This window comes from Orrella sp. 11846, from assembly GCF_048820935.1.
Classification (GTDB): domain Bacteria; phylum Pseudomonadota; class Gammaproteobacteria; order Burkholderiales; family Burkholderiaceae_B; genus Algicoccus.
The window spans coordinates 1-115,343 of sequence record NZ_JBMERD010000006.1; the positions used below are offsets into that span (position 1 = coordinate 1).

The following is a 115,343-nucleotide window of genomic DNA, read 5'->3' on the forward strand; positions in this document are numbered from 1 at the left end:
TTAGGGTTTGCCCATAGATCCACCTAAAGTTAGTGTTGTCACTGAGTCAAGTCCCAAATTTGCTGTAATTTCGTTTCTTTTCAGTTGGCTGACACGTCATAGGCCATCAGGCTGCAGCAACACCACATGGTGACGCTGCTGCACGTGCCCGTTCTCGTGACCAATCACGGTATTCGTTCATGTCCAAACACTATGAACAACGATTTCAAGACGTATATTAAAGTGGACAATCAAAACGATGCAGTCATGGTCATGTAATAGAAGCGACCTGGTTCGTTGTATGTTGCCGCCCCGACGTTAATCGACTGCGAACCTTCACGGTAGAGACGTTTATCGAACAAGTTGTTCACACCCACCCGAAAGGACAAGTTCTCGTCGTACTTATAGCCAACACTTAAATTGAATAATGCATAAGCACCTCGTACATTGAGTGCAGCACCCTTTAACGCATTATTAGCCGAATTAGCATTGGGGTTACGCGAGCGAGGCGTCTGTTTGCCATAGAAGGTTGCCATTGCCTGAGCCGACCATTTTTCGTTGATTTGCCAATCCAAGGTGCTATTGAGCGTGTAACGAGGAATCACTGATAGCGGCTGACCTGTTTCAACGCTTTCGTTTTTGATCATGTATGTAAAGTTGTTGATTAATTTCAGCGTATTGCCATTTTCTCCGATTAACGGGATATTCAGGTTACCTTCCAGCCCTTTTACAACTGCTCTACCTGAGTTAACCCATTGAAAGACCGCTGCATTATCCACGCGAGGGGGAACACCTTGGAGACCAAGATCTGTCACGATCTTATTCTGGTAATCATTTTGGAAATAGGTTAAACCAGCAGTCCAACCACCACGATCATAGGCAATACCAATTTCTTTGTTGACACTCGTTTCTGGACTCAGACCTTTGTTTCCCAGAATCCAGCACGGTCCCGGAATACCATCTGGGCACCCCTTACCGCGGGTTAGATAAGCGTAGCTAGGATTGGTTTGATAGAGATTAGGCACTTTGAAAGCACGGGCAATCCCCCCTTTAATCGTGATATCAGGCGTAAGGTAATACGACACATTCAGACTAGGACTCCAATTGGAACCCGCTTGATCATGATGATCGAAACGCAGGCCAGGTGTCACATACAAATTCTCTGTGACTTCAATATTGTCTTCTACAAACAGCGCAAAAGACCGTGCTTTTGCTTTGTCACTAAAGGTCGGGAAAATATTACTTCCCTTATCATATTGCTTACGCGCCCATGTCATGCTGTAAGGGTCGTACATTGACTCTTGCCGCCATTCACCCCCGACCGTCACAAATTGATGAACCTCACCCAAACTGAACGGCATGCTGAAGTCGCCATTGACGGTATAGTTCGCAAGATCTGAGACAGACCGTTCTGCTTTAGGATCGCTAATCGTACCTTCATAACCACCTGCTAGGCCTTCATTTAAGCGCGAGTTGCTTGTGCCCTCATACGCAAATGTTAAACGCGACTTTTTACCATCGCCGTAATCCCCACGATGGGTTAAAGAAACTGTACGACGGTACGTCGTGTTCGTTTCACCCCCAGCCAGTGATGCCTGTGTTTTGCCATTGCCACCAAACAGCACATCGCCTGCGTACAAATTTCCCTGACGGCTGTAACCCCCTTGAAGCTCTAATACCTGCCCATCGGTCACATCCCAGCGCAAGAGCATGTCAATATCTTTATTACGTACACCATCTCGACCACCCGGCGTGACCTTGCCGGTGGCCGCACGTCGATTAATCGTGACGGAATCAGGATCTGTCTTGGCGATATTACCGAACATGCGGAATGACAATCTTTCTGACAATGGACCCGTCAGCGTGAACCCGAGCCTACGCGTATCGCCCTCGTCTTTATGTTCGGCAATAGACTGGTAAACAGTGACGGAGCCCGACAACTTGTCGGTGGGACGCTTGGTGATGATATTCACGACTCCACCGGCAGCACCCGAACCATAGCGTGTCGCTGCGGGACCTCGAAGAACTTCAATGCGTTCAACAGCCTCAGCGGGCACCCAATTACTGTCACCGCGGCTATTACGTTCACCATTACGCCCCATGCGCACCAAATCACGCGAATGCACGGGTTTGCCATCGATGAGAATCAGAGTGTTTTCAGGGCCCATTCCGCGTAAATCAATCTGGCGATTGTTTCCGTACGCACCCGAGGCACTATTGCCTGTTAAGTTCACCCCAGGCATAGTTCGAATGATCTCAGCCAAATCATTCGCAGGTGGTCGCTGTTCAAGGGCTTCCTTATTGATCGTTGAAACGCCTGGAGCCTGTAGCAACGCTTGCTCGGCCGTCCCAAACACCGTAATGCTATCTAGCGTCGGAACTTCTCCTTCCGTTACCTGCGCAAAAGCCCCGGATACCATCAAGCTTAAAACCGACGGCATCAGAATCGATACCGTCTTTTGACGCATATTTCTCTTCATTGCAAATTTCCATATTGAGAATGATTATCACCATCATTGCGGCTGTCGATTCTAATAGGATGCAATCTGCAAAATTATGAGCTTAAGTTTTCTTAAGAAATCTTATTCTATCTCCAGCAATTCCGTCTGATGACCACCACACTTCGTCACAACACACGTTGTATTTTCTGTGATTGATTCCACCATTTCGTGAGATTTTCGGCTCTCTCACAACATTCAATGTATTCACACAAAACTAGAACAAAGATATATTGAGAATAATTCTCACAGAGATTAAAATAACTTTTATTAAGTATTACTTGCCCATCTAGTTTAACTTGCTTCATTCTCACCCTCTCGGGTCGTCATCACCATGCTAGAACCCTCCATCCATCCTGAGATTTTGATTGCCGACACCGATGCGGAACTGACACAAATGCTCAGTACATATTTATCACTTGATCATTTCAACGTAACAGTCGTCCACGATGGTCTTATCGCTGCCGAAATGCTTACCAGCCAGATATTTGACCTGACAGTCATGGATTTGATGTTGCCGGGCATGAACGGATTGGAAATCTTGCGTCAATATCGCCATATCTCTCAAAAGCCCGTCATCATCTTGTCTGCTCACGACAGCGAAACGGATCGAGTGCTTGGTCTAGAAAATGGGGCTGACGACTACTTATCCAAGCCCTTTGGTCCGCGTGAGTTAAAAGCACGTATTCAAGCCATTTTGCGACGCACCACAGGGCAATTGAACAACACAAAAATGTTGCGATTCGGTCCGTTATCCTACGTGGCATCAACTGACAGCATCTACTGGGACGATCAGCAGACTGCGCTTACGGGCGCTGAACAACGTCTTCTGAAACGTTTAATGTGTACGCCAGGTCAATGCGTGTCTCGCAGAGAGCTGGCACGATATGCACTAGGACATGTGCAATCAGCTTATGACCGTTGCATCGAAACCCACATCAGTAACATTCGCCGAAAGCTACAACTCAATTTTCAGGGTGCACCAGTCCTTCTTCGTAATTTACGCGGATGGGGCTATATCTTAATCGCTAGTCAACCGGATTAACACCTCTTTTCAGCTTAAAACGGTCTGCATTCTCATGACTAAATTCACCACAACGCAAGAGTATAAGTTAAGTTTTTTCATTAAAAAATTTAAGTTATTCTTAGAGGTATAGAAATGAGAATGCGTATCAATGCTATTATTCGCATCTTTTCTTAACACTTCTCCCTGAAAATGAGCATTACTTGAAACAAGCCATCATGTTTTTTAAGCACTAAGAAACGACCTTTCTAACGCCCCTAAAGCCTATGGTTAGACCTTACATATCCTCTAAAGGACATCAAATATGCGAGCAAAATCAGAGACATCAATCACAGGTTTCGCAGCTACCACACGCTGGTTAATTGAGGACTTTTCGCGAGGCGACATCTTCTTTGCCTCACCAAACACACAATGGAGAAGCCGGTTTGACCAAGGTGTACTAGCCACAGTTAAATCCGCAAGCTCTGCAACAGTACAGTCATTGTTTGAGCATGCGCATCAGAAACACATTGATAAGCCCGTCTTATTCGGGCTCATACCCTTCGATACAAGACAAGCAGCTAGCTTCACCGTACCAATGACATATGAATGTGCGGACATACCCAAAAAAAGCACAAATCCATCAAAAACTTATCCAAGAAAAGAATCTGATTCAAAAATTCTTGAACGTACGTTTGTTCCACAACCCGAAGCTTATGCAGACATGGTGCGTGATGCACTGACATTGATTGACAAAGGTACTTTACAAAAGATTGTGTTAGCTCGCGCGGTTGATATTGAGCTCAATCAACCTCCTGAATACTCTCAATTACTCCAAGACCTACTGCATCGGAACCCGCACGGATATACTTTTGCACTCCCGATTTGGGCTGAGAATAATAAAACCAAGGCGATCATGATAGGCGCTAGCCCCGAATTGCTCGTTAGACGTGAAGGTGATCGTATTTCCGTCAATCCACTTGCAGGCTCCAGAAGTCGTTCATCAAATCAGGAGTTCGACCTCGTACTAAAAGAAAACCTAACTCATTCCGAAAAAGATCTGCGTGAACATGCCTACGTCGTTTCATCCATCAAACGCATTTTGCAGGCTTTTTGTGATGAGCTCGACGTACCATTAACCCCATCTGTCATCGGCACCGATACGCTTTGGCATTTATCTACATTCATCCGAGGTCGCCTGCGCGATCCAAATGTTTGCGCACTTCAAGTTGCATGTGCACTGCACCCCACACCTGCGATTTGCGGTCATCCGACAGCGCCTGCCTTTGAGCACATCAGGCATCTGGAACCTTTTGAACGCGAGTATTTCGCGGGTCTGGTGGGTTGGCAGCGTCCGAATGGCGATGGTGAGTGGGCACTGACTCTACGTTGTGCAATGCAGACCCATCCCTCACTGCTTCGAGTCTATGCAGGCGCAGGGATTGTCGCCGGATCTAACCCTAATAACGAAATCACTGAAACTAGCACCAAGATGGAAACTTTCAATCGCGCGCTCGTATGACATCGCCACAATCAAGCATGTGTTTGTCGCCTGCTGCCACATCGCCATGATCCTACTTGACCATTTATTTGTAACCCACTGTTATTTAAACTTTTTATGTCTTCTGCTCCTAGCGTACAACGGACTGACAAGCAATACCAGCAATTGCTCAGAGTTCGCTGCTGGATGATCGCAACACTCATACTTGTAATTTTCTTTTCCACGCTAGTCGATTTCACATTAGGGCCTTCTGCGCTGACATTGGCTGATTTATTCCAAACATTGCTTCAGCCATCCATGGCAAAACCTTCTATTCGCGTCATTGTTTGGGAATTCAGATTACCTTATTCGATGATGGCAATAGCTGTTGGTATGGCGCTAGGATTGGCTGGTGCTGAAATGCAAACCATTTTAAACAATCCACTGGCGAGCCCTTTTACCCTAGGCATTTCATCAGCAGCTGCATTCGGGGCTTCACTAGCCATCGTGTTAGATTTCTCGATCCCGGGTCTACCGGATAGCTGGATGATAGGCGGCAACGCTTTTCTGTTCGCGCTACTGTCTGCCCTACTACTAGATACTGCTGCACGCTGGGGTGCGATGCGCAGCTCAGACATTGTGCTTTTCGGGATCGCCATGGTGTTTTCGTTTAATGCCTTGGTTTCCCTGATGCAATTCGTTGCGAGCGCCGAAGATCTGCAAGATCTGGTGTTCTGGACCATGGGGAGCTTGTCCCGTGCCACTTGGCCCAAAGTAAGCGTGATGATGCTAGTCGTGGCCTTGATATGGCCGCTAGCGATGAAGGATACCTGGAAACTAACGGCTCTGCGCCTAGGCGAAGACCGCGCTTTTAGCTTCGGCGTCAATGTGCAGAAACTGCGTTTGGTCACTTTACTGCGCATCAGCTTACTGGCGGCCTTAGCGGTTTCATTTGTTGGCACGATTAGCTTTATCGGTCTGATCGCACCACACATCGCGCGCCGACTCTTTGGTGAAGACCATCGCTTTTATCTCCCAGCGAGTGCCTTGATCGGTGCCATGGTGCTGTCACTAGCCTCAATCGCCTCCAAGAATATTTCAAACGGCATCATCCTACCCGTAGGCCTTGTGACGTCATTTGTTGGCGTTCCCTTCTTTTTATCGGTGGTTTTAAACCGCCAAAGCGACTAAAGACCATGCTAGAAATCAATCATCTACAGGTCATCCATCAGAAGCAAACCATTATCCCTAATTTCGCACTTAAAGCGGTACCAGCAGGAACGCTCGTGTCCATACTAGGATCCAATGGCAGTGGCAAATCCACCTTACTCAAAGCACTCGCAGGTTTATTGACTTGTAAGCAGGGAACTATACGGTTAAATGGCACAGATTTAGAAAAAATCAATTTCGAACAAAGAGCACAACAAGTAGTTTACCTACCACAATCCCTACCGGCCCCAACCCATCTACGTGTCCTGGAATCTGTTCTGGTGGCAGCTAAAGCTTCATCACTCGCCACTGAAGCCAGTGGCACACATCTGAATCAAATCATGTCCTTACTGCAGCACCTAGGTATCGAGCATCTCGCCATGCATTATCTGGATCAACTCTCCGGTGGACAAAAACAACTGGTAGGTCTGGCTCAAGCTTTAATACGACGTCCAAAACTGCTATTGCTTGATGAGCCCCTATCGGCCTTGGACTTGAATTATCAATTTCATGTCATGGATTTGCTGCGCAAAGAAACCCACGAGCATGGGCTGGTAACGCTCATTGTGCTGCACGATCTCAATACTGCCTTAAGACATAGTGATTATGCCGTCTTAATTCAACAAGGAAAATTACTAGGCGAAGGCCGACCTGGTCAGATCATTACGCCTAAGTTATTAGCCAAAGGCTATGGAGTTCGGGCACGGATAGAACCTTGCTCCAAAGGCATCTTGCAAGTTTTTATAGACGGACTATGTGCCCCAGTCAGGTAAAAAATGCTTTTAAGATTCACACACACTTGCACCCTTTTTCTCCTATCGCTGGTCTGCATCATTGTCAATGCGCAGACCATCACGGTGACGGATGCCATGGGACGCAACGTCACACTCAACGCACCTGCTAAACGCGTTGTTTTAACACAAGCACGTCACCTACCAGTTCTGGCTCTGATTCACCCTGATCCGGTTAGCATTCTGGCAGCTTGGTCAGACGAATTTCGCACCTCGTTTTCCAATGAATATCAAAACTATCTAGAAAAATTCCCCGAAATTGCCCATATTCCTATCGTCGGGCACCACACATCAGACAGTTTTTCAGTTGAACAAACCATCGCGCTTGAACCTGATCTTATCGTACTCACAGCCAACTTTGCTGGAATAGGCAAAGGACAAGATCCCCAAGACTCTTTAATGATGCAGCAGTTCAACGCCGCTGGCATTCCTGTCATCGTGATTGATTTTTTCCTTCAACCGATGAAAAACACCGTACCTAGCCTGAGGGCACTTGGTGCAGCGATTGGTCAGGTGCAACGCACCGAAGACTTCATCACCTTATACAAATCGCACATGGCCGCCATCGAAAAACGCCTGCTCAATGTATCTGACGATGATAAACCGCCTGTATTCATCCACGCACATGCCGGCAGCACAGATTGTTGCAACTCACCAGGCACAGGCACATTCAACAACATGGTGAGCTATGCAGGTGGCCACAACATCGGAAGTGATGTACTTAAGACCGTGACGGGTCGACTCAGTTTTGAATATATCAATTCACGCCAGCCAACCATTTATATCGCAACGGGCACAGGCGCCGGTAAACGCGCCAGCACAGGACTTACGATTGGGACGGGCGTAGGCACCCATGATGCACGTGTCAGTTTAAAACGCATTATCATTAGCAACCACCTTGAAGTGTTACCCGCCATACATCATGAAAACGCTCATGGTATTTGGCACGCCTTCAATGACTCGCCACTGCATGTTGTGTTTATTGAGGCCCTAGCGCGTTGGATACACCCTAATCATTTTACTGACATTTCTGCCGAGGACACCTTAGCTGAAATCAATCAACGTTTTCTGACTGTGCCTCTGGAAGGTACTTATATGGTGGATTTAACTAAATAGGGCCGACGACAATGCCTCAGTTTTTCACAACAGAGCAGTTACTGGTCAATCCTGTAGGCCGCGAATATCGTTTGCGCATCTGGCGTCCAAGCAACCCTGACCCAACCACTTCAATCAACACATTGCTCTTTTTGGATGGTCAGTGGTTGGATTCAATGCTAGATCCAATCATTCAGACTGTTTCCCAAACGAATGTTCAGTTTGCCAGCCTCGGGTACTGCGTGACTGAACGCAGCATTCTTGCACCTTGGCGTGCTTATGACTACACACCATCTGGCCCATTAGGACATCAAAACGATCCCAGAAACTGTGCTTGGCTTTGTGGTGGCGCTGATGCACTGTTGGCATTTTTAAAAAAAGAGGTTTTGCCACGATTGGCACCACCTTCATCGGTCTCAAGGGCGACAGTATCTCTCTTTGGCCATTCCTATGCAGGGCTTTTCAGCTTGTATGGCTGGCTAAATGCTGCTCCATTGTTTAGTCATATCTACTCGGCAAGTCCTTCCTTATGGTGGTATTGGCCATATATGCTAGATCTTCTCATGGCGAATTCAAACATTGCGCAGAACCAGACACGGAGCCAGAAAGGCAGTCCACCACTCCATGTTTACGTGGGTACACAAGAGCGCTGGCGACCACACTCTGATACTACAGACTCACTACGTGAACCTAGCATATCGACTGTGCCATTCGCACAGACGTTTTTAACTAGTGCACAAATTGCGGGTTACGACAAGATCACACTTCAGCTTCTTGAAGGCATCTCCCACGGTCCAATGCTACACAGCGCTGCGCATCATGCACTGGAACACTTCACAAAGCTCAATACATCAACCAACTCCATCTGAAATAGAAATCACTGAGTGGTAGTCCTCCCTGAACACGTACATCAATGAGCCGTATACAGATGAATCAATGTACTACCCCTGACCCTGAGTTTGCCCCTCAACAACGTAGTTCTTAATTCCAGTTACATTAGAAGAAAGGAGTCTGAAATGTCTGAATTAAGAACACGTGCACAGTACACACCGGAATTTAAAATGGAGTGTGTGCGACAAACCTTAAGTGGTGGTTTATCCATTGCTCGTGCAGCCGATCAGCTGGGCATTCCCAACGGTACCCTAAGCAAATGGGTCCGTCAGCATAAGCTTGGTGAGCCCGACACACGCCCTGAAAAAGCTAATCAGGTGACTGCTGAACAGATGGAGATATCCCGCCTGCGGGCGGAAGTTGCTCAACTCAAGGTGGAGCGCGACATCGCAAAAAAAGCCGCGGCGTATTATTCGCAAGACCTTCTGAAAAATACGCCTGGATACAAAAAATGAAGGATCGTTGGGCCATTCGTACGATGTGCAAAGTCCTCGAAGTCAGTGAGAGTGGGTATTATGGTTGGCAACGATCTGTTCATACTTCATCTACTCGTCGCGTCTCAGATCAGCGTTTGTTGGCTGAGACACGGGCTGCTACGAAAAACGTGGGCAATATCACCTTAAAACGCACAGCACTCATGCTAGCCGCCTTCACTCTTTCCAGCAGCGTCACGTGCGCAGACACAATCTTCGACCAACCAGATGATAGTTTCAGCGGCATCGTCTTACTACCAGCAAAATCAGGCCTGGCGATGAGGCAATTGTCCGTGGTCATGGCTTTAAACCGGGACAAGAAGTCCAGCTGTTACGTAGCAGTCAAAACATTTCCAATGACAAGTTGATCACCGCTGACATTGAAGGTAATTTCAGTACCACTATCAATGTGCCTAAAACCGCTGCGGTGGGAGTACATCCGGTGGTCGTACAAGTTGCTAAACCATCAGCAGCCAGCGTTTTCGAGTTTAAGGTTTCACCTGACATCAAATTCAGCGGTGCGGATAAATTCGACATCCTCACCAAATATCTGGAACCGGGCCTGTATCAAAGTGCCTACAGCACCGCATCCAAAGCCCTATTTGTAACCTCTGCGGTAGGACACCCACCCATAAAACAATCAGCATTAATTAAAGTAAATCCAGATAGTCTCAAGATCGAGACCAAGGTAACACCAAATACGCTCAATAAGCCCGACCAAGTTATGGCGGTCTATGGCATAGCCATTGACGATGACGCAGGTACAGTATGGGTAACCAATACGCACGCCAGCACGGTTGCAGTCTACAAACAAAGCGATCTATCACTCGTCAAACAATTCCCCAATGGTATCGCTGCGCACGCTCGCGATGTCGCGGTCGATAGCGCGAAGCTTCGAGCCTATATTTCGGCATCAGGCTCAAATGAAATTATTGTCATTGATACACAAACACTTGAGCCAATAAAATCCAATGCCATCCGATCATCTAAATCACCTAACCAGGCAATCAGACCCATGAGTCTCACGTTAGATGCAAAGAGCAACCGACTCTACACCATCAGTCGCACCACTAACGAAGCCATCATCATCGACTTGGTGACACACAAAGTTGAACTGATCTATCCCTTAGAAGGCGCCAAAGCACCCAGTGGTGTCGCCGTCGCTTCAGACGTCAACATCCTTTTTGTGGCTTCACAAGGTAGCGACACCCTGCAGTTAGTTGATCTAAATGAAGGAAAAATTCTACACACCGTCCGTATCGGCGCCAATCCCTTGAATGTCGTGTGGGACTCTAAAAATAAGCTCGCTTACGCAGTCAATCGCGCAAGTGATTCCATCGTTGCCATCAAGCTAGACGGCAAGCTAGTAGCCAATCTGAAAAGCGGCAGCTACCCCAATCACTTGTCGACTGATGGAAAAGGCACGGTATACGTGATCAACAAATCACGCGGCAAAGATGACCCAACAGGCGATCGCGTGAGCAGAATCTCATTGAAATAAAGCACGATACACTGAGCTTGTAGGCTTTTTATTTTTGCTTAACAGTGTCAATTTTCTTTACAGTCGGGATGATGATATTAAATCCTTCATACCCTCATTGGTACCATCAAAAGCAATTGGCTTGAGCGATACCAGCATAGACCAAGAGGGACTATAAAAGACTGTAAGTGTATGTAATAGAAAGAGAAAAAAGAATCGCCGAGACTGTTAGGTACTCGGCGATTCTGAATCTGGCGGAGGCGGTGGGATTCGAACCCACGATGCGGTTATTAGCCACATACTCCCTTAGCAGGGGAGCCCCTTCAGCCTCTCGGGCACGCCTCCAAACTCAAGAACGGTATTCTATCACGAAGAAACCGGTTCTGTCTCGAGATCGAAGGCTTTATGCAACGCTCGGACTGCAAGTTCCATATATTTGTCTTTAATAACCACTGATGTTTTGATTTCACTGGTGCTAATCATCTGAATATTGATGTTTTCATCAGCCAATGTTTTGAACATACGGCTTGCGACACCTGCGTGTGAACGCATGCCAATCCCAACGATGGAGACCTTGGCAACGTCTTCATCAGCAACCAATTCGCGAGCACCGATTTCTTCCACAACTCCATTACGCATAAGGTCCTGAACTTTCTGAAAATCGTTGCGATGAACGGTAAATGAAAAGTCTGTTGTGCCATCCACAGACTGATTCTGCACAATCATGTCCACATCGATATTTGCATCGGCAACTTTACCGAGAATGATCGAAGCAACACCTGGTTTGTCGGGTACGCCCAACAACATAATTTTGCCTTCATCACGGGTAAAGGCGATTCCGGAAACAACGGCCGATTCCATTTGTACATCTTCCTCAAAAGTGATCAATGTGCCAGAACGCATTTCTTGTTCAATAGGAATGTCTGGCGGTGTCAGTGATGACAGGACACGAAGTGGCATCCGATATTTACCTGCAAATTCGACAGCACGAATCTGTAAAACCTTGGAGCCTAATGAAGCCATTTCGAGCATTTCTTCAAATGCTAGAACGTTCAAACGACGGGCTGAAGGCACCACACGTGGATCGGTGGTATACACCCCATCCACATCGGTAAAGATCAGGCATTCATCAGCCTTCACGGCTGTGGCAATCGCTACGGCTGAGGTATCCGATCCACCCCGACCCAGCGTTGTCACATGACCTTCGTCATCAATCCCCTGAAACCCAGTCACAATCACCACACGACCCGCATCCAAGCAGTCACGAATACGCTGTGCATCGATAGAACGAATGCGCGCCTTGGTGTAACTCGAATCGGTTTTGACACCGACTTGCCAACCCGTGTAGCTACGTGCTGGCACACCCTCTTCCTGCAATGCAATCGCCAGTAAGCCACTAGAGGCTTGCTCGCCGGTTGCTGCAATCATGTCTAATTCACGACCATCGGGTGCAGCGGAAATTTCACGTGCCAATCCCAATAGACGATTGGTTTCTCCAGCCATTGCCGAAGGGACAACGACTACTTGATGACCTGCATTTCGCCATTTCGCAACGCGTTTAGCGACATTGCGAATACGCTCAGTACTTCCCATCGAAGTACCACCATACTTCTGAACAATTAATGCCATTTCTGCTCAATATCCTTTTTGGCATACCGCCAGCATGCTTCATTCTGGATGATTTCAGACAAATCTGAACGCTGGCTTTTACAAATGCCCGCCTGATATACCAAATTTGTTGTGCACTTTCTGGGCTAAAGCCTCAGACAAGGGGGCCGTCCATTGTAACGTGAAGAGACACGATTCCCGCATGGCATTTCACTTCACAGTCTGATTGACGCCACAACAGATGACGATCATGACCTAAAGCATGCAATTGATTCAGCTGTCGACACAGTTCAGACAACCTAGCTTCTGTCGGCATTCGCCGCCCTGCCCGGTCTAACCAAGTCCGAATCACCAGAGCCTGCTGATCGCCTGACAATGCGCGCCAACCACGCAAATCCAAATTCGGTGGCTTATTGACAGGACTCACAGGCTCGATTGATTCAACCGGCTGGGTATCCAATCGAATCTGTTCAATCAAAAGATCACCGTACTGCAACAACAAATTTTGTGCTTGCTGCGCCTGCCGTGCATGGCGCGCCAGGTTTTGTTGCCAACGAGGCCAGTGCTGCTCGATCGGTCCTGCCAAATGACGACGAATCAGACCACGCGCCAGCTCAGGATCCAGATTGGTCGGATCATCGACTGCAACCCAGCCAGTCGCCTCACGAAACGGTACCAGAACCTCTAAAATCGCCTCACGACTAAGATCTAACCAAGGTCTAAGCCAAACCAAGCTCGCTTGCTTAGTGACTGTTTGCATGGCACCCATGCCAGCCACTCCGGCACCACGAAACAAACGTTGCAGAACAGTTTCTGCTTGATCATTCAGGTGATGGGCCAACACAATCTTTGCAATATTCGCCTGCGCTGCCATTGTCTGCAACGCTTCATAGCGAGCGAGACGAGCTGCAGCTTCCATGCCCTGCCCTTGCTTTAAATCGACCACAACTCTGTGCACGATCAAATCTAAACCCAGCAATTGAGACAAATCTTGAACTTGTGCTTGCCAGCCATCAGCTTGACTTTGTAAGCCATGATGGATGTGAAATAGCTTGGGCGCCTGAAGTAAGGGTTGTTTCGTCTTTGCTTTAGAGCGACTTGTACTTTGTATCTGATCTTGTTGGGCTTGAAACAGTGCTGCTGCACACAACGCCAGAGCCGCTGAATCGGGTCCGCCGCTGAGCGCAATCGCCCATGGCTGTTCTCCAACCGATTCTAAGAGTGTGTTTTTTAAGGCTTGAAGAACCTTAGGATATTGCTTTAAAAGCTGAGCCAGACATGTCTGTATCGCCGTCTGGCTCGATTCTGCTGATGATTGAAGCTGCACAGATCGCTTAATTCTTGGTTTCCGTGAATTTACCATAAGCCAGCAGACGATTTAAGCGATGCTCAACCAGCTCTTGTGGACTCAGCGCGCGCAACTGACGCAACGAGTCTGTCAATGCACGACGCAATAAACGAGCCATTACACGCGGGTCGCGATGTGCACCACCGATAGGCTCATTAATCACACGATCAATCAAACCAAGCGATTTCAAACGATCTGCTGTAATGGCCAGTGCTTGGGCTGCATCGGGTGCTTTCGCCGCATCACGCCACAAAATTGAAGCACAACCTTCAGGTGAAATCACAGAATACGTTGAGTATTGCAGCATCATCACTGCATTGCCCACCGCAATAGCCAGCGCACCGCCCGAACCACCTTCTCCGATCACAGTACAGATGACGGGCACTTTCAACTGAGCCATTTCGAACAAGTTACGCCCAATCGCTTCAGACTGACCTCTTTCTTCTGCACCAATGCCGGGGTAGGCACCTGGTGTATCCACAAAAGTGAAGATCGGCATATTGAATTTTTCTGCAAGCTTCATCAAACGCAAAGCTTTGCGATAGCCTTCAGGGCGCGGCATCCCAAAATTACGCAATGCACGCTCTTTAGTGTCACGACCTTTCTGGTGACCAATCACCATACAAGGTGTGCCATTAAATCGTGCTAGTCCACCAATAATGGCTTTGTCGTCCGCGTACATCCGATCACCGTGCAACTCATGGAAATCTGTAAAGATCTCCCGCACATAGTCCAATGTGTAGGGTCGCTGGGGATGGCGTGCAACCAGCGCCGTTTGCCAAGGCGTGAGCTTGGCATAAATCTCTTTGGCTAATGTCTGACTTTTTTGTTGCAGACGAGAAATTTCCTCAGAGATATCAACAGTCGAATCTGCTTGTACATAACGAAGCTGTTCGATCTTGTTTTCCAGCTCAGCCAATGGCTGCTCAAATTCTAAAAATGTATTGCGCATTACGCTTTTGCTCATGTTCTCATGATCCCATTTCAGCGGCACAGTTTAACGCGTGTTGCATCGCAAGTCCGTGCAAGTCACACTTTGATATAAAACCATCGCGTTCATCATTTGCAAACAGGTACCCACAAATCACACAAACACGCAGTTATACAACTCTTTTAACATTCGTGCGAATTGCGGCTGGTTCATTCTCGTGAATATCTGCCTAAACACCTGTCAATACTCAACAGGCACCGGATCCAGACTGCGCCACAAATACCAAGTGGCCACTGTACGCCAAGGCACCCAAGCTTGCGCCACTTCTCTGGCATCAAACCGTGAAACCGGCTCCCCACTGTAATAATGTTTCGAAATAGCCCGCAACAATCCCACGTCATCTAACGGTAAAACATCTGGACGCAGCAAAAAGAAAATCAAAAACATTTCCGCCGTCCAACGACCAATACCACGTATCTGTGTCAATTCCCGAATAACTGTTTCATCATCCATCTCGTCCCACAAGGCCGGATGGACTTTGTTTTCGACAAAGTGTCGAGCCAAATCCTGTAAATACTCAACTTTTCTGCGTGAAAGACCGGCCTGACGCAGCGCACTTTCTTCAAGCGACAGAAACTTTTGTGGGTTCGGATCCTGTGCACAGCAAATCAAAGTGCGTTGCCAGACAGACTCGGCGGCTTTCACAGAAATCTGTTGCCCAACAATGGAACGGGCCAATGTTAGAAACGGATTGCCACGCGAAGCCAGATGGATACTGGGAAACTGCGGAATCAGACGACGCAAAACTCGATCTTGCGCCATCAGACTATCCGTTGCCTCATCCCAATAATCTGGCCTCAAAATAATTTCCTCGATCAAAGGCTGTGACACGCGCCTTAAGCCCGACGCCAGCGCGTCAGACCGCCCGGTTTGTCTTCCACAAGGATCTTTGCTTTAACCAATTGATCGCGAATTTCATCGGCTTTTGCAAAATCTCGATTTTGTTTAGCCTGACTGCGCGCATCCACCAAAGCTTGCACCTCGATGTCAGTCAACTCACCTGATTCATCCGATGTTTGTTCAGCCGACATAGCCACACGCGTGTAGCGTGAGCTTGTTTGCAAATAAACATCTGGATCGACTGTCAATAAGCCCAACACCTGACCTAAGGCCTTCATCAGACCACTGGCTTTGGCATCCTGATCACGATTGGCTTTGGCCGCTAGTTCAAACAATACGGCAACCGCCAAAGATGAATTAAAGTCATCGTTCATTGCTTGCGCAAACTGGAAAGCAGATCCCTGCGTCCAATCAATCTCGGTTTCTTCAGGCGTCACACTGGCCAGCGTCTGATAAAGACGATCGAGTGCAGCTTGCGCATCAACCAGATTATCTGGGGTGTAATTCTGAATGCTGCGATAGTGATTGCGTACGATAAAAAACCGCAGCATCTGTGCTTCACGTGGGTTGAAATCATATTCAGCCTGATCAGCCTGTGGTTCACCCACGGCAATGGTTTGCCGAATTGTTTTAAAGTTACCCAAAGACTTGGACATCTTTTCTGTATCGACCATCAACGAACCGCAATGCATCCAAGTGTTGGCCAACACGCCACCAAATGCGCCTTCAGATTGTGCAATTTCATTTTCATGATGAGGAAACTTCAGATCCGGTCCACCCCCATGAATATCCAAGGGTAAGCCCAGTCTGGCGCGACTCATGGCCGAGCATTCAATATGCCAACCGGGACGCCCCCAGCCATATGCGGAAGGCCAACGTGACTCTTCGGGCTCATCGGGTTTAGCCGCCTTCCAGAGCACAAAGTCTAATGGGTCGCGCTTGCCGTCTGACACCGCCACACGTTCGCCTGCTCGTAACTGATCCAGCGATTTACCAGAGAGCTTGCCGTATTCTGGGAAACTGCGCACTGCGTAATTTACATCCCCATCCTCACTTCGATAGGCTAGACCTCGCTGCTCTAAACGTTCAATGATATCGAGCATATCGGGCACAAAAGCTGTCGCGCGCGGCTCATCATCGGGAGATTGCACACCCAGCGCGCGTTCATCGGCATGCATGGCATCTGTATAAAAACGTGTGACATCCGAGATTTTACGGTTGGTCTCGACCGCACGTCGGATAATTTTGTCATCAATATCGGTCACGTTACGCACATAGGTCACTTTGTAGCCTAGTGTTCGTAACCAACGTGCCACCACGTCAAAGCTAACGAGCATACGGGCATGTCCCAAATGACAAAAGTCATAGACCGTCATTCCGCAAACATACATTCTTGCCTGACCGTCATGTACCGGTTTAAAGGGCCGTTTGCTGCGTGACAAAGAATCATAAATCTGGAGCATGGTGATGTAATCTTTTCCGTGAATATTGAATGAATGACATGTATACAACCGATTGCGCGAATCGCATGATAGACGCCTGATCGAGACTCATGATTTGTTGCTGTGACACACCCTTTCAGGATTCCTAGACCCACAACAATCCAAATCTCAGCGGCTCAACACGCAACATGGCCCAAGGCTGGCTACAATACGTCGATGATCAGTATAACAACGTGGGTCTGATTCGTTCATGTTCGACACCAGCACTTCAACGACCAATGCTTTGGCGAAACCGTCAGAGCCTCAAAAAAACAACCAATCTGTGCGCTCGCGTTTGCACGTTTCACGTCAACGCGTTTCACACTGGCGACATTTTGTGACAACCGTATCACTGATGCTCTGCGTCAATAGCGTCATGGCACAAACATCCGATGAAAAACTGTTGGGTGCGCCCGATCGTGGTTGGGAGGCGCTTGCTGAAATGCTCGATGTACTGACACCATCGATCAATACCGAGCTCACACCGTCAGGCACCGAAGTCACCAATAAGATCGAAGCACTGATCAATCAAGGTCAGGCCAGACAAGCACTTGAACAAATCGAAGCCCGCGAAACGGTTCTAGCGACTTCCACCTCACCCGGAACTGATGTACAGCTCATGTTTCAAAAAGCTAGGGCCTTACAAGCACTTAAGCGTGACAAGGAAGCCCAGGCGATCTATCAAGACATGACTTTCCGGTTTCCTGAACTGGCACAGCCCTGGAACAATCTGGCCATTTTGTATATTCGAGAAGGTCGTTTGGATGAAGCTGAACAAGCGCTTTTAACGGCCAACAGCAATGATCCAAGATTTGGTCAGGCGCTGGCGAATTTAGCCGATGTTCGTTTACTGCAAGCAATGCGCGATTATCGTGAAGCAAGCCGTTTGGGAACTCCGGGAGCCAAACAGCGTCTCAAGCAGCTTGAGGCTGTCTTTGGTCAGACTCGGCCCTAATCTTTATTTTTTCGCACTCTTTCTTAGCGTTTTATATTTCAAATCAAATGAGCACTATTCATTCTTTGTTTCATAAAAGCCGCCAAGCAATGGCTTGGATGGCGATCTCTTCGGCGGTGGCACTGACCCCCGCATTTGCACAAACCGCACAATCCACTGATACAGGAAAAACAACCATGAGCGAATCCAATCGCGTCAAACTTGCCACGAATTTTGGTGAAATTTTGATCGAAGTTGATCCCGTCAACGCACCCAAATCTGCTGAAAACTTCTTGCAATATGTGCGCGACGGTTTTTACGACAACACGATTTTTCACCGCGTCATTGATAACTTCATGATTCAAGGTGGTGGTTTTGAGCCCGGCATGAATCAAAAAACAACCCGCGATCCAATTGAAAACGAAGCAGACAATGGTCTGAAAAACGATCGCTACACACTGGCCATGGCGCGCACTAACGATCCCCATTCCGCTACAGGTCAGTTCTTCATTAATGTTTCAGACAATGATTTTCTGAACCATACCTCCAAAACGCCTCAAGGCTGGGGCTACGCCGTCTTTGGTAAAGTCGTCGAAGGTCAGGCTGTCGTAGATAAAATCCGCGGCGTTAAAACAGGCAACTCCGGTTTCCACCAAAACGTCCCTGTCGAAGATGTCATCATCGACAAAGCCATCATTGTTGAGTGATCTGCGTGTCAGCGGGCCTGTCTGGCTCGCCTCTGACATCCATCTTGGATCTCACAATCCGCGCACGTGCCAGGCCTTCTATGAGTTTCTGGCACATGCGCGAAATCAGACAAACGCCCTGATTTTGCTTGGTGATATTTTTGAAGTCTGGTTAGGAGATGACTGGACTAAATCACCTGAACCTTGGCTACAAACCGCCATCCACCACCTGCATCAGACTGCCCACGCCATTCCGCTCTGGATCATGGGTGGTAATCGCGATTTTCTCATCGGTGCCGACTTTGCGCATCAGCTTGGTGCACGCTTTCTACCAGCCCAAGTCATCCTCGAAGTTCAACCCAATAAACACCCAACGAAATCACAATGCTTGACGATCTCATGTAATCATTCGCAACGTTTTTTACTTGCACATGGTGATGAGTTTTGTACGGCAGATCTAGGTTATCAACGTTTGCGACGTATTGTTCGAACAAACTGGATTCAACAGGCATTTCTGAAGCTGCCACTCTCAGTACGTCAACGGATTGCGCAACGAATGCGCAACACTAGTCAGAATATGGAAAGATCAGATGACGATGGCCGCTATGACGTACAAGACAACCCTTTGCGCACGGCCCTGCTGGAGCATAAGCTGACATCTATGATTCACGGCCACACACATCAGCCTGGTCATTACCGGATCCCTCCTAAGCATGCTCAAACGACTTCAAAACGACACTTATCCCATCAATCGTCACAAAACTGTTTTGATCGCTGGGTTTTACCGGACTGGGAATGCGATCATTTGCCGCAGAATGCTCAGGCACGAGGCGGCTGGTTAGAAATCACCGACTCGGCCATGAGGTTATACGCGCTGAACCAATTACCTCAGAACACAAAGTAAGCAACGAATAAACTCAATACTATTCGGTACCAAGCAAATGCACGATACGTGTGTTTAGACACAAAGGCGAGCACCGCCCGCACAACCAGCAAAGCACTTAAGAAAGCAGCCACAAAGCCCACCAGAATGGTCAGCATATCCGCTTGGCTAAGCTCCCCAAAATGTTTGTAGGAATCATAGACGGCTGCCCCCAACATCGTTGGGATAGCGAGAAAAAAAGAAAACTCAGTCGCCGTTTTACGCTCAATACCTGCCACCATGCCACCGATAATCGTGGCACCTGATCTCGAAGTCCCTGGGATCATGGCCAGACACTGCGCAAACCCAACACCGAGGGCTTGCTTCCAAGAGATTTGCTCAAGCTTGGTTGCAGTTGGCTGCAGGGGGACAGCCCGCTTACGCTCGACCCACAACATAATTAAACCGCCCACAAACAAGGTGATCGCAACAACGCCCGGATGAAAAAATAGAGACTTAATAGATTTGATAAAAATCGCCCCAATCACTGCGGCCGGTAAAAACGCAATAATCAGGTTACGTAAAAAACTCAACTCAACGGGATCACGCTCTACTAGACTACCGCGCACCAGTCGAATCAGACGCTCACGAAATAGCCAAATGATGGCAAGAATCGCACCCAACTGAATGACCACCTCAAAGACTTTGGACTCCGTCGATGCAAAGTTGATCCATTCACCAATCAGGATTAAATGCCCGGTACTTGAAACGGGAATGAATTCGGTCACACCCTCCACAAGGCCCAGAAAAAAACCTTTTAACAGCTGCAATTCCAAAATACTCAACTGCCCTCTCCCGCATCCATCATAAAACTGTCATTACGCTGTTTCTCAACATCCACCAGCGCAATGCGTCGCCCGTCCATTTCTTTGACGCGGAACCGAAAAGTGGCGCCAGTCCCCTGGAACTCGAACTCATCACCCTCAGAGGGCAATTGACCAAATCGCGCCAATAAGAATCCAGCTAGGGTCGTATAGTCTTCGTCATCATCGACTAGGCCGTCAGTTTCAAACACCTGCTCCAGCAGATGCAAGTCCGCTGCCCCACCAATGCGCCAATGCAGCTCGTCCACGGGCTCGATATCTGGCACCTCATCTTCATCTGGGAACTCACCCGCAATCGCCTCAAACACGTCAATAGGTGTCACTAACCCTTGGATGGAACCAAACTCATCGGCCACCAACACAAGCTGACCCTTAGAATGCTTTAACGTATCCAACAAGCGAATGACGCTGATGGTGTCATGCACGATAATTGGATCTTTGAGACGCCCTTCTCGGATATGCCCATAAGTGAGCAAATCCGCAATCATGGCGCGAGCACGTCCCACACCCACAATCTCATCAATCGAACCGCGCCCGACCGGGAAAAAGCTGTGCGGAGCTGCTTCAATCTGCTCTCGAATCGTCTGAACATCATCATTCAGATCAATCCAGGTAATTTCTGTGCGGGGGGTCATAATGGAGTGCACAGAACGCTCAGCCAACGTCAAAACGCCACTGACCATATTGCGCTCTTCAACCGCAAAAGCAAGTTCTTCCTGTTGCATCATTTCTTCATCAGGCTGATCCACAAGCTCTTGCGTGGGTCGCTTACCCAACATGCGTAGCACAGCTTCTGCGGTGCGTTCACGCATCGGTCGGTCGGTATCAAGCATGCGCAGATTGCGTCTTGCCAGTTGGTTGAGTAATTCAATCAGAATCGAAAACCCGATGGCCGCATACAGATAGCCTTTGGGCACATCGTATCCAAAGCCCTCTGCAACCAGTGAGAAACCGATCATCAGCAAAAAGCCCAGACACAAAACCACGACGGTCTGATGAGCATTGACGAATCGTGTCAGTGGCTTAGACGCTAGCAACATCACGGCCATGGCAATGATGACAGCAGCCATCATCACGGGCAAGTCATTGACCACACCCACGGCGGTAATAATGGCGTCTAGCGAGAACACCGCATCCAGAATCACGATTTGCGTCACGATGACGCCAAAGCTCGCGTAAACACGAGGCCCTGTCGTGGTATGTCGTTTGCCTTCAATTCGTTCGTGTAGTTCTAACGTTCCTTTAAAGAGTAGGAAAAACCCACCCAAAATCAAGATAACGTCTCGCCCAGAAAACGAATAATCACTGATTTCAATCCACGGCGCTGTGAGTTTCACGAGCCAGGAAATTCCGGCGAGCAAGAATAAGCGCATCACCAGCGCCAGACTCAGACCAAGCAAGCGCGCTTGATCCCGTTGCCGCGGTGGCAGCTTATCTGCCAGAATTGCAATAAAAATCAGATTGTCGATGCCTAGAACAATTTCAAGGACAATCAGTGTGATCAGGCCGACCCAGATAGTTGGGTCAAACAGCCAATCCATGCAGAACCCCTTTGTGATTTAAAAAATCATGGTACTAAAAAAAGAACGTCTGAGGTTGTGCAAACTCACGCCGTGAAATATGGCAACATCTGAGCAAACACTTTTGGGGTCGCTGCAATCATGTCACCACTGCGCAACCAATCCTGCTCACCCGAAAAGTCTGTAACCAATCCGCCGGCTTCTAAAATCATGAGGCCAGCCGCCGCCATATCCCACGGCTGCAGATTCACCCCACAAAAACCATCCAGACGGCCGGCTGCCACATACACCAAGTCCAGTACCGAGGATCCAGTACGTCGCACGCCTGCACTTTCCTGACCCAGGCGTCGCAAATGATCGTAGGACGCGCCACCCGTGGCCTGCTGGTTTGGCCAACGCCCACCGAGCAGTGAATCCCCCAGTCTGAGTTGTCCTGAGACACGAATTCGACGGTCATTCAGAAAAGCACCACCCCCTCGGCTGGCCGTAAACAATTCATTGCGCGATGGATCATAAATGACCGCCTGCGACAATTGACCACGATGCAAGAGCGCAATCGATACAGCATAAATCGGCAAACCGTGAATAAAGTTGCTTGTCCCGTCTAATGGATCGATAATCCATTCGTACTCGGGTTCTGAGCCATCTTCTGGATGATGAATGCGACCGGCTTCTTCCGACAGAAAAGCGTGATCGGGGTATGCTGTGTGCAGCGTCTCAATGATGGCTTGCTCACAAGCATGGTCCACGTCGGTCACAAAATCCCGCTTACCTTTACGGGCAACCTTCAGTCGGTCTAAATCCAGGCTCGCGCGATTGATAATATTGCCAGCTTGTCTGGCGGCCTTGACGGCCATGTTCAACATTGGATGCATGTAAATTTCTTTTATTCAACACAAGTAATCTGGGGATTTTAGTTGACTTCAAGCTTCAAACGCGTTCGTTTCATCCTGACTGAGCCAAGTCATCCTGGAAATGTCGGTTCGGCAGCCCGTGCAATCAAGACAATGGGCTTTGAATCGCTGTGGCTTGCTGCCCCTAAACATCCCGAGATGACAACAGACTCACAGGCTATAGCACTAGCGAGTGGTGCCACCGATATTCTAGAAAAAACCCATCAAAGCAAGAGCTTATCAGAGGCGCTCGCTCCTGTGACACTGGCATTTGCCTTAACGGCCAGACCACGTGATCTAGGGCCACCGGCGGTGGATATTCGACAAGCAGCTCAGTTAGCGCATCAACATTTGAGCGACAACCCAGAAAATCAAGTCGCCATGGTGTTGGGCTGTGAGCGCGCAGGCCTAAGCAATGTGCAAATTGCGCAATGCCAACGTGTCTGTCACATCCCTGCCAATCCAAATTACAGCTCATTAAACGTTGCCCAAGCACTACAACTAGCTGCTTGGGAGATCCGTTACGCCTTATTAGACGGGCAAATTGACCTGCCTCAAACACCCATCCAAAAACCAGACGAAGGTAAGGTGCTGGCCAGCACAGAAGCGCTCGAAGCTTTTTTAACGCATTGGGAAACGGCTTTGATGGCGATTGAGTTTCTAGATCCTGCACATCCCAAAAAACTCATGACCCGAATGCGACATTTATTTAACCGCAATCAACTCAGCCAGGTCGAAGTGAACATGTGGCGCGGAGTGTGTACTGCCATGCATGAAATCGCCTCGCGTGCGACGCCTCGCATCAAAAATGAGACCAAACCCGATCAGTCAAATGGACATTGACGTTTTCAACAACGCGCTTCAGTTACGATTGAACCATGCTTGAACAATTCAAAGAAGACATCGCCTGCATCCTCGAACGGGATCCAGCCGCACGCAGCAAACTTGAAATCGTGACGTGTTACCCAGGACTGCATGCCATCTGGTTTCACCGTCTATCGAGTCGTCTGTGGCGACTGCGTTGGTATTGGCTTGCCCGTTTTTTATCTCACATCGGACGCTTGTTGACTGGTATTGAAATCCATCCCGGCGCTGTCATTGGCTCCCGTGTCTTTATTGATCATGGATTTGGTGTAGTGATTGGTGAGACAGCCGAAGTTGGTGACGACTGCACGATTTATCAGGGTGTCACCCTAGGTGGTACACAACTCTACAAAGGCAAAAAACGCCACCCCACCTTAGGTCGCAATGTGGTAGTCGGTGCAGGCGCACAAGTATTGGGCGGCTTTACGGTTGGCGATGATGCTCGGATTGGCTCAAACGCGGTTGTGGTCAAACCAGTTCCAGCAGGCGCAACCGCAGTTGGCAACCCTGCGCGCATCATTGACCGTTCAACACCTAAAAAAACCACTGAAGAAACTGTACCATCCACCCAACCCGTACAACCCGATTGCGGTAAAGGTCGTCTAGATCCTGCCCCCCTACAGGACATGCTCACCGGACACCTGAACGTTAAGTCTGCCTCTACAGGGTCTAGGTCTACTACATCGGTGATGCACGAGACAATCACAATGAAAGCACAGGTCGAACTCACGGAGCAGTCCAAGCAAAACCCAGAGAAAGAAACCGGGTTTACGGCTTATGCAGTGGATACGACCGATACGGACCCTTTGGTTAAAGTGGTTCAGGAACTCATCCGACATACCGCACAACAAGATGAACGCATTAGTCAGCTATGCCAAGCGATCGAATCGTTAGGCAAAAAAATCGAGCAACCAGAGAACAAGTCGCTCGATGTTCAGCGCTTGAATCGGCTTGTGGACTAATCACTCATCAGGGCCATCCACAAGCGGTAAGACTCAATCAGTCAACCAGATCTAGTCCTGTCAGACGTCTGAGCTCATCCATACCAACGCCTGCGCAATCATCAATCACACGCACAACGCCGCCTTCTGGCTCAATTTCAAACACGGCGTAATCCGTGTAAACGCGTTTGACACATTGCACACCGGTCAGTGGATAGGTGCAGTTCTCCACGAGTTTTGATTCACCCGTTTTAGTTAGCAATTCCATCATGATGTAAGTAGCACGTGCACCAGCCGCCAAATCCATTGCACCACCCACTGCAGGAATGGCATCTGGTTCGCCAGTCGACCAGTTAGCTAGATCACCATAGCGGGACACTTGAAACGCCCCTAAAACACAATAATCCAAATGGCCACCGCGCATCATGGCAAATGAGTCTGCGTGATGGAAGTAACTACCACCATCCAGCAAAGTCACAGCCTGCTTACCGGCGTTCACCAAATCCCAGTCTTCCTCGCCTTCTTTTGCCAAAGGGCCCATGGCCAGAATGCCATTTTCACTTTGCAGAAAAATATCTTTGTCCTGAGGTAAATAGTTACTCACCTTAGTAGGTAAACCAACCCCCAAGTTGACATAAGCACCTTCAGGAATGTCACGTGCCAGCCGCTCTGCAATCTGATCTCTCGTTAAACGAGTCATGTTGTTATGCTCCTCAAACTTACACTTTGACAATTCGATCGACGTAAATACCCGGGGTGACAACGGCTTCTGGATCAAGTTCACCCAGCGCCACAGTGTCGTTAACCTGAGCAATCGTCAGCGTCGCGCCTGTTGCCCAAACCGGGTTGAAGTTACGCGCAGATTTGTTGTAGATCAAGTTGCCCCAACGGTCTCCTGTACGCGCTTTAATCAATGCCACGTCACCCACAATTGGAGACTCAAACAAATAGTCTTTGCCATCAATATTTCGGACTTCGCGACCTTCGGCTAAAGGCGTTCCAACCGCTGTACGTGTATAGAAGCCACCAATCCCTGCACCACCAGCACGGACACGTTCTGCCAACGTGCCTTGTGGGACAAGCTCAAGCTCAATTTTTCCAGCACGATACAGGCCATCAAACACGTACGAATCAGCCTGACGCGGAAAGGAACAAATAATTTTACGGACTCGGCCAGCTTTCATTAACGCTGCCAAGCCGGTCTCGCCATTTCCAGCATTGTTGTTCACAATCACCAAATCTTTGGCTCCTTGTTCAATCAATGCATCAATCAATTCGATTGGCTGGCCAGCACCGCCAAACCCACCTACCAACACTGTCGAACCGTCCTTAATTCCAGCAACGGCATCTTCCACAGTGGCCACAATTTTGTTGATCATAAGTGTCTCTCATCCTTATCAGAAAGATGCAATCTGCGGCGCCCCTAAAAGGTTCAGTTCCAACGGCTTCTAGTCGCATCGCAATGCAACTTCAAAAATACCATGATGGCGGGCTCTTTAGGATAATTCCTAGACAGCCGTCACATTTCCAGCTTCGGAACAGCGCTTCGCTTTCCAGAGTAACCCGACTCCCAACAACATCACTAGGCCGCTAATGACAAACGAGCTGCTGTAGCTATTTGTGAGTTCGGCTAAATAGCCAGTCATTGCTGGTGCAAAAATCTGCGCAATGCCATATCCAAAGGTAATACGGGCCATAGCAGGTGATGGATTGTCCGAATAGCGTTGCCCAACAATGGTTAGCGTCAAGCTCACAACTCCGACATAGGTCGCCCCAAATAAAGCCGCAGCAATCATATTGACAAGGACAACATCACTGATGGCCGGTAAAATCATGGCCACACCTTGCAGCGCATAGGCCAGCATCAATGCAATGTAATTATCGGTGCGCAAAGCAACCCGATCCCACAAAAAGGTCGATGGTGCAGCGGCAATCCCAACCACCACCCAGACCCAGCCTCCCTGACCGGTTAACTGCGGCAACTCAACCAAAAAAGCCACAATAAAAGTAACACCCACAACAAATCCGAAGCCGCCACAGAAATAAGCCAGAATCATCCAGAGCGTCCAAGGCTCCATGATTTTGCGTTTAATCAAGGCGACAGGTTTAGCTGAAGTTGATTCAACCACGGGTGCGGGCAACCAGAACCAGGCTGGAAACAAAAACATCAAACCGACGATACCCAACACCACCCACTGCCCCGACCAGATCAATGAATGGACCGTCAGAATCACAGTGAGACCCGAGACAACGGTACCCAAACCCAGCCCAGAAAAATGCAAGCCTAGTTGTGGGCGTTTTCCGAGACGAATCAAGTGGTGCAATATCAATCCCGAGGACAGCAAAACGCCAGCCGCACTCGCTAAGCCCGCCAGATAACGCATGATGCCCCAGACAAACACATCGGTGCTCAACGCCATCCCGACTGTTGACAATACGCCCAGAACCAGCCCAATTCGATAGGCGTAAAACCGCGACTTAGGACGCGTAATCAGCATCGCCAGTACAACACCCGTCATATAGCCGCCGTAATTCACGGCGGCAAGCAAACCGCCGGACACATAGGTCAGACCGGCTTGGCTTTGCATGATAGGCAACAAAGGTGTGTAGGCGAATCGAGCGATTCCCAAAGTCAGAATCAGTGCGCAGATACCCGATAAGATGATTTTTTCTGCGCTCAGCGCTTTGGTCACTGTACTTGAAGAGGAAGACACATCAGAAGGAGACATAGACTTTGTACGCCAATTTGCTATACACAAAAAGTCCCATCAGATTGACAGCAAAGTTTTCGGATAGCGACACAATCAGGGTGCAGATCTAGCACTCAAAATACAAGACCCGCACAATTGTTCACATGCTAAACAAAACAAACTGATTTGTCTGTAATGTCCTGTCAACCATCAACAAAACTTGGGTGATACCGTCTCACGATGGCGAATAACGCGTGTAATCGCACTTAAAGCGGCACCATACATGGGCACAAAGAGCAACAGACTCACCATCAACTTGATGACGTAATCAACAAACGCGATTTCAATCCAGTTCTCTGCCATAAAGGCATCACTGCTACGCCAGAAAGCAACCGCAAAAAACACCAACGTATCGAGCGCTTGACCAAACAGCGCTGCTGCCGCTGGCGCAATCCACCACTGAGCAAATTGACGTCGCATGCGATCAAAAACCTGAATATCCAATAACTGACCCAATACATAGGCCGCAAAACTAGCGAAAGCAATCCGAAAGACAAAGAGGTTAAATGTAGTTAAGGACTCAAAACCATTGAACTGCCCTTGCTGAAACAAAACAGACACCACATACGATGCGAGTAACGCCGGTAGCATCACTCGTGCGATCACTTGTCGAGCCTGGTGCTTACCAATTAAACGAACCGTTAGATCAGTCACCAAGAAAATAATCGGAAAGCTAAACGCACCCCAAGTGCTATGAAATCCAAAGAGATCAATCGGCAATTGAACTAGATAATTACTGGCAATGATGATCAGCATATGCATGACGACAAGCCATGTCACCAGCAGACTCAGTCGTTTATCCGGGAGAGACAGCATGGTTGCCGATTGTCGAGAAGATGCGTATTGATCGTGCGAAGTCTCTGAAGACGTCGACGCATGTGATGTGCGTGATGATGCAGACATGAAAACCTTTTTAGCAAATGGGGGCGAGGGAACCCATGGTGTCAAATCAAATGTAAGAGCATATTGTACGCAAAGGTCGGCTTTCTCCAAACAAACAAGTCCATAAAAGCGGTTGCAAAGTGAATTTGTAAGTCCCTGTTGATAATATTTGTTCGCAAAAATACGGTGGTCGCGTTCCTCATCCACTTTCGCATTCCAGATCAAACGCGCGCAACCCATTCATTGGCTAAGCACTTTCTTTTGCTCAGGCGTTGGATTGGCGTGAAGTTTGATATCAACAAGCTTGATCCTCTTTTTCTAGATGATTCATTCGCATTGTTGTACTAAAATATTACACATCATTCAATCAACTATTAAGCGAAAATGCATAACTGGCGAACAGGCAGATCATGCCTTTATAAGAATTATGCACACCTAGTCTTTACCACAAAATATAGACAAATGGTTTTCACAAAAGAAATGCTAGAGTACCTTCAAGGTGTATTCATGGAAACTTGTGAGCAAATGGGCTGTGAACTTTTGGAGTTCAGTGGTGAAGATAGCCATGTTCATTTATTGGTATCTATTCATCCCAAAGTCGCAGTCGCTAACCTAGTCAGCAAGCTAAAAGGAAAGTCATCTTATCTGATTAGAAAAGAGTTTAAAGACCATGTAAAAACAATGCTTTGGGGAAAGCAGTTTTGGTCCCCGAGTTACTGTGTTGTTTCCTGCGACGGAACAAGCCTAGACGTGGTGAACAGATATATAAGTGAGCAAAACGCCCCGCCTAGCGAAAAATCATTAAGAGCGGCTAAAGCCGCTAACAAGTCAAAAACTAATGAGCTTGCTTGACTCGCACATGAATGAACGGGTCAAGCAAGCAATTCACTCAAAGGTATTGCGCCCGTCGATGGGAAAGTGTGGACGTAGTTAAAAAATGCTGCGCGTAATCCACACAAAAAGCGTCAGTACCCCACTATCAACGAAGTGCCTGACGTCTAGTCACTTTCCTTAGGAATACTCCGCCTACAAATCCTGAATCATACAAAGAATTAGTTTTTAAACGCACGCAAATGGGGAAATTGTTTTTCTACAATGTAGATTTCTTCGGCTGGCGTGGACGGTCGAACAAGAAGCTGGTTGCGATGAGGGTGCCGCCCAAACGTTGCAATAATCTCGCGAACATCTTGAGCCTGTTTTACTAAAGACTGATAGATCGGCATAAGTTGCGCGGGCACTTGATCTGCTATGTCTTGGCGAAGTTGGATAAGGAGATCGAGCCTCTCGAGGTGATCATCCCCTTCACAATGCCCAAGCGGCAAACCAAACACAATCTTAAACCACGGCATCGATAGTGTCGCATAGTGGCCATTGGACAAACCCTCCATTGTTAGCCTTAGTGCGGCAGGATCCTGGGCGAAGGCACGAGCACTATCTCTCCACACAGATCTTGAAAACTGATCCAGCACAATAATCAGTGCTAATCGTCCATCGGGTTCAGATGCCCAGTGATCTAGATGTCCAGCTGCAGCTTTTTCTGTCAGATCTGAAAACCGATCCACAATCTCATTGTCCGCACCACCGCGCATCCGCCAAAACCAATAGTCTTTATGTGTCGTTGAATCGATCTGAAGCGATCGTCCTTCAGGAAACCAAAAATCAAGAACCTCTTGCCAAACCTGAGCATCATTATCATTATTCATTTCGGCCTCGACGAGAGTTTTATTTATCACATGCCTCAGACGTTTCCCTTCGCTAAAGCAAAGAAATTTCGAATACGTTGTAAGAAGCCTTATGTTTTACAATATCAATCTGATAAGTTTTACGATTTACCACAGCTTAATCCGATTGATGACAACAGCGACAACGGTATTAGTGACATAACCACCGTACGTGCACGGAATTTATGCTTTTGCTACCAGTTTGACTATCTGCGTGATTGCATCTCCATTCACCTTAGACACTTTCTTATTGAAAGGCAATTCACTTCCAAAAGGTTTTTGCATTCCCCATTCAAGAAATTGATTTTAAAGAAAGATAGCGTAATCAATCAATTTATATCTTAATTTTTAGTTGACCAAAAACTTGTCACCCGTCAATGCATGGAATCATCTTCTTACCTTACGATGAAGTCATTCATTCATCAACAAGGAGTAAATCATGCAAAAAGCTGTTTTCAACATGGAACCTTTCACTTGCCCTTCCTGTGTAAAGCAAATCGAAAATACGCTTAAAAGAGTCGATGGCGTTAACGAGGTTAAGGTGATGTTCAATTCCGGCCGTGTGCGCGCAGAGTACGACAGTTCTAAAACCGATGCCGATGCGCTGGAAAACACCCTCGTACGACTTGGTTATCCAGTTCTATCCAAAAAAACTTCTTAAACAAGATTGAAGAAGATCGATCGCCATGCAGTGATCGATCTTTATCCCCTTATACCTGGATGTACTGGAGCACAACATGAAACAAATGAAAAACTCTCAGATCGCCGGTATCACCGGCCTGTTATTGTTAGTCGCACTGGTTTTACACTTGGCAGGATTTTCACAGTGGAAAGACTATGTCCTGATTGCATCATCTTTGTTTGCCGGATATTTTATTGCCATCAAGGCGTTCAAAGCTTTACGTATGAAGGCCTTCAGTATTGAATTACTGGTCACGATCGCTGTTATCGGCGCCCTGATTATTGGCGAATACGTTGAATCGGCAGTGGTAACCTTTCTCTTCATTTTTGGTGCATATCTGGAATCCCGCACGCTAGAGAAAACCCGTTCATCACTTCGAAATCTCATCGATCAGACTCCGACCGAAGCAACAGTCATCCGTCCCGAAGGTCATATCAAACTGCCTGTTGAAGAAGTCGTCGAAGGCGATAGAGTACTCATCAGATCTGGTGAAAAAGTCGCAGTCGATGGTGCGATCGTTTCTGGCCAAGCGCTGATTGTCGAAGCCGCTATTACTGGTGAATCCGTACCAGCCAGCAAATCGATAGGTGACCGAGTGTACAGCGGCACCATTATCGACAATGGTTACATTGAAGTGACTGCTGATCGCGTAGGCGATGACACGACTTTTGCTAAAATCATCGAAATGGTCGAAGAGGCTCAAGAGTCAAAAACCACTACGCAGAAATTTCTTGATCGGTTCGCCCAGATCTATACGCCAGCCATCGTAATTCTGTCGATACTGGTCTACGCCATCTCACGCAATGTCGAATTGGCATTAACTTTCCTAGTCATCGCCTGTCCAGGAGCGTTGGTTATATCGGCGCCAGTTTCCATGGTAGCGGGCATCGGAAATGGAGCGCGCAATGGCGTGTTGATCAAAGGCGGTGAAATCATGGAGAGACTCTCCAAAATCGATCTCGTCATTTTCGATAAAACGGGTACTCTAACCAGAGGCAAGCCTGAAGTCACCGAAATCAAAAGCTGGGGTATAGATGAAAACACACTTCTGCGTTTGGTGGCCGAAGCCGAAAGGCTATCTGAGCATCATCTGGGACAGACCATTGTTGCTGAAGCTAGAAAGCGAGAACTCCCTTTAAATGAAGAGCCACAGAACGTTGAAATCATTAAGGGCGGTGGTATGCTTGCCATCGTGGCTAGTCAGCATCTAGCGATCGGCAACCGAAAACTCATGGCTGACCAGGGCGTCTCCATTCCAGAACAAGCCGATGCTTATGCAGTCAGTCGAGAAAAAGCCGGTAATACCGCTGTCCTAATTGCAATTGACAAACAACTGATGGGTGTAATTTCCATTGCGGATCAGATCAAACCCGAAGCCAAGCTCGCCATTAATCAGCTCAGAGATGCGGGTGTAAAAAAGATGGTTATGCTCACAGGCGATAATCGTCATACAGCACAACTGGTGGGCAACGAACTGGGTCTTGATGCAGTCCATGCTGAACTATTGCCACAAGATAAAGTGCACTGGGTTAATAAGTTCAAGAGTCAGAACTATCGTGTTGCTATGGTTGGCGACGGCATCAACGATGCACCAGCGCTCGCCACCGCCGATGTCGGCCTTGCAATGGGGATCGGTGGAACTGATATTTCAATGGAAACCGCAGATATCGTCTTGATGTCCGATCGATTGGATCAGTTCTCACATGCCTACTCCCTTGCTAAGGCGACTGTCCGCAATATGCTGCAGAACACCATATTAGCCGTGGGCACTGTCGTACTATTACTCGCAGGCGTTCTACTGGGTAAGATATTCTTGGCTTCAGGCATGCTCATCCATGAACTCAGCGTCATACTCGTCACACTCAATGCCGTTAGACTGATACGCTATAGGGCACATGCAAAAAGAGAGACAAAAATCCATAATGTGGCAGGTTGCAACTCAGATTGCCAAACTGCCTAATGCGCAGTGACTACAAAGACGCGACAGCCTGAAGCTTAACTAAAACCAGTACAGACTCTCCAACTGATTCTCTGGAGCGTCTGTACCATTTTAATAAACTCAATAAATTTCAAATATGAATCTGAATTCTCCTTCTCACATATCTCATACAAATGATGAGCATATACCAGCACTATGCGTCTCAAAGGTACCCATTTTCAATCATTTACCTTCCGATGTACTGAGTGCCATTGCTGGCAAGGCGTCTATGCGTACCTATGAGCGGGGAGAATTTATTCACCGTGCCGGTGAACCTTCCAACAAGCTTTTTATCGTTCATAAAGGCAAGGTCAAGGTGTATCGGCTTTCCGATACTGGCAAGGAGCAACTCGTACGTATCCTAACTCCTGGCCATTTTGCAGGCGAATTGGCCTTATTCTCGGCCTCAGCACATGATTCCTACGCACAAACCATGCAGGCATCCGAAATTTGTACAATTTTCCAATCCGATGTGCATGAACTTCTAACCCAGCACCCTAACATCAGCTTACATATACTTGCGGAACTCTCTAGGCGACTGGGTACGAGCGAACGACAGACAACAGCAATTGCCACTGTGTCGATTAATGCACGTCTCGCAAACTACCTAATCGAGCAGGCTGAGCAGGTAGAATCCCATACTTTCAGTTTGCCCATGAGTCGTAAATACCTTGCCTCCTTTCTTGGCACCACTCCAGAAACTATTAGTCGTAGATTGAGCGAATTTGAAGCAGCAGGCTGGATTGCACAAACTGGACTACGCAAAATCACCATTCTGGACCTTGATGCACTTATGCTTATTGATTGAACCGTTACAAAAACTTACTCAAATCTACTCACCGTACATTTGATGTTCTCTTCCTACTTCTCCGTCAACACCTAGCGGCACACAGCCGCTAGGATTTACTTCAACTCCATAGGCTGACACGGAATAACTTTCCGCCTATTGACGCATTAAATTGTCGTCAATACTGTCTCTGCATAACGCAGAATATTTTTTGCGGCATTGATGTCACGGTCATGCATCACACCGCAAGCCTGACATTGCCAACTACGCATCTTTAAAGTCAAGTCATGGCAGATTTCTCCACATCCTGAGCATGTTTTGCTACTGGGGAAGAATCGGCCCACGGACTTCACGACTTTGCCAGACTGGTTGGCTTTGTAGAGGAGTTGACGTTTAAATCCTCAATGCAAATTTCATCATACTTGCGCACCAAATCGGTCGTGATTTGATGCAAGAAATCCTGACGAGCGTTGGAAACTTGGCTGTGTAACGTACCTAACTTGGTTTTCGCTTTGGCACGATGACGACTACCGATTTGTTGACGGCTCAATGCTTGATTCGCTCTCCTTAATCGGGACGATTTATTTTGCAAAGCTTTGAGTGGTGCTTTGACCTCACCATTGGATAACGTGGCTAGATTCAAAATCCCTAAATCAATTCCGATGGATTGACCTGTCTTAGGCGAAATCGGTATGGGCTCTGATAATTCAACCGAAATGCTCACGAACCATTTGACACCCCGTCTAAACACTTTGGCGGATAAGATCTTGCCGTTAAAACGCAATTTCTCTCGCATTCTGACAAAGCCAAGCTTGGGAATCTTAATTCGTTTTCCATCCACGTGAAATTGATCGTTGGACAGCGAGAATCGATCATCGACACCTTTCTTTCTAAATCTTGGGTATTTGCCCTGTCCGGCAAAGAAACGCTTAAAGGCACCCCCAGCTGTATGATCGCAAGTTGTGGAGCACATTTTGTGACCTCGAGCATGAATGGAAACTGTTCACGCTTAATCGCATTGAGCTGCATGCGTAATTTCCCCTGCGAAGGTGCATTGAGTTTCTTTTGATCGACTTCAATGCCCTGCGTTAAGCATTCATTTCGATAGTCTTTGTCCGCTTGAAATTGTCTCTGCCATTCCGAGAGTGCCCAGTTGTACGATAAACGAGCAATGCCACATGCTTTGGAGAAGTGGGTGGCCTGTACGTTGTTTGGACGTAGTTCAATTGTGTGTCCTCGTATCGTTCGGCTCATGACGCGTCAATGCCTATCTACATTCATTTTGGGCCTTTCTTGCAAGGACTGTCGGACAGCTGAAGGAGAAACACAGTTAAAACTCCCAACCCATCCTGCGCCAACAATTGCTTAGACATCTCGATCAATCTTGATTAGTTCAATCGCTAAAAACTAAATAATGTTTAATTATATATGAAAATCATTCTATCCGGGAAGGATGCCAAGTCGACTGCTACCCCACAGAGGCTCTGTGAAAGCAGGACGCATATCGCCGTGATGTATGTAGAACCACTTGAAGCTCTCCTTGTAAGAACAGGGTTAACACGCAACGGCGACCATATTAGGGTGTTCTTGTCGTTACATCATTGCCTATGAATCTATTCATCTGAGTACGTGTGCGTAGATTCGGGTAGATTCAAGCTAACAGTTACTAACCCCCTGCTCTAAAGCAACTACAGTTTCAGAGTGAGGTTTTCCGCAAACACAAATCAACAGACATAATCAGAACGACATCGTTACTTTTAAAAATCTCTTCAAATCAATTTGGGTAAACAGAGCGTTACGGTTACCATAGTCCCCTGACCTGTTGTGGACCGATCAGTCATGATTAGAATTCTCACAATATTTCATTTAGTCGAGAAAGAGATATCCTGACGACACAACAGTTCATCATTGTTCAGTGATGAACGAGCATCCATTTATGTTTGATTTTTATGAGTAAAAAAGACTTATCCGCCCACACCCCGATGATGCAGCAGTTTCTGACCTTAAAAGAAGAGGCTGGCGCATTTATGCTATTTTTTCGGATGGGTGATTTTTATGAATTGTTTTATGACGATGCCATCAAGGGCGCTCGTCTACTGGGCTTAACGCTCACCCAAAGAGGCACTTCAGCCGGTGAACCGATTCCGATGGCCGGTGTGCCTGTCCATTCATTAGAGCAGTATCTTGCCAAGCTACTGGACTGCGGTGAATCGATTGCCATTGGCGAACAAGTGGGTGATCCGGCAACCGCCAAAGGGCCTGTCGAACGAAAAATCGTCCGTATTATTACGCCTGGCACACTCACTGATGATGCCTTATTACCCAGCAAATCAGATCGTTATTTGGCGGCCTGGTGGCAACCCAAGTCCAGCAAAGCGGATACACAAACAGGCCTAGCCTGGCTCAACCTAGCCAGTGGTGAACTCATCATCACACAATGCGACTCTGATCTAGTCGCTGCTACGCTTGCCAGAATCAATCCAGCAGAACTCATTATTCCCGAAGACCGCTCTCTGAGCATAACTGACACATGTGCCATCGCTCGAGTGCCGACCTGGCATTTTGAATTCACATCTGTCGAGCAGCAATTAAAAAATCATTTCCAGGTCAGTACATTAGACGGCTTGGATGCCAGTGATCAGACACAGGCACTTTGTGCCGCAGGTGCGCTGTTACGTTATGTTGAACGTACTCATTCTCAAAGTCTGTCTCATATTAATCGACTACAAGTTGAGCGTCCCGGACAATACGTGCTGATGGATCCACCGACCCGTCGCAACCTTGAACTGACGCAAACCATTTCGGGTCAAGAATCACCCACCCTTTTTAGTCTACTGGATCACTGTGCCACCCCCATGGGCAGTCGTTTATTAAAACGCTGGCTTCATCACCCATTGCGCGATCATCAACAGGTTCAACAACGACAAGACACCGTGACGACCTGGCTTACAGGTGCACCCTCAGATGCTTTAGACAATCTGCAACAAACCCTAGAAAAGTGGCCGGATTTAGAACGCATCAGCACGCGTATTGCGCTACAAAGCGTGCGTCCTCGAGAGCTGGCGAGCTTGCGTGATGCCCTAGGCTCTTTGCCCACTCTTGTGTCACAAGTCCAAGCGTTTGAACCAGTGGGTAGCTCACTACTACATCAATTCATTGATGAATTAAAAATCGACAATGCGTTGGTCAATTGCTTAACGCACGCCATTGCTGAAGAACCTGCTGTTCAAATCCGTGATGGGGGTGTGATTGCCGATGGCTATGATCCCGATCTCGATGAGCTTCGTCAAATGAACGTCGATCAGGGCGAGTTCTTACTAAAACTAGAGCAACAAGAAAAAACCAACACGGGTATTTCAAACCTACGAGTTGAGTACAACCGCGTCCATGGGTTTTATATCGAAGTATCTCGTGGCCAAAGCGATAAAGTCCCTGAACATTACCGTCGTCGACAAACTCTTAAAAATGCAGAGCGATACATCACGCCCGAACTCAAAGTCTGGGAAGACAAGATTCTATCGGCCAAAGAACGCGCTTTGTCACGAGAAAAGTGGCTCTTTGAATCACTTCTGCAAACACTGACAGCATTTGCACCTGAATTATCGCGAGCCGCCTCAGCCATGGCTCAAATGGATGCGTTACTGGCCTTTGCTCAGCATGCCCGAACCTGCGAATGGGTTGCACCTAAGCTTGCCAGCACCCCCGTCATTGATATTCAAGCAGGCCGCCACCCCATTGTGGAGCACAGCATCGAGCGCTTTACGCCCAACGACTGTACGCTCGAGCCCTCACGTTCACTTTTAGTCGTCACTGGACCCAATATGGGTGGTAAATCGACTTATATGCGTCAAGTCGCCTTAATCGCTGTTCTAGCACGCATTGGTAGCTATGTGCCAGCCCAATCGGCAACCATCGGTGATCTAGATCGAATCTTTACTCGAATTGGCGCTGCAGATGACCTAGCTGGTGGTCGGTCAACCTTCATGATGGAAATGACAGAAGCAGCGGTTATCTTGTCAGCAAGCACTGACAGTAGTCTTGTCATCATGGATGAGATTGGACGTGGCACATCGACTTATGACGGTCTGGCACTGGCTTGGTCGATTGCCAGCCGACTGTTAGAACACAATCGGGCACTGACGTTATTTGCTACTCACTACTTTGAGTTAACACGCCTTCCCGCTGAAAAACCCTGCAGTGCCAACGTTCACTTAGCGGTTGCCGACTCCAGAGGCGGTATCGTGCTTTTACATGAAGTCCGACCCGGACCTGCCAGCCGAAGTTACGGGATTGAAGTGGCTAGACGCGCGGGCTTACCCCCTGCGGTCGTGCGCCATGCGTCCCGAGAGCTACAGCGTCTTGAGGCCATCGATGCCCCGAGTCCACAACTTGGCTTATTCACCAGTGATCTGGAGACGCCTATTGCCGATGAAGATACTCGGGCTGCAGCCGAACAATGGGCACAATACGAGCCCGTGATTGATTCTTTAGAAGAAATAGACCCCGATAGCTTGACGCCACGTGAAGCGCTTGAAGCACTGTATTTTCTTAAGCAAAAACTGCGATCATCCGCCAGTACTCGTGATCCCTAAAACAGAGTCTGAATGAGGCACACACGCACGATTTGAAAAAGTCTCTAGGCCTGCAATTATCTCACGAACGTCCTGAGCTTGCTTCACTATATCTGCGTGAACTGCGCAGACTTCTGTGCAGCTATTTTTTGACGGAGATGGATAAGCAGATTGGGAGGCACTCTAGGTGATCATTCGACAAATCTTCTGTAATGGGTGCAATGCAGCAACATTCTGGGTGAAGGCACAAACGCATCGCTCCAAACTGATCTTAAAAACCGATCGAGAACGATAATCAGTACTAATCTTCCATCAAATTCAGATACACAATGAGCAAGATGATCTTTTGTAGTTTTATTTGTCACATCCGAAAACTGACTCATAATTTCTTCTTCAGTACCATCACTCATCCGAAAGAATCAATAATCTCTATGTTTCATCAAGTCAATCTGAAACAATCGTCCCGCTGGAAACCAGAAGTTGTGAATCTCTTACCAAAGTTGACTACTCTATCCGTTGCTCACATAGCATAAAAGGCACTTAGGTAATTATCAATAAATGACAGAGTTAACAGATAAAAATGGTAAAATCAATGCTCGAGGCACAATAATTGAGGTCTTCGTCGCTTTCCTCAAACTCGGCGTGACCTCCTTCGGAGGGCCGATTGCCCATCTGGGCTATTTTCGCACCGAATTTGTAGAGCGCCGCCGCTGGCTGAATGATCGCGATTATTCCGACCTAGTGGCGTTGTGCCAGTTTTTGCCAGGGCCTGCCAGCAGTCAAGTGGGCATGGCACTAGGTTTGGGTCGCGCGGGATGGCCAGGTTTGTTGGTCGCATGGGCTGGATTCACCCTACCATCCGCCATCGCACTGATTCTGTTCGCCTACGGCATTACTCAATATCAAGAACTCGCTGAATCAGGCTGGGTACAAGGGTTCAAAATAGCCGCCGTAGCCATCGTGGCACAAGCTGTATGGGGTATGGCAAAAACCTTATGCCCGGATCGTACACGCGCCGCTTTGGCCATTTTCACTGCCCTACTCACTTTAATTTTACCGTCGACACTCGGGCAGGTGATCGCCATTGCAACAGCAGGTTTATTCGGCTGGTGGCGATTGAAGATTTACCAAATACCCAATAGTCAAGCACGCCTCCTCTACCCTATTTCACGTAAACTGGGCAGCATAGCGCTACTATTGTTTTTCACACTACTAGTTAGTTTAGCTTTAATGGCCTTAAGCACCAATTCCTCTGTGATAGTTTTACTAGACGGGGTATACCGTGCTGGTGCCTTGGTATTTGGCGGCGGCCACGTCGTATTACCGTTGTTGCAGGCCACTGTCGTACCCGATGGTTTTGTCAGCAACACCAATTTTCTTGCAGGTTACGGTATCGCTCAGATAGTGCCAGGACCATTATTCACTTTTACCGCATATCTGGGCACTGTAGCCAATGGTGCATTGAGCGGATGGACGGGGGGGTTGATACTCCTAGGTGTCATTTTCCTGCCAGCCCTGTTAGTGCTGATCGCTGTACTACCGTTCTGGGAAGCACTGTGCCATCGTTCCGACATTCAGTCAGCGATGTCAGGCATCAATGCCGGCGTGGTTGGTATTTTGCTATCGGCTTTGTATGATCCCGTATGGATCAATGCCATTCACAACAAAAATGATTTCGGCTTGGCACTTGCCGCCTTTGCACTGTTAGTCTACGCGCGCATGCCACCCGCTTTAGTCGTATTACTGACAGGTTCGGCGAGCTGGCTGCTAACATAAAATAAATATACGAAGGCATGTTTTCTATTAAGCGCAATTTGTAGTACTTTGCCCACTCGCCATACTCAGCAGCGCCTCCTATGCGATTTTTGTTCATCTACTCACGATTTATGCTCCACACTTCCTTTCCACATTCGGTCACCCTCGTGCAGTTACGCTTCTCTTCATTCACTGTGATCAATGGTATGGACGCCCCTACCTAAGGCTACGGCATCAAAGTGCCTTACAGTGAGGTTGTTAGCCCGACAGAGACGTCAACCAGCAGATGCCATCAGGGACAGTGGCGCTCAGCCACACAAAAAGTCCGAATGTACGGCTGCAATCTCTCCCTTCCGACTATCAACGATTGAAGGCTTGGCACAACAGGAGCGTCCATGTACAACTCATGGTGGGACTTGCACCCGCAGGAATGTGCCCATGCCGCTGGGCGCAATTAAAAAAAACCGCACTTCTTTTTAAGGAATGTGCGGTTTTTTTGACTGACTGGTGTTTCTAAAGAGTTTTACAAACGCTCAGCCAACACTTCAAGAATGCGAGTACCTGTGGCACTGGTCTCAACTGCACCCTGCTCGTTGTAAACACGAATCACTGTGTTTGGACCATCGGCACTCAGATGCAAGCGATAAAGCTGTGCGGGCTCCAGTTTTTTCGCGCCAAACATGCGTGCAAAAATTGAAGGCTCTTCACGTTTGACACCTGTATCAGCATCCACATAACGTACGAAGAAGTCACCCGATGAACGGTCACGATCTTCGACTGCAAAATTACCGGAATCCAATGCCAAGCCAACACGGCGCCATGTTTGATCAAACCCTTCTTCCACCACGATGGAACCATCACTGCGGACCTGATCGATCACTGTGGGTTTCAGGTTTTGTTCTTGCGCTTGGGCCATCTTGCGACGAGCTTCTTCCTCGTTGTCACCGAGATACACCATCAAACGTGCGATCATGGCCGCATTCAAACCAGGATCCTCACGACCGACTTCCCAACGTGTCTGATCGGCTTCAATCCCCACACGCACTTCAACCATGTGCTCATGGCTAATAAAGATCAAGGTCTTTTGACCATCGCGCTCAAAGATTGTGCGGAACTTATCACGCTCACCACTGTCATAAACGCTGTCCAGAACTGTTCCGATGATCTGACGAATCCAAGACTCAGGAATTTTGGCTCGGTTTTCAGCCCAGTTTGTGACCATCAAACCGGCTTTAGGATCGTTCACATCTAGGTTAAATCCGTTGTCATACCAGAACTCTTGCACCTTCGGGAACAAGGTATCAGGTGACGCATCGACCACCAGCCAACGCAGATCGCCATCACGTTTGACTTCGATGCCTGGATATTCTGGCAAAACATTTTGTCGTACTTCTGCATCCGCATTCGCTTGTTGCGACTGGTATTGCGACAATGAAGTCACACCGGTTGAAGGTGCACGATATCTGGGATCAGCGGCCGCTTGTGTCAGATCCGGCGGAATACTCAACGGATCAGTCCGAACGGTCGATTTGTAATCAATGGCGTTGTCGCCGCTGAGTGTGTCTTTCAGGGATTGACACCCTGCCATTGTCAGCGCCAAACCCACCACAGAAGTAATTTTAAGTATTTGATTCACTCGGCCACCTGAAATACAATTCACAGTAAACCCGCCTCTTGCAATGCTGCACGCAAAGGTTCATGAAACTGCGAACTAAGTTCACATAAGGGTAGACGCAAACCGCCTGGAATACGACCCATTTGCGCCAAAGCCCATTTCACAGGGATGGGATTACCCTCAACAAACAACAATTTATTAAGTGCGGCTAATTTAGTATTGAGCTCACGCACGCGAGGAAGATCACCGTTAACAGCCGCCATGCACAGGTCGTGCATTGCACGCGGTGCAATGTTTGCAGTGACCGAAATATTCCCACGCGCTCCCAATAGGATCAGGGCAGCAGCGGTTGGATCATCGCCGCTATACACCTGAAAATCAGCAGGCAACTGTTTAAACATCAGACCCGATCGGCTGATATCACCTGTGGCTTCCTTCAAACCCATGATGCCTGGCACTTTTGCCAAGCGCAGCAAGGTCTCAAGACCCAAGTCGGCAACAGTACGGCCAGGCACGTTATACAGCACTGTCGGTAAATCCACCGCTTCCTGAATGGTCACAAAGTGTCTATACAAACCTTCTTGAGAAGGTTTGTTGTAATACGGCACCACAGACAAGCCAGCATCCGCACCGACTTTCAGGGCATGTTGAGCCAAATGAATGGCTTCAGCGGTAGAGTTTGCACCGACGCCTGCAATCACGGGAAGGCGTCCTGCTGCATGTTCAACGGCAATTTGAATAAGCTCAGCGTGCTCATCAATATCAACAGTCGGTGATTCACCAGAAGTTCCCACCACGACCAACCCGTCTGTGCCTTCCTGGACATGCCAGTCAATCAGACGTTTATAGCAGTCCAGATCAAGACTGCCATCTGGGTGCATAGGTGTCACCAAAGCGACCAGACTGCCACGGAATTGCGGATACTCGGATGTATTGGTTGTGCTCATGTTGGAAAACTCGAACAATCAGTTTAATCATCAGACAAGGAACTGTCTGCGTATAGGCTTGGACGGTAGTTTAACGGAACAAGGACGTCGTTGCATCCTTAAACGTCCTCACAGAAAAAACTCCACAATCCAGCGCCCTAAAGCCATGAATGGTCGCAAAAGTGGCCAAAGGTTGTCCGTGACCAGTAAGACAATCAGAATCATCATGCCATAAGGCTCGATTCGACCATATTGCCAAGCCAACTGGTGCGGCAACAAACTATACACAATTCGTCCACCATCTAACGGCGGTAGTGGAAATAAATTCAAAGCCATCAGCACCAGATTGATTTGTACACCGACCACAGCCATCTGAAAAAGATAGCTCGAATGACCTGAACCACTCTCAAACACCAGACGCAAAATCAATGCCCAAAGGACCGCCATGACGAGATTCGACGCGGGTCCTGCGAGCGCAACCCATAGCATGTCTTTTTTTGGGTTGTGTAAATTCCCAAAATTCACAGGCACAGGTTTCGCCCAGCCAAATAACAAAGGGGGTCCACCCATGAGTCGTGATGCCAACAAAATGCTCAGGGGCACCACAATGGTGCCTACCAGATCAATATGGGGTAATGGGTTTAAAGTGACACGCCCTGCTTTGGTTGCAGTCATATCACCAAACATTCTGGCCACATAACCATGCGCTGCTTCATGCAACGTAATAGCCAATATGACGGGTAACGCATAAAGCGCAATGGTTGTGAGTAAATCACTCATCCGTTTCTACCTTAGTGGATTCAATCAAGACCAAGCAATGCAGGATCCCCACGACCAATCCGCTCAACCACTGGCGCTCCTTTGGACAAATCAATCACCGTGGTGGGCTCCCAGGCACAGTTACCCGCGTCAATCACACCTTGAACCTGTTTACCAAACTGTGCGTACACATCCTCAGGATCGACTAAAGGCGCTTCTTCACCGGATGGAATTAAGGTCGTCGACAGCAAAGGCGTGCTGGACTGTCCCAATAGTGCTTGCAAAACAGGATGTTCTGGCACACGAATCCCGATAGTTTTTCTGGAAGGATGCGAAACACGTTTGGGGACTTCTTTGGTAGCCTGCAAAATAAATGTCCAAGGTCCCGGTGTCGCCGACTTCAGTAAGCGATAAGTCACGTTATCGACTTTGGCAAAATGGCTAATCTCTGAGAGGTCCTTACAGAGCACAGTTAAATGATGGCGATGATCTAGCCCGCGCAAACGACGCAATTCATCGGCCGCATTTCGATCATCGAGTCTAGCCACCAAGGCGTATCCCGAATCGGTCGGGGTGGCAACAACCCCGCCATTGTCGATTAACTCAACGGCCTGCGCAATTAAGCGAGATTGCGGATTATCTGGGTGTACTTCAAACAATTGACTCATGACTGACTCGTCTAAAAAACCGAAGAATGCAACGTAAGAATTGAGACTAGCACATCCTTTACAACTTTCGTAGTTCGTTTCACGCAACAAAACGATTTAATTGCATTACAATACTGGGCTGCGGTCCCCGTAGCTCAACTGGATAGAGCACCCGCCTTCTAAGCGGGGGGTTGCGTGTTCGAGTCACGCCGGGGGCGCCACCCCACCCATCACAGACACTCATCATTTCTCAGCGTCGCTCAATCAATTGTTTTTATTGAAAAAAACAATTTACATCGCAACATACAAGAAACCAGCAGATATACAAACATCGATACGCTTTTCGAGGTCTGTACGCAAAACTTACGCACTGAATCACGCAAATCAATGACATCAAAAGCGCATCAAAGTACCCGCCATTGATTTTTCTAACTCACGCTATATCTATACTATTCGGATCAATCGTGTCACAGTCAATTGAACCATCCTCTTTTGTCTTTGAATCAGGAGCGCACCATGGATCCCTTTTTACAAGCTGCATATGATGAAGCCCAACAAGGTCTGACTGAAGGAGGCATTCCAATTGGCTCAGTGCTTGTGCATCAAGATCAGATCCTAGGGCGCGGTCACAATCGTCGTGTCCAAAATGGCAGTGCAATTTTGCACGGTGAAATGGATGCCCTAGAAAACGCGGGTCGCCAGCCTGCGTCTGTTTATCAAGCATCAGTGCTCTACACCACACTCTCCCCTTGCCCGATGTGCACTGGAGCCATCTTGTTGTACGGCATCCCTAAAGTCATCATCGGAGAAAACAAAAACTTCATGGGCGACGAAGATCTGCTCAGATCACGTGGTGTAGAAGTGGAGGTTATTCAAGACGAGGCTTGTATTGCGATGATGCAAAATTTCATTCGCAATCGACCCGAACTTTGGAATGAAGACATCGGCGAGGACTGAAACACACTCAGTTCAACCAAACCAAAGGTATCAGTACGGATGGATACATGGTTAGTCATCGATAACGGCACGCACATCTGTGCCTTGATACAGGTTGAGCTGACGTTGTGCCAACCAATCTACAAATGCGGCACTGCCTAGCACTTCATACTCACGTTGTCGGGCAATACCAACAGGATCGTTTTGAATGGGTGCACGAGAAGGATGCGTCATCAGAAGCGTGCCCTGCTTTGCACAATCCAACCATTTTTGCATCAGCACCTCAAATGGTGCAGATGGGCGCACAAAATCATACACACCTGCAAAGCCCTGATTACACAAAAAACCTACGGCCTTGGCCTGCTTTACAAACTGATGCGCCCCCAATGTTTCAATGACTTTGGCTTTCAAGGCATCTCGCAAACCTGCACGCCATAATCCGGACACGGCACATGTGCTGCGCAACCAAGGTTTGCGATTGCCGTAGCGCTTAAACAATGTTTGTAATAACAACTGTCTCACCCCTGGAAGCTGATGCACGTGCTGATGTCCATCCACATAGGTGGGTGGTGCATCAAACAAAGATTCGTACAAATCCAGCTGCCGGTCAATGGTTTTCTGTAACCACGTATGCGGCACTTGCCCAAGATAGCTACGCATGATCAGACGCCCCAAAGGTTGTACATCCTCATGCGTCAGGTCACCCACTTTTTCAGTCAAATTAAAATGCAGCCCCGCACTCAATGGACTATTCTGAAGCGCCATCACACGTTCTCGATGCAATATCGCGGCATCGACCAACACACTGGTCACGCTCAGTCGACCGCGCTCACCTAGGTCTACAATGGCGGCATCGACGTCTGCATGCAGTCCATAATCATCTGCGCAAATCAAAATCGTTTGTTGACCCGCGTGGTTTACCCTTTGTTTAGACACCTATACCTCTCATGAACTCAACTGCTCACTCACCACACAAGCAACTGATCCGACAACTATTCTGGTTTGTGATTGTGGGCACCAGTGCCGCCTTTATCCACTGGATCACCGTGGTGGTGCTCGTCAGCGTTTGGAACTGGCCACCTCTGGGAGCAAACGTCATTGGTTGGTTAGTTGCTTTTTTCGTCTCTTTCACGGGTCATTATCGTCTGACTTTTCGCCAACACAACACACAAGCCCGTCAAGCCATGCAACGCTTCTTTCTGCTATCTGGCGGGGGGTTTGCGGTTAACGAAATTGCATACGCCATTTTATTAGAAAGCACCGAACTAAACTATCAATGGCTACTGGCTGGTGTGCTCGTCGGCGTTGCTTTCCTGACTTTTGTGATTAGTAAATTCTGGGCCTTCAACCCCAGCCCTGCGCACTCGGCCCAACGATGAACGCACAACAAATAAAGGTCGATTTTTAACTTCTTCATAAATGCGAGCAATGTACTCACCGACCACACCCAAGGACAAGAGGTTCACACCACTAAAGAACAGCAAGATGGTGACAATGGTCGGCCAGCCTCGGACGGGGTCATCGTAAAACATGTGTTTTGTAAAAATAAACAAACCGTAAAGAAAGGCTGCAAGGGAAACAACCAATCCGACGATACTGACCATCCGTAACGGCCACGTTGTAAATGATGTCAAACCTGCAATCGCCAGACGCAACAGACTGCGCGCATTAAACGAGCTCTGACCACTGGCTCTGGCATCGGGCGTGTATTCAATCGGCTCAGAACGAAACCCTACCCAAGCATATAAACCCTTCATGAAACGATTGCGCTCAGGCAGCTTCATCAAGGCATCTACGACGGCTCGGTCCATTAACCGAAAATCACCGGCATTGGGCGGAACAGTTACACGACTATCGCTGTGCAACAAGGCGTAAAACATTTTGGCGCCCAAGCGTTTACGCACCCCCTCGTCATCACGGTTCTGGCGTACGGCATACACCATGTCGACACCCTGCTCCCAACGCGCTAGCATCGCCTGCAGAAGATCCGGTGAGTGCTGCAAATCCGCATCCATCAATATCACCACATCACCCTGTGATGCTTGCAATCCGGCTGTCAAAGCCGCTTCTTTACCGAAGTTACGACTGAGTTCAATCAGGCGAAACCCAGGAATTTGACACCAGGTTTGCATCAGCTCAACTGTCTTGTCTCGACTGCCATCATCAACCACCACAACTTCCCAGGTCGGACTTAAGGCACCCAGTGCAGCCTGCAACTTGGGCAATAAAATCTGCAGATTGTCATGTTCGTTATACGCAGGGACGACGCAGGATATCACCTGCTGATTCGCATGGCGCACGTTCAGGTTTTGAGGAGAGTCGGGATCAGGCACGGTTTTGATCACCTTAGGAGTTTGCATTATCAATAAAAACCAGACAAAGGAATGTTGCCATCATAACTGCCCAAGCCCCTTTGCCGCAAAACAAAGTGCGCCTCACACTCGGTCAGGCGCACTTTTGTTTCAACCAAACGATCAATCAGTTTTAGACTTTTTCAAAGATGAACTGATCATCGCGACTGTCAACCCGGATCACATCTCTGGGACCAAACTCACCTTGAAGAATGAGTTTTGCCAATGGGTTCTCTAACTTCTGCTGAATGGCTCGTTTAAGCGGTCTGGCACCAAATACTGGGTCAAATCCAGCCACGGCCAATTGCGCCAAGGCTTCTGGTGTAACCTCCAGCTCCATTTCCTGATCTTCTAGACGTTCAGCCAAACGAGTCACTTGGATGTGAGCGATTTTTTCAATGTGTTTACTAAGCAACGCATGAAACACCACCACTTCATCAATCCGGTTCAAAAACTCAGGACGGAAATGTGTCTTAAGCTCTTCCCAAACAACTTCTTTAACAGCCTCATAGCTCTGACCCACCATCGACTGGATGTGTTGTGAACCCAAGTTCGAGGTCATCACGATCACCGTATTCCTAAAATCCACGGTACGGCCTTGGCCATCGGTCAAACGTCCATCTTCCAGCACTTGCAACAGCACGTTAAACACGTCTGGGTGTGCTTTTTCAACCTCATCCAGCAGAACCACGCTGTAGGGCTTGCGACGGACAGCTTCGGTCAGATAACCACCCTCTTCGTAGCCCACGTAGCCTGGAGGTGCACCAATCAAACGCGCCACAGAGTGCTTCTCCATGAATTCACTCATGTCGATACGGATCATCTGCTCATCGGAGTCAAACAGAAAATCAGCCAATGCTCGCGTCAGTTCGGTTTTACCCACACCCGTAGGTCCTAAAAAGAGGAACGAACCATAAGGACGTGAAGGATCTGCCAGACCGGAACGTGAACGACGGATGGCATCGGCCACCAAACTGACAGCCTCATCTTGACCCACCACACGCTCATGCAGATGATTTTCCATCTGAAGCAGCTTATCGCGTTCACCCTGCATCATCTTGGAGACGGGAATACCGGTTGCACGAGAAACCACTTCGGCAATCTCTTCAGCCCCGACTTGAGTACGCAGCAAGGTCGGCTTCATGGCTTGCTCATCTTCTTCATGAACTTCAGCCGCTTCCAAGCGCGCTTCTAACTGTGGCAAACGCCCGTACTGCAGCTCGGCTAACTTGTCATACTGTCCACGACGTTGCAGCTCAGCCATTTCTGCACGAATCTGCTCAATTTCTTCCTTGATCGCCTGAGTTCCCTGAACCGCTGCTTTTTCTGCTTTCCAAATTTCCTCAAAATCGTTGTACTCACGCTGCAACGACTCGAGTTCTTCTTCCAAGATCTGCAAACGTCGCATCGACGCTTCATCGGTTTCTTTCTTAACCGCTTCACGCTCAATCTTAAGTTGAATAATGCGACGATCCAATCGATCCATGACTTCAGGTTTGGAGTCGATTTCCATGCGAATCCGTGCACCGGCTTCGTCAATCAAGTCAATGGCTTTATCAGGCAAAAAACGGTCCGTAATGTAACGGTGTGACAATTCAGCCGCCGCAACAATGGCAGGGTCCGTAATATCCACACCGTGGTGCAATTCATAACGCTCTTGCAAGCCACGTAGGATTGCAATCGTGGATTCCACATCGGGCTCTTCGATCAAAACCTTTTGGAAACGGCGCTCAAGTGCGGCATCTTTTTCAATATATTTGCGGTACTCATCGAGAGTGGTTGCGCCAATACAATGCAACTCACCACGCGCCAAGGCGGGCTTCAACATATTACCGGCATCCATCGCACCTTCAGCTTTTCCGGCACCCACCATCGTGTGGATCTCGTCGATGAACACAATGTTCTGTCCTTCATCCTGAGAAAGCTCTTTGAGCACAGATTTCAAGCGCTCTTCAAACTCCCCGCGATATTTCGCACCTGCCAGTAAGCTGGCCAAATCAAGCGACAGAACCTTTTTGCCACGCAAGGTCTCAGGCACTTCGCCATTGACAATGCGCTGAGCCAAACCTTCGGCAATAGCAGTTTTACCCACACCGGGTTCACCAATCAAAACCGGGTTGTTTTTAGTGCGTCGCTGTAAAATCTGAATCGATCGACGGATTTCATCATCACGGCCAATCACGGGATCGAGCTTACCCGCACGAGCTCGTTCGGTTAAGTCCGTGGTGTATTTCGCTAACGCTTCCCGGTGGGATTCACCTTCTTGATCTGTCACTGCTTCACCCCCACGTACGGCGTCAATCGCCACATCCAGCGCCGCACGAGTTAAGCCCGCTTGACGCAACAGCTCACCGGCTTTGCCTTTATCATCGGCCAGTGCCCATAAAAACAATTCAGTCGCAATATACGTATCACCACGCTTTGCGGCTTCTCGATCCGTTACATTGAGCAATGCCTGCAAATCACGGCCGATCTGAATCTGTCCATCTGTGCCTTGCACTTTTGGCAATACGGAGATCGCTTGCTGCAGTGCTGGCATCAAGTTTTGTACGGAAACTCCGGCACGCGACAGTAAACTGACGGCACCACTGTCTTTTTCCGTCAACAATGCGGCAAGCACATGAACGGGTTCGATATACTGATTATCTTGTTGCGCGGCCAGACTTTGCGCATCGGCCAGCGCCTGTTGAAACTTCGTTGTTAGTTTGTCAAATCGCATAAGTCGTCCTATTAAACAGGAGAATCAAAATAGTTTAATTTCAATATTTTGATAGTTTGGGGCATTTCTTGGAATTTCAAGGTAAATAAGATTAACTGAGCAACATATCAAACAATTCTCTTGATTTTTATCAATTATTATTTGAATAACTTGATTTTGACAGTCTTAAATCTTGACTTCCGAGATCATTTTCAGAACCAGAAACCCAATCTTCTGTCAAATAAAACCTAAATCCACACGCTCTTTTGCTCTAAAGCAACCATCATGCGGTTAAACTGTGTCGCATATGATTGCCAAACGCATCCGCATGAAACCCGATTCTCCCCAGTGTTCCACATGCATGATGGCGCAAGTTTGCTTGCCCGCAGGGTTACCTGAACGCGAGATGACTCAGATTGATCAATTGGTCAAGGAACGTGTTCGTCTCAAGAAAGGCGACTCCCTCTATCAACAAGGTGAATCTTTAGAGGCACTATACAGTGTTCGACTGGGCTCTGTAAAAACACAGCTCACTGATTTATCAGGGCAAAGTCAAATTACTGGTTTTTATTTACCTGGTGAGGTCGTCGGTCTAGACGGGATGCTCGAAGGTCAACACAACTCCAATGCTCTAGCTATGGAAGACTCTGAAGTCTGTGTCATTCGTCTGGATGATATCGATGAAATCAGCCGTTACGCGCCGTCTTTACAACATCAGATTCGCCGCATCATGAGTAAAGAAATTTCGCGCTCCCATCATGTTCTGATGGCACTGGGTTCTTTGCGTTCTGAAGCACGAGTGGCTGCATTTTTACTGAATTTGTCACAACGACTCGCCATTCTTGGCTATTCATCGACTGATTTTGTCATGCGCATGAGCCGTGAAGAAATCGGTAACTATCTCGGATTAACGCTGGAGACAGTCAGTCGACTGTTCTCCAGATTTGCTCGCGAGGGTTTGATTCACATTAATCAACGTGAAGTCAAACTCCTCGATTTGGATGCGCTTAAGCAGCTGTCAGGCCAAGCTTAGGTGAATCAAACAGCGTTTCACGAATGTAATCCAGTACACTCTGATCGCCATCCAGCAGATCCTGACCCAACAATCCTGACCAGTACTCTGTACCGCCTTCGATGCGAGCCCACGCATACAACAAACGTGTCAGCAGTTGCAGATCATGCTCACGCGTCACACCAATGGCACCATGCACAGCGTGTGCTGTGCGAGCGACTGCGGCTGCCCATTGGCTAGTCTGTGCTTTCGCCATTGCCGCTTGTGCTGCGGAAGGTATAGCAGTCTCCGATTGACATCCGAGTTGGCTGGCCATCCGCATGCCATACACCCGTTCGGCCATTTCCGTAATTTGCTGCTGCAATGCCTGGAATTTGCCGATGCTGCGACCAAACTGATGACGCTCCATCGCAAAGGACAAAGTCATGGCCAAGACGCGATCGGCTGCACCGGCCAATTGTGCTGATAGCGCTAAAGCATTCATTCGAGCTAGCAATCCCGGCTCACACTCACCCACTACTTCAAATCGGTTTGCTTGCACCAAAGCATCAAAACCACCGCCCTGGGTCACATCTTCAAGCGTACAGTCAGACAACTCAGTCAAATAAAGCGTTTTCCCCTCTTGGAACAAAAACTTATCGGCAACCAAAGCGCCTGCCACAACTTGTGCGTACAAAGTCTCTTGGTTCTCTCGGAAATTTGCCGCTCCAACGCTATAAATCGCCTCTAAGTCATATGGTTTGTGTAGATGCGCCAACAAAGTGCGTGCCACCATGGTTTGTCCAAATGGCAGACCCAGTGCATGGCGCCCTGCAGCAAACAACACTTGCCAAGCATGGTCCCAACCAAGATCGGCACCGCCCTGAGACTCCGGCACCATCACATCCAGATAGCCAGACTCAGATAATTCAAACCAACACCCGCGCACATCACGAGTTTGGTCCATTTCACGCAATCTCGAAGCCGGACAAACTTGGGTCAGCATCCGATCAAATGAATCATATAATTCCGTATCCATCTCAACTTACCTCATACCCAAGCCGCGAGCAATAATGCCACGCAGAATCTCGCGTGTCCCGCCACGCAAAGAAAACGTTACACCCATTTGTTCCAGATAAGCCAGTGTTCGAATGAGTTCACCACTGACTGCAAAATCAGGTCTAGCACCTAACCAATCAGTGATGCGCTGAATGACACGTTGTTCAAACTCCGTGCCGTAATCTTTCACCAATGATGCTTGCACCATCGGGTTCTCACCGTTAATCAGCGCTTGTGTGACAGCCAGCGACATGCCTCGTAAAACAGCCATCTCGCTCACCAATGCGCCCACCATGTTGTGGGTTGGCTGATCAATTACAGACTGTGCACGCAACTCATCGATCCAAAGACTTAATAATGCAATGCTGGAGTAAATACGTTCGGGCCCGCTACGCTCAAACGACAGCTCTGCATTGACTTGCTCCCAACCCTTGCCTTCTTGGCCAATCAAGGCATCAGGTGCAAGCTGCACATCTTCAAAAAATACTTCATTAAAATGTACGTCACCGGCCATGTCTTCAATCGGACGTATCGTGATACCCGGCAAAGACAAGTCGATAATCATCTGTGACAAACCTTGCTGCCGATCAGCAGTTTCGCCACTGGTACGCACCAATGCAATCATGTAATGACAATGATGCGCCACAGTCGTCCAGATCTTGCTGCCATTCAGTACCCAGCCTTTGTCATTTGGAACAGCACGTGAACGAATACTGGCCAGATCCGAACCAGAATCTGGCTCACTCATACCAATACAAAAGAATGCTTCCCCACGACAGACTTTGGGGACATAAAAATCTTTTTGTGCTTCTGTGCCGTAGCGCATGATGACTGGTGCACTCTGGCGATCCGCAATCCAATGCGCCGCAACCGGTGCGCCACAAGCTAAGAGCTCTTCAGACAGCACAAAACGGGCGTAATAGTCCAATCCTGCCCCACCATGACTCTTGGGGAGCGTCAGACCAAGCCAACCTTGTTGAGCCAATGCACGACTCAGTTCTTCGCTTGCCGCGACCCATGATCTCGCTCTGACATGTGGCGGCGTTGTTTTCATGTAGTCTCGTAAAAACTTGCGGACCGAAGTCCTAAAGTTATCCAAGGCGTGTGGTTCAGTCACCCTATCTAATGGTTTCAGCAACATGCATCTGCTCTCCTCTTTACATATAAGATGTATACCTGAAAGAACAATCCAAGGTGCGCCTTCAAGTATGATTCCTTAAGACTGACGCAAAAAGCGTCACATCGCCCGCATACCCTCTGGGTGCTGTTTTTGTTTCAATTTTCTTTTGACTGCGACCATGACAACCCCATCCACACCCACTTTCCCAGATCAACCAACGACTCAAACTGCTTTGCAAGGGATCCGCATTCTGGATCTCACATCCGTCGTTTTTGGGCCGATGGCAAGTCAGACATTAGCCGACTACGGGGCAGAGATCATCAAAATCGAGTCTCCTGCAGGGGACTCCACCCGATACACAGGCCCTGCCCATACGCGGGGTTTGTCAGCCATTTTTCTTGGCGTCAATCGTAACAAGAAAAGTTTGTGCTTTGACCTAAAACAACCCTCAGCCCGTGAAGCGTTATTACGTTTGGTGGATACAGCCGATGTTCTCATGCACAGCATGCGCCCACAAAAAATGGCAGCCTTGGGTTTAGATGAAAAAACACTCTGTGCTCGCAACCCTCGTTTAGTTTATGCAGGACTGTACGGATTCGGTGCAGGCGGTGCTTACGCAGGTTTACCTGCCTACGATGATTTGATTCAAGGCATGACTGGCGTTGTCGATCTCGTCGAACGGCAAACAGGACAAGCCCGTTATTTTCCAACAATCGCAGCTGATAAAACCTGTGCCATGACTGCCAGTCACGCAATTTTGGCAGCACTTTTTCAACGTGAGCGCACTGGACGAGGTCAGTTCATCGAAATCCCCATGTTTGAAAGCATGACTGCGTACATGCTGGTCGAACACTTATATGGACAGCAACTCAAAGACACACAAGAGCCCACCGGCTATCCACGTGCTTTAACACAATGGCGCAAACCTTATGCCAGCAAAGACGGACTCATTTGTGTCATGCCCTACACTGATCAACACTGGCAGAACTTTCTCAAACAGGCAGGCTACCCTGAACATGCAGCCGATCCAAGATTTGCCTCTATCGAAGCACGCACTGAGTCCATTGCTCATGTCTATGAGACCTTAGGTGCCATCATTGGAACGCAAACAACCGATCACTGGCTCAATTTCTGTTCAGAAATTCAAGTGCCTGCAGCCCGTGTCAACCGAATTGACGATCTCTTAAATGATCCACACTTACAAGATGTCGGATTTTTCTCAGACGTTCAAGACACCGAGGGACATACTTATCGTTATATTCGCAATCCAGTGCGGATGGAACAATCTTATGTCGCACCCACGATGGCCCCACGTTTGGGTGAGCACTCATGCGAAGTGCTCAAAGAAGCTGGTTTTGATCAGGTGACAATCGATGAAATGCTTAAAACAGGGGCACTCAAAACACTCTAATCAAATAATAGAATAGAGAAGTTATTAAAAAAGGCCGCTTAAGCGGCCTTTTTTAATAACTTTCCATATTTGTGCATCAAAACACATCCAACAGATTCACATCAGAATTGAGGATCACTATCAGTCAGAAATGACTTATTAGGCAACATCAATACGGTCATCAAACTGGAAAGACTGGTCAAAATCCAGAAAAAGAAAAATGAAACGGCGTAGAAATATTCACGCTCAAAAGGCTGTACCCCTAAAACGGTCACTTCGAGTGGATCCACAAAGGCAAACACAATGGCGCTAATGACACCTGCCACCAAAAAAGCAGGCCATAACACCAACATCACTGCTCTGGCAGTCATCGAACTTCTCCAACAGATGACTTTTTAGGCGGTTGGGCCAGACCAGGCTTATAGCCCGTATCACGTTCCACTTTCAAACCGCGTTTGACGCCACCATCATAAATGGGTTCATCAGAAAAATTGTCAAGCGCTAACTTAATCGTAATTGCACACCCCACGACGGCAAGCGCAGGCCCTAGCATCAATAACCAAGGCCAAGGCTCTTTGTACCAAGGCTTTGCGACGTGTTGAACAGCTGAATGCATAGAACCTTCCTACTTGATTAACGCGGGTAAATAAAACTAGAACGCTCACGAACTTCGGTCACAGCAGCATCCGGATTGTCGGCAGGCTGTGCATGGGTCACAAATTCAATCGGATAGGAACCGGACTCTTTAGAGCCATCGTAAGGTGCCTGCACCACGATTGGGAGCATGTAGTTACTTGATGCTGGTACTTCAATCGCCATCGCATCATCATGACCCTGGCGGCCCACTCCCACACGCAAGCCATCAATTCCCTGCGCTTCAAGTGTCATTTTAAGGACGTTTTCAGACGAGTTAATAATTTGGACTCGATAGACGTTTTCAACCAGACCACCAGGCACTTCACGTCCCAGTGCACCACGATCTCGAATCACGTCCACACGCAAGGTTGTACGAGTCGCCAGTGATCCAAAGAAAATTGCCACAATCAAAATCATGAGCGTGGTGTAAATAATAATTCTTGGGCGCACCAGACGCTTGCGAACTTGTTGATCAGTGAGACCTTCCTCAATTGCCCGTTCACTGGTATAGCGAATCAGGCCCTTGGGATAATGCATTTTCTCCATGACATCATCACAGGCGTCAATACAGGCGCCACAGCCAATACACATGTATTGCAGCCCATGACGAATATCAATCCCTGTGGGACAGACTTGGACACAAATCCCACAGTCCACACAATCGCCCAGTCCAAGGTCTCTGTGATCTACTTTGCGTGAACGCGCACCACGAGGCTCACCACGTTTATAGTCATACGTCACGACATAGGTGTCGTTATCAACCATCACACTCTGAAAACGAGCGTAAGGACACATGTACTTACAGACTTGCTCCCGCAAGAAACCACCATTACCCCAGGTGGCCAAGCTGTAGAAGAACAACCAAAACCACTGCCACGGGCCCAAGGCTAGCGTAAAAATCTCACCCCAGAGTCCACGGATTGGTGCGAAATAGCCAATAAATGTAAAACCGGTCCACAGCGCTACCACAATCCACACAAAGTGTTTGGTGAATTTCAGTCGGAATTTTTTCCACGACCAAGGCGCTTCATCAAGTCGAATTCGTGCAACACGATCGCCTTCAATTTTGCGCTCTATCCACATAAAGATTTCGGTATAAACCGTTTGCGGACAGGCGTAACCACAGAACAGACGTCCTGCAATCGCTGTAAATAAGAATAAAGCCAGTGCTGAAATAATCAACAACACAGACAGATAGATGACATCTTGTGGCCAGAGCACCATGCCAAAGATGTAAAACTTACGAGCCCCCAAATCAAACAACACCGCTTGCCGGTCATTCCATTGCAACCACGGCAAACCGTAAAAAATGATTTGAGTAAAGAAGACAAACGCAACCCGCCAAGTCGCAAACAAACCTTTGACGGATCGCGGATAAATTTTTCGGCGCACATCGTGCAAGCTTTCTTCAAGCGCTAATGCAGCTGATGTTCTTTTAGGTAAAGCACGCTCCACCGCAGGATTCGGAGCCGGACGCCATGCCGGGGGTTGCTCCTCATTATTCTGACTGGGGAGATTCGAATCCTGTTCTTTATCGGTGGACATGCCTTAACTACCTATAACAACTTATTGTGAAACAGATGCATTCAACTCGGAAGGTTGCGAACCTTCTTTGTTTAAGTTCCAAACCCATGCGGCCAGCATACGAATCTGGTCAGATGACAAAATATTCTCCTGAGCAGGCATACTGTTATTCAGACCATTCATGATGTTGCTCACGATCTGTTTTTCAGAGCTACTGTACAGCCAAACTGCATCAGTCAGGTTAGGTGCCCCTACTAACTTGTTGCCTTTTCCATCAATACCATGACAGGCAACACAGTGCACGTCATAGTTTTTCTTGCCACGAACGGCTGCCAACTGATTATGTGCCAAATTCGACAAAGAACGCACATACTGTGCAATGTCGACAGCTTCGGCTTCAGTAATCTGTCCTGCAAACCCAGGCATTACACCATTACGACCGTGCGTGATTGTCGCCAGAATGCCTTCTGGGGTACGTGGATAAATTGGATCACCCTGCTCCAAATTCGGAAAGCTGTAACCACCACGTGCATCAGAACCGTGACACTGTGCGCAGTAGTTCAAAAAAAGTCGTTGGCCAATTTTTTCTGCCTCTGGATTCTTAGCCAGCTCTTCAATACTCAAATTGTCAAACTTAGCGTAAGTCGGGCGAACGGACTCGGCATAAGCCAGTGAACGCTCTTCGAGCTCAAGTTCAGTGGTGTAGTTCAAAGCACCACCGTATGAACCCAGACCTGGATACAGATACAGATAGCCCAGTCCAAAGGCACACAGCAGCAGATACATCACGATCCACCAGCGTGGCATTGGGTTGTTCAATTCGCGCAAGTCACCGTCCCAGACATGGCCTGTATCGGACACCTCCTGTTCTTTGGTGATTTCCAGCCATTTACGCTGAGACAGCAACAGCCAGACGCACCAGATCACACCACCTAGCGCAATCGCGGCAATGTAATAACCCCAGAAGCCGCTTGTAAAGTCATTCATGTCTACTTGACCTCATTATTTTGATCAGATTGTTTCTTCTGAGTAGGCGCCCCTTCATCAGGGAGATCAAACGGCAAGTTTGCCGCTTGTTCGTTGTCCTTTCGGCGATGGGCTGAAAAAGCCCACCAGACGATGCCGAAAAAGACCGCCAAACTCAGAATTGTTGCAATGGCGTTCAGTATTGCCATTTAATTACCTTTTTGTTGGGCTTGAGCCGCTTCTTCACGTGCTTTCGCTTGTGCTTCTAAAGCCGCTTCACGCACACCGGTTCCAAGGCTCTGCAAGTAAGCAACGATTGCATCTTCCTCGGTTTTACCCTCCATAAAGGCTGGTGCACCATCAATTTCCTCGTCCGTATAGGGCACACCCAGATGACGCATCACGATCATACGTTCCTGAATTTTGGTATCAACGAGTTGATTGCGCTGCAACCATGGATAGTTCGGCATATTGGACTCAGGCACCACATCGCGCGGATTACGCAAGTGAATACGGTGCCAGTCATCCGAATAACGGCCACCCACACGGGCCAGATCCGGACCCGTACGCTTGGAGCCCCACAGGAAGGGGTGGTCGTAGACAGACTCCCCGGCCAGTGAGTAATCACCGTAACGCTGAACTTCAGCACGCAACATCCGGATTTGCTGAGAGTGACAACCTACACAACCCTCGCGAATAAAAATGTCACGTCCCATCAGTTCCAGAGGTGCGTAAGGACGCACCCCAGGTGCCGGTTGTGTCGTTGAGTACTGGAAGAACAACGGCACAATCTGAACCAGGCCCGCAAAAGTAATCACCAGGAAACTACACAACATCAACCAGCCGATGTTGGTTTCCAACGTCTTATGTGAAAAGAAAGAAGGTTTTTTCTGACTCATCTTATTCCTCAGGCCTTGGCCATACCAAGCTCAGGTTTAATCGGATCTTTGGTTTCGGTTGGAACCACAGGGTTCACAGCGCGTGAGCCAACAACCGTTTTGTAAACGTTAAAGGCCATTAAGCAAATACCGGTCAGATACAACAATCCACCCAGAAGACGAATCGCGTAAAACGGATACGTTGCTTTCACGACTTCCACAAAGCTGTATGTCAGTGTGCCGTCCAGTTCGGTCGCACGCCACATCAAACCTTGCATCACACCGGCAATCCACATTGCAGCGATATAAAGCACCACACCAATTGTGGCAACCCAGAAGTGGATATCAACCAAACGTGTACTCCACATATTGTCGCGTCCCCACAGGCGTGGAATCATGTAGTAGAGCGAACCAAACGTAATCATCGCGACCCAGCCCAATGCACCTGAGTGCACGTGACCAACCGTCCAGTCCGTATAGTGGGACAAGGCGTTCACGGTACGAATAGCCATCATGGAGCCCTCAAAGGTCGACATACCGTAGAAGGACAGTGACACCACCATAAATTTCAGGATGGGGTCGGTGCGCAGTTTATGCCATGCACCAGACAGCGTCATAATCCCGTTGATCATCCCACCCCATGACGGTGCGAGCAGAATCAGGGAGAACACCATACCCAACGCTTGGGTCCAGTCTGGCAGCGAGGTGTACAGCAGATGGTGAGGACCCGCCCACATGTACGTAAACGCCAACGCCCAGAAGTGAACAATCGACAAGCGATAGGAGTAAATGGGACGTTGTGCTTGTTTGGGGATGAAGTAATACATCATGCCCAAAAAGCTTGTGGTCAAGAAAAAGCCCACTGCGTTATGCCCGTACCACCACTGAACCATGGCGTCATGCACACCGGCATAGATTGAATATGACTTCATCCAGTACACAGGCCATTCCAAGTTGTTCACGATATGCAGCGTGGCAATGGTCAGAATATATGAACCAAAGAACCAGTTCGCCACATAGATGTGTTTAACCCGGCGTTTTGCAATCGTTCCAAAGAACACAATCGCATAGGCAACCCAGACGAGTGTGATCAGGATGTCGATTGGCCACTCAAGCTCGGCATATTCTTTGGTGGACGTAAAGCCCATGGGCAGTGAAATCACCGCACCAATAATGACAACTTGCCAGCCCCAGAACGTAAAGGCGGCTAACTTGTCACAGAACAAGCGAACTTGCGACGTGCGTTGCACCACGTAGTAAGAAGTCGCAAACAAACCACTCCCACCAAACGCAAAAATCACAGCGTTTGTGTGCAAGGGACGAAGACGTCCATATGTCAGCCAGGGAATGTCGAAATTCAGCGCCGGCCAAATGAGCTGAGACGCAATAATGACACCAACCGCCATCCCGACGATCCCCCAGACTACAGTCATAATGGCAAATTGCCGTACGACTTTGTAGTTAAAGGATTCGGCATTCGTTGCGGTGGCCTCAGACACTCCACCCATCACAGGTGCGGAGGCTGTTGCTGTAGGCGAACTAGCCATGATTTTTTCCTCAAACGTGGTGATACAAAACAAACAAATAAAACTACAAAACCTCAGTTGCGGATGTCAGTGACTCCACTTTGCTACCCCATTCTAACCATCAGAACGGCCACTGGTCGAGTCATCATCATCCAGAACGGACTGACCGCTCTGTTCCGGATCGTCATATTGACCAGAAAACACAGCCCACCAGAGGATGGCGGCAATCATCAATATGATAAGAACTGAGACGGGCAGAAGTATATACAGGATTTCCAGCATTCGTCACCCGGCTACCACGGCTGCGTTCTTTTGTTGATCCGGTGCAGGCATCCGATATAAACGCCATGCATTCAAAATCACTGCCATCGATGACACAAACATCGCAATGGCCGCTAACCAAGGTGTCACCAATCCCACAGCAGCCAATGGTGTGGTAATCAGATGGAAAATCAAGGAGCCGTAGAGGTTTTGTAAAGAAACACGGCGTGTACCTGCAAACAGCTTTTGCATCTGTGCAGGGGTCATGTCAGGACAAGCGCCTAGCGTCGCATGGGTTGCGGCAAGAGAAACCGGTGTTGCCAGCGACAGCGCACAGGGGCAGCTCATCACCAGAAGCGAGACGGTGACTGATAGTGCATACTCAGGGCTAGTCCCCCACCACCAAGCACCAACGACCGCTGCAATACTGAGCTGGACAATCACAAACCAAAAAGCAATTCGATCGGCATATTGCATTAGAGGGGCACGTAAAGCCTCCAGCGCTGACCCGAATTGCTCATCATCGACAGCCATTCTGGCACGTTCCTCAAAAAAGCGGGCTGTCAACAAAAATGCAATAAACATGGTGACCGAGTCGTAGTAAACCTCACCTTGACCGGTGAACGTGGCATACATACTCGGAAAAAAAGACGCTGCAATACTAATCGCAACTGGGACATCCATCGTCATGTGATGACGTGACATGGCACGCATGGCACCTCGCCAAATGGGCCAAGCACAGTACAGCAAGACGGGAATGGTCATACACAGGCTAATCCAGCTCATGAAGGTAATGGCTTTATCCATCACATCCAAATCATCATGCATATAGGCATCTCTGCGCAAATAGCCCGGCAATGCAAACATCATGACTTGCATCATCACCAACCACGCAAGACCCAGCCTAGCCAACGAGCGTCGACGGGCTGAAATTTGCTCAGGCGTCAAGGCCCGATTGATGGAGAAAAAGGATTTAGCCATGGCTGAATGTTAAACCAGTCTGCACTGAGATTGCGAGAAAACCGCTTTGAGCACGCTGTTTTACGTGGATTACGCTTGATTTTAGCAGTTTGAACACACTCGGCAACCTTGATCAACTAAGGCTTGAATGTGTCCACTCAGTTGTGTGCGCTCAGTCGCGTCTACAATAGATCGCGCAAAAACTCCGCCCTATTCACTCAACCTACCAAACCATGAACTCAACTCCAACACTACTGGGTCAAACTGTGATCTACCCTTCTCAGTACAGTCCCGCACTTCTGGAGCCGATCAAACGTGCCAGTGCGCGCGCCGAGCTGACGGGTTTGAATGCTTCAGTTCTTAACTTGCCTTTTGTGGGATGGGATCTCTGGCGTGCCTACGAGGTTTCCTGGCTTAACTCAAAAGGATTGCCTCAGGTTGCCATTGTTCAGATACAAATTCCCTTTGATAGTCCTTCACTGGTCGAATCCAAATCACTCAAACTTTATCTCAACAGTTTGAATCAAACTGTCTTCAAAGCACCAGAAGATGTCCTAGCCTGTCTTCATCAAGATCTTAGTCAGGTTGTGGGTAGTGAGATTCACATCGATCTTAAAACCGCCGAGCACTTTGATTCAGAACACATTCTGGAACCAAACAACAGTTTGTGCTTGGATACACAAGACATCGAAGTTGACTGCTATACACCCAACCCAGATTTTTTAAATACCGATGCTTCTAAAAAAGTAATCACGGAGTCAGTCTTTAGTCGTTTACTTAAATCGAACTGCCCTGTTACGGGCCAGCCGGACTGGGCCAGTGTGCATATTGACTATAAAGGCACACCCATCGATCATGCGGGATTGTTGCGCTACATTGTGTCGTTGCGCAATCATGAAGGCTTTCATGAACATTGCGTTGAACAACTTTTTTGTGAGATCTGGCATCGCTGTAAACCGCAAACACTCAGCGTTTACGCGCGTTATACCCGCCGTGGCGGCATTGACATCAACCCTTGGCGGGCCACACCAGGCCATCAACCACCCGCTTATTTGCCTGCTCGAAGTGCACAGCAATAAAACTTAAGCACGATCGCGGATCGTGGGCCACGCTTTTTTCAGGTAATAAAACATTGACCAGACGGTGAGCAACGCGGCAATCACAATCAGAATCTGACCAATGACATAGATCGGCACATCGTGCCAAGACGTTTTATAGAGCAAACAGGGAATAGCCACCATTTGTGCCGCTGTTTTGAACTTGCCTAGCCAGTGCACGGCCACACTTGCGCTGGCTCCCATTTGCGCCATCCATTCGCGCAAAGCAGAAATGGCGATTTCCCGGCCGATAATCACAAGCGCAATCAGACTATCCACTCGGCCAAGTTTCAGAAGCACTAACAAAGCAGCAGCAACCATGAGTTTGTCAGCCACTGGATCTAAAAAAGCGCCAAAGGCCGATGTTTGCTTCCATCGACGTGCTAACCAACCATCGGCCCAATCGGTAATCGCAGCCGCAATAAAGATCCAAGCCGCAATCGCATCTCGCACAGGCACAGAGACCCAGCTTTCAGGAATATAAAACAACGCCACAAACACAGGGATCACGGCAATCCGTAGCCACGTGAGCGCAATCGGTAAATTAAATGGCATACAACGACCTATCCCTATTCAGAAGCTTCGGCATTAAATACCCCGAAACGCATCATAAATTCTTTTGGCGAGTGAAACAGAAATCCCATCGACTGTCGCCAATTGTTCCACACTGGCTTCACTCACGCCTCTCAACCCCCCGAAGCGCGCCAGCAGTCGCTGGCGACGTTTCGGACCAATGCCCTCGATATCCTCTAAGCGAGAGCTTTGTCTCGCCTTGGAGCGCTTGGCACGCATCCCAGTAATCGCAAATCGGTGCGCTTCATCTCGAATCTGCGCCACCAGCATTAATGCGCTGCTCGTCGGACCTAACTCTAGCGATTGTCGCCCATCGGCGAACAAAAGGGTTTCAAGCCCTGTTTTACGATGATCGCCTTTAGCAACACCCACTAGTACAGAAATGTCCAAACCGTACTCTGCGAACACTTGTCGGGCCACTTCAACCTGCCCTTTGCCACCGTCGACTAAGACTAAATCTGGCAATTCAGAAAAACCATCTACAACTCGACTATAACGCCGTGTCAGGACCTGGCGCATTGCGGCGTAATCATCACCCGGCGTAATCCCCACAATGTTATAGCGACGATACAAAGAAGGCTGCATTTCGTGATGCTGAAAAACCACGCAAGAAGCTTGTGTCGCCTCACCCGAGGTATGACTGATATCAAAACACTCAATGCGCAACTTGTCCAGAGAATCTTCATTGGCGTCTAACCCTAATTGCTCGGCCAATGCCAGTGTCCGGGCTTGCTGGGAACCGGATTGAGCTAATGCACGCCCCAATGCCAATTGGGCATTGAGCAAAGCCTGCTCTAACCAAGCCTTACGCACACCTTGTGGTCGAACCAGCAATCGGGTTTTACGATTCTGTGCATCTGAGAGCAAATCCACCACCCGAGGATCGCGTAAAGGTGGATTCACCACCAAAACAGCCGGCAACGCCTGTGATAAATAATGTTGGGACAGAAAGGCTTCAAGCACATCGACAGCATCATCACCATCGACCTGAGTTGGAAAAAATGCACGATCCCCCAAGTGCCGACCAGCGCGCACCATGGCGAGGTTCACACAGGCCCGCCCACCCTGTAGATGCACTGCCACAATGTCGGTATCACTGGCATTCAGATCTTCCATTGTCTGTTGCTGCAAAATTTTAGACAATGCGCTCATTTGATCGCGTAACTGAGCCGCTTGCTCAAACGCCAAGGCGTCGGACGCAGCCTGCATCCGTTGTTCAATATCCTGCAGCACTTCTTGCGTCTGTCCTTTCAGAAAGCGGCTGGCTCGTTGAACATCCTCGCCATATTCCTCCAAAGACACATGGCCCACACAGGGGGCTGAGCATCGTTGAATCTGATAGAGCAAACAGGGTCTGGATCGGTTGGCATAAACAGAATCCTCACAGGTTCTCAAACGAAACACCTTCTGAAGGATCTGCATGGTTTCGCGTACAGCCCAGGCATTGGGATAAGGCCCAAAAAACTCACCTGGCCGTTGAGTTGCACCACGGTAGTACGCCATTCTCGGCGCTACGTGGCCACTAAACCAAAGATAGGGATAAGACTTATCGTCGCGAAACAAAATGTTGTAACGCGGCTTTAACTCTTTGATGAGATTGTTTTCTAAGAGTAAAGCTTCAGCTTCTGAAGGAGTGACCGTGACTTCTACACGCGCAACACGGGCCACCATATGCGCAATTCGGGGACTGTGCCCCGATTTTTGAAAGTATGAACTGACGCGCTTTTTGAGTTGACTGGCTTTACCAACATAAAGCACATTGCCTTGTGCATCTAAATGGCGATAAACGCCAGGCAAATTCGGGAGTTCTGACAGAAATGTGTTCAGATCAAAATCAGGCTGCTCAGGCTGAGGGGTATCATTCGAGGCCATCGAACTGCATTACCTGATCGCGGGCACGCAAGTAGACCGATGATTTCATCAAATCTGCCCACTCTGGCGATTTACCGCGTGGTTTAAGTCGTCGCATCCGTGCCTGACTTCTCAGGTCACATGTGTGAACCAAACCGGCAAGCAATTTATCGGCCAGATCCAGTCGATTGCACACCAACACCATATCGCAACCTGCATCCAAAGCGGCGCGTGCTCTTTGCACAATATCGCCGGCGGTGCTTGCACCTTCCATCGTTAAGTCATCAGAAAACACCAAACCGTCGTAGCCCAGCTGCTCGCGAAGAATGTCTTGAATCCAGCGGCGAGAAAATCCAGCTGGCTGACTATCAACCTTCGGATAAATGACGTGCGCGGGCATCACAGACTGCAAAACGAGATCGCCCAACCATTCGTAAGGCGCAGCATCTTCAGAGACAATGGTTTGCAGATCACGGTTATCAACAGGGATTTCATGATGCGAATCGGCTTCCACTGCACCATGACCAGGGAAATGCTTGCCGCAAGCCCCCATCCCTGCGAGTGCCAATCCTTGAATCAAAGCACGTGACAATTGAGTGACCACTTTAGGATCACGATCAAACGCACGATTTCCGATTACCTCACTCACACCGTAGTCCAGATCCAGAACCGGCGTAAAACTAAAATCAACACCACAAGCACGCAACTCACTGGCCAACACAAACCCGACTTGTGTTGCCAACGATAGGGCTTGCATCGAATCACGATGCCACAAAGTGCCTAGGCTAGCCATACATGGCAAAGTCGTAAAGCCATCTTGGCGAAACCGTTGAACACGTCCACCTTCATGATCCACGCCAATTAATAATCGGGGACGCCGCAAATCATGAATTTCTTGCGTCAACGCTTGCAATTGGGCTCTGTCTTCAAAGTGACGAGTAAAAAGAATGACACCACCGACCAGTGGATGGCAGAGCCGTTGGCGATCACTGTCCGTTAGACGTGTGCCTTCAATATCCACAATCACTGGACCACGTGCCTGGCGCAATGACTTTTTCACGCTGAGACACTCCAATCAAACCCGAAGGTTTCACCGCGCAAACCCGCCAATGCACTTTGCACCATAATGGCTTTCATCTCACGCACTGCAGGTTGCCAACCATCAAAAATAGACTGCGCCACAATCGCATGGCCAATATTAAGTTCAGCAATACCAGGCAATGCCGCAATGGCTTGAACGTTCTGATAATGCAATCCGTGACCTGCATTCACGCGTAATCCACCGGTTTTAGCATGCGCAATGGCAGCTCGAATCCGGGTAATTTCATGTTGCTGTAGATCATGATCATCCGTCTTAGAATACACACCCGTGTGCAACTCGATGACTGTCGCACCACTTCGGATCGCGGCATCAATTTGTGGCAAATCAGCATCAACAAACAAAGACACTCGAATGTCCGCATCTTGCAACTGTGCTACGGCAGCACGTACCGACTCAAAAGAGCCCACGACATCCAAACCGCCTTCTGTGGTCAATTCCTGACGTTTTTCAGGAACGAGACAAACATCATCGGGGCGTACACGCACCGCGATGTCGAGCATTTCTTTGGTAATCGCACACTCAAGGTTCATTCGTGAACGAATCTGCTCACGAATCGCAGGAACATCCGCGTCTTGAATATGACGTCGATCTTCCCGCAGGTGTAAAGTAATCAGATCAGCGCCCGCCTCTTCGGCCAGCAATGCGGCCCGCACCGGATCGGGGTAGCCCGCATGACGCTGCTGGCGCAATGTGGCCACATGATCAATATTCACACCTAATTCAATCATTATTTCTCACTTACTTTAGATATTTAAGAAGGAGAAGTGATCCGTGTAACAACAGGTGTTGTGGACGACCCAGCTTCTCGACGCGCGGCACCAGGCTGCGATTCATCCCAACCGCCCCCTAAAGCCTTATATAGATTAACCCGGTTTGACAATAGTTCAAATGTTGTCTGAACTTGTTGGGTTAGCGCATTGTAATGATTGATCTGCGCATTTTGCACCGCTAAGAAGCTATCGACTCCGTTCGCAAAGCGTGCTTGACTCAGATTGACCGAGCGTTTTGCTGCTTGCGTCTGACCATTGAGTGCATCCCATTGTGCCTGTAAGGTCGTCTCACCAGCCAACACATCCGACACTTCACGGAAAGCCTGTTCCACACTGCCCTGATAAGAGGCAACCGCTTCACGTTGTGCCGCTGTGGCTTGATCCAGATTGGCACTTAACGTGCCGCCAGTAAAGAGCGGTACGCTCAACGCTGGTGCTACAGTCCAACCAAACACACCCGCTGTAAATAAATCGCCTAGCGCGGTACTCACCACACCTAACGCACCCGTCAGATTAATGCTAGGTAAAAAGGCCGCTCTAGCAGCACCAATATTGGCACCTGCAGCCCGTAGTGTGTTTTCTGCAGCAAGAATATCGGGTCGACGGGTCAGTAACTCAGAGGGCAACCCAGTTGGAATCCGTGCCACTTGATCTTTCAGTGAAATAGGTTGCTTTTGTTTCAGATTGTCGGGAATCGGCTGACCAATCAGAATTGCCAAAGCGTTTTGTGCTTGAACCTGCTCACGGGTCAGTTGTGCCATTTGAGCAGCTGCGGCATCGACTAAGCCTTTCGCTTGAGATAGATCAAGTTCAGAAGCGACACCTGATCGATATCGCGCACTCACCAAGTTGTAGTTTTTCTTGCGTGCTTCAAACGTCTGACGCGCCAACTCTAAAAGCGTCCACGCCATTCGCTCACGGTAATAATGGATGGCCGTATCTGCCACCAACGCAATCTGAACAGAGCGCACACCCTGCGCAGAGCTTAAGTATCTTTCATATGCGGCATCCGACAGATTGCGCAAGCGACCAAACAAATCAATTTCAAATGCTGTTAAGCCGACCCCAGCGTTGTATTGACTCGTGATCTGTGTGCCCTGACCCGTTGGATTTGGAATCTGCTGTCGAGATCCCTGAACACTGGCACCCAGTTGAGGAAAGAGCGCACCGCGCTGTCCGCCCCACATCGCTTCTGCCTGTTCCATTCGAGCCACCGCGACTTGCATATTGCGGTTGTCTTTCAAGGCCAGTGCGATCAGCGACTTTAGGGTCTCATCTTTAAAGAAATCCTGCCAAGGCGTGAGCGCATTGACCGCGTCAGATGATTCTAACGCGTCGACCTTAACGGTTTCTTCCGTCAACTTCCCTGTACGGCTGTCGTAACGCAATAGCGTTTGCTCGCCATAGGCAGCTGGCATGGTCGTAGATGGCGCTTCATAAGTTGGCGCAAAGTTACAACCCGCCAGCAAAACAGCCATTGCACTGAGCGCAAACCCTTTAGTGGAGATCCATTTAGCCATGATGATCTCCTGTCGAAGCCGAAGCGGTTGGTGTAGTCGTCTGTTGAGTGCCAGGTTCATCAAACGGTTTATTAAACAGTTTGACTTTGGTCTTAAACACACTTAACACCACCACAAAGAAAATCGGTACAAAAATCACGGCAAATGGCGTAGCTGCCAACATGCCACCGAGCACCCCAAAACCAACCGATTTTTGGCTAGCGGCACCAGCGCCAGAAGCCAAAGTCAATGGCATCACACCCAAGATGAAGGCAAATGACGTCATTAAAATGGGGCGAAAACGCATACGGGCAGCTTCTTTCGTGGCTTGGAACAAGTCCATCCCTTCACCATATAAATCCTTGGCAAACTCCACAATCAAAATCGCGTTTTTAGTCGAGAGCCCAATCACCGTCACCATACCGACCTGGAAGTACACGTCACTTTCCATACCCAGTGCCGTCACCATCAATACGGCCCCAAGCATCCCCAATGGCACAATCAGCAAGGCAGACAACGGAATGGCCCAACTTTCATACAGTGCAGAAAGCACCAAGAAAACAACCAAAATCGCAAGTCCAAGTAGCATCGGCGCTTGAGCCCCTGCCTGAACTTCCTGATAAGACAGGCCTGTCCACTCATAGCCAAAGCCGTCAGGCAATTCGCTGATCAATTGCTCCATGGCCGCCATGGCCTCTCCAGACGAATAGCCTGGCGCAGCAGATCCAGAAATTCGGATCGCATCATAGCTGTTGTAGCGCACCACTTGCGTTGGACCCTGATCCCAGCTTGGTTCCACAAATGACGCTAAAGGCACCATTTCACCTGCTCTGTTGCGGGCATTTAATCTCAGCAGATCTTCTAGATCCATACGGAAAGTCGGCTCAGCTTGGATCCAAACGTTTTGCATCCAGCCCATATTGGGGAACTTCCCAATATAGCGACCCCCAATCGCAGCTCCGAGTGTGGAAGCGGCCTCATTAAAATCAACCCCTTGTGCGGCTAATTTTTCACGATTGAGTTTCAGATTTAAGGTTGGACCAGGTGATAAGCCCGTAATTCGCACTTGAGACAGTACGGGATTTTGCGCAGCTTTTTGTAGCAATTCTTGAGCACCTGCCAACAACTGCATATTGCCCATACCACCACGGTCTTGCAGGCGCAAATCGAATCCACTTGAGTTACCCAGTGCAGTAATGGCCGGCGGAATCACCGCAAAGACCAAAGCATCTGGGATTGTGCCTAACAAAAAGCCTGTGGCTTTGCCTGCCACAGCCATGGCAGAATCGCCTGGGCCACGGCGCTCATCAAATGGTTTTAGCGTCACAAACGCAAGTGCTGCATTTAAGCCATTACCATTAAAACTGAAACCGCTGACAGCCACAATGTTTTCAGTCTGAGGTTGCTCAAGAAAATACTTCTCCACCACGTTCACAACTTCTTGCGTACGTGTCTGCGAAGAACCGGATGGCAGCTCAATGTTGACCATCAAGAAACCCTGATCCTCTTCAGGCAGAAATGATGATGGCAATTTCATATACATCAGACCCATCACGACTGTCAGTGCCAGATAGATCACCATGTAGCGACCACCCCGATAAATCAGATGGTTGACACCCTTTTCATAACCACGTGTCGTCTTGTTAAACGTCCGGTTAAACCAACCAAAGAAACCACGTTTTTCACCCGCATCTTGTGGCACAGGTTTCAAAATCGTTGCGCACAACGCTGGCGTAAAGGACAGCGCCAAAAATCCTGAAAAAGCAATCGACACCGCCATCGCAACCGCAAACTGTCGATAAATCACACCCACCGAACCAGACATGAGAGCCAACGGTAAAAACACCGTGACCAACACCAGCGTAATTCCCACGATAGCGCCCGAAATTTGCGGCATGGCTTTAATCGTCGCTTCTTTCGGAGGCAATCCCTCCTCAGCCATAATCCGCTCGACGTTTTCAACCACCACAATGGCATCGTCAACCAGAATCCCAATCGACAAGACCATGGCAAACATCGTTAAGACGTTCACTGAGAATCCAAGTGCATTCATCACCGCAAAAGCACCCATCATGGCAACCGGCACAACCAGTGCTGGAATCACGGTGTAGCGCAAATTCTGCAAGAAGACGAACATCACGATAAAGACGAGCAGCATCGCTTCCAACAACGTTTCGATCACCTGTTGAATCGACACTTCAATATATGGCGCGGTGTTGTACGGAATTGAAAACTCAATATCGCCCGGGAAAAACTTGGATAAGTCCTCCATCTGCTGAATCACACCTTGCGCGGTCTGGAGGGCATTGGCACCTGGCGCCAAAATCACCGCAAACGCTGCAGTCGGGTGTCCATTCAAACGAGCACCAAACTGATAGTTGTCGGCACCGACTTCGACACGTGCCACATCACGTAAACGAATATTCGAACCATCTGTATTGGCGCGAACAATGACATTTTCAAACTCTTCAACCGTTGAGAGCTGGCCATTCGTCGCAATGTTTGCAGTCACTCGCTGAGAAGTGGGGTTAGGCGGCCCACCCAACACACCGGCTGGAATCAAGATATTTTGCGTCGCAAGTGCGTTGCTAATATCTTGTGCACTAATATTTAAACCGGTCAGTTTGTCTGGATCGATCCAAATTCGCATTGCTCTAGGCGATGCAAATAGCTGGAACCGTCCAACACCCGGTACACGAGAGATGGGGTTCTGAACGTTACGTGTGATGTAATCCGCCAGTCCAGTTTGATCGAGCGTGCCATCTTTAGACGACAGCGACACGACCATCAAAAACCCAGCACTCGTTTGCTCAAACTTCACACCTTGCTGGTTAACCGCATCAGGCAACTGAGCCATTACGTTCGAGACTCGGTTCTGTACATCAACCTGGGCTTGGTCAGGGTCGGTGCCAGGCACAAAAGTGGCCGTGATCTGTGAGGATCCATTGGAATCACTCACTGATTCGTAATACAGCAAACCTTTCGCACCGTTGAGTTCATTCTCGATGATACTCGTCACCGATTCCGAGACTTCTTCGGAGGACGCACCAGGGTAAGTGGCAGAAATCTGGATCGCAGGGGGTGCGACATCCGGATACTGAGAAACTGGCATCATCCGAACCGACAGCACACCGAATAGCGTGATGAGGATTGCGACAACCCAGGCGAAAATTGGACGTTCAGCAAAAAACAGAGACATAAAATACCGCTTTATTCAGTTCAGGAGGCAGACGGCTGCCAGGGCTTCGTCGTCACGGGCACACCCGAACGAATCTTCTGAAAACCTTCAACGACGACTTCATCGTTTGGCTCCAGACCATCCAAAATCAACATTTTGTCTTTGTAGCGATTACCTGCTGTCACAGGAATCATAATCGCGACACCATCACGCACGACATAGAGATTTGACAATCCATTCGGCGCACGTTGCAATGCCTGAGGCGGAACAGCCAAGGCTTGCTCATCCACACCTTGCTCAATCTGAACGCGCACAAACATCCCTGGCAACAGAATATTGTCCGGGTTATTGATTTCGACGCGCAAGACCACTTGTCCAGTACCGGGATCAACAGTCACGCCCGTAAAGAGAAGCTTACCGGGCTGGCTGTAGACACTGCCATCTTCCAGTATCACATTCACTTGAGCATCTTCATCAGAGACTTTCTGCAGCTGACCGCTACTAAAGGCCCGGCGCAATTTAGCCAGAGCGCTGGTCGACTGAAAAACGTCCACGTAAACCGGATCCAATTGCTGTACCAATGCCATGGTCGTTGCCGTTGTGGCTTCAACCAAGGCACCTTCTGTCACTAATGCTTGACCAACACGCCCATCAATTGGCGAAGTGACTTTCGTATAGTTCAGATTAATCTGTGCATTTTTTAAGGCTGCTTCTGCTGCCAGAATACTGGCTTTGCCTTGATTGGCTTGCGCAACTGCATCATCGTATTCTTGGCGACTCACCGCATTCACTTTAACCAACGGTGTGTAGCGTTTTGCTAATTGGTTGGCTGATTCTGCTTGTGCTTTAGCGCGTTCTAAATCGGCATGCGCTGCCTGATAAGCCGCCTCATAAGGCGCCGGATCAATTTCAAACAACAATTCGCCCGCTTTCACGTTCGAGCCTTGCGTAAATAAGATATTTTCCACAATACCCGTCACACGCGCTCTGACTTGTGCATCGCGCACCGCATTGACACGACCTGGCAAATCGGCCACGATCACAGCACGCTCGGGCGTCACTTTCACGGTTGACACCAGTGGAGCTTGGCCTTGCATCGGCGCTTGCGCTTGATCACAAGCCGCCAGTGCCAAAGTCGTTGCACAGATGGCAATCAGACGGATGGGTTTCTCAAAAATGACACTCATTCAGTTATGTCCAGCTTTTCAATAAAATTTAAAACCAAAAACCTGCGCTCAAAGCGCAGGTGTGAAATCAATCTCAACGATCAATCGCTACTTTTGTCGCATTAGGTCTGAACCCGCAAGAAACGGATACTTGCTAAAGATATCAGCCACTAGTGGATCAATATAGGCGGCAGTGCGAGCTTGTGTTTCGTTGTCCAGAACCTGAGTCGCGACACCCTCCCAGACCATTTGTTTTTTACGGGCATCAATCAAGTCAATATTGACCGCCCCTTCAGCGTATTGAACCATTTGAGGCTCAAAGTCATACCCAGGCCACGGTCCATACCAGCCCATGCGGTAACCATAGTAATTCGGTCCCCACGGCATCGGCGGTGGTGGCACATACGCTGTACGGGTTTGCACCTGCAATTGAAAGTTCACTAACAAATCGGGCGATTTCGCGTCATACACGTAGCCCTTTTGTTCCATTTGCAACTGTGTTGCAGACTTTAAACGTTCTGTAACCAACGTGCTGTAGCCAGCCGTATCTGTTCCAAGTGGCTCAAAAAAACCAAAGGTCCGATAGTTTGCAAAGTCTGCTTTTGCATCAAAATCACTGTAAACAGTGGGTCCAGAAGCGCATGCACTCATGATCCCCAGCAATCCCAGGATCAAACCTAATCTCACGACACGAAGAATCATGTCTGTTTCCTTACACGACAGTTAGTTGAGCCTTTGAGCAATTTATCACGAGCAAGCCTTCATTTCATCACGAATGATATTCTTCTGCACTTTACCCATGGCATTTCTAGGTAATGATGGGACTTGACAAATTTGTTTTGGCACCTTGTAGTTTGCGAGTTGTTTTTTTAACTCACTTTGCATCGCATCCACATCCAGCGTTACACCCGGTCGCATCACAACGACAGCCGCCACCGCCTCACCAAAGTCGTCATGAGGTACCCCGACAACTGCCGACTCTTCAACACCTTCAAACGTGTCGATCAGCAATTCGAGTTCTCGAGGATAAACGTTGTAACCACCCGTAATAATCAAATCTTTGCTGCGACCCACAATGGACAAATAAGCTGCGTTGACTGGCTCGCCATCAACGCCTGGACCGCCCCAGCAGCCCATATCGCCCGTTCTAAACCAGCCATCGGCTGTAAATTCTTCTTGTGTTTTTTCAGGCATTTCCCAATACCCTTTAAACACGTTCGCGCCCCGGACCTGGACATGTCCAACCTCACCTTCTGTGCAAGGATTTTGGGCGTCATCCACTACCCGCACGTCAACACCAGGCAGCGGCATACCCACTGTTCCAGCTGTGCGTCTGTAATCCACGGCTTGTTCGTATGGGTTCGAAGTAAGCATCCCAGTTTCACTCATGCCATAGCGTTCCAAGATCACATGACCTGATTTTTCTTGGAAACTTCGGAATGTTTCGGGCAATAATGGTGCCGATCCTGAGACAAAGAGTCTCATTTTTGGGACGACTTGCGCACTAAAGCGAGGTTCATTGAGTAAACGCACATAATAAGTTGGTACACCCATCATTATGGTTGATTCGGGCAACCAGCGCAAAGCTTGCTCAATATCCAGCTTCGGCAGCCAGACCATACAAGCACCTGCATGTAGCGCACCATGACAGGCCACAAAAAGACCATGAATATGAAAAATCGGCAACATATGCAACAACACATCATCAGACTGCCACTGCCAGTATTCATGAAGTGTACGCGCATTGGAGATTAAATTTCCATGCGTGAGCATCGCCCCTTTGCTACGACCCGTTGTGCCTGACGTGTAGAGAATTGCCGCCAAATCATCGGTTGCCGTCGCGACATTTTCAAATGTTTCTGGCGCATCGACGCTGGCATCAATCAGGGAGCCTAATCCATTGGCATCCAGTGTTTTAACGTGTGCCACCCCAAGTTCAGTCGCGATAGGTTCGAGTTCTGCAAGCCTTTCCGGATCACACACAAACACAGCAGGCTTGGCATTGCCCAGAAAATAAGCCACTTCCGACGCGGTATACGCCGTGTTCAAAGGCACGTAAACCAAGCCAGCTCTCAAAGTGGCCAGATACAGCAACAAAGCCTGTACAGACTTCTCGACCTGAACAACAACGCGTGATTGAGGCTCTAGATTTAACTGATGCAGCCAGTGTGCCAATTTGGCAGAACCTGCCTCAATTTGGTCGTAAGTCCACTGAGTATCAGGTGTCTGAATCGCCACCTTATCTGGGGATTGCAAGAATCGATCGCTCAGAACGGTATACAAATTAGTCATCGTTTTTCCACAAATTTTCAGTCAATACGAATCAAACAGCTGATATCACCGGCAAATAAATGCGTTCAGGCTGGCACCATTTTACGTAAGCCGCGCACCCAACGGTTCGCAGGCAAACGATACTGACGTTCAATCACCTGGGCACGCAACAGCAATTCATCAATCGACAAGCCCGGGATACCTGATTTAAACGCCAAAACGATCTGATTGCCTTCCGGTGTCATCGGCAACAACAAAAACTGACCATCAAACGCTTCATCAATGCGTAAAAGATTACGCTCGTAACTGTCATGCTCACCAAATAAGTTCACAGTCAGAATGCCATCTTCGGGCAACACACGAGCACAATTCTCATAAAACTCTAAGGAATCACAAACCGGTCCTTCTGCAAGCGCATCGTATAAATCCACCATCAAGATACGACTCGAGGCGTGATTCGCAGGGTCTGCAACCCAATCCTGCGCATCAGCACACACCAGTTCAATTCGTTCATGTACTGGCAACCTGAAATACTGCAGACAGATCTGAATCACGCCGCCACTGCGTTCCACAACGGTTTGTGGACAGTCAAAATGACGATAACAAAACCGTGTCAGCGATCCAGCACCCAAACCTAACTGAGTCAACCGATCATCGGAGTCTGGTTGCGCGTAAAGTAGCCAGCCCATCATCAGCTGTGTGTAAGTTAAAAACAAACGGTTCGGATGACGCACTTGCATTGCGCCCTGCACCCAAGGTGAATCAAAATGCAGGTATCGAATCCCACCTTCTTCAGATAACGTCGGCTCATCCATGACTGATACCATCACTCCAAACAAACACCCGCAACATACAAACTCCTCGTAAAATCAGCCATGACACACAAAACGCAGTCAATAGACACGCGCACGTTGTCATAATGCCACTCTGCAGTTATACTAACAGGCTAAGCAGAATTGTCGGCCTGCATTTTGTCGCGCGCAATAAATATTGCGCTATCGCAATGAGCACTTAAAAAGGTGGTTTTCAAGTTAACGCAGGCAGACCGCATTGGAACACCCAGACGAATACACAAGGACATCATGAAAGAAGGCATTCACCCCAACTACCGCGAAGTCGTGTTTATGGACCTGCAAACAGGCAATACGTTCATCACACGCTCCACATTGAACTCACGCGAAACCATCGAAATTGACGGCACAACCTACCCGCTGTTCAAGTGCGATGTGACTTCAGAATCACACCCTTTCTACACAGGTGCACAAACACGTATCGTAGAAACTGGTCGCGTCGAAAAATTCCGTCAGCGTTTTGCGCGCACGGCTGGCCTTCGCAACAAAAAAAGCGACGCCTGATCTTTTCGTACATTCTGGGCGTTCAGTCAATCAAAATGGGCAGCCCAAGCTGCCCATTTTTCTGAATACCTCTCGATGAGTTTCTCTCCAACCACATTGCTGCTCTGATGGTACAACTTTGTGACATCACGCTCCTCATCCACACCGGCGCGATTGACCGCCCTTGCCACGACTCGATTGCCTCGCTGGGCACTGCTCACGCTCGTGGCCCTCTATCTGTTACTCGGGCTATTTGATCGGGATCCCTGGAAAAACGACGACGTCCTTGCATTGGCATCTGCCATCAGTGCAATCGAACTGGCTCCCAACGCTTGGTTATTTCCACATCTAGGCAGCTTACCTTTCTTCGAAATCGGCCCTTGGACGAACTGGTTCAACGCATTTCTAATTAAGCTCTTCAGTCCGTTTGCCGACGCCATCACAGCCGTGCGTTTAGGCTCATTATTCTGGATGGCCACCACACTCGGGGCGCTCTGGTATGCCGTTTATCTAGCTGGTCGACGTCCAGAATCACAACCCCTAGCCTTACCTTTTGGGGGCGAACCTAAAGAAGCGCAGTACGGTCAACTCCTGGCTGACATCAGTGTTCTTTTTCTAATTGGGACCGTTGGGATTGTTTTACGGACCCATGAAACATCGATCGCACCCGTCCTCATGGCTTGTCAGGCTCTGACACTGTTAGGTGCTTTACGATTACTCGACAAGCCACTACACGCATTTGTTCTCATTTTTGCAGGCATCAGCATGGCGAGCCTAACGCTAGGTGCAGGAACTAGCCTTGCGCTCACGATCGGTGTGCTGCTCAGTCTCCTTGCTCGCCCCTTGCGCAAGAAATACCTCATTGCCATCCTGATTTGCATCATTAGTCTGATCCCTTTCGCACTATGGTGGTGGGCTGTGCAAGACGTGGACCCCAGACTTGCACAGACTTGGTGGCAAACAAATGGCATCACCTGGGGTGTGGGACCCTTTATTCAACACTTGTATCCCCTACGGGATCTACCTTGGTTTGTCTGGCCCACATGGCCTTTGGCGATTGTGGCCATCTGGAATTGGCGCAAAAGTCTTTTTACCCCACATATCTGGATTCCAACAGCGTTCGTCTTGTCACAATCTGTCATTGTGCTCTTGCAGCGAGATCCGGGTGAAATGTATTACATCGCCATCACCATTCCAAGCGCCATGCTCGCGGCATTTTCAATTCCGACACTGCGCCGCGCACTAGTCAATGCACTCGACTGGTTTGCGCTGATGTATTTCTCAGTCATCGCCATCACAATCTGGTTAGGCTGGTTTGCTCAATCGACGGGTGAACCCGCACCAATCGCAGACAAGATCTCTCGACTAACCGTAGGTTACGACGATCAAATCGCCATCGGTGCCCTTGCGATGAGTGTCGTCGTCACATTCATCTGGATCGGCATGATTGCTTGGCGTTTACGCTACCATCCCAAAGCAGCCTGGCGAGGTGCTTGGTTATGTGCAACCGGTCTGACATCCACATGGATTCTGTTTGTTTTTCTCTGGATGCCCACGATTGACTACGTGCGAAGCTATCGCCCAATGTCAGCTGAAATACAAACCATCCTCACCCAATTTCATGCACGCACTGGACAAACACCATGTATTCAGGCATCTGGCATTAATGAGGGTGCACGTGCATCCCTATACGTCTTTAACCGAATTGATCTACCCAACGATCTGAGTTGCCCAATCATGCTGCAACAAACCACTGCCGATCAACTTGAGAATGACTCAAACAGTCTCGCCCAACAAAACATCCAAGTGCTCTGGACGGGTTCTCGTGGCGCCGACTTGTATGATCGTTTTCGATTACTGCAACTCACCGATTTGCGATGATCTCAAGCGCATATTTTGCGACTTTCAGGGGACTCCCACGTGAGACGCATTCTTAAACAAGCCTGGCCCATACTGATCACTCAGTGGGCCAGTATTGCATTTGGCGTTTTAGACACAACCATGACCGGACATGCCAGCGCGGTCGATCTTGCAGCCCTAGCCTTAGGCATCTCGATTTACATCACCATTTTTATTGGCTTGATGGGTGTGATGCATGCTTTGATCCCACTTCAAGCGCAAGCATTCGGCGCGAAGAAATTCTCACAAATTGGCGAATACTGGAGTCAAGGCATCTGGGTTTCGATTATTTTGTCGAGCATAGGTGCATTAGCCTTAAGCTTTCCAGATGTGTATTTGTCCCTTTCAGGTGACATCGGTCCAGAAGTCCGTGAGCGACTCACGCAATATTTGCAACTGCTCATTCTAGGACTGCCTGCTGCTTTGATTTTTCGGACGGCGTATGCATTGGCCAATGCGGTTTCACGGCCACGCATGATCATGAACATCAACCTGCTTGGCGTGGCACTCAAGGCATTCTTTAACTGGGTCTTTATTTTTGGCCATCTGGGCGCACCCGCGATGGGGACACCGGGTGCTGCACTGGCCTCCTCGATCGTGTACTGGGTCAGTCTCATCGTTGCCTTAGTGTGGATGACGCGAACACCATTTTTTACACGCTTTGGTTTAGGACTGACTCGACCTGTTTTGAGCCGCATTTGGGAAATTCTAAGATTAGGTCTACCCATGGGTGCATCCTACATGATCGAAGTCGGTGCCTTTACCTTCATGGCATTGATTGTGGCGCGAGAAGGCACATCCGTCACGGGTGCCCACCAAATCGTCTCAAACTTGGCTGCACTAGGCTTTATGATGCCCTTGTCGCTCAGCATTGCCACATCTGCGCTGACGGCTCAGGCTATTGGTGCTCAACGTCTGAGAGAGGCTCAAAAGACAGGCTCATTCGGAATGCGAGTTGTTTTTGGGGGTGCAGTCCTCACCGCGATGGCATTTTATTTTGGGCGCGATTGGATTGTGGCTTTTTACACAGCAGATCCCGACGTAGCCACCATTGCTTTATCACTCTTGGTGATTCTGCCTTGGTTTCATCTCATTGATGCCCTGCATTGTGTGAACGCGTACCTTTTACGCGCCTATAAAATCGCCATGATGCCTTTATTGATTCAGGCATTCTCATTAACAGCAGTGGGTTTAATTGGCGGCTGGTTTTTGGGTTTTGGGCCCGGTCAGGCTTGGGTGCGCCCCTGGTTAATTCAGGTGTTCCCGAACGCACCCCCCGGCGCCGCCACGATGTGGATCATGGCATCAGTGGGCCTGTCACTCTCAAGTGCACTGTTGTTTAGCTGGTACCGTCACATGACACGAGTTCTTTTACGCACACATGCGTCTGACACCTCAAAACTCTGATCTCAGACGCATGACAACAACCTGTAGTTAAACGTTAGACGCAGGTTCTGTACGAATAAAATGCTCGCGGTAATAACGCATTTCATCGATAGATTCGAGAATATCTGCCAGTGCCTCATGCACCGCTTTTTTCTCAAATCCTTTGAGCAACTCTGGACGCCAGCGTCTAGCCAGCTCCTTAATGGTGCTGACGTCAATGGTGCGGTAATGAAAGAATTGTTCCAACAATGGCATATACAGAAACATAAATCGTCTATCTTGGCTCACCGTATTACCACACAAAGGTGAACAACCAGAAGGCACATGCTCAGACAAAAAATCAATCAGAATTTTCTCAGCCTCTGCTTCCGTCATGGTCGACGCACGCACACGTTCAATCAGACCAGACTTGCCATGTGTGGACTTATTCCAATTGTCCATAGCATCAAGAATCTCATCGGGCTGATGAATCGTTAGCACTGGTCCCTGAGCCACAACCGTTAAATCAGGCTCAGTCACCACGACAGCCACTTCAATAATGCGTTCTATGTTTGGATCCAGACCGGTCATTTCCATGTCGAGCCAAACTAATCGTTGTTCATTCACAGCCAACAGCACACCTCTTTCTATTTATTCGAAACTTGCTAACCTATAATCCCAACCTGTTGAACTTACGTCCATGACGTCATTGAGTCACCTAAACCGTCACTCGTCTCGTCAACCAAGTACTCTGGTGGAATTCCAATTCACTTTCATTCTCTCACACTGATGCCATTTTTATCTGCGACCTTTCTGATTCTTCTCCTTCTGGTGACCTTCACTCGATTCTGGTTAGGTGCGCGCCAAATTCGTCATGTCCAGACACATCGCGAACAAGTGCCTGATGAGTTCAGTGAAAAAATCAGTTTACGCAGCCATCGTCGCGCAGCCGACTACACCGTCGCACGGGTCCGTTTAGGACGCATAGAAATTTTGTTAGACGCACTGATCTTGTTAGTCATGACATTGGGCGGTGGATTGCAATGGTTGTGGACGCAAACACAAAACATGATCTCTGGCACACTATTGCCTGAATTGGTTTTTATGGTGACCGTGTTTTTGATCATCAGTGCTTTACACCTGCCCATCAGCCTTTATCGACAGTTTCGTCTTGAAGAGCGTTTCGGGTTTAACCGCATGACGCTCAAGCTTTATATCAGTGATTTATTGAAAGGCTTATTGCTAGGGGCTCTTCTTGGCATCCCTTTATCCGCTTTAATCCTGTGGCTCATGGAAATGGCTGGAACTTACTGGTGGTTGTGGGCCTGGGTCGTTTGGACCGGATTCAATATTCTGATGCTATTGGTATTTCCGACATGGATTGCCCCGATGTTTAACAAGTTCACGCCATTAGACGATGAAGAATTACGCTCACGAGTGCATGCTTTAGCAAAACGCTGCCAGTTTTCAATTCAGGGTTTGTTCGTCATGGACGGCTCTCGCCGGTCTGCCCATGGGAATGCCTACTTCACTGGCCTTGGAAAATCACGCCGAATCGTCTTTTTTGATACTTTACTCAAGAAGCTAACACCCGAAGAAATCGAAGCGGTCCTCGCGCATGAACTGGGTCACTTCAAACATCATCACATTACGCGCCGAATGATTCTGAGTCTCTTGGCAGCGCTTGTCTTTTTTGGGGCACTGGGCTGGCTTGCACAATCGCCCTGGTTCTACGAAGCCTTGGGCGTACAACCGGTCGACCAAGCCGGTGCCATGGCATTAGTGCTCTTTATGCTGGTCATGCCTATTTTTACGTTCTGGCTCACTCCAGTAATGAATGGCTTATCACGTCGTGATGAGTATGAAGCCGATCGTTTCGCAGCCCAGCAAAGCGATGCCACACAGTTGATTAGCGCATTGGTCAAGCTCTTTAATGACAATGCGGCCACACTCACACCAGATCCCGTTCATTCGGCTTTCTACGACTCACATCCACCAGCCAGTCTGAGGATTCAACAATTGGCAAAATTTGCATGAAAGAAAAATCGCTCACCGCACGCGTTGTCAGCTCGCATGGACGTCATTACATCGTCGAATTAGCCGATGGACAAACTTTGCTAGCTTATCCACGCGGCAAACGCATTCAGGCTTGCGTCGGTGATTTAGTCAGCATTGAAATTTCTGGCCCAGAAAACGCTGCACTCACTGGCATACAACCTCGCCGTACATTGCTATATCGCTCTAACGAGCAACGCAATAAACTACTTGCCGCCAATGTGGATCAAGTATTACTCGTAGTCTCTGGGTTTCCGATGTTCTCTGAAGATCTGTTGGGACGTGCTTTAACCGCTGCGTGGGCGGCAGATGTAACCCCGATCATTGTGCTCAACAAAACCGATGAGCCTGAAGGTCTAGAAGAGGCTCGAGAAAAACTCAAACCCTACACCACACTCGGGGTCGACATACTTGAAGTCTCTGCGCTCAATAGCGCTCAAATTCAGAATCTTCTAGCCCCGCATTTAGAAGGTAAAAGCACACTTTTGCTTGGACAAAGTGCCATGGGTAAAAGCACATTACTCAACACACTCATTCCTGAAGCGCAAGCAGCCACCCAGTCACATTCTCTGGCTTTGGGAGCAGGCCGTCACACCACAACAGCAACTCACCTATACCACTTACCTGCCCCATATGAAGGATCTTTAATCGATTCTCCAGGGCTACAAACATTTGGTTTAGCTCATTTGAATGAGGAAGAGCTCGTGCGAGGTTTTCCGGAATTTTTGCAAGAAGGAAAAAGCTGCCGTTTCTATAACTGCAGCCACTTACATGAGCCGAATTGTGTGGTGCTTGAAGCCTTGGATCAGAGCCTCATTCACCCACAACGCTATGCACTCTATGAGCGGCTATTGTCCGAGCTGGCAGCACGCGCAAGAATTTGATACATCCCTCGTAACATCGCTGCAGTCGCACCCCAGATAAAAAACTGTTCCCAAGGTACTGAGTAGTATTGACGCTGTAAACCGTTAGGCAAACGAGCTCGATGTAAACGATAGTTCATCGGATCGGTGAGAAATGACAAGGGCACTTCAAACACTTCAGCGACTTCACCGGCATCGGGTGCTAAAGAAAAGTCCGGGCGCACCAAAGCTGTCACCGGTGTAATTGAATAACCTGTTCCAGTCACATACTCAGGCAGTCGACCCAACACATCCACGTGATCGTACGTCAAGCCCGTTTCTTCCAAAGTTTCTCGTAGTGCTGTGGCTTCTGCGTCCGAATCATCTGGTTCGCAACGGCCTCCAGGAAAACAAACCTGACCTGCGTGATGCTGCAAGTGTGCAGTGCGCTGAGTTAATAAAACCGTCAAACCTTCTTGTCGCATCACCATCGGCACTAAAACAGCCGCTGGCACAGGCTCTTGATGAACAATCTGGCGAGAGAATGATTTTTCTCGTGGCAAGTCTGTCTTAAAGTCAACACCACCGCCTAAAACGTCACGAATAAAATCAGGTGCTAAGCGCTCTACAGGCACTGCACCATAGGACGAACCAGCAGGTTCCCACGATTGGGCTTGTGGGTCAAAGGATGGAAGCAGTGTTTTAGATTTTTTAATGCCGTGTTCGGCGGTAGATTCATGAGTCTGCATGATCAATAGGCAAACGAGACGGATAAACGTAAACACCTACTAGCATACACCGATGATTCACTCATAGTGAAAAAAAACGCCGTTCGTTTGAACGGCGTTTTTTGAAACAATCGAATTTATTCGTTTGTTGCGGCAGGTGCTTCTGCAGCTGCAGGTGCGGCAACCTTAGCAGGTGCTGCACGACGAACCAATTTTTCTTTAATACGTGCTGCCTTACCGGAACGCTGACGCAGGTAGTAAAGCTTGGCGCGGCGAACATCACCACGACGTTTCACGATGATCTCAGCGATCTGTGGGGAGTACAACTGGAATGTACGCTCCACGGCTTCGCCGGAAGAAATCTTGCGAACGATAAAAGAAGAGTTCAAACCACGATTGCGACGGCCAATTACCACACCTTCATAGGCCTGAACACGGCGACGTGTTCCTTCAACGACGTTGACGTTCACAACCACGGTATCACCAGGCCCAAACTCTGGAAATGTGCGTTCGCCCATCAGGCGTGCAATTTCTTCCTGCTCAATTGTCTGAATAAGATTCATGCTAACTCCAAAAGCATCATGCGCTGGTCTCTTCATGAGCGTTGTTGTTCATACCAACACCCGAGTATTGCGTTCTCACCAGTCAGAGGATGCAACTAAAAGAACGTAGCATTATACCGACTTTTCGAATGAGTGACACACTCACACGAAAAATTAATAACCCAAGTAGAACCCCATCCACATCAGTCCAGGGGTTGCGATCGCCCAGAACGAAACTAGCAACACATCACCGATCAATCTAGAACGACGTTTTTTGAATTGTGATCTCTCAGAGTCATGGAGTTTGGCAGTGTGGTAAGACATCGAAGTCATGATATTTTCCTTTTTACTTGTCTCAAGCTGATTTTTTTCACAGTGCTATTTCTAGTACTGTATAACAACACAGTACTGTTTGCAAGAACAGTTAAATTGACATCATGACTATTTGTTGGATAAGAGAGACAACAGAAGACAATCTCGATAACTTGGACGCACACAATGGCATAAAAAAATCCCGCCAAAACGATAAAGCGCTGGCGGGATTTTTTTGATTAGTTTTAGGTAAACAGTTAGCCTGGTACCAAACCAGACGTATCCGGTGAACGATCACGCCCTCTCCAGAGCCAGAGCAGAATCAACACGACCAGAGGCGTCGCGACTGCGTTGACCACATAGTTTCCAAATACCAAGGAGACAGACAAAATATTCAACGCCACAAAAGCTGGCCAAGGAATTTTTCGACCAAAGAACCCGGTATAAGCAGCAGACAATCCAACCAACGCAACGATCATGCCAATGAAAGCCACCGTAAAGTCTGACCAAGTAAAGTCAATAAACAATAAGGCTGGCGTGTACACAAATGCGAACGGCACCAGTGCTTTACCCATCGATAGTCGGAAGGCCGTCATACCAGTACGCATCGGTTCAGATCCTGCTATCCCCGCTGCGGCAAACGCAGCCAGTGCAACCGGCGGCGTCACATCAGCCAGCACCCCAAAATAGAACACGAATAAGTGGGTCGACAGTTGTGGCACGTCAAGCTGCGCCAATGTAGGTGCCACAATGGCAGCCAAGATGATGTACGTCGGTGTTGTCGGTACACCAGCACCCATCACGATGCAGGCAATCGCAGTAAAGATCAAACCCGTGAAAATGGTGAGCTGCTTCAGATCAATCAAGTTAAACAGGTCTAAGAACTTGATCGAATGGGCAACCGATTCAGACAGGTTCAAGACAAAGGACGAGAATTTGAATCCCATACCGGTCAACGTCATGATACCCAGCACAAAACCAACACACGCACACGCTGCACCAATACCCAGCGCCGATTTCGCACCCATTTCAAAACCGACAACCAAAGCTTTCGGTGTAATGGCCTGCCCTGCCATTCGACGTCCATAGGAGCCCAAAAACTTCGGAATCCATGAACAAACAATACACAGGATAATGCCCCAGAAAGCGGCCAAGAACGGCGTGTACTGCATCAGAAGCAAGGTCACCATCACAATGAGTGGAATGAACAAGTGCCATGACGACACCAGTACTTTCCAGACATTCGGAATGTCTTTAGGATCCATCCCTTGCAAACGCAGACGTTTAGCTTCAAAGTGAACCATCAACAAAATGGCCAGATAGTGCATCGCCGCGGGGATAATGGCCACCAAGACCAGATAAGCATAAGGAATGCCCAATGTTTCAGCCATGATGAAAGAAGCGGCGCCCATAATCGGTGGTGTAATCTGCCCACCACACGAGGAGGATGCTTCTACACCTCCCGCAAAACGACCACCAAACCCGACTCGCTTCATCATCGGAATCGTCATCACACCGGTTGTCACGGTGTTGGCAATGGCTGACCCTGAGATCATGCCAAACAGGCCCGACGAAACCACGGAGACCTTGGCAGGGCCACCAGAGAATCGGCCAGCCGCAAAAGTGGCGAGTTCTACAAACAACTGACCTAAGCCTGTCATTTGCGCCATGATGCCAAACAACACAAAGTGAAAGACAAAGGTCGCAACGACACCCACGGGGATGCCATAAATCCCTTCTGTGCCTTTATACAAGTGGGCCACCACGCGTGGCACGCTATAGCCTCGGTGCGCCAGTTCCCCTGGCAGATAGGGCCCAAAAATTCCGTACAGCACCACCGCAACTGCTAACAAAGGCAAGAAAACGCCCATGGTTCGGCGTGTCACCTCAACCACCATCACAATCGCGAGCACACCCACCATCAAGTCAATGGCAGAGTGGTCACCAGGCCGATCGATAAAAATGTCCTGAAAGTTCACAATCAGGTATAAAGAAAACCCGCTCGAGACGGCTGCAAAAAACCAGTCACGAATTGGAATATGGGTGTGACTACCTTCCAAAAACTTCAAGGGCAGCGATAAGATACTGATGAGTATCACGACACCCATAAAAAGCCAGGCTGTCGTCGAATCAACGTTATTGCCTAAGCCATCGATCAGCCACCAGGCCAGCAAAATATAAAAGGCGCCCAAGGCAATCGGAACAGTCCACTCCCAAATACCTGGCAAGGGTCGCTGGCGCGGAAACACCAGAAAGCACAAGCCCAACACGGCTGCCAAGTGAATGGCTCGGTGTTCGATTTCATTGTGCAGTCCAAACCCAGCTGTGTATAAGTGCCAACCAGACAGCAATACCGAAATAACGGTCACAATCATGGCTGCCAAACCAGCCAGATTTCTAAAATTTGATTCCGGATCGTATTGTTCGATCAGCTTATCGACATCGATTTCACCGGAATTCTGATCTTCTTTTTGTTCAGGTTTCACACACAACCCCAATTGTTGAACGATACGACATCAATTTGATGCGGCTTCAGGTGTCGGACACCCTTGCAAAGTGATTCGAACTGAGCGATCACTTAAGTCGCCTAGACGCACACGACTGTCACCCCAAACCAGCGTAATTTTTTGAGAAGGTAACGGCAGTTGGATGAACGGATCAATCACGCGATCTAGTGTGAGTCGCCAAGTTTCGCCATCTCTGATCATCGTTTCGGATGAATCAGTTGCTGCATAAGGCAAACCATACCCCTGCCCTTGAAACACTTCTTGCACCAGATGTGCACGCCACTGTCCATGATGTGCGCGCATTTCATAGATGTCTTGCACCGGCGTATTTAAAACAGAATGAATGAATTCAACTGAAAATCGCACAGGCCCATCGGGCATTTTCCATTGCGCAAGCAGCTGATCTGAACGATGCTCTTTGAGTGTTAGGTAACAAGGTGATTCAGATAAAGATTGTGCGCCGACACTGACCATAAAAACAGCCAGTATCGGCACACAGAGCAAAGTCCAAGGCTTACTTAACAAGACCTTTTTCTTTGTAGTACTTCAGTGCGCCTGGGTGTATGGGCGTTGTACCCACTTCCATGGCGTTATCCAGCGTAATAGTTTTACCTTGGCTGTGTACTTGACCCATCACGTCCAAGTTCTCAAAGAGCGCTTTAGTCACTTCATACGCTGCTTCATCGCTCAGCTTGTCGTTGGTTGCCCAAACAGCCAACACAGCAATTGTGTCGACAGGTTCAGTCTGACCTTTGTACGTATTGGCGGGCAGTGTCACTTTTGCGTAGTACGGCTGTGTTTCACGCAGCTTATCGATTGAAGGACCGCTCAGTGGCACGATTTTGAGGTCATGTGCTTGGGCGAAATCAGTCACAGCGGCTGTTGGCACACCCGCTGTAATCAGCGTTGCGTCAAGGTTACCGTCCTTAATTTTATCGACAGCTTGTGTAAAGGAAGATGAGTCTTCTTTTACATCGCTTCGCTTCAGACCGTTGATTTCAAGCAGATCTGTCAACAACTGATACTGACCTGAACCGGGTGAGCCAGATGAGATGGACTTGCCTTTCAAATCAGCAATGCTGTTGATATCGGAGTTGGCACGTGTGATCAACTGCACGGTTTCGGGATAGAGTGCAGCCAAAGCACGCAATTGTGGCAAGCCATTGTTTTCAAACTGAGCGCGACCGTTGTAAGCCGCATCCAAAATATCCGCAGCCACAAAAGCAGACTCAATGTCATTGTTGCCCAAGAGCTTGGCGTTACCGACCGATGCACCTGCAGATTCCGCAGTTGCAGACACTTTTTTACCGTTGACAGTGGCTTTGTTTGAAATCAACTGAGCCAGCATGCCACCTAAGGGATAGTATGTGCCGCCTGTACCACCTGTCGCAATACCAAAGAACTCACGATTTTGCGCCATAGCGCTCGAAGACAACAATGACAGGGCCAATGCCGCACCTGCCACAGCTTTCCATGTGATTTTCATGCAACTTCTCCTATTGAACAACTTAAAAATGAGACCCCTTCAACCGCATCAGGAAACTGCACCTGCCCCATATTTCCCAACCAACAACTTGCCACTGGCAAACCGCTCAAAACTGTACGGAAGAATATCAATCCCTGTTTGCAACTGCAGAACCTGCTGTGCCAAAAGCAAGCCAACTGCCGGTGAAAGTTTAAACCCGTGTCCTGAAAACCCAAAACCCACTGTCAAACCTTCAATACCTGGCAATTCCCCAAGCACAGGGTTCCAGTCTGGTGTGACATCATAAACGCCTGTCCAAGATGACGCTAGCTGTGCTTGCATATACTCGGGAAAACGAGAACCTACTTGCTCACCGATTGCAACGATTTCATCCAGATCAATATCACCCTGTTCGTTCATGCATTCTGACAACTGTTCGCCCTGTACGCCCTCACTAACCAACATCTGATTGCCGCCATAACTGCGTAAATACAGCATGCCAGGCGAGATCATGTCCTTAAAGACGGGCATCGCTTGTGTGTAAGGTGCCGAGGGTGTTTCAAGGGCCAGAACCGTGTGACGCTCAGCCACCAACGGAATCGTCACACCCAACCACGATTGAAGCTGATGCGCCCAGATATTTTGCGTACTAATCACGTGATTGGCATAAATCGGGCCATCTGCAGTTTGCACCCCTGTAATCCGATTGCCTTCGCGCACGAGCGCCTGAACTTGGACGCCTTCACGGATTTTGACACCCAGACGGCGTGCATTGCGTGCAAATGCTGTATTGACTAGATAAGGGTCGGCAAACCCAGCTAAAGGCTCATAGGCAATCAGTTCAGCCTCCTCAAACTGGGCAATCGGCAATAACTCTCGTGCTTGCTTGGCATCCAACACCTCAAGCTCAATACCCATACTTCGCTGTTGTTCAATTGTCTCGTGTAACGCAGCTTCGCGCTCTCCTTGGCCTGCGGCAATTAAGTATCCACATTGAACCAAACCACTGTCTGCTTGGGGATCATCCAAATATTGTGGAAAATCCTTAAAAACATCCCAAGACAACCTGGCCATGGCGACATTTTCTGGAACTGAGTAGTGCGTACGTAAAATACCCGATGATTGCGAGCCTGTTCCGGCACCGATTTGCCCTTGCTCAAGCACCAAAACTCGTTTTGCACCCAGACGGGCAAGGTGATATGCCGTAGAAGCACCGATGACGCCGGCGCCGATGACAATGATGTCATAGTCTGTGTTGGTCGACACTTGTTGATTTCCGTATAAGCAGCATGCTGATCAATCTGCACTGTGACCAGTGACCGAAGCGAGACAATCATGCTGTTCGTTTGTCTCGACATGGATGAAATCGTAATCACAAGTCTCGATATTTCTGATGCTTTCAGTTAATCTTCATACGTCGTTTAATAAAACCGCACAAACCAGCCAACTCACTAAAAACACAGCCCGACCCTTCAATACAAAACGGAGTCCCATCTTGAATACATCGTCTTGCTCCGACTCCGAAACACAGGTGTCTGTCTCAGCACTCGATATACCCAGTCATAAACGTCTGGACAAACATCCTGATGCGCTTCCAGACATGCGTGCCCTTAACGCGTTTGTTCGGCTCGCACAAAACGGCTCATTTCATCAAACGGCGCAAGGCCTACAGATCAGTACCAGCGCACTTAGCCAAACAATTCGTGCTTTAGAGCAACAGCTCGGACATGTCTTGTTTGATCGCAGCACGCGCCCTGTTGTCCCCACCCGAATTGGTGAACAACTATTGCCACAGGTACAACGTTTATTGAATGAAGCTAGAGCGCTCAATCAACGCATGAAAGCTTTGTCTCACAACACACCTAAAAACTTGCGTCTAGGTTGTGTCGATTCGTTTGCCGCAACCGTCGGTCCGGCGTTAATTCGCGGGCTCACCACACACGACAGTACCGTTCAACTTTACTCGGGTCTCACACCCGACATAGGCCGCCAGCTATTGGAGCATCGCATTGATTTTGCAATTACCAGCGATCCACAAATTGAACACGCCGATCTGAATTGCACACCGCTTTTTGAAGAATCTTGGTTAGCTGTCTTTGCAAACGACCAGATCCCCAAACAATCCTTAAACTCCAGTGCAGATTTGCGAGCCATCAGTCAAAACCGAGATTTTGTCCGCTATAGCCAACGGTCTCGGATTGGCTTAGAGATTGAACGTTTTGTGCGTCACCATGGTATTCGTGCACCACGACGATTTGAATTCGATGGCACTGACACTCTATTAAGCCTGGTGGCAGCCAACATGGGATGGGCGATTACAACGCCACTGTGCTTATTACAAGCACGCCACTATCTAAGCCCTGTCGATGTCATCCCACTGACGGGTGCGGTCTCAGGCCATCGTACTTTTTATCTTTTATCGCGCCAAGATGTACCAACCGAACAGGCCGCCCTACTGCAAAAAATGACGCGCGATATCGTCTGCCATCAGCTTGCGCCCGCTTTTGATAAACAAATCACCAACCACGCAAAACTCTCGCACATTCGCTGGCTTTAAATCATCCGTTAAAGAAGCAAAAACCGGGATTTTCACAATTAGAAAATCCCGGCTTAAACTTCATCATTAACTGCTAGTGCTTTGCTAGCTCTACTTCCACACAGTCGGCAGCCAAGTGACGATGGATGGCACGTAGTAAATCAGCGCCACTGAGAACATCATCAGCAAGATAAATGGCACCACACCGCGTGCTATAACTCCCAGTGGCGAATTCGAAATCGCTTGAATCACAAACAAGTTCAAACCCACCGGTGGCGTAATCAGGGCCACTTCGATCAAAATCACGAAATAAATACCGAACCAGATTGGATCAACGCCAAGCGCCATCACAGTTGGGAGCACCACGGGCACCATGATCAGCAACATCGAGAGGCTCTCAAGGAACAGTCCCAAGAACAACAGCACAATCGTGACCACAATCATGAATCCGTCAGTTGAGGCAATATGCATATCAACCAAGCTGGAAATCATGTTGGGGATTTGATAGATGGTGATCGCACGACCGAAAATCTTGGCACCCACCACGATCAAAAACAGCACAATGGTTGTGGATACCGTTTGGCGGACTGCTTGGTAAAAATCTTTCCAAGACAAGGTTCGTAAAAAGAACATGGTCAATACAAAAGATGCCGCTGCCCCCACAGCCGACGCTTCTGTCGGTGTAAATGCACCACTGTAAATTCCACCTAAAATCAGTAATGCCAATCCCAATGTAGGTAATGCGCGCAACGAGGCAACGCGACGCTGAGCCATCGTATATTTCTCAAGCACTTGCTGAGACTTACTGAATCGGGCATAAATAATTGAGAACACGCTAAACAAGAGGATCAGTAAAATCCCTGGTCCCACACCAGCCAAAAAGAGCTTACCGATACTTTCTTCCGTAATTACACCATACACAATCAACGGAATTGACGGCGGAATCAAAATACCCAACGTCCCACCAGCCGCCAACAACCCAAGAGTGAAAGGCTTGGCGTACCCCCGTTTGGTCATTTCCGGAATCGCAACCGTTCCAACTGTCGCAGCTGTCGCAACAGAACTGCCCGAAATCGCAGAAAACAGTCCACAAGAAATTAAAGCTGCAACCCCTAAGCCACCGGGCCAATGACCCACCCAGGACTGAACGGCTTCAAACAAGTCTTTACCAACCCCACCTTTTAGCAAAATATTGGACATGAGCAAAAACAATGGCACTGACAACAACACGAAGTTATCCAGTGAGCCATACAGGTTTTGCGACAACATGGCTAGCGGCAGCCCTTTGAGCACAATCAGAACCGCACCTAAACCAGCCAGTGAGAAAGCGACTGGCACGCCAATAAACAGGAGCGTCAGTAACGCAATAGCAATATAAACAAGTGTCACGATTTACCCACCTGTAAAGATTCTTCTTCATCCACGGTTGGCACATCGTGCTCGCCACCCACGGAAAACTCAGGTGCGGGTCCGAACGGCAACCGCAACAACTCAACAAATGATTGTAGTGCTAGCAAACCAAAACCAATCACAATCGGCAATTCACCAACCCAGTTTGGCAAAGCCATCATCGTAGGCTGACGACGCCCCAACTGCAGTGAATCGATCATCATGTCATAGCCTTTGACCGACGCCACAATCGAAAACACGGCAATAATGAGCAAAGAGATGCCTTCGAACAAATAACGCATCCAAGCCGGTGCAATCGCTAAAATGGCGGTAATCCGAATCATTTCTCGCTTTTTTAAGACCAGTGCCATACCAAGAAACGTAAACCACACTTGCATCAACGTTGACACATCATGCGTCCATTTGGTCGGCGCATGAAACATGTAACGGGCAATCACTTCATAAGTGAGCATGATGGTCACTAAAATGAGCATCACATCACCGACTCGACCCAAACCGTCCGAGATCTTATCGATCAACGTCAGTCTAGGGATTTGTTTGCTGCTATCTTGCATATTTGAGCCTGTCAATCAACCACATTTCAGACGAAAAAAACCCGCAACTCGATGTTGCGGGTCCTCTTGGTCAGCTTAATCGTAAAGCTTATAGACTTCGTCAACCAATTTTTTACCTTCAGGTCCAGCTGTTTTGATGAACTCATCAATCGCAGGTTTAGCTGCTGTCTGCCAGGCTTTAATCTGCTCAGGCGTCAGGTTGATCACTTTCATATCCGTTTTGTCCTTAATGAACTCTTCGGAATCCAAGTTCTCTTTTTTAGTTTCGCCACGGATTTTCAACTCAGCAGCCAAAGCAGCTTCATTCATCCAGGCTTTTTCCTGATCACTCATGGAGTCGTACAGTTTGTCGTTAATGACCATCAAGAACTCAGTTTGCGCGTGGTTAGTGATCGTCACATAATTCATCACTTCAAACAGTTTACGAGATTCAATCGCTGTCGTACCGGTCATACCGATATCTACAGTGCCGCGTTGGTACGCAATAAACTGCTCAGAGCCACCGATTTTGACAGGGATACCGCCTAAAGCTTCCACAAAGTCACCAGAGGGTTTACCCAACACGCGGACTTTTTGACCTTTTACGTCTTCAGGCATTGTGACTGGCTTTTTAGAGACCAGTTGGATTGGACCGTAATCCTGCCACCACAACACACGTGTGCCGGTTTTACGAATCATTTCATCAATTGTCTGACGCACAGGACTTTCTGGGCCCGCGGCTTTGGCGAGCACTTCATACGTTGGGAACAAGAAAGCAACGGAGAACAAGCCCACGGCAGGCATCGTGCCAGCGTATTCATCGATCAGCACCAACCCCATATCGACGGCACCAGAAGCCACCGCTTGAGGAATTTCGCTACCTTTGTAAAGCTGAGCTGCGTCATAAATTTCCAGCTTCATCTCACCTTTAGAGAGGCGTTCAACTTCTTCCTTAAAGTAGGTAATATTTTGACCAAGTGGGTGCTTAATTGGAAGCTGAATAGAGACACGCACGGTACGCTCAGCCAACGCTTGGGTGCTCATCATCAAACCAGCCGCTGCCAGCGCACTGACCGACAATAACTTAACAAATTTAGACTTCATACAACACTCCTTCTGTGAAATTCTTTCTATATCGCTAGCCATAAGTTTTTTCGAGATGTGGATAGGTTATCAATTGCCACAATACGCGCATCCTTATTTCAATTCACGCGAATTGTATTGAACACCTGTCTGTGGAACAAATAATCGTGCAATCTTGTTTCGTCCCTAATCGTACTACCATCAACCCATTGGCGCACCCAGATTCACTCGGTAAAAACCCCAGTGAACACCTTAAAACCGCCATTTTCTTCTAAAACCAATCCCAACCAATACGCTCAGACCGAGATCTGATTAAAATCAGGCATCTAAAAAACGGTTCAAGCCCTCATCATCCATTCCAGTCTTTCAGGAAACTATTTATGTCACACATTCATCCAGATCCAACCATCCAAACTGACCCTAGCGCTAAACGTCGCCGACTTCGCGAACGTCTGCAGGCACCGGGTCTCATTGTGGCGCCTGGAATTTTTGACATGATTTCTGCAAAGTTTGCTGACCGTATGGGATTTGATACTTTGTACATGACTGGCTACGGCACAGTTGCTTCTTATCTGGGTCTGCCAGACGCTGGGCTTGCCAGCTACACAGACATGGTGAATCGTGTGACAGCTTTTGCTGGTGGCACCAACACCCCTCTCATTGCCGATGGTGATACAGGCTACGGCGGACTCCTTAATGTGGCCCATACCGTCCGTGGTTACGAAGCCGCTGGCGCAACAGGGATTCAGCTCGAAGATCAGGAGTTTCCTAAAAAATGCGGTCATACGCCTGGTCGCCGTGTAATTCCAATTGAAGACATGGTTCGCAAAATTCGAGTCGCAGCCGAAGCGCGTACTGACCCAGACTTTCTGATTGTGGCACGTACGGATGCCCGCACAACCCATGGTTTAGATGAAGCCTTGCGACGTGCACAAGCTTACAGTGATGCAGGTGCAGACATTTTGTTTGTCGAATCACCCGAGACTCGGGATGAAATGGCAAAAATCGCAAGCACCTTCGCCAAACCGACATTGATCAACGTCGTGGAAGGCGGACGCACACCGGTTCTGGATAAAGAAACACTCACTCAGATGGGTTTCAAAATGGCAATTTATCCGACTGCTGCTTTTCTGGCCGTCGGTCAAACTTTGCAAAACATTTACCAAACACTCAAAGAAAGTGGTGACACGACACAAATTCCAGATCAGCTCTATCCATTTGAGGATTTCAGCCGCCTGATGGGATTTGAAGCTGTCTGGGACTTTGATCGCCGTCACGCCGATGAATCTTAAGTCTTAAAAAATCTCGAACATTAACTGTCAGGAATCTGGACCTGATTCATTCGTTTTTGAACGATCCCGGTTTTGCGGTTAATCCAGTTTGATTGTCTTTGTTTATCGTAGCGCCTGGGTGCTGGCAATATGCTAGCCAGCCAGGCCGCTTGCCGAGACGTCAATTGACTCGCAGATCGTTTGTAGTAGTGTTGTGCTGCAGCTTCAATCCCAAAGACGCCTTCACCAAACTCAACCAAATTCAGATACAAATCCAGAATACGTTGTTTGCTGAGTGTCAATTCCAACATCCAGGCGATCACGACTTCTTGCGCTTTGCGTAAATAGCTACGGTCTGACGACAAAAATAGATTTTTGGCAAGTTGCATGGTGATGGTTGAACCACCCTGAAATATCTCACCCGCCTGACGATTAACCTTCAACGCGCGCTCAATCGCTTCCCATTCAATCCCGTGATGCTGCATAAAGCCTGTATCTTCAGCCGCAATGACAGCCCGCTTGGCGTGAACAGAAATTTGTTCGTAGGGCACCCAAGTTTGTCGCACCGATTTTGGTGGCTCAATCTTTAGCAGCTGTAAAGCCTGAGACCGCATAAATGCACTTGAATGCGGATCGATCCATCGAAATGCCACAATTTGCACCCAAAAATAGGCTTGCAGCAACACAATACCAATCAATAAAAATAAAACGACGCGTTTAAACAAGACCCAAACGCTAAAACGTCGATTTGAAGAAGACTCTGACATCACTGCCCATTGTTTAAAGACTCTGGCGTCATCGCAAAAACGCGATTAATCATTTTCCTGACGTGCTTGCGCCTCCCAGTCAATCAAAGCCGATTTCACGTCAGATCCCCAGCGAAACTGACCTATCGCGCCATTCTGACGCACCACCCGATGACAGGGAATTAAAAATGCCACTTGATTTCGGCCAAGGGCACTACCAACCGCACGAGCTGCACCCGCACGACCTAGACTCCGGGCAAGCTCGCCATACGACCAAATCTCACCTAACGGAATTCGACACAACCCCTGCCAGACATCGTGATCAAACGCACTACCTTTCACCACAACAGGTATCCCAGCCGATTGATCTTTCGACGGTGCAGAAAACATCCGATCTAACCATTGCTGTGCTTGATCATCATTGATCTTTATCTCTACGGTCGATGCGGTGGACTCTGTCTCTTCGAGACCATGTTGTCGTAAAAGTTCCTGACAGGCAGTGGCACTATTTTCCTGACCAAACCACAAACCCATGATTCCAGCATCACTCCAAACAACGACAGCCGGTCCAACCGGGGTATGTCCCGAACCGTGAGCCCAGCCAGTCAGTGAGGTTGGATCCGAATGAATAATCAATGTAATCTTTGGATCACCCAGTACAATTGAGTTCATCATCGATGACTCCATTTCAGTGTTTTCGATGGGCTTCAATCAAGCAAAACCGATTTTGCTAACATGCTAACATCCTCGCTTCGGATTCTGCGTAATGATCAATGCCCTGTCTGTGTGCAATCCGAAATTCACTTAAAGCGGCTTTGAACTGGTTAATACGCATGCGCCAAAACACTCTGCCACCCTCTTCTTCTCATGCCTCCTGGTTGGAGTTGCTGCGTAAGCATGCCAAAAAGCATCGTCAACACCTGATCGGCCTCTTTATTGCGCTTAGTGTCTTGATTTTGCTGTGGGTACTGGCTTGGATCAATCCCCTAGAAAATCGTAAAGAAGTTACTGGTTTGGCTTTGTTAGGGGGCCTTGCAGGGTTTATCAGCACCACACTCGGTGCAATTCCTGCTTTATTAATTAAGAAACTACAACAACGAACGGAAGACGTCATGCTGGGTGCTGCAGCCGGCATGATGCTCGCTGCCGCCTCTTTTTCACTGATTCTTCCAGGACTTGATGCCGGTGCCGATCTAACTGGCCACATGATTTGGTCGGCAATGCTTGTCGTCGTCGGCATGACAATCGGTGTGCTTCTCATGCTGGGTCTAGATGCACTCACCCCTCATGAGCACTTTAAACTCGGTCCATGTGGTCCTGGTCATGAGCGTTGTGCACGTGTTTGGCTCTTTGTGTTTGCCATTGCTTTACACAATTTGCCAGAAGGCATGGCAGTCGGTTTTGGGTTTTCAAGGGGTGATCTGATGGTCGGTATTCCCTTAACGCTGGCAATTTCATTACAGAACTTACCTGAAGGTCTTGCCGTTGCAATGGCTCTGCGAACAATTGGAAGCAGTCGCTGGACAGCACTTTGGATTACCGCAGCCAGCGGACTTCTGGAGCCCATCGGTGCCCTCATTGGTGTGAGCTTAGTGGGTGGCTCAGCTTTTGCTTACCCAGTCGGTTTGGGACTGGCTGCAGGGGCCATGATCTTTGTGGTGTCTCACGAAGTGATTCCTGAGACGCACCGCCACAATCATCAGACACCTGCCACCCTAGGACTGATGGGCGGTTTTGCGCTCATGCTTGTGTTGGACAGTATCCTGATCTGATTAATCACTCGCTAAAACGACACGATCTCGACCAATCCCTTTTGCTTCGTAAAGACTACGATCAGCACGACTCAGCAACTGATCAAGTGTTTCATCGGGCTGCAATGTTGCCACACCAATACTGACAGTGATCGCAACCTGCTCACCAGTGCTCGTTTCCACCGTCATCTGACGAATCGTCTTGGCCAAACGCTCTGCGAGGAACCGAGCCTGACCCAATGTTGTTTGAAGCAGCAATACCGCAAACTCTTCGCCTCCGATTCTGGCCACCACATCCGAGTCCCTTAAACTATCCACCAGTGTTCGACTGAGCGTCTGTAGAACCTGATCACCTACACCATGCCCCCAGCGATCATTCACATCTTTAAAATAGTCGGCATCGATCAGCAATAAAGACATTGAACCGCCATAACGCTGAGATCTTTTGACCTCATGATGACCAATATCCATCAGATAACGGCGGTTGTATGCGCCTGTTAATGCGTCTGTAATGGCCAACCATTCTAATTTGTCTTTTTCTTCATAAATGCGAACACAACGCTGTGCCATGCGCATTAAAAACAAAAACAACAACGCGAGCAATCCAGCAATCATCCAGTTTTCGCGCTTCCACTGCGCGAGAACGGGTTGCACATCCGGCTCCAACCACACTTGCAAACCGTACGGGGAGTCAGAGTCAACCTCTAAAGAGATCCCGTTTTCTTTCCCTAATAAAGTCTGCATCTGATTGAGAAACAACTTGGGCTGCAACAACAGCACCGTGGTTTGCGAATCCGCAGTCTGTCTATCACTTACTTGCATCAGCAGGAACAAATCTGATTGTTCTGGCAAATCAATCAACTGCCACTGACCATTACGTAGGTCTCTCTTGGCTTTTGAATCAGATTGGCACGCGCGCATCATCGCAGTCAGCCATGTCGCTGGACCCACTGTATTCGTAATCTGGCAATCTGCACTCAAAGTCGAGGCGGCCACAATCGGTTGCATCAGTGTGTCAGAAACCTTAGAACCAGACGGCTGAGTTTGAAGGCTCAGCCGAAACCGAATATCTTCAATACGTTCAGTGAGCATTTGTGTGAACAGCAAACTTTGTTCAACAGCCATCATCTCAATTTGATCGATACGGCACGCTTTGGTATCCAAACGATGTGGCAACAACCACGCACCAATAATCAGAAAAATGAGAACAACAACACCATACGTTTTAACAGCTGTTTTCTTCACTGACGATTTTTTTACGTCGAACGAGGCACGCATGAAACCCCTTACAAATTAGGAATACTGAAACCACAATTTACGATTTGATGGTCAGGATCACACTTTAACCAACGAGATAAATCTAACCTCAATAAAAAATCTGATCTCCAAAGCTTATCCAAAAATATAACAAACCCTTTAGGTTCACCACCGTATTTACCCGTGGTGCACCCCATAACGTCTGCGATTAATCATACAAACCATCAAAATTTGTATTGATTCCTTGACAGAATGCCCATTTTTCTGTGCGCTTCTCCCTTATGATGTGCAATCTTTCGAAGCAAAAAGTCTTTTTTGTCATTATGACCACACAACAGAAAACCGCTGACATGAGTCTGCAACACCGTGCGATCGAGCCATCCGAGGACGAAACCATCAGCTCAGCTGGATTAGAACTCGAACAAAAAATTAAACAGCAAATTGCTGAGAAAAACAAAACAAAAGCCGCTAGACGGCGAATGATGCATCGGCGCACACTGACACTACAATTTTACGAACTTGAAAATGGCCTTTTTGAGATCGAAGGTCGCTTGCGAGATATTAAAACCGATCCATTTAAACGAGTGCTTTACCAAGAACCGTGGCCACCGGGTGAACCAATTCATGATATCAAAGTTCATCTGATCGTCGATCGGGACATGCTTGTCCATGATCTCTGGGCAGATATGCAGGCCACACCTTTTAGATTATGTTTACAAGCACAAGCGACATTAACACCATTGATTGGTCGTCGAATAGCCAAAGGCTGGAACAAAGCAGTGCGAGACACACTAGGGGGTTCTCAATCCTGTACCCACATCATGGAGATGCTTGGCCCTATGGCAACCACGGCGTTTCAGGGACTGGCACCGCAACGCATGGAAGATATGAATCGACCTGAAAACGAGCATTTACGGGTGGGTAAAGTAGATAGCTGCTTTACTTACGGCGCTCAGCGAACTGTGGTGGCGCAGATCTGGCCACATTTGCACAAGCCAGAAAACGACAACTAATTAAATTGTCTCCTCGTCTTCAACTTGCAGCGCCTTTGTTGGCGCTGCATTGTTTTGCATGGCCATATTGAGCCAACGATGAGCTTTCGTCATTTGCTGAACCGCTCGTCTTTGCGCACTGATACGATGGAGCGCCTCCTCCATTTCAGTCACACTACACACACCACCGGCACCGGCTAACAATAAAGCTGATTTCAATTGCTGATAAGCCAAATCAAAACGCTGCACTTCTTCCGGATCACGCGTGCCTTCGATGTTCTGATCAATCAGACTTTCCAGACACCGCAAATAGCCCGGATAACTTCTTTGTAGCGCGTCAGACTCAAGCACATCAACAGGGAGTTGCAATGTTTCAAACACCAGCTCTAACACATTTTCTAAATAACGACGCACACGCAATAGCATGGCGATTCGTTCACTGGTTGCCTCATCCATCAGACCTCGACTCATTTCATCCACAAAGGTCTGGCTGGCTTTGAGCAACCCAAAAAGATCACGCCGACACTTACCCGGATCATGATCTTGACTCAATGTAGAACTCACATAAGTCCAGCCGATCGATACCATACGGGCAACTTCCTGACCCAACGCCACGGCAGCCAGCGCAGGCACGGGTAATGTCGTTTTATCCAAAAACAGTGGGCGAATTGACGCTTTTTTCTGATCCGGCTCAAACCAGTTTTTAAGTTGTCGACTTAGCCAATTGACCCATGGCCACATCACGGCCATCCCGCTGAGCTTAAAGACCGTATTAAAAATAGCCAACGTCATCGCCGGCGCTTCATCTAAAGAAAACAAATCAGTAATCGCACCAGTCAACCACATGAGAAGTGGCAACAACACAAACCCAATCACGGTCCCCACGACATGGAAAATCACATGTGCTAGCGCAACACGTTTCGCATTGGGCGTGCCGCCGATCATCGCCAAAACAGCTGTCACCGAAGAACCAAGGTTTGCACCAATGATCACCATCGCAGCAGCTTCAATGCCAATCATGCCTGCTTGGGCCGCTGTAATAGCCAGAGCAGTTGATGCACTTGACGACTGCATCAGCACAGTCATCAGAAAACCAATCATGAATTGCAAGACAATTGGCCACAAACCCGCGCCTTCAGGGATACGCCACTCAGTGGCTGAGTCGGTAAATCCCGCTTGCATCAACAAAATGCCGTAGATCAGTAAACCAAAGCCAGCAAGTGCTTCACCAAAATAGCCAGTCCGATGATCACGCTTTGCCACTTGCATGGCCACACCCACTGCAATCATGGGTAATGCCAAGACGGAAAAATCCAAATCAAGTCCGGCAACGGCCACAATCCAGCCGGTACTCATCGAACCAATGCTGGCACCAAACAAAATCCACAGGGCCCCGTTGAGTGCCAACAAGTTTGCATTCACGAAACCAATGGCAGCCACAGTAATGACGTTTGATGATTACACCAATGCGGTCACCAGTGCACCGGCTGATACCGCCCGCATTGGCGTATTGGTGGCCCCTGTGAGAATATTTTCGAGTGCGGGGCCAGCCGCCATGCGCAGCCCACCCGACAACATAGACATGCCCAGAATAAACATGCCTAAACCACCGAGGAGTTCCGTTAAATTAAAGTCCATCCACTCATCTCTTTACAATCTGCTCTGAACACCAAACGCAGAACATGCCTATTATGCGATGGATTTTCTAAAACAACGTATTTTGTCTGGAAAGCAAAACAGCCCGACACCAAAAAAGATGAACAGGCTGTTTTGTTGAACGAGAAGCACTGAAAAATATGACTGAGGTCAAGCGACTGTTTCGAAATGCTCAACGACGGGTGGCTCACTGAAATATGAACCCACAATGTCTCGCCACGCTTTAAATGCTTCAGACTCTCGAAAGTCCTTTGTATGATTTTCTAAAGTTTCCCATTCGATGATGAGTAGGTAGCGCCCGGGAGTTTCGATGCAACGTTTGATGGTGTGACGACGAAAACCCGTTGCGTTGGCGATGACCGTATTAACACCGCGCTGAATGGCCTCTTCAAAAGCGTCTTTCTGATCAGGAGAAATCCTGAAATCCGCAACTTCGTAAATCATGATGTGTGACTCCACAAATAATGACTGAGCACGTACCAATCGTGCGTAACAAATGATCCCCATGGTAGCGTATTTGTGTCGTCTAAGCAGATAGTTTTCTTTGTGATTTCAGAGCGCATACGCTGACTAAGTGGCTATCTGATACCGTATGATCTATAGACTCCGCTGGCCAGACAAAAGATAAACTTCGTACAAAACCAAAGGACTGACAATGGCGTTTAATGACATCGAACGCAAGCGTATTCAAATCGCACTGGATGCATGGGTTGAACAAAAACGCCCACCACCACAAGTCAGACATCAGGTAGATATCGGTTACACCATTGAAAAACAATCGATCATCATTCATGAGGATCGGGTCAACATGCACAACAAATGGTTTGTTTTGCCGGTTGCGAAACTGACTTTCATCAAAGTGCATAGAGTTTGGCGAATTTTCTGGATGCGTGGGGATTTGAAATGGCATTCCTACCAAGCGACCCCTGAAGTCGATACTCTAGAGCAAGCACTTGACTGTATTAGTCAAGATACATACGGTTGTTTTTGGGGATAAAATCTGCGCTGACCACTCCGCAGTAGGGACATGCCCAGAATATTCGTTTCCGTTATGTGGCGTATTCTTTAAAACGACCTATTTTGCTTGAAAAGCAAAACAGCCCGACACCTAAAAAGATGAGCAGGCTGTTGTGTTGGACTCACTCGATAAAAAATCAACTCACAATTTGGATAAAAAAACTACTCAGACGTAGGTTTCTCTCGTTGACGATCCAATGTTTCCCGTAACGTCTCCCCATGCTGATCCAGCATCGGTGCAGCAAATGCAGGTGAGCAAGGCGTTCTGGAGAACTGATACGGTTTTTGCAGGGCACGAAATGTCCCAGCAGCGGGATGTTCAAATGTTTGAATGAAATCTTGCGAAAGAACTTGAGGAAAATCGAACATATCTTCCACGGTCCGTACAGCCGAGCAAGGTACTTCTTCACCAAAAAGTTCTTCCCACTCAAGTGCAGACTTCTGACTCAATGCTTGTCGCAAGGCGGGCACAATCAAATCCTTATTCTGCGCCCGTAAACGCACTGTCTCAAATCGTGGATCATCCGCAAAATGTGTTAACCCAGTTTTTTGACAAAGCGCTTGCCAGAAGTGTGGCGTGTTTGCTGAAATATAAATATGACCTTCCCGAGTCGGATGAATACCCGTAATCCCACCCGATCGCATATCTCGACCCACTTCACGGGGCTCAGAATCTGCCCAAACCAGACGTGTCGATTGCATTGCCAATGCTGCGGACATCAAAGAAATATCCACAGCTTGGCCCAATCCACTTTTTTCACGTTCGTACAAAGCAGAACTCACCGCGCCAGCCAGCATCGAAGCGGCATAAAAATCCACCACCGATCCATAGAGAATTTCTGGCGGACCATCAGGCTTAGCCTGCATCGCGCTCATGCCGGTCATCGATTGCAAGACTTGATCGTAACCCGCCTTGTCTTTCAGGGGACCCGTACGACCATAACCACTTAAAGAGCAATAAATCAATCGAGAATTCATTGCCTGTAAGATGTCATAATCGATCTGAAGACGTTTGGGCACACTCGGACGAAAGTTATGGACTAAGACATCCGCTTGTCGAACCAATGTATACAGACGCTCCAGATCTTGCGGCTTTTTAAGATCCAGAACCAAACCTAATTTACTGCGGTTCACACCGAGAAAAGCCCGACTTTCTGACGCTAGCGTCGAAGGGTAATTTCTCAGATTGTCACCACTAGGCGATTCGATCTTGATCACCTGCGCGCCTTGATCGGCGAGCAGGGAACAAGCATAAGGCCCAGCAATATAGGCACTGAGATCCAGAACCTTGACGCCACTTAAGGGTCCCTGACGCGATTGAGCCTGACTCATCATGGATTAATTCACCGTAATATTTTGACGCTTGGCCAAATCAGTCCATCGATTGATGTCGTCGCCAATTCGTTTTTTGAAATCAGCAGCTGACAAATCCGTCGTTGCTTGTGCGCCATCAGCTAAAAATGTTTCCTGCATTTTAGGATCATTCAACACTTTATTAATCTGCGCATTCAAAAAGTTCACCAATGGCTCAGGCGTATCTGCGGGTGCAAAAATACCCCACCACAAATCAAACTCATAGCCAGGCGCCACGGATGACATAGGGACCAAACCCGGTGCAATCGGACTTTCGTTCAAAGAAGTCACACCCAAAGCCCGCAACTTATCGCCACGAATACTAGGTAACAAAGATGGACCACTTGCCATGAGTAAATCAGTCTGACCACCAATCAAATCGGTTGTGGCTTGCGACATGCCTTTATACGGCACATGAACGATGTCAAGATCGGCCATCATCTTAAACGACTCAGTCGCAAACTGGTTGCTACTACCGATACCCGAAGATGCGTAGTTGTATTTACCGGGATTGGCTTTCACCATCGCAACCAGCTCTTCGACTGTTTTAGCTGGAAAGTCGTTATTCACGGCCACAATGAAAGGCCCTTTTGCCACCATCGCAACTGGCGCCAAATCCTTTAAAGGCTTAAAGTCATCACGCGGACGAACGGCCTCATTGGTGGTCATACTGGATGAAACCAACAATAAGGTGTACCCATCTGGCTGTGAGCGGGCAACGTACATGGAACCGGTTACGCCACTGGCACCAGGGCGGTTATCCACGACGACTGGCTCACCCAATTCTTTGGTGAGCCCACTAGCCACCAGACGTGCAAACCGGTCATTTGATCCACCCGCAGAATATGGCACCACAAGCGTGACTGGTTTATCCGGATATTGGCCTAATTTTTCTGCCTGAACAACCGAGGTATTGCCCAGCATCATTATGGCTGACAACATAGAGAATACGAATGTTTTTTTCATGATTGAATAAGTCCGTATTGACTGGCCGAAGCCAGGATCTTTCGTGCGCGATCAACAAATGGCGCGTCGATCATTCGCCCTTCCACCATATAAGCACCAACCGAGTTTTGCTCTGCCATTTCATCGGCTGACACCACCTTTTGAGCAAATGCAATCTCTTCGTCCGTTGGACGAAACACCGCATTTACAGTCTCCACCTGAGAGGGATGAATACAACTTTTTCCTTGATAACCCAGACTTTTTGCGAACATCGCTTCTTGTTCAAATCCTTCGCGATCGGCAATATTGGCAAAAGCACCGTCATAGGCCTCAATACCTGCTTCATGCGCCGCCATCGCGATTTGGAACAAAGCTTGTTGCACAGCTACTTTTTGTTTTCGATCGATGCCAAAAGGCTCAAACAAGTCCCCTAAACCGACTTGTAAGCCCATCACTCTTGGATCGGCTGCTGCTAGTTCGTGAGCAACCCGCAACGCCAAAGGCGTTTCGATATTAATGAGTAAACGCACTGATCCTTGCGGTAAATTCTTTGTCGCTTCGATCGCTGAGATTTTGTTTGATACGTCGATAATTTCTTGAACTGTTTGCGCTTTGGGCAGATTGATGACATCCACCCCTTGACAGACCATGGCTTGCAAATCCGCCTCAAAATGTGACGTATCCATTGGATTAATCCGAACAATCACGCTTTTTGAGGTCAGATTAACCGCCTCGCTCGATAAGAACTCGACCAGATTCGCGCGTGCTTGTTCTTTGCGCTCTTCACGTACAGCGTCTTCTAAATCAAAGGACAGCCCATCGGCGCCACCAGCTAAAGCTTTTACGAACAACTCTGGGCGAGACCCTGGCACAAACAGTTTGCTTCTCATATGGCGTATTCCTGATTCGATTTAAATCATTCTGATTCAGCACACACAAGAAATAAACTATCTTTTGGCAGCTTCATTTGATAGTATTTCTATCATCTGAATTTAAAAATTCGCCATGGATACCAATTTTTTACATAATTTTCTTTTAATCGTGGAATGCGGTTCCATGTCCGAAGCGGCGAGACGGCTTGATATCACGCCTGCTGCAATTGCACAGCAAGTGCGATCACTTGAGCGAACCTTTGGCACCAGTCTGCTCCAAAGAGCTGGCCGAACCGTAAAACCCACACCTGCTGGGCAACGCTTATTCGAACAAGCTAAACCTTTAATTCAATCAATCGAAGCCCTTAAACAAACGATTAACCTGGACCCATTCCAAGGTGATTTACGATTGGGTGCTATTAACACTGCTTTGCACAGTTTCCTGCCACATACGCTCAAAGCATTTAATACAGCCCACCCCGGCATCCACATTTCGATCTTATCTGGCCATACCCCAGAACTCATTACGCAACTTGAAAGAAATGAAATTGATGCCGCTGTCTGCATTCATCCAAGCTTTACCTTCACAAAAGCCTGGCGCTGGGATCGTTTACGGATCGAACCACTCACTTTACTAGCACCGATTGAGGCACCAATCGTCACCCCCAAAAAACTCTTTGAACGTTACCCCCTAATTCGCTACGACCGACGTTTAGCCGGCGGTAAACAAGCTGAACAATATATTCGTCAGCACATCACAACTCAGCCCACTGAATTGGTCGAACTTAGCTCAATTCTTGCGATTGGTCTCATGGTCGAGGCCGGATTGGGCGTATCTGTCATTCCAGACATTGACTCCAAATTGCTCAATCATTTAAATGTTCAAAAAGTCAGTTTGATTGATCAGTCACAACTTCGAGAAATCGGTCTTTTGTCGCATCAACACTCACTTAAAAAACCACTATTAGACGAGTTGCTTCGGTGCTATCACAGCACACAGGCGTCATAAGACAGGCAACAAGGTATCCACAAGCCACTAGACGATTTTCAGCAGGCTTTGGACCAAAGCTTTAAGATAGGCGCAGTCTTTTCATAGGTTTTTGACAAACCTCCAGATCTTAGCCAACCATACGGAGAACGCATCGTGCCAAGCACATATGAATTAACGTTACGCGGAATTGTGCTGGGTGCGCTCATCACACTGATTTTTACCGCTTCTAACGTCTACCTCGGTCTGAAGGTGGGCATGACCTTTGCGTCTTCAATTCCCGCAGCCGTCATCTCCATGGCATTGTTAGGCTTCTTTAAAAACAGCAACATTCTGGAAAACAACATTGTCCAAACGCAAGCATCGGCTGCCGGCACGCTTTCTGCCGTCATTTTTGTGTTGCCCGCTTTGCTCATGATGGGTTATTGGCAAAACTTCCCGTTGTTTCAAACAACCATGATTTGTTTGTGCGGTGGGATATTAGGCGTTATTTTTACCATTCCATTGCGCCGTACGCTCGTCGTCAAAAGTGATCTACCCTATCCTGAAGGTGTTGCCGCGGCTGAAATTCTCAAAGCCGGCCATGAAGAAGTCCCTCGCGATAAAACCGCCCGACAATCCAGAAGTGTCCATGACATCTTGTCAGGCGCCGTTTGGGCAGGCTTTTTTAGCTTACTCACCAGTGGCTTACGTGTTGCCTCTGACAGCTATAGCACGTGGATTCACGCAGGTCGTGTTGTCTTTCAGCTCCCACTCGGTTTGTCGTTTGCATTAGTCGGTGCCGGTTATCTCGTGGGGATTGGTGCAGGGATTGCGCTCCTAACCGGTGTCATTCTGTCTTGGGGCATTGCCGTTCCTTGGCTCATGTTACTGACATCTGAAACACAAAACCTCGACACAATTGCACTGGCTCAACAGCTTTGGGTTGAAAAAGTCCGTCTGATTGGTGCTGGCATGATTGCCATTGCAGCCATCTGGACACTGATCACATTGATGAAACCCATGATCGAAGGTTTGCGGATTTCTTTCTCCGCCTTCAAACAAACGACATTTCAGACTGAAGAGAATCGTCTAGACACTGACCTATCGCCTAAAACACTACTGATCATCACAACCATTACTGTCGTTTTACTAGCGGGTACTTTTTATACATTTGTCGATGAATCCAATCTGTCATCCTTTATCGCTTGGACGCTTGTGCTCACAGGAACGTTCTTAAGTGTCATCATCGGTTTCTTAGTGGCTGCTGCCTGCGGATACATGGCTGGACTTGTTGGTTCATCCGCCAGTCCCATTTCCGGGATTGCTGTCATCGCCATTTTGGTGAGTTCGCTTACCTATCTAGGCATTGGACAACTGCATCAAATCCTAGATGATCCGCAAACTATCCATTTCTTAACCGCCCTTGCGCTATTTTGCACAGCGGTGGTCATTGCTGTCGCAGCCATTTCAAATGACAACCTTCAAGACTTAAAAACGGGTTTGCTCGTGCACGCTACACCATGGCGACAACAGGTTGCCCTTTTGATCGGGTGTGCCGTCGGTGCAGTCGCCATACCACCGATTCTAAACACGCTCTATGATGCCTATGGATTCATTGGCAACCTTCCTCGTGAAGGCATGGATCCCACACAGGCTTTAGCGGCACCTCAGGCATCTCTCATGATCACAATTGCAGATGGCCTTTTCAATCGCACGATTGACTGGACCTACATTTTGATTGGGATTGCAGTCGGGATTGGGGCGATCAGCATCGACATTCTCCTGCGTCGAAACACACGATTCAAATTGCCACCACTGGCAATTGCTCTGGGACTGTACCTTCCGCCAGATGTTGCCACAGCCATGTTCATGGGTTCCCTCGTGTCCTGGTGGACGATTACACAAACCCAGCATCATTGCCAGAAAAATGGCCTGGATGAACATTCGACACTAGGCGAACTTGGAAAAATTGAACGCAAAGGAACCCTATTTGCTTCAGGCCTCATTGTGGGCGAAAGTCTAGTCGGTGTTGTGCTCGCAATGATTATTGTGGCTTCGGTGACAACAGGTGGCAGCGATGCACCTCTATCTATCGTTAGTAAGGGATTTGAGTCGACTGCGAACATCATCGGACTTGTGGCTTTTATCGGTATGCTCATCCTATTTGCTCGCCGCTTATTAAAAACGATTCGATAACTTTCATATCACGATCAACGCAACAATACGATCCTACTACCAATGGCAATCATCTTGTTTGCAATTTCACAAGGAAATTAACGTGCAACAAATTTTTGAACCCATTACGCTGGCCGGTCATAATGTGAATACACCCTCTCATCATGCTGCGCATGATAAGGGGCTTCTCGCTCCGCGATGACCTTTGGAGTCATTCCAAAGGGTTGAGAGCGTGACCGGTATTCTCGGTTTGCCGGCAGAGCTTTTGTCTGCTGGCAACTGCCCATCCTTTCGGTGGGTCAGCTTGAGTTTCCATGCCCAGTAACGGGCACCAATGTTGTAGCTGGCATTCAGGTCGGCGTTGTATTGCTTGCCACTGGCGAACGTGGCCAGTTCGTGCTGCTTTGGATTGCGCTTAACGCGGCCAGAGCCGTCAAAGGCCCATGAGGATGTGCCACGGGCATACACGTAAACCACCTTGCCGCCCACCTCGGTGAACTTTTGCTCGATGAGCGTGGCAAGCCGGCGATGAGTCCATGCGTGAAAGCGCTGTTTCATGCTTGAGCGTTTAGCCCCAGCCTTTGGTCGCCATCCTTTGAGGTTTTCCAAAACAATGACGTCCGCGCCCTGTTCAAGGGCGAAGTCCACCAGCTGTCTGGAAACAGTTTGAGCAATATGCTCGTTGTAATGCCGCACCTTGCGGTACAGGGTGCTACAAAAGCCTTGCGAGAGCTTGGCTGTTTTGCGTGCCTTTGTCCGAATCAGGGTGCAGCACTTGTCGCGACGGTCTATGTCCGCTGCCGGATGAAAAAACCTCCGTGCAGCGACAGTGCCGTTTTTGGAAACGATGCTGGCAACGGCCAGCGTGTTGATGCCGACATCCACGGAACAGACATGCTCACTGGAAGGGCGTGAAACCTTCTTGATGCTGAATGGTACCGACAGATGGCAGTGTTTGCCGACGATCAGGCTGGGCGATTGCATGGTGTTTTGAAGGTGGCGTTGACGCACCTTCTTGATTCCCATCTCATGCCACAACCATTCTTTACCATCCCACAGCTTCAGGTATGCGCGAGTGTAGTCCTCGTTAAACTTGAACAGCTGCCCACGGTACATGGCCGGATAACAGCCGGAGTCTGCATTGAAGACGGGTGGCTTGGCGGTTCGGCTTTTGCGCTCGCCTCGTTGCCAGGCTGCGTAGCGCGTCAGATAGGACGAAACCTGCCCCTTGGCGAACTCGATCACAGCGCGGCGCAAATACGATGGGAACTTGTAGAAGCGCTTTTGGAAATAGGTGTGTCGAGTTTTAGGATTTTTCGCAGTAGGGTGAATCAGGCGCTCAGTTGCTGCGCAAAAGATATCTGCCTGGCAAAGCGCCGGCCAATTATTCAGGATGATAATAGACACGGCACGACAAAACGCCCTGTACTCGTGGAGAGTCAGGCGCATCAGCTCTTTTTGCTGAGCGGTGGCTTGCAGTGGCCACTTGTCAGTGCGTATCATTGCCTTATTCATGATTGATATTTTGGATGATCAATATGAATAACGCAACACTAAAAACCAGCAGTCATAGTGCATACAGGCTTTATTACCATTTGGTTCTGTCAATGAAGTACAGGCATAAATGTCTGTCGGCACCCATGCTAAACAGGCTTGATAGCCTGATGCGTGACCTGCTAATCAAATGGCGCTGCGAAATGGTGGAGTTTGGCGGTGAGGCAGATCATGTTCACCTGCTGTTTGAAGCACCGCCGACAGTCAAACCGTCCGACCTGGTGCGCAACCTGAAATCCGTATCAGCCCGGCACATGCGTAAAGAGTTCGCAGCGGAGTTGGCCCCATTTTACTGGAAGCCGTACTTCTGGAACAGTGCTTACGCCCTGATCAGTGTTGGCAGCCGGGCAAATATCGAAACCTTGCTGCGTTACATCGAGAATCAGGATGATCCACGCAAAATGGTTAAGCCGCTTGACTAGCGCACGATGCTGCGCATATGGGCGTAGGATGCGCGGCTGGTTTGCTCAAAAACCGTCTAGTCATGGCGCCCTTAACCCGCTCACGTGCGCAACCAGACGGAGTTCCCGGCGAACTAGCTGCCCAATACTATGCACAACGTAGCGGACTTGGTCTGATCATTGCCGAGGCCACCCAGCCCTCTGTTGTCGGCCAAGGCTATCTTCTAACACTCGGTCTCTATACGCCCGAGCACATTGCCGGCTGGCGCAAAATCACCGATGCAGTGCACGATGGCGGCAGTCGCATTTTTATTCAACTGTTACACGTGGGTCGGGTTTCCCATCCAGACAATCGATCAGACGGTGGTCAAGCACTGGCTCCCTCAGCAATACAACATGGTTCGACTATTTTTACACCGACAGGTATGCAGGATGTGCCAATGCCACGTGAAATGACTGCTGAAGACATCCACCAGACTTTGGCCGATTTTGTCCACGGCGCACGTTGTGCCATTGAAGCTGGCGCAGACGGGGTAGAAATACATGCTGCCAATGCCTACCTAATTCACCAGTTCATGGCCCCTAGCGCTAACCAACGCAACGATGAATATGGCGGATCCCTAGAAAACCGCGCGCGGTTTGCCATCGAGGCAGCCAAAGCCATTGCTAACGCATTGGTCCTGAGCGAACCGCTATCCGCCTTTCACCAGGCATGAATCTATGGGGTATCGATGAAGGAGAAGATGCCGCAGACCTATACCGCTATCTAGTCGGCGAACTCGATAAACTGCAACTCGGCTACCTGCACATCACGCAATACGGCTTAGGTGAGCAATTACTACACGATATACGCAAGCTATGGCGCGGTACGCTGGTCTTGAATCGGCCCGGTCGTGCGCGAGAAGACATTGTGGTGCAGACATCGCAAGTGGGCTGGCAGATCTTGAGTCCTACGGGCAGATGGTTCTGGCTAACCCCGATTTTGTCGAACGTCTAAAGCAAAATGCGCCCATGAATGAAGCCGATCCAGCAACCTTCTTTGTTGGTGGTGAAAAAGGCTATACCGATTATCCGAGTCTATAACAGTCAGGCTTTATCTAACTAAATGAGCCATGCTTAGCTTTCTTAATCGAGCGTGATGAATGGTCATCCCCCTTAATCGGGAAGAGTCAGATGCCCAAACTGGACGCATCATAAAAAAATCCCACTGACTGTTAAATCAGTGGGATTTTTTTTAGTTGGCGGAGCGGACGGGACTCGAACCCGCGACCCCCGGCGTGACAGGCCGGTATTCTAACCAACTGAACTACCGCTCCTAAACGGTACTACAGCATTCTTGGCGTCCCCTAGGGGATTCGAACCCCTGTACCCACCGTGAAAGGGTGGTGTCCTAGGCCTCTAGACGAAGGGGACCCGGACTTCGCATTCTTGGTGGAGGTAAGCGGGATCGAACCGCTGACCTCTTGCATGCCATGCAAGCGCTCTCCCAGCTGAGCTATACCCCCACATGTAGCAAGATCTAGCTCCTGCTGATGTTAACGCAACTTCGAAGCTTTTGTAAACTGCCCGTATTTGTTTCGAACTGTCTACTTTTGTTCCGTTGTTTCGTGAACATGTGTGTTCCTGCGAAAACAGAATTATGCACCATCTAAAAAATAAATGCAAATCCACTCGTTTCGTAATGCCAAAAGACATGTTGTTTTATTGCAATCTCCAAGGCAATATGTAGAACTTTGATTCTTTATTAGGCATACGTCACATGACTACACAGCAGATGTCTGAGCAAATGATTCGTGAACAAGGATGGACACCCGTCACACATAACATGGGGCCTTTCATGGACCTTCTGAGTCCCATCTGGTCCAAAGGTGGAGGCGCTGACAAAGAGTATGGTGTTTTAATTACAGAAAAACACTTAAATATCAACGGTGTCGCCCACGGCGGACTTCTCATGTCGTTGGTCGATCAAATCATTAGCCTTGTCATCAACGACCACTACGGACCTACCAACATGTCCACAATTGACATGAGTACACACTTCATCAGCCCTGCGGCTCACAATGACTGGGTCATCGCATCGGTTCAAATTAAACAGCGCACACGCCGTATGGTGTTTGCAACAACACAACTCACTGTTGGTGAACGTGTTGTTTTATCTGGACAAGCCATCATGCGACTTAAAACCTCATAAGTCACAGCTGCTCACTGTCTCGCCAGCAACCATTTTCAGACAATGTGTGAACTAAGTTCACACACAACTGCCAGACTGAGCTGGCTGCCGTTGACAGCGGCAAATGCGCTGATCGACATAAAACCACATCTCGGTAGAGCGCAGGCGAATCAACCGTGGTGACACTGAGCAAACCCTGATCAATCTCAGGCTGCAAAGGCATCACTGGCAAAAGTGTATGCCCTAACCCGGCCAGTAGAGAGGTCCGCAAGATACTAATCGAGCTGATGTCAGCAACCACATTCGGTGCGGCATAACCTTGCTCTTGGGCTAATTGTTCGATAATGGGACGTACGCCATGCGGGTTTGACGGCAAAATCAATGGCATGGTCAGTGCCTCATGCAGGCTCATGGCTTTTCGCTCGGGCTGTTGCGCCGCTGTGCTAATGAGTGACAGACGTTCACGCAATATCGGTTGCACTAAGAAATCATCTTGTAAGCCATCATCAAACAACACAGCCATGTGAATCTGCCCACTACGCAATTGTCGACTGAGGTTACCAGTCAGTTCTTCCGTTAGCTCTAGATGAATCTTTGGAAATTTCGTGCGCACTTCTTGCAACAATGGCAACGCGAGCGCATTTGAGACACTGTGCGCTAAACCAAAGGTCACGACCCCTTCCGGTGTCTGACTGAGCGTACGGATGGTCTGCGTCGCATCTTCAACTTGACGAAGAATCGCTTGTGCATGCGTCAGAAACACCTCACCAGCCTCTGTAAGCTCAACGCCCTGACGACTTCTAAAGAACAACGGAGTTTGCAAATAATCCTCTAGCTGGGCGATCTGATAGCTCAACGCAGATTGAGCAACATAAACCTGCTGGGCAGCCTTTAAGAAGCTGCCCTGGCGTGCAATCGCCACAAAATACATTAATTGTTTAAGCGTCATATCAGACTCAACGGATTGAATGACACTCTATTATCTGGTTTTTAGATAACAAGATCAATAAACAATTCTTTTCAGATACAAAGAATTCATGTCAAATAGAACCTAACAAAGACAGGCAGCGCCCCCAGATTACCGTCCGGGTGTTTTTAAAGAAACATTGAAAGATGTTTAAGTCGGTACAAAAAATCCGACACACTTCAAGAATTCGCACTGCCTGCAAAAGCACTTTTAACCAGAAAGTGAACATGTATCAGCGGCAACCAGAAGTCCGCTCACATCGATTGCCAATGGGTGACACCGGTTCACACATCAGTCAACCGGTTTTCCCTCAGTCAAACGCAACCAGCCTTTGACAACTCGGTAAATGCACCACACCGCAGTAGCTAACATCACAGGCATACCGACAACAAACCAAACCAGTACAAAACCAATGGCATAGCCAATCAAGCCATACCAAAAAGTTCGGATTTGCCAGTCAAAATGACTCTCCAGCCAAGTACCAGCCACGGCATCTCGTTTCAGATAATTAAGCACGATCGCCACGATCGGCGTGAGCATCACAAAACAACCAAGTCCATATAGTAAGTAATTGATTTGTGTCAGATTAATTTCAGACGATAAGGATCGTTCTGAACTGAGGAGTTCAGATGAGTTGTGGATTTCAAGATCAGACATGTGTTTTGTTTTTTCCTAAGAAACGAACTGAAAGAAGCAAAAGCAAACTACAGGTCGTCATAAACACATACAACATGTCAGAATTCACAGCACGCATCACACCACCGGCTACCAAAGGCCCCACACAGGCCCCTGCCCCAAACGAAATCAACATCACCGCAGCTAAGCTCACACGGCGTTCAGGCGCTACCATATCATTCGCAAAAGACATCGCCAATGCGTAGAGTGTGAATTGTGTCACACCACTAATAGCCGAAACGACTAGCAATACCCACAACGGCAATTCAAACCAACCCCATAACAAGAGGGTGACGCCTAATAACACTGCACTATTTGTTTTAATGAGTTTGGTCCGAGACATCCGATCTGAAAGCCACCCCATGGGCCACTGCGCAAGCAACCCAGCGATCACTGCCACCGTCATAAAGGCAGCAACATCCGTGGTGTCAAACGACATGCTCACAATGTAGACCGGTGCCAACGAATAAAACGACGCAGTAATCGCGCCCGCCAAAAACATCGTTGCCATCGCTGAAGGGACTTTTTTTGCGAAAAAACGGATATCCAGTGGTGCTGGCAACTGAGGCGCCGGATGCAAACGCACGGTCCACACAATCGGAATCAAGCCCACAACATGACAGATCGCGACCAACGTCAACGGTCTCAAATCAAGCGTAGGATACAGCGTAATCGCCATCTGACCGATCGCTGTTCCAATTCCAGACATCACCAAATAAATGGCGAATATACTGCCGCGATGTTCGTTTTCAATTTGCTCATTGAGCCAGCTCTCAATCACAATGAGCTGAACGGCCATGGCTGCACCCGCCACAAACCGAAACACAATCCAAGCGTAAAGATCTTCAACAAGCGTCTGCAATAATACGGTGACCGTCACCGCCGCTGCGCCTGCTGCAAAAGCACGCACATGACCAACGCGCACGATCATCGTATGCCCGAGTCGTCCACCAAGAACCAGACCCAGGTAGTAAAAAGAAATAATTGCCCCAATCCAAACCTGACTAACCCCGTCTTGCGTCAGCTTCAGACCCACATACACGTTAAAAAGGCCAATGCCCAAAAGCATGACCAGTGTCGATAAAAACAACGAGGAAAAGGAGGCAACAGCTGCGAACATGGGCAAAGTCCGACTCAATAGGAACGGTCTGCGTAGAAAACTCCACACAGACCTGAAACATCACGGATTGTACCAAGCAGCAGTTAAAAAAACCTGTTTTAGGCCTGTTTTAAACCTGCAATAAAACTTAGATCAGTCATTAATCAACCAATCTTTAACTGTCTTACAACGCGGCCAGAATAGACTGTGCTGAACTGACATCAAATGCACCTG

At 48.5% G+C, this 115,343-nt stretch carries 106 protein-coding genes, 5 tRNA genes and 4 pseudogenes (1 of these 115 running past the window's edge); 40 read left to right on the top strand and 75 right to left on the bottom strand.

From position 1 onward, the window contains the following. Positions 1 to 96 precede the first annotated feature (96 nt). Together ACOI06_RS06160 and ACOI06_RS06165 are read right to left on the bottom strand one after the other, a co-directional pair. Positions 97 to 171 (bottom strand): annotated as a pseudogene (locus tag ACOI06_RS06160) (M48 family metalloprotease); the annotation flags it as partial. Between the two features lie 59 nt (positions 172 to 230). Then, positions 231 to 2,447, bottom strand: a complete 2,217-nt coding sequence (locus tag ACOI06_RS06165; protein ID WP_420661664.1) for a FepA family TonB-dependent siderophore receptor — start codon at positions 2,445 to 2,447, stop codon at positions 231 to 233. A 364-nt stretch (positions 2,448 to 2,811) separates the two neighbouring features. Between ACOI06_RS06165 and ACOI06_RS06170 the strand changes: the two genes are divergently transcribed. From ACOI06_RS06170 to ACOI06_RS06205, 8 genes are all read left to right on the top strand, one after another. Further along, positions 2,812 to 3,522 carry a response regulator transcription factor gene (locus tag ACOI06_RS06170; RefSeq protein WP_420661665.1) on the top strand — a complete coding sequence of 237 codons (711 nt, stop codon included), beginning with the start codon at positions 2,812 to 2,814 and terminating at the stop codon, positions 3,520 to 3,522. Positions 3,523 to 3,805: 283 nt separating this feature from the next. Continuing rightward, positions 3,806 to 5,002, top strand: coding sequence for an isochorismate synthase (locus ACOI06_RS06175; RefSeq protein ID WP_420661666.1), 1,197 nt, complete (start codon positions 3,806 to 3,808; stop codon positions 5,000 to 5,002). A 96-nt stretch (positions 5,003 to 5,098) separates the two neighbouring features. Next, complete coding sequence (locus ACOI06_RS06180; protein ID WP_420661667.1) at positions 5,099 to 6,151, top strand: FecCD family ABC transporter permease; 1,053 nt, start codon at positions 5,099 to 5,101, stop codon at positions 6,149 to 6,151. A gap of 5 nt (positions 6,152 to 6,156) precedes the next feature. Beyond that, a complete protein-coding gene (locus ACOI06_RS06185; protein WP_420661668.1) occupies positions 6,157 to 6,942 on the top strand; it encodes an ABC transporter ATP-binding protein in 786 nt (261 codons plus the stop codon). 3 nt (positions 6,943 to 6,945) lie between these two features. After that, positions 6,946 to 8,076, top strand: a complete 1,131-nt coding sequence (locus ACOI06_RS06190) for an ABC transporter substrate-binding protein (protein WP_420661669.1) — start codon at positions 6,946 to 6,948, stop codon at positions 8,074 to 8,076. An 11-nt stretch (positions 8,077 to 8,087) separates the two neighbouring features. Continuing rightward, complete coding sequence (locus tag ACOI06_RS06195) at positions 8,088 to 8,924, top strand: alpha/beta hydrolase (RefSeq protein ID WP_420661671.1); 837 nt, start codon at positions 8,088 to 8,090, stop codon at positions 8,922 to 8,924. Positions 8,925 to 9,071: 147 nt separating this feature from the next. Then, positions 9,072 to 9,401: a transposase gene (locus tag ACOI06_RS06200; protein ID WP_420661672.1), complete on the top strand. Its 330-nt coding sequence runs from the start codon at positions 9,072 to 9,074 to the stop codon at positions 9,399 to 9,401. Between the two features lie 382 nt (positions 9,402 to 9,783). Then, positions 9,784 to 10,920, top strand: a complete 1,137-nt coding sequence (locus ACOI06_RS06205) for a YncE family protein (RefSeq protein WP_420661673.1) — start codon at positions 9,784 to 9,786, stop codon at positions 10,918 to 10,920. 231 nt (positions 10,921 to 11,151) lie between these two features. Here the strand turns inward: ACOI06_RS06205 and ACOI06_RS06210 are convergent. The 6 genes from ACOI06_RS06210 to cysS form a co-directional block, all read right to left on the bottom strand. Further along, positions 11,152 to 11,244, bottom strand: a tRNA-Ser gene (locus tag ACOI06_RS06210). 21 nt (positions 11,245 to 11,265) lie between these two features. Beyond that, a complete protein-coding gene (locus ACOI06_RS06215) occupies positions 11,266 to 12,528 on the bottom strand; it encodes an aspartate kinase (protein WP_420661674.1) in 1,263 nt (420 codons plus the stop codon). A gap of 133 nt (positions 12,529 to 12,661) precedes the next feature. Continuing rightward, complete coding sequence (gene tilS / locus ACOI06_RS06220) at positions 12,662 to 13,834, bottom strand: tRNA lysidine(34) synthetase TilS (RefSeq protein ID WP_420661675.1); 1,173 nt, start codon at positions 13,832 to 13,834, stop codon at positions 12,662 to 12,664. A gap of 7 nt (positions 13,835 to 13,841) precedes the next feature. Continuing rightward, positions 13,842 to 14,807: an acetyl-CoA carboxylase carboxyltransferase subunit alpha gene (locus tag ACOI06_RS06225; RefSeq protein ID WP_420661845.1), complete on the bottom strand. Its 966-nt coding sequence runs from the start codon at positions 14,805 to 14,807 to the stop codon at positions 13,842 to 13,844. Positions 14,808 to 15,026: 219 nt separating this feature from the next. Next, positions 15,027 to 15,677: a DNA-3-methyladenine glycosylase family protein gene (locus tag ACOI06_RS06230; protein WP_420661676.1), complete on the bottom strand. Its 651-nt coding sequence runs from the start codon at positions 15,675 to 15,677 to the stop codon at positions 15,027 to 15,029. Positions 15,678 to 15,682: 5 nt separating this feature from the next. Continuing rightward, on the bottom strand, positions 15,683 to 17,149 hold the full coding sequence (gene cysS / locus ACOI06_RS06235; RefSeq protein ID WP_420661678.1) for a cysteine--tRNA ligase: 1,467 nt from the start codon (positions 17,147 to 17,149) through the stop codon (positions 15,683 to 15,685). A 229-nt stretch (positions 17,150 to 17,378) separates the two neighbouring features. Between cysS and ACOI06_RS06240 the strand changes: the two genes are divergently transcribed. The 3 genes from ACOI06_RS06240 (at position 17,379) to ACOI06_RS06250 (ending at position 19,691) form a co-directional block, all read left to right on the top strand. After that, positions 17,379 to 18,122 (top strand): hypothetical protein, encoded by a 744-nt coding sequence (locus tag ACOI06_RS06240; RefSeq protein WP_420661679.1) that lies wholly within the window; start codon positions 17,379 to 17,381, stop codon positions 18,120 to 18,122. Between the two features lie 176 nt (positions 18,123 to 18,298). Next, positions 18,299 to 18,808, top strand: a complete 510-nt coding sequence (locus tag ACOI06_RS06245) for a peptidylprolyl isomerase (protein ID WP_420661846.1) — start codon at positions 18,299 to 18,301, stop codon at positions 18,806 to 18,808. Beyond that, the gene (locus tag ACOI06_RS06250) at positions 18,774 to 19,691 is read left to right on the top strand and encodes a UDP-2,3-diacylglucosamine diphosphatase (RefSeq protein ID WP_420661680.1); all 918 of its coding nucleotides are present in this window, start codon (positions 18,774 to 18,776) and stop codon (positions 19,689 to 19,691) included. Before ACOI06_RS06245 ends, ACOI06_RS06250 begins: the two co-directional genes overlap by 35 nt. On the opposite strand, the gene ACOI06_RS06255 is transcribed toward ACOI06_RS06250, so the two are convergent. From ACOI06_RS06255 to ACOI06_RS06265, 3 genes are all read right to left on the bottom strand, one after another. Beyond that, entirely contained in the window at positions 19,676 to 20,494 is an 819-nt protein-coding gene (locus ACOI06_RS06255; protein ID WP_420661681.1) for an undecaprenyl-diphosphate phosphatase, read from the bottom strand. The two genes, ACOI06_RS06250 and ACOI06_RS06255, sit on opposite strands and share 16 nt — an antisense overlap. Beyond that, positions 20,491 to 22,074: a TerC family protein gene (locus ACOI06_RS06260; protein WP_420661682.1), complete on the bottom strand. Its 1,584-nt coding sequence runs from the start codon at positions 22,072 to 22,074 to the stop codon at positions 20,491 to 20,493. Before ACOI06_RS06260 ends, ACOI06_RS06255 begins: the two co-directional genes overlap by 4 nt. Before the next feature lie 65 nt (positions 22,075 to 22,139). Then, positions 22,140 to 22,928, bottom strand: a complete 789-nt coding sequence (locus ACOI06_RS06265; RefSeq protein WP_420661683.1) for an inositol monophosphatase family protein — start codon at positions 22,926 to 22,928, stop codon at positions 22,140 to 22,142. A 42-nt stretch (positions 22,929 to 22,970) separates the two neighbouring features. Between ACOI06_RS06265 and ACOI06_RS06270 the strand changes: the two genes are divergently transcribed. Further along, a complete protein-coding gene (locus tag ACOI06_RS06270) occupies positions 22,971 to 23,789 on the top strand; it encodes an RNA methyltransferase (RefSeq protein ID WP_420661685.1) in 819 nt (272 codons plus the stop codon). 35 nt (positions 23,790 to 23,824) lie between these two features. Beyond that, positions 23,825 to 24,772: a serine O-acetyltransferase gene (cysE, locus tag ACOI06_RS06275; protein ID WP_420661686.1), complete on the top strand. Its 948-nt coding sequence runs from the start codon at positions 23,825 to 23,827 to the stop codon at positions 24,770 to 24,772. A gap of 37 nt (positions 24,773 to 24,809) precedes the next feature. On the opposite strand, the gene ACOI06_RS06280 is transcribed toward cysE, so the two are convergent. From ACOI06_RS06280 to ACOI06_RS06295, 4 genes are all read right to left on the bottom strand, one after another. Then, positions 24,810 to 25,451, bottom strand: a complete 642-nt coding sequence (locus tag ACOI06_RS06280; protein WP_420661687.1) for a 3-oxoacid CoA-transferase subunit B — start codon at positions 25,449 to 25,451, stop codon at positions 24,810 to 24,812. A 19-nt stretch (positions 25,452 to 25,470) separates the two neighbouring features. Then, entirely contained in the window at positions 25,471 to 26,130 is a 660-nt protein-coding gene (locus tag ACOI06_RS06285) for a 3-oxoacid CoA-transferase subunit A (protein WP_420661688.1), read from the bottom strand. A 129-nt stretch (positions 26,131 to 26,259) separates the two neighbouring features. Continuing rightward, positions 26,260 to 27,480 (bottom strand): YbfB/YjiJ family MFS transporter, encoded by a 1,221-nt coding sequence (locus ACOI06_RS06290; protein ID WP_420661689.1) that lies wholly within the window; start codon positions 27,478 to 27,480, stop codon positions 26,260 to 26,262. A 171-nt stretch (positions 27,481 to 27,651) separates the two neighbouring features. Then, a complete protein-coding gene (locus ACOI06_RS06295) occupies positions 27,652 to 28,317 on the bottom strand; it encodes a 7-cyano-7-deazaguanine/7-aminomethyl-7-deazaguanine transporter (RefSeq protein WP_420661847.1) in 666 nt (221 codons plus the stop codon). A 450-nt stretch (positions 28,318 to 28,767) separates the two neighbouring features. On the opposite strand from ACOI06_RS06295, the gene tnpA (ACOI06_RS06300) reads away from it, so the two are divergent. Further along, positions 28,768 to 29,235 carry an IS200/IS605 family transposase gene (gene tnpA, locus ACOI06_RS06300; protein ID WP_420661690.1) on the top strand — a complete coding sequence of 156 codons (468 nt, stop codon included), beginning with the start codon at positions 28,768 to 28,770 and terminating at the stop codon, positions 29,233 to 29,235. Positions 29,236 to 29,435: 200 nt separating this feature from the next. Here tnpA (ACOI06_RS06300) and ACOI06_RS06305 read toward each other — a convergent pair whose 3' ends face one another. Further along, complete coding sequence (locus ACOI06_RS06305; RefSeq protein ID WP_420661691.1) at positions 29,436 to 30,086, bottom strand: DUF924 family protein; 651 nt, start codon at positions 30,084 to 30,086, stop codon at positions 29,436 to 29,438. Between the two features lie 457 nt (positions 30,087 to 30,543). On the opposite strand from ACOI06_RS06305, the gene ACOI06_RS06310 reads away from it, so the two are divergent. From ACOI06_RS06310 to ACOI06_RS06320, 3 genes are all read left to right on the top strand, one after another. Next, a complete protein-coding gene (locus ACOI06_RS06310; protein WP_420661692.1) occupies positions 30,544 to 30,765 on the top strand; it encodes a heavy-metal-associated domain-containing protein in 222 nt (73 codons plus the stop codon). A gap of 76 nt (positions 30,766 to 30,841) precedes the next feature. Continuing rightward, a complete protein-coding gene (locus ACOI06_RS06315) occupies positions 30,842 to 32,746 on the top strand; it encodes a heavy metal translocating P-type ATPase (protein WP_420661693.1) in 1,905 nt (634 codons plus the stop codon). A gap of 247 nt (positions 32,747 to 32,993) precedes the next feature. Then, the gene (locus tag ACOI06_RS06320; protein WP_420661694.1) at positions 32,994 to 33,572 is read left to right on the top strand and encodes a Crp/Fnr family transcriptional regulator; all 579 of its coding nucleotides are present in this window, start codon (positions 32,994 to 32,996) and stop codon (positions 33,570 to 33,572) included. Between the two features lie 146 nt (positions 33,573 to 33,718). Here ACOI06_RS06320 and ACOI06_RS06325 read toward each other — a convergent pair whose 3' ends face one another. From ACOI06_RS06325 to ACOI06_RS06335, 3 genes and pseudogenes are all read right to left on the bottom strand, one after another. Then, positions 33,719 to 33,904 (bottom strand): zinc ribbon domain-containing protein, encoded by a 186-nt coding sequence (locus ACOI06_RS06325; RefSeq protein WP_420661695.1) that lies wholly within the window; start codon positions 33,902 to 33,904, stop codon positions 33,719 to 33,721. Continuing rightward, positions 33,901 to 34,524, bottom strand: coding sequence for an RNA-guided endonuclease InsQ/TnpB family protein (locus ACOI06_RS06330; protein WP_420661696.1), 624 nt, complete (start codon positions 34,522 to 34,524; stop codon positions 33,901 to 33,903). The genes ACOI06_RS06325 and ACOI06_RS06330 overlap by 4 nt, the downstream gene beginning before the upstream one ends. A 197-nt stretch (positions 34,525 to 34,721) precedes the next feature. Beyond that, a pseudogene (locus ACOI06_RS06335) lies at positions 34,722 to 34,805 on the bottom strand (hypothetical protein); the annotation flags it as partial. Positions 34,806 to 35,500: 695 nt separating this feature from the next. Here ACOI06_RS06335 and mutS point away from each other — a divergent pair. Beyond that, positions 35,501 to 38,143: a DNA mismatch repair protein MutS gene (gene mutS, locus ACOI06_RS06340; RefSeq protein ID WP_420661697.1), complete on the top strand. Its 2,643-nt coding sequence runs from the start codon at positions 35,501 to 35,503 to the stop codon at positions 38,141 to 38,143. 170 nt (positions 38,144 to 38,313) lie between these two features. Here mutS and ACOI06_RS06345 read toward each other — a convergent pair whose 3' ends face one another. Then, positions 38,314 to 38,532: a hypothetical protein gene (locus ACOI06_RS06345; RefSeq protein WP_420661698.1), complete on the bottom strand. Its 219-nt coding sequence runs from the start codon at positions 38,530 to 38,532 to the stop codon at positions 38,314 to 38,316. Positions 38,533 to 38,680: 148 nt separating this feature from the next. On the opposite strand from ACOI06_RS06345, the gene chrA reads away from it, so the two are divergent. Next, the gene (chrA, locus tag ACOI06_RS06350) at positions 38,681 to 39,898 is read left to right on the top strand and encodes a chromate efflux transporter (RefSeq protein WP_420661699.1); all 1,218 of its coding nucleotides are present in this window, start codon (positions 38,681 to 38,683) and stop codon (positions 39,896 to 39,898) included. 502 nt (positions 39,899 to 40,400) lie between these two features. Here chrA and bamC read toward each other — a convergent pair. From bamC to ACOI06_RS06370, 4 genes are all read right to left on the bottom strand, one after another. Then, positions 40,401 to 41,465 (bottom strand): outer membrane protein assembly factor BamC, encoded by a 1,065-nt coding sequence (gene bamC / locus ACOI06_RS06355; protein WP_420661848.1) that lies wholly within the window; start codon positions 41,463 to 41,465, stop codon positions 40,401 to 40,403. A 68-nt stretch (positions 41,466 to 41,533) separates the two neighbouring features. Continuing rightward, positions 41,534 to 42,439 (bottom strand): 4-hydroxy-tetrahydrodipicolinate synthase, encoded by a 906-nt coding sequence (dapA, locus tag ACOI06_RS06360; RefSeq protein WP_420661700.1) that lies wholly within the window; start codon positions 42,437 to 42,439, stop codon positions 41,534 to 41,536. A gap of 108 nt (positions 42,440 to 42,547) precedes the next feature. Beyond that, positions 42,548 to 43,198, bottom strand: a complete 651-nt coding sequence (locus ACOI06_RS06365) for a site-2 protease family protein (RefSeq protein ID WP_420661701.1) — start codon at positions 43,196 to 43,198, stop codon at positions 42,548 to 42,550. Positions 43,199 to 43,218: 20 nt separating this feature from the next. Beyond that, positions 43,219 to 43,845, bottom strand: coding sequence for an L-threonylcarbamoyladenylate synthase (locus tag ACOI06_RS06370; protein ID WP_420661702.1), 627 nt, complete (start codon positions 43,843 to 43,845; stop codon positions 43,219 to 43,221). A gap of 123 nt (positions 43,846 to 43,968) precedes the next feature. Between ACOI06_RS06370 and ACOI06_RS06375 the strand changes: the two genes are divergently transcribed. Both ACOI06_RS06375 and ACOI06_RS06380 read left to right on the top strand, forming a co-directional pair. Continuing rightward, positions 43,969 to 44,045: transfer RNA gene (locus ACOI06_RS06375), tRNA-Arg, on the top strand. A 295-nt stretch (positions 44,046 to 44,340) separates the two neighbouring features. Further along, positions 44,341 to 44,781 carry a nucleoside deaminase gene (locus tag ACOI06_RS06380; RefSeq protein WP_420661703.1) on the top strand — a complete coding sequence of 147 codons (441 nt, stop codon included), beginning with the start codon at positions 44,341 to 44,343 and terminating at the stop codon, positions 44,779 to 44,781. A gap of 51 nt (positions 44,782 to 44,832) precedes the next feature. Here ACOI06_RS06380 and ACOI06_RS06385 read toward each other — a convergent pair whose 3' ends face one another. Continuing rightward, on the bottom strand, positions 44,833 to 45,696 hold the full coding sequence (locus ACOI06_RS06385; protein ID WP_420661704.1) for a ChbG/HpnK family deacetylase: 864 nt from the start codon (positions 45,694 to 45,696) through the stop codon (positions 44,833 to 44,835). Between the two features lie 11 nt (positions 45,697 to 45,707). Between ACOI06_RS06385 and ACOI06_RS06390 the strand changes: the two genes are divergently transcribed. Beyond that, entirely contained in the window at positions 45,708 to 46,139 is a 432-nt protein-coding gene (locus tag ACOI06_RS06390) for a GtrA family protein (protein ID WP_420661705.1), read from the top strand. On the opposite strand, the gene ACOI06_RS06395 is transcribed toward ACOI06_RS06390, so the two are convergent. Further along, a complete protein-coding gene (locus ACOI06_RS06395; RefSeq protein WP_420661706.1) occupies positions 46,041 to 47,120 on the bottom strand; it encodes a glycosyltransferase family 2 protein in 1,080 nt (359 codons plus the stop codon). The genes ACOI06_RS06390 and ACOI06_RS06395 overlap by 99 nt on opposite strands. A gap of 124 nt (positions 47,121 to 47,244) precedes the next feature. Beyond that, positions 47,245 to 49,830, bottom strand: coding sequence for an ATP-dependent chaperone ClpB (clpB, locus tag ACOI06_RS06400; protein ID WP_420661707.1), 2,586 nt, complete (start codon positions 49,828 to 49,830; stop codon positions 47,245 to 47,247). A 289-nt stretch (positions 49,831 to 50,119) separates the two neighbouring features. Here clpB and ACOI06_RS06405 point away from each other — a divergent pair, with 289 nt between their 5' ends. After that, the gene (locus tag ACOI06_RS06405; RefSeq protein ID WP_420661849.1) at positions 50,120 to 50,842 is read left to right on the top strand and encodes a helix-turn-helix domain-containing protein; all 723 of its coding nucleotides are present in this window, start codon (positions 50,120 to 50,122) and stop codon (positions 50,840 to 50,842) included. On the opposite strand, the gene ACOI06_RS06410 is transcribed toward ACOI06_RS06405, so the two are convergent. Beyond that, positions 50,817 to 51,839, bottom strand: a complete 1,023-nt coding sequence (locus ACOI06_RS06410; protein ID WP_420661708.1) for an acyl-CoA dehydrogenase family protein — start codon at positions 51,837 to 51,839, stop codon at positions 50,817 to 50,819. The two genes, ACOI06_RS06405 and ACOI06_RS06410, sit on opposite strands and share 26 nt — an antisense overlap. A gap of 6 nt (positions 51,840 to 51,845) precedes the next feature. After that, positions 51,846 to 53,000, bottom strand: coding sequence for an acyl-CoA dehydrogenase family protein (locus ACOI06_RS06415; RefSeq protein WP_420661710.1), 1,155 nt, complete (start codon positions 52,998 to 53,000; stop codon positions 51,846 to 51,848). Positions 53,001 to 53,157: 157 nt separating this feature from the next. On the opposite strand from ACOI06_RS06415, the gene ACOI06_RS06420 reads away from it, so the two are divergent. Beyond that, the gene (locus ACOI06_RS06420) at positions 53,158 to 54,390 is read left to right on the top strand and encodes a CaiB/BaiF CoA transferase family protein (protein WP_420661712.1); all 1,233 of its coding nucleotides are present in this window, start codon (positions 53,158 to 53,160) and stop codon (positions 54,388 to 54,390) included. A 101-nt stretch (positions 54,391 to 54,491) separates the two neighbouring features. Here ACOI06_RS06420 and ACOI06_RS06425 read toward each other — a convergent pair whose 3' ends face one another. The 9 genes from ACOI06_RS06425 to ACOI06_RS06465 all read right to left on the bottom strand — a co-directional run bounded on the left by ACOI06_RS06425 (position 54,492) and on the right by ACOI06_RS06465 (position 61,141). Further along, positions 54,492 to 54,740: a hypothetical protein gene (locus ACOI06_RS06425; protein WP_420661713.1), complete on the bottom strand. Its 249-nt coding sequence runs from the start codon at positions 54,738 to 54,740 to the stop codon at positions 54,492 to 54,494. Beyond that, positions 54,737 to 54,985 carry a hypothetical protein gene (locus tag ACOI06_RS06430; RefSeq protein WP_420661714.1) on the bottom strand — a complete coding sequence of 83 codons (249 nt, stop codon included), beginning with the start codon at positions 54,983 to 54,985 and terminating at the stop codon, positions 54,737 to 54,739. The genes ACOI06_RS06425 and ACOI06_RS06430 overlap by 4 nt, the downstream gene beginning before the upstream one ends. A gap of 17 nt (positions 54,986 to 55,002) precedes the next feature. Then, positions 55,003 to 56,550: a cytochrome c oxidase accessory protein CcoG gene (ccoG, locus tag ACOI06_RS06435; protein ID WP_420661715.1), complete on the bottom strand. Its 1,548-nt coding sequence runs from the start codon at positions 56,548 to 56,550 to the stop codon at positions 55,003 to 55,005. 21 nt (positions 56,551 to 56,571) lie between these two features. Next, positions 56,572 to 57,516 carry a cytochrome-c oxidase, cbb3-type subunit III gene (ccoP, locus tag ACOI06_RS06440; RefSeq protein ID WP_420661717.1) on the bottom strand — a complete coding sequence of 315 codons (945 nt, stop codon included), beginning with the start codon at positions 57,514 to 57,516 and terminating at the stop codon, positions 56,572 to 56,574. Positions 57,517 to 57,518: 2 nt separating this feature from the next. Next, the gene (locus tag ACOI06_RS06445) at positions 57,519 to 57,704 is read right to left on the bottom strand and encodes a cbb3-type cytochrome oxidase subunit 3 (protein ID WP_420661718.1); all 186 of its coding nucleotides are present in this window, start codon (positions 57,702 to 57,704) and stop codon (positions 57,519 to 57,521) included. After that, a complete protein-coding gene (gene ccoO, locus ACOI06_RS06450; RefSeq protein WP_420661719.1) occupies positions 57,705 to 58,394 on the bottom strand; it encodes a cytochrome-c oxidase, cbb3-type subunit II in 690 nt (229 codons plus the stop codon). Between the two features lie 8 nt (positions 58,395 to 58,402). Next, on the bottom strand, positions 58,403 to 59,881 hold the full coding sequence (gene ccoN / locus ACOI06_RS06455; protein WP_420661850.1) for a cytochrome-c oxidase, cbb3-type subunit I: 1,479 nt from the start codon (positions 59,879 to 59,881) through the stop codon (positions 58,403 to 58,405). Between the two features lie 132 nt (positions 59,882 to 60,013). Further along, complete coding sequence (gene ccoS, locus ACOI06_RS06460) at positions 60,014 to 60,181, bottom strand: cbb3-type cytochrome oxidase assembly protein CcoS (protein ID WP_420661720.1); 168 nt, start codon at positions 60,179 to 60,181, stop codon at positions 60,014 to 60,016. Between the two features lie 3 nt (positions 60,182 to 60,184). Further along, positions 60,185 to 61,141: a hypothetical protein gene (locus tag ACOI06_RS06465; protein WP_420661721.1), complete on the bottom strand. Its 957-nt coding sequence runs from the start codon at positions 61,139 to 61,141 to the stop codon at positions 60,185 to 60,187. Between the two features lie 212 nt (positions 61,142 to 61,353). Here ACOI06_RS06465 and queF point away from each other — a divergent pair, with 212 nt between their 5' ends. Then, the gene (gene queF, locus ACOI06_RS06470; RefSeq protein WP_420661722.1) at positions 61,354 to 62,199 is read left to right on the top strand and encodes an NADPH-dependent 7-cyano-7-deazaguanine reductase QueF; all 846 of its coding nucleotides are present in this window, start codon (positions 61,354 to 61,356) and stop codon (positions 62,197 to 62,199) included. 3 nt (positions 62,200 to 62,202) lie between these two features. On the opposite strand, the gene pgsA is transcribed toward queF, so the two are convergent. The 10 genes from pgsA to ACOI06_RS06520 form a co-directional block, all read right to left on the bottom strand. Continuing rightward, complete coding sequence (pgsA, locus tag ACOI06_RS06475; RefSeq protein WP_420661723.1) at positions 62,203 to 62,772, bottom strand: CDP-diacylglycerol--glycerol-3-phosphate 3-phosphatidyltransferase; 570 nt, start codon at positions 62,770 to 62,772, stop codon at positions 62,203 to 62,205. Between the two features lie 33 nt (positions 62,773 to 62,805). Then, positions 62,806 to 64,662 carry an excinuclease ABC subunit UvrC gene (gene uvrC, locus ACOI06_RS06480; RefSeq protein ID WP_420661724.1) on the bottom strand — a complete coding sequence of 619 codons (1,857 nt, stop codon included), beginning with the start codon at positions 64,660 to 64,662 and terminating at the stop codon, positions 62,806 to 62,808. Then, complete coding sequence (gene nagZ, locus ACOI06_RS06485) at positions 64,649 to 65,701, bottom strand: beta-N-acetylhexosaminidase (RefSeq protein WP_420661725.1); 1,053 nt, start codon at positions 65,699 to 65,701, stop codon at positions 64,649 to 64,651. Before nagZ ends, uvrC begins: the two co-directional genes overlap by 14 nt. Beyond that, on the bottom strand, positions 65,698 to 66,471 hold the full coding sequence (locus ACOI06_RS06490; RefSeq protein ID WP_420661726.1) for a pyridoxine 5'-phosphate synthase: 774 nt from the start codon (positions 66,469 to 66,471) through the stop codon (positions 65,698 to 65,700). Before ACOI06_RS06490 ends, nagZ begins: the two co-directional genes overlap by 4 nt. Positions 66,472 to 66,494: 23 nt before the next feature. Next, positions 66,495 to 68,033 (bottom strand): efflux transporter outer membrane subunit, encoded by a 1,539-nt coding sequence (locus ACOI06_RS06495; RefSeq protein ID WP_420661727.1) that lies wholly within the window; start codon positions 68,031 to 68,033, stop codon positions 66,495 to 66,497. After that, complete coding sequence (locus ACOI06_RS06500; protein ID WP_420661728.1) at positions 68,026 to 71,211, bottom strand: multidrug efflux RND transporter permease subunit; 3,186 nt, start codon at positions 71,209 to 71,211, stop codon at positions 68,026 to 68,028. Before ACOI06_RS06500 ends, ACOI06_RS06495 begins: the two co-directional genes overlap by 8 nt. Before the next feature lie 20 nt (positions 71,212 to 71,231). After that, complete coding sequence (locus tag ACOI06_RS06505; protein ID WP_420661729.1) at positions 71,232 to 72,377, bottom strand: efflux RND transporter periplasmic adaptor subunit; 1,146 nt, start codon at positions 72,375 to 72,377, stop codon at positions 71,232 to 71,234. An 87-nt stretch (positions 72,378 to 72,464) separates the two neighbouring features. Next, positions 72,465 to 73,058 carry a DUF4136 domain-containing protein gene (locus ACOI06_RS06510; RefSeq protein ID WP_420661730.1) on the bottom strand — a complete coding sequence of 198 codons (594 nt, stop codon included), beginning with the start codon at positions 73,056 to 73,058 and terminating at the stop codon, positions 72,465 to 72,467. A 45-nt stretch (positions 73,059 to 73,103) separates the two neighbouring features. Continuing rightward, the gene (locus ACOI06_RS06515; protein ID WP_420661731.1) at positions 73,104 to 74,648 is read right to left on the bottom strand and encodes a malonate--CoA ligase; all 1,545 of its coding nucleotides are present in this window, start codon (positions 74,646 to 74,648) and stop codon (positions 73,104 to 73,106) included. Between the two features lie 65 nt (positions 74,649 to 74,713). Further along, positions 74,714 to 75,442, bottom strand: a complete 729-nt coding sequence (locus ACOI06_RS06520) for a spermidine synthase (RefSeq protein WP_420661732.1) — start codon at positions 75,440 to 75,442, stop codon at positions 74,714 to 74,716. Between the two features lie 267 nt (positions 75,443 to 75,709). Between ACOI06_RS06520 and ACOI06_RS06525 the strand changes: the two genes are divergently transcribed. From ACOI06_RS06525 to ACOI06_RS06535, 3 genes are all read left to right on the top strand, one after another. Then, on the top strand, positions 75,710 to 75,982 hold the full coding sequence (locus ACOI06_RS06525; RefSeq protein ID WP_420661851.1) for a type B 50S ribosomal protein L31: 273 nt from the start codon (positions 75,710 to 75,712) through the stop codon (positions 75,980 to 75,982). Positions 75,983 to 76,102: 120 nt separating this feature from the next. Then, on the top strand, positions 76,103 to 77,842 hold the full coding sequence (locus ACOI06_RS06530; RefSeq protein ID WP_420661733.1) for an ArnT family glycosyltransferase: 1,740 nt from the start codon (positions 76,103 to 76,105) through the stop codon (positions 77,840 to 77,842). Between the two features lie 39 nt (positions 77,843 to 77,881). Then, positions 77,882 to 79,267 (top strand): MATE family efflux transporter, encoded by a 1,386-nt coding sequence (locus tag ACOI06_RS06535; protein WP_420661735.1) that lies wholly within the window; start codon positions 77,882 to 77,884, stop codon positions 79,265 to 79,267. A 27-nt stretch (positions 79,268 to 79,294) separates the two neighbouring features. Here ACOI06_RS06535 and orn read toward each other — a convergent pair whose 3' ends face one another. After that, positions 79,295 to 79,858 carry an oligoribonuclease gene (orn, locus tag ACOI06_RS06540; protein ID WP_420661736.1) on the bottom strand — a complete coding sequence of 188 codons (564 nt, stop codon included), beginning with the start codon at positions 79,856 to 79,858 and terminating at the stop codon, positions 79,295 to 79,297. Positions 79,859 to 80,014: 156 nt separating this feature from the next. On the opposite strand from orn, the gene ACOI06_RS06545 reads away from it, so the two are divergent. Next, positions 80,015 to 81,262, top strand: a complete 1,248-nt coding sequence (locus tag ACOI06_RS06545; protein ID WP_420661737.1) for a M48 family metallopeptidase — start codon at positions 80,015 to 80,017, stop codon at positions 81,260 to 81,262. Beyond that, a complete protein-coding gene (rsgA, locus tag ACOI06_RS06550) occupies positions 81,259 to 82,164 on the top strand; it encodes a ribosome small subunit-dependent GTPase A (protein WP_420661738.1) in 906 nt (301 codons plus the stop codon). Before ACOI06_RS06545 ends, rsgA begins: the two co-directional genes overlap by 4 nt. Here rsgA and ACOI06_RS06555 read toward each other — a convergent pair. From ACOI06_RS06555 to ACOI06_RS06585, 7 genes are all read right to left on the bottom strand, one after another. Beyond that, on the bottom strand, positions 82,119 to 82,871 hold the full coding sequence (locus ACOI06_RS06555; RefSeq protein ID WP_420661739.1) for a CoA pyrophosphatase: 753 nt from the start codon (positions 82,869 to 82,871) through the stop codon (positions 82,119 to 82,121). The genes rsgA and ACOI06_RS06555 overlap by 46 nt on opposite strands. A gap of 116 nt (positions 82,872 to 82,987) precedes the next feature. Beyond that, complete coding sequence (gene rplS, locus ACOI06_RS06560) at positions 82,988 to 83,413, bottom strand: 50S ribosomal protein L19 (protein WP_420661740.1); 426 nt, start codon at positions 83,411 to 83,413, stop codon at positions 82,988 to 82,990. Between the two features lie 153 nt (positions 83,414 to 83,566). After that, positions 83,567 to 83,725 carry a hypothetical protein gene (locus ACOI06_RS06565; protein ID WP_420661741.1) on the bottom strand — a complete coding sequence of 53 codons (159 nt, stop codon included), beginning with the start codon at positions 83,723 to 83,725 and terminating at the stop codon, positions 83,567 to 83,569. 236 nt (positions 83,726 to 83,961) lie between these two features. Further along, complete coding sequence (locus ACOI06_RS06570) at positions 83,962 to 86,190, bottom strand: TRAP transporter permease (protein ID WP_420661742.1); 2,229 nt, start codon at positions 86,188 to 86,190, stop codon at positions 83,962 to 83,964. A 30-nt stretch (positions 86,191 to 86,220) separates the two neighbouring features. Continuing rightward, positions 86,221 to 86,736 carry a DUF1850 domain-containing protein gene (locus tag ACOI06_RS06575; RefSeq protein ID WP_420661743.1) on the bottom strand — a complete coding sequence of 172 codons (516 nt, stop codon included), beginning with the start codon at positions 86,734 to 86,736 and terminating at the stop codon, positions 86,221 to 86,223. Continuing rightward, on the bottom strand, positions 86,726 to 87,697 hold the full coding sequence (locus ACOI06_RS06580) for a TAXI family TRAP transporter solute-binding subunit (protein WP_420661744.1): 972 nt from the start codon (positions 87,695 to 87,697) through the stop codon (positions 86,726 to 86,728). Before ACOI06_RS06580 ends, ACOI06_RS06575 begins: the two co-directional genes overlap by 11 nt. Before the next feature lie 48 nt (positions 87,698 to 87,745). Then, positions 87,746 to 88,942 (bottom strand): NAD(P)/FAD-dependent oxidoreductase, encoded by a 1,197-nt coding sequence (locus ACOI06_RS06585; protein WP_420661745.1) that lies wholly within the window; start codon positions 88,940 to 88,942, stop codon positions 87,746 to 87,748. A 229-nt stretch (positions 88,943 to 89,171) separates the two neighbouring features. Here ACOI06_RS06585 and ACOI06_RS06590 point away from each other — a divergent pair, with 229 nt between their 5' ends. After that, complete coding sequence (locus tag ACOI06_RS06590; protein WP_420661746.1) at positions 89,172 to 90,233, top strand: LysR family transcriptional regulator; 1,062 nt, start codon at positions 89,172 to 89,174, stop codon at positions 90,231 to 90,233. A 90-nt stretch (positions 90,234 to 90,323) separates the two neighbouring features. Here ACOI06_RS06590 and ACOI06_RS06595 read toward each other — a convergent pair whose 3' ends face one another. The 3 genes from ACOI06_RS06595 to dctP form a co-directional block, all read right to left on the bottom strand. Next, on the bottom strand, positions 90,324 to 91,601 hold the full coding sequence (locus tag ACOI06_RS06595) for a TRAP transporter large permease (RefSeq protein WP_420661747.1): 1,278 nt from the start codon (positions 91,599 to 91,601) through the stop codon (positions 90,324 to 90,326). Next, positions 91,598 to 92,176 carry a TRAP transporter small permease gene (locus tag ACOI06_RS06600; RefSeq protein WP_420661748.1) on the bottom strand — a complete coding sequence of 193 codons (579 nt, stop codon included), beginning with the start codon at positions 92,174 to 92,176 and terminating at the stop codon, positions 91,598 to 91,600. The genes ACOI06_RS06595 and ACOI06_RS06600 overlap by 4 nt, the downstream gene beginning before the upstream one ends. A gap of 75 nt (positions 92,177 to 92,251) precedes the next feature. Continuing rightward, the gene (gene dctP / locus ACOI06_RS06605; RefSeq protein ID WP_420661749.1) at positions 92,252 to 93,259 is read right to left on the bottom strand and encodes a TRAP transporter substrate-binding protein DctP; all 1,008 of its coding nucleotides are present in this window, start codon (positions 93,257 to 93,259) and stop codon (positions 92,252 to 92,254) included. 359 nt (positions 93,260 to 93,618) lie between these two features. Between dctP and ACOI06_RS06610 the strand changes: the two genes are divergently transcribed. Next, positions 93,619 to 94,530, top strand: a complete 912-nt coding sequence (locus tag ACOI06_RS06610) for an isocitrate lyase/PEP mutase family protein (RefSeq protein ID WP_420661750.1) — start codon at positions 93,619 to 93,621, stop codon at positions 94,528 to 94,530. 20 nt (positions 94,531 to 94,550) lie between these two features. On the opposite strand, the gene mtgA is transcribed toward ACOI06_RS06610, so the two are convergent. After that, entirely contained in the window at positions 94,551 to 95,276 is a 726-nt protein-coding gene (mtgA, locus tag ACOI06_RS06615) for a monofunctional biosynthetic peptidoglycan transglycosylase (protein WP_420661751.1), read from the bottom strand. 45 nt (positions 95,277 to 95,321) lie between these two features. Further along, the gene (locus ACOI06_RS06620) at positions 95,322 to 95,930 is read right to left on the bottom strand and encodes a methylated-DNA--[protein]-cysteine S-methyltransferase (RefSeq protein WP_420661752.1); all 609 of its coding nucleotides are present in this window, start codon (positions 95,928 to 95,930) and stop codon (positions 95,322 to 95,324) included. Between the two features lie 158 nt (positions 95,931 to 96,088). Here ACOI06_RS06620 and ACOI06_RS06625 point away from each other — a divergent pair, with 158 nt between their 5' ends. Next, positions 96,089 to 97,027, top strand: a complete 939-nt coding sequence (locus ACOI06_RS06625) for a ZIP family metal transporter (RefSeq protein WP_420661754.1) — start codon at positions 96,089 to 96,091, stop codon at positions 97,025 to 97,027. Here ACOI06_RS06625 and ACOI06_RS06630 read toward each other — a convergent pair whose 3' ends face one another. Further along, positions 97,028 to 98,251: a GGDEF domain-containing protein gene (locus ACOI06_RS06630; RefSeq protein WP_420661755.1), complete on the bottom strand. Its 1,224-nt coding sequence runs from the start codon at positions 98,249 to 98,251 to the stop codon at positions 97,028 to 97,030. Between the two features lie 362 nt (positions 98,252 to 98,613). Here ACOI06_RS06630 and ACOI06_RS06635 point away from each other — a divergent pair, with 362 nt between their 5' ends. Next, positions 98,614 to 99,276: a DUF2889 domain-containing protein gene (locus ACOI06_RS06635; protein WP_420661756.1), complete on the top strand. Its 663-nt coding sequence runs from the start codon at positions 98,614 to 98,616 to the stop codon at positions 99,274 to 99,276. Here ACOI06_RS06635 and ACOI06_RS06640 read toward each other — a convergent pair. Together ACOI06_RS06640 and ACOI06_RS06645 are read right to left on the bottom strand one after the other, a co-directional pair. Then, a pseudogene (locus ACOI06_RS06640) lies at positions 99,277 to 100,893 on the bottom strand (Na/Pi cotransporter family protein). A 168-nt stretch (positions 100,894 to 101,061) separates the two neighbouring features. Further along, complete coding sequence (locus ACOI06_RS06645) at positions 101,062 to 101,355, bottom strand: antibiotic biosynthesis monooxygenase family protein (RefSeq protein ID WP_420661757.1); 294 nt, start codon at positions 101,353 to 101,355, stop codon at positions 101,062 to 101,064. Positions 101,356 to 101,566: 211 nt separating this feature from the next. Between ACOI06_RS06645 and ACOI06_RS06650 the strand changes: the two genes are divergently transcribed. Continuing rightward, positions 101,567 to 101,908 carry a DUF3024 domain-containing protein gene (locus ACOI06_RS06650; RefSeq protein ID WP_420661758.1) on the top strand — a complete coding sequence of 114 codons (342 nt, stop codon included), beginning with the start codon at positions 101,567 to 101,569 and terminating at the stop codon, positions 101,906 to 101,908. Between the two features lie 182 nt (positions 101,909 to 102,090). On the opposite strand, the gene ACOI06_RS06655 is transcribed toward ACOI06_RS06650, so the two are convergent. Genes ACOI06_RS06655 through ACOI06_RS06665 form a run of 3 tightly spaced genes read right to left on the bottom strand, consistent with a single transcriptional unit; the run spans position 102,091 to position 105,116 of the window. Beyond that, entirely contained in the window at positions 102,091 to 103,263 is a 1,173-nt protein-coding gene (locus tag ACOI06_RS06655) for a CaiB/BaiF CoA transferase family protein (RefSeq protein ID WP_420661759.1), read from the bottom strand. Between the two features lie 3 nt (positions 103,264 to 103,266). Then, the gene (locus ACOI06_RS06660; protein WP_420661760.1) at positions 103,267 to 104,247 is read right to left on the bottom strand and encodes a tripartite tricarboxylate transporter substrate binding protein; all 981 of its coding nucleotides are present in this window, start codon (positions 104,245 to 104,247) and stop codon (positions 103,267 to 103,269) included. After that, positions 104,244 to 105,116, bottom strand: a complete 873-nt coding sequence (locus ACOI06_RS06665; protein WP_420661761.1) for an HpcH/HpaI aldolase/citrate lyase family protein — start codon at positions 105,114 to 105,116, stop codon at positions 104,244 to 104,246. The genes ACOI06_RS06660 and ACOI06_RS06665 overlap by 4 nt, the downstream gene beginning before the upstream one ends. Before the next feature lie 115 nt (positions 105,117 to 105,231). Between ACOI06_RS06665 and ACOI06_RS06670 the strand changes: the two genes are divergently transcribed. Both ACOI06_RS06670 and ACOI06_RS06675 read left to right on the top strand, forming a co-directional pair. Next, positions 105,232 to 106,107: a LysR family transcriptional regulator gene (locus tag ACOI06_RS06670; protein WP_420661762.1), complete on the top strand. Its 876-nt coding sequence runs from the start codon at positions 105,232 to 105,234 to the stop codon at positions 106,105 to 106,107. Between the two features lie 135 nt (positions 106,108 to 106,242). Continuing rightward, positions 106,243 to 108,264: an OPT family oligopeptide transporter gene (locus tag ACOI06_RS06675; protein WP_420661763.1), complete on the top strand. Its 2,022-nt coding sequence runs from the start codon at positions 106,243 to 106,245 to the stop codon at positions 108,262 to 108,264. A gap of 141 nt (positions 108,265 to 108,405) precedes the next feature. Here ACOI06_RS06675 and ACOI06_RS06680 read toward each other — a convergent pair whose 3' ends face one another. Beyond that, positions 108,406 to 109,758 carry an IS200/IS605 family accessory protein TnpB-related protein gene (locus ACOI06_RS06680; protein ID WP_420661764.1) on the bottom strand — a complete coding sequence of 451 codons (1,353 nt, stop codon included), beginning with the start codon at positions 109,756 to 109,758 and terminating at the stop codon, positions 108,406 to 108,408. 23 nt (positions 109,759 to 109,781) lie between these two features. Between ACOI06_RS06680 and tnpA (ACOI06_RS06685) the strand changes: the two genes are divergently transcribed. Both tnpA (ACOI06_RS06685) and ACOI06_RS06690 read left to right on the top strand, forming a co-directional pair. Then, positions 109,782 to 110,219: an IS200/IS605 family transposase gene (gene tnpA, locus ACOI06_RS06685; protein ID WP_420661766.1), complete on the top strand. Its 438-nt coding sequence runs from the start codon at positions 109,782 to 109,784 to the stop codon at positions 110,217 to 110,219. Between the two features lie 17 nt (positions 110,220 to 110,236). After that, a pseudogene (locus tag ACOI06_RS06690) lies at positions 110,237 to 111,281 on the top strand (alkene reductase). Positions 111,282 to 111,437: 156 nt separating this feature from the next. Here the strand turns inward: ACOI06_RS06690 and ACOI06_RS06695 are convergent. The 3 genes from ACOI06_RS06695 to ACOI06_RS06705 form a co-directional block, all read right to left on the bottom strand. Further along, positions 111,438 to 111,514: transfer RNA gene (locus ACOI06_RS06695), tRNA-Asp, on the bottom strand. Between the two features lie 21 nt (positions 111,515 to 111,535). Then, positions 111,536 to 111,611 (bottom strand) — tRNA-Glu (locus tag ACOI06_RS06700). Between the two features lie 16 nt (positions 111,612 to 111,627). After that, a tRNA-Ala gene (locus ACOI06_RS06705) sits at positions 111,628 to 111,703 on the bottom strand. A gap of 254 nt (positions 111,704 to 111,957) precedes the next feature. Between ACOI06_RS06705 and ACOI06_RS06710 the strand changes: the two genes are divergently transcribed. After that, the gene (locus tag ACOI06_RS06710) at positions 111,958 to 112,389 is read left to right on the top strand and encodes a PaaI family thioesterase (RefSeq protein WP_420661767.1); all 432 of its coding nucleotides are present in this window, start codon (positions 111,958 to 111,960) and stop codon (positions 112,387 to 112,389) included. Between the two features lies 1 nt (position 112,390). On the opposite strand, the gene ACOI06_RS06715 is transcribed toward ACOI06_RS06710, so the two are convergent. From ACOI06_RS06715 to ACOI06_RS06730, 4 genes are all read right to left on the bottom strand, one after another. Next, complete coding sequence (locus tag ACOI06_RS06715; RefSeq protein WP_420661768.1) at positions 112,391 to 113,317, bottom strand: LysR family transcriptional regulator; 927 nt, start codon at positions 113,315 to 113,317, stop codon at positions 112,391 to 112,393. Between the two features lie 309 nt (positions 113,318 to 113,626). After that, entirely contained in the window at positions 113,627 to 113,992 is a 366-nt protein-coding gene (locus ACOI06_RS06720) for a DUF4870 family protein (protein ID WP_420661769.1), read from the bottom strand. Next, on the bottom strand, positions 113,985 to 115,130 hold the full coding sequence (locus tag ACOI06_RS06725) for an MFS transporter (RefSeq protein WP_420661770.1): 1,146 nt from the start codon (positions 115,128 to 115,130) through the stop codon (positions 113,985 to 113,987). The genes ACOI06_RS06720 and ACOI06_RS06725 overlap by 8 nt, the downstream gene beginning before the upstream one ends. 163 nt (positions 115,131 to 115,293) lie before the next feature. Continuing rightward, positions 115,294 to 115,343 carry the end of a peroxiredoxin gene (locus ACOI06_RS06730; RefSeq protein ID WP_420661771.1) on the bottom strand. 454 nt of this gene lie beyond the right edge of the window, so the window shows 50 of its 504 coding nt (coding positions 455-504); its start codon lies beyond the right edge, outside the window — the gene reads right to left on this strand; it ends in the stop codon at positions 115,294 to 115,296.

What these genes read in the sequence shown, in the direction of transcription:
- ACOI06_RS06165 (WP_420661664.1), bottom strand. Translation starts at nt 2,447, where the DNA reads ATGCGTCAAAAGACGGTATCGATTCTGATGCCGTCGGTTTTAAGCTTG.
- ACOI06_RS06170 (WP_420661665.1), top strand. Translation starts at nt 2,812, where the DNA reads ATGCTAGAACCCTCCATCCATCCTGAGATTTTGATTGCCGACACCGAT.
- ACOI06_RS06175 (WP_420661666.1), top strand. Translation starts at nt 3,806, where the DNA reads ATGCGAGCAAAATCAGAGACATCAATCACAGGTTTCGCAGCTACCACA.
- ACOI06_RS06180 (WP_420661667.1), top strand. Translation starts at nt 5,099, where the DNA reads ATGTCTTCTGCTCCTAGCGTACAACGGACTGACAAGCAATACCAGCAA.
- ACOI06_RS06185 (WP_420661668.1), top strand. Translation starts at nt 6,157, where the DNA reads ATGCTAGAAATCAATCATCTACAGGTCATCCATCAGAAGCAAACCATT.
- ACOI06_RS06190 (WP_420661669.1), top strand. Translation starts at nt 6,946, where the DNA reads ATGCTTTTAAGATTCACACACACTTGCACCCTTTTTCTCCTATCGCTG.
- ACOI06_RS06195 (WP_420661671.1), top strand. Translation starts at nt 8,088, where the DNA reads ATGCCTCAGTTTTTCACAACAGAGCAGTTACTGGTCAATCCTGTAGGC.
- ACOI06_RS06200 (WP_420661672.1), top strand. Translation starts at nt 9,072, where the DNA reads ATGTCTGAATTAAGAACACGTGCACAGTACACACCGGAATTTAAAATG.
- ACOI06_RS06215 (WP_420661674.1), bottom strand. Translation starts at nt 12,528, where the DNA reads ATGGCATTAATTGTTCAGAAGTATGGTGGTACTTCGATGGGAAGTACT.
- ACOI06_RS06225 (WP_420661845.1), bottom strand. Translation starts at nt 14,807, where the DNA reads ATGCGCAATACATTTTTAGAATTTGAGCAGCCATTGGCTGAGCTGGAA.
- cysS (WP_420661678.1), bottom strand. Translation starts at nt 17,149, where the DNA reads ATGCTCCAGATTTATGATTCTTTGTCACGCAGCAAACGGCCCTTTAAA.
- ACOI06_RS06240 (WP_420661679.1), top strand. Translation starts at nt 17,379, where the DNA reads ATGTTCGACACCAGCACTTCAACGACCAATGCTTTGGCGAAACCGTCA.
- ACOI06_RS06245 (WP_420661846.1), top strand. Translation starts at nt 18,299, where the DNA reads ATGAGCGAATCCAATCGCGTCAAACTTGCCACGAATTTTGGTGAAATT.
- ACOI06_RS06250 (WP_420661680.1), top strand. Translation starts at nt 18,774, where the DNA reads ATGTCATCATCGACAAAGCCATCATTGTTGAGTGATCTGCGTGTCAGC.
- ACOI06_RS06260 (WP_420661682.1), bottom strand. Translation starts at nt 22,074, where the DNA reads ATGGATTGGCTGTTTGACCCAACTATCTGGGTCGGCCTGATCACACTG.
- ACOI06_RS06265 (WP_420661683.1), bottom strand. Translation starts at nt 22,928, where the DNA reads ATGCATCCAATGTTGAACATGGCCGTCAAGGCCGCCAGACAAGCTGGC.
- cysE (WP_420661686.1), top strand. Translation starts at nt 23,825, where the DNA reads ATGCTTGAACAATTCAAAGAAGACATCGCCTGCATCCTCGAACGGGAT.
- ACOI06_RS06280 (WP_420661687.1), bottom strand. Translation starts at nt 25,451, where the DNA reads ATGACTCGTTTAACGAGAGATCAGATTGCAGAGCGGCTGGCACGTGAC.
- ACOI06_RS06285 (WP_420661688.1), bottom strand. Translation starts at nt 26,130, where the DNA reads ATGATCAACAAAATTGTGGCCACTGTGGAAGATGCCGTTGCTGGAATT.
- ACOI06_RS06290 (WP_420661689.1), bottom strand. Translation starts at nt 27,480, where the DNA reads ATGTCTCCTTCTGATGTGTCTTCCTCTTCAAGTACAGTGACCAAAGCG.
- ACOI06_RS06295 (WP_420661847.1), bottom strand. Translation starts at nt 28,317, where the DNA reads ATGCTGTCTCTCCCGGATAAACGACTGAGTCTGCTGGTGACATGGCTT.
- tnpA (WP_420661690.1), top strand. Translation starts at nt 28,768, where the DNA reads ATGCATAACTGGCGAACAGGCAGATCATGCCTTTATAAGAATTATGCA.
- ACOI06_RS06305 (WP_420661691.1), bottom strand. Translation starts at nt 30,086, where the DNA reads ATGAATAATGATAATGATGCTCAGGTTTGGCAAGAGGTTCTTGATTTT.
- ACOI06_RS06310 (WP_420661692.1), top strand. Translation starts at nt 30,544, where the DNA reads ATGCAAAAAGCTGTTTTCAACATGGAACCTTTCACTTGCCCTTCCTGT.
- ACOI06_RS06315 (WP_420661693.1), top strand. Translation starts at nt 30,842, where the DNA reads ATGAAACAAATGAAAAACTCTCAGATCGCCGGTATCACCGGCCTGTTA.
- ACOI06_RS06320 (WP_420661694.1), top strand. Translation starts at nt 32,994, where the DNA reads ATGCGTACCTATGAGCGGGGAGAATTTATTCACCGTGCCGGTGAACCT.
- ACOI06_RS06330 (WP_420661696.1), bottom strand. Translation starts at nt 34,524, where the DNA reads ATGTGCTCCACAACTTGCGATCATACAGCTGGGGGTGCCTTTAAGCGT.
- mutS (WP_420661697.1), top strand. Translation starts at nt 35,501, where the DNA reads ATGAGTAAAAAAGACTTATCCGCCCACACCCCGATGATGCAGCAGTTT.
- ACOI06_RS06345 (WP_420661698.1), bottom strand. Translation starts at nt 38,532, where the DNA reads ATGAGTGATGGTACTGAAGAAGAAATTATGAGTCAGTTTTCGGATGTG.
- chrA (WP_420661699.1), top strand. Translation starts at nt 38,681, where the DNA reads ATGACAGAGTTAACAGATAAAAATGGTAAAATCAATGCTCGAGGCACA.
- bamC (WP_420661848.1), bottom strand. Translation starts at nt 41,465, where the DNA reads ATGGCAGGGTGTCAATCCCTGAAAGACACACTCAGCGGCGACAACGCC.
- dapA (WP_420661700.1), bottom strand. Translation starts at nt 42,439, where the DNA reads ATGAGCACAACCAATACATCCGAGTATCCGCAATTCCGTGGCAGTCTG.
- ACOI06_RS06365 (WP_420661701.1), bottom strand. Translation starts at nt 43,198, where the DNA reads ATGAGTGATTTACTCACAACCATTGCGCTTTATGCGTTACCCGTCATA.
- ACOI06_RS06370 (WP_420661702.1), bottom strand. Translation starts at nt 43,845, where the DNA reads ATGAGTCAATTGTTTGAAGTACACCCAGATAATCCGCAATCTCGCTTA.
- ACOI06_RS06380 (WP_420661703.1), top strand. Translation starts at nt 44,341, where the DNA reads ATGGATCCCTTTTTACAAGCTGCATATGATGAAGCCCAACAAGGTCTG.
- ACOI06_RS06390 (WP_420661705.1), top strand. Translation starts at nt 45,708, where the DNA reads ATGAACTCAACTGCTCACTCACCACACAAGCAACTGATCCGACAACTA.
- ACOI06_RS06395 (WP_420661706.1), bottom strand. Translation starts at nt 47,120, where the DNA reads ATGCAAACTCCTAAGGTGATCAAAACCGTGCCTGATCCCGACTCTCCT.
- clpB (WP_420661707.1), bottom strand. Translation starts at nt 49,830, where the DNA reads ATGCGATTTGACAAACTAACAACGAAGTTTCAACAGGCGCTGGCCGAT.
- ACOI06_RS06410 (WP_420661708.1), bottom strand. Translation starts at nt 51,839, where the DNA reads ATGGATACGGAATTATATGATTCATTTGATCGGATGCTGACCCAAGTT.
- ACOI06_RS06415 (WP_420661710.1), bottom strand. Translation starts at nt 53,000, where the DNA reads ATGTTGCTGAAACCATTAGATAGGGTGACTGAACCACACGCCTTGGAT.
- ACOI06_RS06420 (WP_420661712.1), top strand. Translation starts at nt 53,158, where the DNA reads ATGACAACCCCATCCACACCCACTTTCCCAGATCAACCAACGACTCAA.
- ACOI06_RS06425 (WP_420661713.1), bottom strand. Translation starts at nt 54,740, where the DNA reads ATGACTGCCAGAGCAGTGATGTTGGTGTTATGGCCTGCTTTTTTGGTG.
- ACOI06_RS06430 (WP_420661714.1), bottom strand. Translation starts at nt 54,985, where the DNA reads ATGCATTCAGCTGTTCAACACGTCGCAAAGCCTTGGTACAAAGAGCCT.
- ccoG (WP_420661715.1), bottom strand. Translation starts at nt 56,550, where the DNA reads ATGTCCACCGATAAAGAACAGGATTCGAATCTCCCCAGTCAGAATAAT.
- ccoP (WP_420661717.1), bottom strand. Translation starts at nt 57,516, where the DNA reads ATGAATGACTTTACAAGCGGCTTCTGGGGTTATTACATTGCCGCGATT.
- ACOI06_RS06445 (WP_420661718.1), bottom strand. Translation starts at nt 57,704, where the DNA reads ATGGCAATACTGAACGCCATTGCAACAATTCTGAGTTTGGCGGTCTTT.
- ccoO (WP_420661719.1), bottom strand. Translation starts at nt 58,394, where the DNA reads ATGAGTCAGAAAAAACCTTCTTTCTTTTCACATAAGACGTTGGAAACC.
- ccoN (WP_420661850.1), bottom strand. Translation starts at nt 59,881, where the DNA reads ATGGGTGGAGTGTCTGAGGCCACCGCAACGAATGCCGAATCCTTTAAC.
- ccoS (WP_420661720.1), bottom strand. Translation starts at nt 60,181, where the DNA reads ATGCTGGAAATCCTGTATATACTTCTGCCCGTCTCAGTTCTTATCATA.
- ACOI06_RS06465 (WP_420661721.1), bottom strand. Translation starts at nt 61,141, where the DNA reads ATGGCTAAATCCTTTTTCTCCATCAATCGGGCCTTGACGCCTGAGCAA.
- queF (WP_420661722.1), top strand. Translation starts at nt 61,354, where the DNA reads ATGAACTCAACTCCAACACTACTGGGTCAAACTGTGATCTACCCTTCT.
- pgsA (WP_420661723.1), bottom strand. Translation starts at nt 62,772, where the DNA reads ATGCCATTTAATTTACCGATTGCGCTCACGTGGCTACGGATTGCCGTG.
- uvrC (WP_420661724.1), bottom strand. Translation starts at nt 64,662, where the DNA reads ATGGCCTCGAATGATACCCCTCAGCCTGAGCAGCCTGATTTTGATCTG.
- ACOI06_RS06490 (WP_420661726.1), bottom strand. Translation starts at nt 66,471, where the DNA reads ATGATTGAATTAGGTGTGAATATTGATCATGTGGCCACATTGCGCCAG.
- ACOI06_RS06495 (WP_420661727.1), bottom strand. Translation starts at nt 68,033, where the DNA reads ATGGCTAAATGGATCTCCACTAAAGGGTTTGCGCTCAGTGCAATGGCT.
- ACOI06_RS06500 (WP_420661728.1), bottom strand. Translation starts at nt 71,211, where the DNA reads ATGTCTCTGTTTTTTGCTGAACGTCCAATTTTCGCCTGGGTTGTCGCA.
- ACOI06_RS06505 (WP_420661729.1), bottom strand. Translation starts at nt 72,377, where the DNA reads ATGAGTGTCATTTTTGAGAAACCCATCCGTCTGATTGCCATCTGTGCA.
- ACOI06_RS06510 (WP_420661730.1), bottom strand. Translation starts at nt 73,058, where the DNA reads ATGATTCTTCGTGTCGTGAGATTAGGTTTGATCCTGGGATTGCTGGGG.
- ACOI06_RS06515 (WP_420661731.1), bottom strand. Translation starts at nt 74,648, where the DNA reads ATGACTAATTTGTATACCGTTCTGAGCGATCGATTCTTGCAATCCCCA.
- ACOI06_RS06520 (WP_420661732.1), bottom strand. Translation starts at nt 75,442, where the DNA reads ATGGATGAGCCGACGTTATCTGAAGAAGGTGGGATTCGATACCTGCAT.
- ACOI06_RS06525 (WP_420661851.1), top strand. Translation starts at nt 75,710, where the DNA reads ATGAAAGAAGGCATTCACCCCAACTACCGCGAAGTCGTGTTTATGGAC.
- ACOI06_RS06545 (WP_420661737.1), top strand. Translation starts at nt 80,015, where the DNA reads ATGCCATTTTTATCTGCGACCTTTCTGATTCTTCTCCTTCTGGTGACC.
- rsgA (WP_420661738.1), top strand. Translation starts at nt 81,259, where the DNA reads ATGAAAGAAAAATCGCTCACCGCACGCGTTGTCAGCTCGCATGGACGT.
- ACOI06_RS06555 (WP_420661739.1), bottom strand. Translation starts at nt 82,871, where the DNA reads ATGCAGACTCATGAATCTACCGCCGAACACGGCATTAAAAAATCTAAA.
- rplS (WP_420661740.1), bottom strand. Translation starts at nt 83,413, where the DNA reads ATGAATCTTATTCAGACAATTGAGCAGGAAGAAATTGCACGCCTGATG.
- ACOI06_RS06565 (WP_420661741.1), bottom strand. Translation starts at nt 83,725, where the DNA reads ATGACTTCGATGTCTTACCACACTGCCAAACTCCATGACTCTGAGAGA.
- ACOI06_RS06580 (WP_420661744.1), bottom strand. Translation starts at nt 87,697, where the DNA reads ATGAAAATCACATGGAAAGCTGTGGCAGGTGCGGCATTGGCCCTGTCA.
- ACOI06_RS06600 (WP_420661748.1), bottom strand. Translation starts at nt 92,176, where the DNA reads ATGCAAGATAGCAGCAAACAAATCCCTAGACTGACGTTGATCGATAAG.
- dctP (WP_420661749.1), bottom strand. Translation starts at nt 93,259, where the DNA reads ATGAAGTCTAAATTTGTTAAGTTATTGTCGGTCAGTGCGCTGGCAGCG.
- ACOI06_RS06610 (WP_420661750.1), top strand. Translation starts at nt 93,619, where the DNA reads ATGTCACACATTCATCCAGATCCAACCATCCAAACTGACCCTAGCGCT.
- mtgA (WP_420661751.1), bottom strand. Translation starts at nt 95,276, where the DNA reads ATGTCAGAGTCTTCTTCAAATCGACGTTTTAGCGTTTGGGTCTTGTTT.
- ACOI06_RS06620 (WP_420661752.1), bottom strand. Translation starts at nt 95,930, where the DNA reads ATGATGAACTCAATTGTACTGGGTGATCCAAAGATTACATTGATTATT.
- ACOI06_RS06625 (WP_420661754.1), top strand. Translation starts at nt 96,089, where the DNA reads ATGCGCCAAAACACTCTGCCACCCTCTTCTTCTCATGCCTCCTGGTTG.
- ACOI06_RS06635 (WP_420661756.1), top strand. Translation starts at nt 98,614, where the DNA reads ATGAGTCTGCAACACCGTGCGATCGAGCCATCCGAGGACGAAACCATC.
- ACOI06_RS06645 (WP_420661757.1), bottom strand. Translation starts at nt 101,355, where the DNA reads ATGATTTACGAAGTTGCGGATTTCAGGATTTCTCCTGATCAGAAAGAC.
- ACOI06_RS06650 (WP_420661758.1), top strand. Translation starts at nt 101,567, where the DNA reads ATGGCGTTTAATGACATCGAACGCAAGCGTATTCAAATCGCACTGGAT.
- ACOI06_RS06655 (WP_420661759.1), bottom strand. Translation starts at nt 103,263, where the DNA reads ATGATGAGTCAGGCTCAATCGCGTCAGGGACCCTTAAGTGGCGTCAAG.
- ACOI06_RS06660 (WP_420661760.1), bottom strand. Translation starts at nt 104,247, where the DNA reads ATGAAAAAAACATTCGTATTCTCTATGTTGTCAGCCATAATGATGCTG.
- ACOI06_RS06665 (WP_420661761.1), bottom strand. Translation starts at nt 105,116, where the DNA reads ATGAGAAGCAAACTGTTTGTGCCAGGGTCTCGCCCAGAGTTGTTCGTA.
- ACOI06_RS06670 (WP_420661762.1), top strand. Translation starts at nt 105,232, where the DNA reads ATGGATACCAATTTTTTACATAATTTTCTTTTAATCGTGGAATGCGGT.
- ACOI06_RS06680 (WP_420661764.1), bottom strand. Translation starts at nt 109,758, where the DNA reads ATGAATAAGGCAATGATACGCACTGACAAGTGGCCACTGCAAGCCACC.
- tnpA (WP_420661766.1), top strand. Translation starts at nt 109,782, where the DNA reads ATGAATAACGCAACACTAAAAACCAGCAGTCATAGTGCATACAGGCTT.
- ACOI06_RS06710 (WP_420661767.1), top strand. Translation starts at nt 111,958, where the DNA reads ATGACTACACAGCAGATGTCTGAGCAAATGATTCGTGAACAAGGATGG.
- ACOI06_RS06715 (WP_420661768.1), bottom strand. Translation starts at nt 113,317, where the DNA reads ATGACGCTTAAACAATTAATGTATTTTGTGGCGATTGCACGCCAGGGC.
- ACOI06_RS06720 (WP_420661769.1), bottom strand. Translation starts at nt 113,992, where the DNA reads ATGTCTGATCTTGAAATCCACAACTCATCTGAACTCCTCAGTTCAGAA.
- ACOI06_RS06725 (WP_420661770.1), bottom strand. Translation starts at nt 115,130, where the DNA reads ATGTTCGCAGCTGTTGCCTCCTTTTCCTCGTTGTTTTTATCGACACTG.